Source organism: Cohnella fermenti (assembly GCF_004801405.1).
GTDB classification, from domain to species: domain Bacteria; phylum Bacillota; class Bacilli; order Paenibacillales; family Paenibacillaceae; genus Cohnella; species Cohnella fermenti.
This window is the reverse complement of sequence record NZ_SSOB01000017.1, coordinates 57,672-160,855: the sequence shown is the minus strand read 5'-3', so window position 1 is coordinate 160,855 and position 103,184 is coordinate 57,672. Positions and strand designations below refer to the sequence as shown.

Below are 103,184 nucleotides of genomic sequence, written 5' to 3'. Positions count from 1 at the left end.
CTGCGGTACGGGTTCGGCTACGCCCTCCACCCGGTCACCTACTGGAAATTCACTTCGTTCCTTTTCAGTCGTCCGGATCAACTGGAAAAAGAACAAAATGATCTTACAAGTACGATTATACGAGGAGAGTTACAATGAAAAGAAAAAAAACAATAATTGGTTTGGTAATGTCTGTTTGTTTGTTGCTCAATATTCCTTTTGTAAGTGCTAATGATGGATCGAATTATTCTTTAAAATCAGCAACTGAGTATGCAAGTTTAGATAGTATCCCCAAAGTGCAACTGGAAAAGGTTCTAAATCAGGCAGAAAAGTCCGAGCTTGTTAACAGTTTTGTAAATGAAGCCAAGTCTAATGGTGTAAGCGTTGAAGGAATTTATTTCGATGAAAATAAAGGTAAATATGTAGTGCAGGTATTGGATGAAAATCAAATTGAACAGTTATCGAAGTTCAATAAAAATCAAGGTGATTTTGAATTTGAAAAGGTGAAAAATTCAATGGCTATGCTTGAAAGCTATATCACCAGACTTGAATCTTTACAGAAAGAAAAGGAAATTCAGGGCCTTCGAGGTCATTGGATTGACGTCCAAACAAACAGTGTTGTGGCACTAGTAGAGGAAGATGACCCTTCCACGAAATCTAAATTGGTCAAATACATTAATGAGGATGCATTACAAGTAGCAAAGTTGATTTCTATCGATTTTAACGTTAAGTCCGGAGACAAAATTGCAGATTCTACCGGAGGTTGCACGGCCGCCTTCCATGGCAAAAAGGGATCACAAGATGTACTAATAACTGCTGGTCATTGCGGATATAACGGTATAGGTAATTCATGGAAATTCGGAACGACTACAATTGGAACCTTCGGTGCAAAGACAAGTGGCAATACCAATGCCGATGCTGGATACATTAATTTAAGTAGCTCAAGTTACGTAGAAGTTACTGAAAAAGCCACTGGTGGAGTTATTGGAGGGGCTAATGATGCTGGAAATGAATCTGTTGGAGATTACATTTATGTAAGTGCTCCATACACTGGTTATATATTACAGGGAATCGTACAAGCTACAAATGTGAGTATTGATGCTGGAGGTCAATATGGGTTTAACACTTTGTCTGGTTTAAGACTTACTACCGCTGTTAATAGCAGTGGTGACAGCGGTGCTCCAGTTATGAAGCTGAGATTTAATGCTGAAAAAGATCGTGCAGAATATATTCTACAAGGAGTAAATAACGGCAATATATCTTATTCGCTTAATGGTACGGTAAGTAATCTTGAATGGTATTCCGCATATAAAAATGTATATAACTCATTAGGACTTTCTTCAATATATGTTGCAGCTTAAATAAGAGTTGGCCTAACGTCATTAAGTAAGCTCAAAGACAAGATCGGGAATAAAAATGGATTCGAAACGGCATGGGAAAAAACCTGTGCCGTTTTTTTATACGGAATTTATGCTATTTCCAGGAAAGAGTCAAACTCAGTACTTTTTCAATATGACGTAATGTCATGAGAAAATGAAATCACTTCAGTTTGAAGCAAGAGGCAGCCGCGCCACCCCATCCCCCGAAGATTCTCCCCCCAATCCGAATTCTGTCTCCTTCTTCGCCAGGCTTGCAAGCGCTATCGTAGAGGCATAAGGTTTCGCTGTCTAGCAGCAACCAGTTCGACCAGTTGCCCAAGCAATCGCAGATAGGCAAGCAAGGTAAGGGGGAAGAGGGAATGTCCGAATTCATCCTTGAGCTCAAGGGAATTACGAAGACGTTTCCCGGCGTGAAGGCGCTGGACGACGTGTACTTCAAGCTGAAGCCGGGCGAGATTCATGCGCTTATGGGCGAGAACGGCGCCGGCAAGTCGACGTTTATCAAGGTGATCACCGGGGTCCACGCTCCGGATGAAGGCGATATGTACCTGGACGGGCAGAAGGTGAGCTTCCGCAATCCGAAGGACGCGCAGAAGGCCGGCATCGCGGCGATCTATCAGCATGTGACGTGTTACCCGGACCTGACCGTGACCGAGAACATCTTCATGGGCCATGAGAAAATCGCGAAGGGAACGAAGCGTCTGCTGTGGCGCGAGATGCATGAGGAAGCGGGCAAGCTGCTGAAGGAGCTCGGAGCGAGCTTCAGCCCGAAGACGCTGATGGGCGCGCTGAGCGTCGCCGAGCAGCAGATTGTCGAGATCGCCAAGGCGCTGTCGGTGAACGCGCGGATCATCATCATGGACGAACCGACGGCGGCGCTGACGAACAACGAGAGCGAGGAGCTGTACCGGATCGCCGAGAAGCTGCGGGACCAGGGCGCGTCGATCATCTTCATCTCCCATCGCTTCGAGGACATGTACCGGCTGGCGAGCAAGGTGACCGTGTTCCGCGATTCGAAGTACATCGGCACCTGGGGCGTGAACGAGATCAGCAACGCGGACCTGATCGTGGCGATGGTCGGACGCGAGATTACGCAATTGTTCCCGAAAAAAGAAGCACAGATCGGAGAAGAGTTGCTGCGAGTGGAGGGACTTGGCAAGACCGGCTACTTCGCGGACGTCAGCTTCACGCTTCGCAAGGGAGAGATTCTCGGCCTCACCGGGCTTGTCGGCGCGGGCCGAACGGAGGTCTGCCAGGCGATCTTCGGCGTCGAGCGGCCCGACAAGGGCAAGATCTTCTACAAGGGCCGCGAGCTGGCGGCGAAGTCTCCGCTGCACGCGATGAAGCAAGGAATCGGCTACCTGCCGGAGGACCGGCAGAAGCAAGGGCTTGTGCTGAGCTGGGAGATCGGCCGCAACATCACGCTCTCTTCGCTTGAGAAGATGTCGAGGCGCGGCCACCTGAACACCCGCAAGGAGCAGGACCTGGCGAAGCGCCTTGCCGAGAAGGTCAGCGTCAAGGCGAAGAGCGTCTTCGACCTGGCGAGCTCGCTGTCGGGCGGCAACCAGCAGAAGGTCGTGTTCGCGAAGCTGCTGACCGCCGACCTCGACATTCTGATCCTCGACGAGCCGACCAAGGGAGTCGACGTCGGCGCGAAGTCGGCGATCTACGAGATTATCAGCGACCTCGCCTGCTCGGGCTACGGCATCATCCTCGTCTCCTCGGAGATGCCGGAGATCATCGGCATGTGCGACCGCGTCGCCGTCATGAGGGAAGGGCGCATCACCGCGTTCATGGACCGCGAAGGCATTACCCAGGAAGCGATCCTGCGAGCTTCCATGGCCGACGCCGCGCCGCAGCAAGATCAGCAAAGGTGGGCTTGACATGAGCATGAACAACAAGGGAGGAAGCCCGGCGCCAACCGCGACGAACGCCGCTGCGACAGCCGGTGCTTCCGGCGCGCCGGGTCCGGCCGGCCGGCCAACCGCAACCCCAGCCCCGGCCGCGGCGCCGAAGGCATCCCTCAGCGCCAATATCGCGAAGTTCCGCGAGCTCGGCCTGCTCGCCTTCATCGTTATTCTGGCGATCGGCGTACAGCTTCGCAACCCGAGCTTCCTCACGTGGGAGAACCTGAACGACATCGCGACCAACACCGCGATTCTGAGCATACTGGCCGTCGGGATGATGCTCGTCATCATCACGCGGGGGATCGACCTGTCGATCGGCGCCACGCTTGCGCTCGCCGGGATGTCCGCTGCCCTGACGGTGAAGGAGTACCCGGGCCTGAGCCCGCTCGTCGCCGTCCTGCTCGGCGTCGGCATCGGCATCGTCTGCGGAGCCGTGCTCGGCTTCCTCGTCGCGAAGATCAACATCCTGCCGATCATCGCCACGCTCGGGATGATGAACGTATTCCGCGGCCTCACCTACGAGCTGAGCGGAGGCAAGTGGGTCAGCGCCCACCAGATGCCGGACAGCTTCAAGGCGATCGCCACCGGCAAGGTTCTCGGGCTTAACAATCTCATCGTCATCGCTGTCGTCATTTATATCGTCGCTTATTATTTTGTGAATCATACGCGCACGGGAAGACAGATTTACGCCGTAGGCAGCAACCCGGACTCCGCCGAAGTGAGCGGCATCAAGTCCGGCCGAATTCTCTGGCTCGTCTACACGATCATGGGCGGCCTGGCCGGCCTGGCCGGCGTGCTGTGGGTGGCGAAGTTCGCGTCCGCCCAGGGCGACACGGCTTCGGGCTACGAGCTGAGCGTCATCGCGGCCTGCGTGCTCGGCGGCGTCAGCATCGCAGGCGGCTCCGGCAAAATCTCCGGAATCATCCTCGGCTCCGTACTGCTGGGAATTCTCAACAATGCGCTGCCGATGATCAACGTGTCGCCGTTCTGGCAGAACTTCATTCAGGGCATGATCATCCTGATCGCCGTCCTCATTAACGCCGTGGTCAAGCGCGGAATCGACCGCAACAACCTGATGAGGAGGAGGATCTGACGCCATGGAACCGAGACTTCTGCAGAACAAGAGGGATTTCTCTGTGAAGGGGTTTCTCCTCCAATGGGAATGGATGCTCGTCGTCCTCTTCCTTGCGATGACCGTCATGAACATCAACCTGTCCGAATACTACTGGAACTTCGACAACCTGCGCGACGCCACGATGAGCTTCCTGGACAAGGCGTTTATCGTCCTGCCGATGGTGTTCATCATTATCGTCGGGGACATCGACATCTCCGTCGGCTCGATTGTCGCCCTGTCTTCGGTCATCATGGCCGATCTGTACAACCACGGCGTTCCGATGCCGATCGCGATGCTGATCTGTCTGGCGGTAGGCACGCTGTGCGGCTATATCAACGGGCTGCTCGTCGTGAAGTTCAAGGAGCTGTCCGCCGTTATCGTCACCCTGTCGACAATGATCATCTACCGGGGCATCGCCTACATCCTGCTGAAGGACCAAGCGGCCGGCAAGTTCCCCGACTGGTTCAACTTCCTCGGCTGGGAGTACGTCGGCGGCATTCCGTTTATCCTGATTGCGTTCGTCGTCTTCGCCATCCTGTTCTGGTACCTGCTTCACAAGACAACCTTCGGCAGAAAAGTATACGCGATGGGAAGCAATCTGACGGCGAGCCGGTTCTCGGGCATTCAGACGGATCGCATCAAAATCATCGTATTTACTCTGACGGGACTCATGTCCGCCGTATGCGCTCTTTTCCTAACGTCCCGTATGGGAAGCACTCGTCCGAACATCGCCAACGGCTACGAGCTCGACGTCATCGCGATGGTCGTCCTCGGAGGAATCAGCACGTCGGGCGGCAAGGGACGGATGATCGGCGCGATCCTCGCCATCTTCCTGATCGGGTATCTCCGCTACGGTCTCGGTCTCGTCAACGTGTCCGCCCAGACGCTGCTGATCATTATCGGCCTGCTGCTGATCGTCGCCGTGTCAATTCCGAAGCTGAAGCTCGGCAAGAAGCGCTAACCCCGATACACGACGGCCCAGGCCGTTCTGTATATAAATCATTCATATCCGAAGGCCATTAAAGGGAGGAAACAAAAAAGATGAAAAAGTTTATGGCATTGGGAATGACCGCGGTACTGTCCATGTCTCTGCTCGCCGGCTGCGGCGGGAACAACAACAACGAGGCAAGCGGAAGCGACGCCAAGCCGAGCAGCTCGGCGGCCAGCGGCAGCACCGGCGCCAAGCAGAAGTTCGCAATCATCTTCAAGAATACGGGCAATCCATACGGCGAGAAGGAGATGGAAGGCTTCAAGAAAGCGATCGAGGAGAGCGGCGACGAAGCGATTCTGAAGGCGCCGGACCAACCGACCGCCGAAGCGCAAATCCAGATGATCGAAGAGCTTATCTCCCAGAAGGTCGATTCCATCGCCGTCGTCGGCAACGACCCGGATGCGCTGCAGCCGGCTCTGAAGAAGGCGATGAACGCGGGCATCAAGGTGCTGTCGCTCGACTCCGCCGTTAACGCGGACAGCCGGATGGTGCATATCAACCAGGCGGACCCGGAACGCATCGGCCGCACGCTGATCCAAGGCGTATCCGAGATGATCGGCGGCGAAGGCGAGATCGCGATTCTGAGCGCGACAAGCCAAGCGACCAACCAGAACACTTGGATCGAGTGGATGAAGAAGGAGCTTGAAGACAGCAAGTACGCGAACGTTAAGCTCGTTAAGGTTGCCTACGGCGACGACCTGCGCGACAAGAGCGTATCCGAGACCGAGGCGCTGCTGAAGTCGTATCCGAACCTCAAGGGCATCATCGCTCCGACGACGGTCGGCATCGCCGCGGCCGGCAAGGTTCTGACCGACAAGGGACTCAAGGGCAAGGTCATGCTGACCGGCCTCGGCCTGCCGAGCGAGATGGCGGAGTACATCGAGAGCGGCGTCAGCCCGTGGATGTACCTGTGGAACCCGATCGACGTCGGCTACCTGGCCGGTTATGCGGCGGAAGCGCTCGTGGACGGCACGATCACCGGCGCGATCGGCGAGAAGTTCACGGCGGGCACGCTCGGCGAGAAGGAGATCATCGCGGACGGCGACGGCACGCAGGTGATGCTGGGCGATCCGTTCAAGTTCGACTCGAGCAACATCGCGGAGTGGAAGTCGGTTTACTAAGAGCGCAGGCGAATCTGCGAGAAGCATAACGTATCGGGGAAAATAAGCTGGGGCAGACGGCTCTCCATCAGGCGCAACGCTTGGGGAGGGCCGTGTGCTGTCGACAGCGGGGCGAGTGATCGCGGCGGAGGATGAGGACATGCGCAGATGGGCGGACGTAGACATGGCGGGCAAGCTGGCAGCGTCTTTCTTGGCGTTGTCCTTGGTGTGGGGAGGGCTGTGCGGGGCATCGCTCTTCTTCTTGGCGGAGACGAGGGCGGCCTACTCGGGGCTGCTGGACGAAGAGGCCGCCGCCGTCGCCAGCGCGAAGGAGATCCAGTATCATGTGGCGACGCAGAACGCGGCGATCGCCTCCTATCTGGTGGCGACCATGGCCGGCTCGCTCGGCGACAGCCAGTCGCAGCAGCGCATTCGCGAAGCCGGAGACGCCATCGATCGCTTGACGGCGGAGACGCTGGCGGGAATGAAGGACGAGCAGGACCGCGAGCTGCTCGGGCAGATCGGCGCGGCGAACTCGGCCTTCAAGGATGCGGCGGCGGAAGCGATCGCGGCGGTCGAGACCAGCGCGGTGAAGGCGCAGGTCATCATGCAGACGAAGATCGCCCCGTTGTCCAATCAATTGATCGGCCATGCGAACCGGCTGTCCGAGAGCCAGCAGGCGAAGCTCGAAGCGCGGCGGGAGGCGTCCGGGGAGCGGATTCGCAAGCTGGTTATGATTAACCTGGCGGCGGGCATCGGCATTCTGCTTGGGGCGCTGGCGGCCGGGGTTTGGTTCGCCCGCCGCATGGCGAAGCCGATCCTTCGCATGCTGGAGCACACGGAGCGGATCGCCTCCGGCGACCTGCGCCTGGAGCCGATCGGCCGAACGTCCCGCGACGAGGTCGGACGCTTGACCGGCCACTTCCACGCGATGGCCGGCCAGTTGCGGGAGCTGATCGGCCGGATCGCGGACAGCGCCGGCGAGCTGTCGCGCCTGGCGGAGCCGTGGCGGCGCAGCGCGGAGGAGACCGCGCTGGCGAGCCGCCAGATTGCCGCCGCGATGGAGGACGTGCAGGAGGAGGGGGCGCGCCAGCTTCGGGAAGCGGATCGGGCCGATGTCTCGGCCGTTGAGACGCTGGCAAGCGTGCGAACGATCGCCTCCTTGTCAGCCGGGGCGAAGCAGGAAGCGGAAGCGATGCTCGGCAAGGCGAATCGGGGAGCGAAGGAGATGAGCGGCTTGTCCGCCCGGATGCAGACGCTGGCAGCTTCGGTCGGGGAGCTGCAGGCGGCCGCGAGAGGAATCGGGGAGCGGACGGAGGGCATCTCCGGCATCTCCGCGACGATCCGGGCGGTGGCGAACCAGACAAGAATTCTGGCGTTTAACGCGTCGATTGAAGCTTCGCGGCTCGGCTCCGAAGGCCGGGGCTTCGCGGTCATCGCCGAGGAGATCCGAAGCCTCTCGCGCGAGACAACGAAGCTGGCGGAGGACATCCGCCTCTCTGTTGCGAAGATCCGGGAAGAGACGACCCTCGCGCTCTCGAAGACGGAGCGGGCGATGCAGGATGCCGGGGAAGGCAGCGCGGCCATCGGCCTCGCGAGGGACACGTTCGACGAGCTGCGCCAGTCGTTCGCGGAGGTGGCGGCCGGCGTCACGGACATCTCCGCCGCCGCGGCCGCTGTCGAGATTCGAACGGAGCTTATGAAGGCGACGACGGGCACGATGAAGGCCGCATCGGAAGCGACCGCCGCCCGAACAAGCGAAGCATCCGCCGCCGCCGAACAGCAGTACGCCTCGATGGAGGAACTGGCCGACTCCCTTCGGCAGTTAAACGAGCTGGCCGACCGGCTCCAGCAATCCTCGGGCCGATTCGCTTGGTAACGAGTCCGATTCTCAACCCGCTGCCACTCGACCCGCTATCAATCGGATCATTATGATCCGATCCATTATAGTCCGATGCATTATAGTCCGATCCATTATAATCCGAACCATTATGATCCGATCCATTATGATCCGCTGCCATCATCGCCGCATTTTATGTGAAAAATAGCATTTATTGTGCGGAAAACGGTCTGTTTTGCGGGTTTTATGTGATTTTTAGCATATATCGGGTCGTCGAAGGGGGCAATGTGCTCAATGAATGTGAAATTTCACATAGAATCGAGGAAATAGCCGCTTCGGGCGGATGACGAATGTGATTTATCACATAAAATTCGCCTGTCGCACCCAATCGAACCCTAATTTGCTCGGACCGGGCCGAACACTGACAACAAACTATCGTGCCAAATCCCTCACCGACCGCCAGCTATATGGGTACCCGACCATCCCGCCGCCGCGCCGCCACACACCAATCACTTAACTAACCGGTACTATGTTCCGCAGCCAGCTACCTGCCACCGAACGCTGACCAACGACTGCCGATCATCAACCGCTGATCATCAACCGCGAATCATCGACACCAACTATCCGGCAACACCCCTTCCTCCGTCGTCCGTCGAGATCAACCGACCGGTACCGAGCAACGGCAATCGAGCCAACCGCTATTGCCCCTTCAACGGTTCAATATTGGACGGAATTATCGCGGTAGCCTAGAATCGAAGACAGAAGAGTTGGTTACTGGGGAGGGGGCTTCGGCATGTATCTTGTCACTTCGGAGGAGATGAGGCGCATTGATCGGCATACGATTGAGGAGATCGGCATTCCGGCGCTGGTGCTGATGGAGAATGCGGGACGGGCGATTGCGGAGGAGGCGGTTCGGCTTGCGGGCGGTGCAATGGCGGAATGGAACGGAGGCAGGATGGAACGAGTCCGGGGGCCGGCGGAACGAAGAGACGGGCTGTTCGGCGGAGAGGGGCTGCACGGTTCGGAGCAGTCGCTTGGCGATAAGGAGAGGATGGGCGGCGGGGCGAAGCCGTTCTTCGGACGTCGCTGCGAATGGCTTGTGCTTGTCGGCAAGGGCAACAACGGAGGGGACGGACTTGTCTGCGCGAGGCATCTGATCGAGCTGGGACACGGGGCGACGGTGCTGTATGCGGTCCCGCCGGAGCAGTTGGTCGGAGAAGCCGCGATCCAGCGGGATATCGCGGCCCGGCTCGGCATTCCGGCGATGACGTATGCGCCGGGCGTGGTGGATTGGCGGCGAGTCGACGGCATTGTCGACTCGCTGCTCGGCACCGGCTCGAAAGGGGCGCCGCGCGAGCCGTACGCTTCGCTGATCCGCGAGGCGAACGCGAGCGGCAGACCGATTGTGGCGGCGGACATTCCGAGCGGGCTGGACGCCGACACGGGGGAGCTTGCGGAGCCGAGCATTCGGGCGGAGCTCACGGTTGCGCTCGCGATGTGCAAGCGCGGGCTGCTGCTCTATCCGGGCGCGGAGCACGCGGGGCGCGTCGTCGTGCGCGGCATCGGCATTCCGGAGGCGGCTGCGGAGCCGGCCGGCGTGCGGACGTTCGCGCTGAGCGAACGGACTCGGCGCGAGAAGCTTGGCGTGTCGTGGCCGCAGGCGCGGAAGGCGGACACGCACAAGGGCACGTACGGCCACGTCCTGGTGGCCGCCGGTTCGCGCCCGATGAGCGGCGCGGGGCTGCTCGCCGCGCGCGCCGCCCTGCGCTCGGGCAGCGGGCTCGTCAGCTTGGCGCTGCCGGACTCGCTGCTGCCCGCGCTGCTTGGCCGGCTGCCCGAGGCGATGCTCCTCGGCATGCCGGACGCAGGGCGCGGCGACTGGAGCGCCGCGCCGCCGGAGGCGCTTGCCGCAGCCGCCGCCGGCAAGCAAGCGCTCGTCCTCGGCCCCGGTCTGGGCCGGTGGACGAACGACCGCGCGTGGCTGCGGACGCTGTGGGAGAGGCTGCCGGGCAGCCTCCCCCTTGTCCTCGACGCCGACGCGCTGAACATGCTCGCCGCCGCCGAAGCGGACGGGGCGCCCGGCGGCGGCGAGCCCTTCGCGGCCTGGCCGAGGCGCGCGGCCCCGGCCGTCGTGACCCCACATCCGGGCGAGATGGCCCGGATGTGCGGGCTGTCCGTTCGCGAGGTGCAGCGCGACCGGATCGAGCTTGCGCGCAGATACGCCGAAGAGCACGGCGTTATCGTCGCGCTGAAGGGAGCCCGCACGGTCGTGGCGGAGCCGGGGGGCCGCGTCTTCGTGAACGCGACCGGCAACCCCGGCATGGCGACCGGGGGCTCGGGCGATGTGCTCGCCGGGCTGATCGGCGGCTTGCTGGCCCAGGGGCACGGCCCGATCCAAGCGGCGGCCTTGGGCGTCTGGCTGCACGGGGCGGCAGGCGATCGGGCCGCAAGTGTCCGAACCACCCAAGCCTCGCTCCTCGCCGGAGATATCATCGATCACCTGTAGCCGCTTTCTTGACCGGGTTTATTTTCCCAGATGCGGGTTGATTATTCGTCGGTATACGATTCGTATGCGCTGGCTTCGATCAAGGACGGAATCTCGTCCCTGTACGCTTGGAACTGGTCCGAGGTGATGCTGCCGCTCGCCAATCGCTGCTCAAGCTGCTCCGTCAGTTGGCGAATCTGCAGCTCGATGATCGGGCGGACGTCCGCACCGGCGCTGGCCGCGATGTCGGCGAGGGACGAGCCCTCCTGCAAGGCGTCGCGAACCTCGTCGTCGTCCTTCGCCCCCAAGGAGAGGAGGAACAGGTCGCCGTCCGATGAAGGGGAGACGGGGCTGCGGGTGATGCTGGTCTGTGTGCCGGTCTGGGCGCTGGCCGTCGCCATTCCGCTCGACATCGCGAGCATGAGGGCAATGGTGCAGGCGGCGACCCAACGCTGGGTAGCGAACTTCTTCATAGACTCAACCTTCCTCTCCTGCGGGGAATTATGGATATCGATCAGAGACGTTATGTCGGTTGTGCTGCTGTGAGTCATGGTTATAGCTTATCCTCCGTTGCTTAAATTGCGCTTAACCGTCTCTTAAAGCGATCTAAAGAAATTGAAACAGCCCGACGGAACGGCGCTTGCCGGAGCGCTTCCTTCGGGCCGTTCTTGCGATACGATGCACTGTTGCTCAAATCTCACGCCTGGGCCGTCTTCGTCCGTCCCGTCCGCTTCCAGAGCAGCATGGCGATTATGCCGGCCAGCACGGCAAGCTGCGGGATCGTCGTCTCCCACGTCGGATACAGGCCGAGGGCCGAGAAGGTCGGCAGGCCGGTCTCGTAGTGGGAAGGCACCGCTGCGGCCACCTGCAAGGAGTGGATGCTCTCCCCGACGAACCGGATGACCAGGTAGTAGATCAGGAGCGACGCCGTCAGGAAGAACGGCCGGATCGGCAGTCGGGTGCCGTAACGGATGATGAGCACGGCGAGCGCGATCAGGGCGGCCAGAGCGCCTGCAATGCCGAGAATGAGCTGGGAAGCCGAGATGGAGGAAGCCATACCCGCGTAGAAAATCGTTGTCTCAGCACCCTCCCGAAGAACAGCGAGACCCGATACGGCGAACAGGGACCAGAGGCTTCCGCGTGCGAGGGCATTGCCCATCTTGGCGTCGATGTAACGATTCCAGTTGCTCAGATTGGACTTGCTGTGCAGCCAGTTGCCAACCGTCAGCATCAGCACGACCGTGACCAGGCCGGTGATGCCTTCGATCAGCTCGCGTGTGCTGCCCGACGAGGCTTGCTTAAGTGCGTAGGTGAGCAGGACGGCCATCGCGCCGCTGAGGGCGAGACCGCTCCAGACGCCGGACCATACCCATACCCGCTTCGCTTCGTTGCCGGTCTTCTTGAGGTAGGCGAGCAGCGCAGCCAGCACCAGAATGGCTTCGAGGCCTTCGCGAAGAAGGATAAGCGCGGCATCCCAGGCGGTGTAGCTGGCATCTCCGACCAGCGGCCGAAGCTGCTCTCTCATGCTGTCGATCGTCTGCTTGGCCTGCTCCGGCCGGGCCGGCTCGGAGAGCAGGTAGCCCGAGACGGACGCCATCTGAATCTCGATTTTGTCGTAGGTTGCCGCGGAGCGGACCTGCACCTCTCCTTCGGCGGACGGCCACTTGGCGATGAAGGAAGTCATCTGCCCGTCCGCTTCCTCATACAGCCCGGCGTCGACATCGTCGTAGGCCCGGTCGAGAATGGCGATTAGGTCGGCGATGGTCACGCCCGTCTCGACGGGTTCCAAGGAGCCGAGCTTGCCGTCCTTGTAATCCTGAATGAGCTGCCGGAACGCCTGCGTCTCGGTCTGGGCTTGTTCGGCTCTGGGCGGTTCGGCCTGCAGTGCGATCCGGATCATGCTCATGCCCGTCTCAAGCTTGGCGTAGACCGCGGAATTCTCGGAGCGGATCGGCTGCTCGATCGACTTCCAACTGTCGTTGATGGCGGCGAACGCTTGCTTGGCCTCGTCCCAGGAGGCGGCTTCGACGGCCGCGAGCAGTTGTTCCACCTTCGGGAGCATCCCGGCGGCCGCCTCGGCGCCGCTTGTTCCCGTAGTCTCGGTGCTTGTGCTCTTCACGTAGTTGTTGAACGCCTTGGCGAGAGCGGACAGCGAGGCTTTGGCCTTATCCGGGTCGCTCTCCGCTTGTTGCAGCGCTTTGTTCGCTTGGGCGATGGCGGAATTGACATCCGCGGCTTCGGCGGAGCCCTTCGCGCCGAGTGCATCCCAGATCTGCTCCGCTTGTTGAACCTCGGCCAGGGCGTCGTCCCATTGACCTTGCCCGGCCGCGACAAGCGCGGAACCGACGAACGGAAGCAGCCTGTCGACATTCGCATTCCCGGCATCGCCCGCGGCGGCGCCGGCCGAAGCGGGAAGGAGCGTTACGACAAGCAGCAGGGCGAGGAAGACGCCGCGAAGGAGTTTGCTTCGTGGAAGACTACGGAACATAAGATCATTTTCTCCTCTCTAGAAAAGCGTCTCCCCAACATAGCCGCCTTGCCGTACACCCGGGAAGCAGGCGAAGTGGGCGCTGCCGTTGTGTACGATGTACTCGTTCAGAAGATCGCTCTGCCCCAGCTTCTGCTGCATCGGAATGAACTGCTTGCGGCTGTCCCGGTTAAAGCAGATGAACAACAGCCCGGCGTCGAGCTGGCCGGTCTTGTTGTCCATGCCGCTGGAATAGGAGTAGGAGCGCCGCAGAATGCGCGCCGAGCCGTCCCCGCGCGCCAGGCGGACGTGGGAATTGAGCGGAATGAGCGGCTTGCCGTTCGCGTCCTTGGCGTCCAGGTCGACGGCGTCGAATTCGTTCCTGCTCCCGAGCGGAGCGCCGCTTGCCCGGTGCCGCCCGAACGTCTGCTCTTGGTCGGCCAATGTCGAGCGATCCCATACCTCGATTCTCATGCGGACCCGTCGGACCGCCATATAGGTGCCGCCGTTCATCCAATTCGCGCCGTCTCCCGCCTGCGCCCAGACGACTTCGCTCATCTCGGTCTCGCTTGCCGTGTCCGGATTGGCGGTGCCGTCCTTGAAGCCGAGCAGGTTGCGCGGCGTCGCTCCCTCGGGGTCGGCCGCACTCGTGCGCTGGAAGCCCTCTTGCGTCCAGCGGAGCACGACTTTGCCGCGGCCGATGCGCGACAGATTGCGAATCGCGTGGAAGGCGACCTGCATATCGTCCGAGCACACCTGCACGGCGATGTCGCCGCCGCACCATTCCGGGCGCAGCTCGTCTCCGCCGAAGGCGGGGAAGTCGACGAGAGCGGCGGGGCGCTTGCCCGCGAGGCCGAAGCGATTGTCGAAGAAGGAGGGGCCGACCCCGAACGTGATCGTTGTTCGGGAAGGGGACAGGCCGACCGCTTCTCCCGTGTCGGTCGGAGGGAGATGGTCGTTCCCGCTCTCCTCGCCGACCGGTTCGCCTCTCGTCATGGCGGCGGCCGCGGCGGTCCAGGCCTGGAACAAGGAACGGACGCTGTCCAGGCTGCCGCTCGTCACATCGAAGGCCGCGAACAGAATGAAGTTCGGCGACGGCGTGGCAATCCCCGCCTGGTGCGTTCCGTAAAAATCGACGATCCCGGACGAGTTCGGGCGGGAGGAGGCGCGCGTCGCGGGCGCAGCTTCGCCGAAGACGTTTCCCTTGAACACCGCACCCAAACCAGCGGCGCCGAGCAGCAGCCCAGCGCCTCCGATGCCGGCCATCTTGAGCAGTTCCCGGCGACTGACCGATTTATGAAGCAGGCCGGAGGCCTGCCGCTCTTCGAACGACTGTTCGAGGAGCGGAGTCTCTCCGGCTTGCGGTTGGTCTTGCTTGGTTGAATTGCCCGTGTCGTTGCGATTGCCGTTCTCCATGTCGCTTACGCCCCCAGGATAACGCCCATCTGCGAGAGAGGCTCCGCCAGCGCGTCAATCAACTGGCTCAGCTTCTTCGTGTCCTCTTCCTTCAGGTCGGTGTAGCTGACGTAGCCGTCTCCGCTCTTATAGTCGGCCAGCGCGTCCTCAAGATTCGTGAAGCTCGTTCCGATGCTCGTGTCCAGCGCTGCGTCCTTCTTGGCCAGCTCCGGCTGCAGCAAGTCGTAGATCTTGCGGGCTCCTTCGACATTGGCTGCGAAGTCGTACAGGTCGGTATGGGAATAACGCTCCTCTTCGCCGGTTACCTTGGAGGAAGACACCTCGTTCAACAATTCGACGGCTCCGGTAACGAGCAGAGCAGGCTCGATCTCCACAGTCTCCATCAGGGCGCGCAGCGACTTCGCATCCTCGAGCAGGCGATCCGCGTAGTCTTCGGCTCCCGCGGTCGTATTGTCGACCCACAGGAACTTCTCGATGCGGTGGAAGCCGCGCCAGTCTTTATCCTCGACATCGTTCTCGCGAGCGTCGATGTCCGGGTCGAGATCGCCAAGAGCTTCCGCAATCGGCTCGATCCGTTCGTAGTACATGCGAGTCGGCGCATAAAGCTGCTTCGCGGTATCGATGTCTCCCGACTTGACCGCAGCGACGAACTTATCCGTCTCGGCAATGAACGTATCGGCTTGCTCGACCGAGAACTGACGGTACGAGTCAATAATCGGCGCCCAGTCCACCGTCGAGGCCGATGCGGATGCCTGCGAAGAAGCGGATGCTCCCCCATTGCCGGCATTGCCGCCATCGTCGTTATTCGAGCTGCATCCGGCAGCCGTCAAGCTGGCGGCGAGTAGAAGTACGGCCCATCCTTTTTTCACAATGATTCCCCCGGTTAACTTGTAAGATAATGACCTATTCGCATTCTAGTGCGGTTGAGAATCATTGTCAATTGCTATTTATCGGAATCGGCCGATTTCACCATTTCGACTTTTATGTATCCGGTTGCAGATGAGGGGAGGAGAAGAGAGTAATAAAGGAATTCCGCAAGGTCTCGCCGTATCATGCAACCCTTCACGCAACTTCACCAAGCAACCGAACCATGCAAACAAACCGGGCAACCGAACCAAGTAACCGAACCATGCAAACAAACCGAGTAACTGAACCATGTAAACAAACCGAGTAACCGAACCAAGTAACTGAACCATGCAAACAAACCGAGTAATTGAACCGAGTAACTGAACCAAGTAAACAAACCAAGCAACCCGCTATGCACACAACAACCGTGCAATAGTACCACGTAACCGCACTCTGCAATCCAACCATGCATCCCAGCCATGCCCCCACCATGCTGCTCCGGGAAAATAGATAAGCGAAAAACCCGCACAACGTAGCCCAGAACGGGGCAGCGAAGAGGGAGATACCCGGAAAACCGGCACAACAAGCCTCGAAACGAGACATTAGTTTAGTGAGATAAGCGAGAAACCCGCACAACGGAGCCCGAAACGGGGCAGCGAAGAGGGAGATACCCGGAAAACCCGCACAACAAGCCCCGAAACGAGACATTAGTTAGTGAGATAAGCGAGAAATCGGTTCAACGTAGCTCGGAATGGGGCAGCGAAGAGGGAGATACGAAAAAAAGCTCAAGCTGCCTGCCCGCTTGAGCTTCTTCATCTGTTTAGTTGAACGAATGGGGCACTATGAATGTTAAAAATCACATTCATTCCCCGGGAAAACTGCCTGCGACGACTGTTTTATGCGAAAAATCGCATAAAATCGCTGCACATCCGGACGAGGTGGCCGTTTTTATGCTAAAAACCGCATACATTGCGCCAAAAACGGCCATTTGCAGCGAATGAATGCTAAAAATCACATAAAATGCGGCGCGAGTCCGTGATTGAGCGAGAAATGAGCGAGTCGGCAAGTCAGCGCGAGCCGGCGAAGCTTACGATAGCCTGCCAATGTCTAGTCCGGCCGATCAAGCCTTCCCGATCAGCTCCGGCACTTGCGGGTCCAGCCACCATTCGTGGCCTTGCTCCTGCAGCAGCTTGTCCGATGCGTCGGGGCCGTTCGAGCCGGCGGCGTACGGGTGAAGCGGCAGCAGGTCGGCTTCGAAGGCCTCCAGCACCGGCTGCACCCACTGCCAGGCGAGCTCGACTTCGTGCCAATGGGCGAAGAACGTTGCGTCTCCGTTCAGGGCGTCGAAGATCAGCCGCTCGTAGGCTTCCGGCAGCACGCTCTGGTCGACCCAGAAGTTCATCTCCACCGGCTCGATGCGGCTCTCGCCTTCGGTCCGCGAGCTCTTTCCGTTGAACAGGAAGCTGATCTTCTCGTTCGGGTTGATCTCGATGATGAGCAGGTTCGGCGCCGTCTTCTCGTTCTTCGCCGCATACAGGTCTTCGGTCGGGTTCTTGAATTCCACGACGATGCGGGTCGACTTTGCGGCCATCCGCTTGCCCGTCCGCAGGTAGAAGGGAACGCCTGCCCAATCGGGATGGTCGATCCACAGCCGCGCGGCGACGAACGTGTCGTTGTTCGAGCCGGGGAAGATGCCCGGTTCGTTCGCGTAGCCGACGACCGGCTTGCCGCCGAGCTCGCCAGCCGCGTATTGTCCGCGCACGATGTTCTCCTGCACCGTATTCTTGGATACCGGACGCAGCGCCTCGATGATCTTGCGCTTCTCCTCGCGAATGTTCCCGGCCGTAATCTGGCTTGGCCGGCGCATGGCCGTCATCATCAGCACCTGGAGCAGATGGTTCTGGAACATGTCGCGAATCGCGCCGGCTTGGTCGTAGTACGCGGCGCGCTCCTCGACGCCTACGGTCTCGCTCGCCGTAATCTGCACGTTGGAGATGTGCTCCTTGTTCCAGACGGCTTGAATGACCGGGTTCGCGAGCACAAGCGTCTCCAGGTTCTGCACCATCGTCTTGCCGAGGTAATGGTCGATCCGGTAGATCTCGTCTTCCTCGAATGCGCGGTTTAGGTTGTCGTTAAGCTCGCGGGCGGTCTGAAGGTCGTGGCCGAACGGCTTCTCAATGATAAGCCGCTTCCAGCCGCGGGTGCTGCCAAGCCCGCTCTCTTGAATCTGCACGGCGATGGCATCGAAGAACTCCGGAGCGACCGACAGATAGAACAGCCGGTTGTCCGGCAAGCCGAGCTCCCGCTCGCGCGTCTCGATCGCCCCGAGCAGCTTGCGGTAGTCATCCGGATGCGAGACGTCCAGCGGATGATAGCGGAAGGAGGAGAGGAACGGCGTCAAGTCCTCTCCTTCCGCAGGGGAGCGGCGAGAGAACTGGCGAAGCGACTGCTCCACGTTGCCGCGGAACTTCTCGTCCGCGATCTCCCTTCTGCCCAGGCCGATAACGGAGAACGCCTCGGGCAGCTTGCCGTCCAGGTACAAGTTATATAGCGCGGGGTAAATTTTTCTCTTGGCCAAGTCGCCGGTAGCCCCGAACAGTACGAAAGTCATGGCTTCCACAGTGCTTTTTCCTCCCAGAGGGTCCGATCCCGTCATGCGGAATGAAAATGGCTTTCATCCCATAATAGAGCAATGGTACACTGCAGGGGGGGCTTCGTCAACCGGAAAATGTCGAATCCTAGCGTACGCCGTCCCGCCTCTTTATTTGCGGATAAGGACCGGGGTCCCGGTGGTCACTTGGTCGTACAGCCAATGAACGGATTTGTTGTGCATCCGAATGCAGCCGGCGGATACATACTTGCCGATGGAGCTCTCGTTGTTCGTCCCATGAATTCCGTAAGCGTATGAAGTTTTGCCGTCAACGGTCACTTTTAGCCCGAGCCAGCGGTCGCCGAGCGGGTTCTTCGGATCGCCTCCTTTGATCTTCTCCTTATAATACGGCCTGTTCTTGATCTTCTCGCGAATGGAGAACAAGCCCTCCGGCGTGTAGGACGGCTTCTTGCCGGTGGCGACGGCGAACGACTTGACGAGCGCGCCTTCCTCATAGTAGTACAGTCGATTGTCCGATTTGTCGATGACGATGAAGTGCTCGTACTTGGCGTATTTGGCATCGAGCTTCGTCTCGGCAGCCTGCGCGCCGGTGGCGAACGAAGGGAAGGCGAGACAGAGAAGCACGGCCAGCAGCAGGGCGATTCCATAGACGCGTCTCCGCATTGGGCGACACCTCCAACCAAGGGATGCCCAATTATATGCGGAGACGAAGGCGGTTCATGTAAAAAAAAGGGTGGACAACGTCCCTGGGCGCGAAGAGAGGCCGCCGCGGTCTGCGAATTCCCGCGAACGGCCTCTCTTGGGCGGAGTTGCGAATGGTGTCTCAGCTTCTTAGCATGGGCATCAGCGAGTCGATGACGGCGGTCATCTCCCCGGAAGTTCGCTCATACATAAGCTTGGCTTCCTCGTTGCGGGTTGCGGCCGCGAACAGCTCCAGATCGGCTTGCGTCTTCTTGAGCGTTGCCAGCAGCAGCGCCTTGCCTTGGGGCGCCGCAACCTTGATCTTGTCGTCATACAGATCGACATAGAGCTGCTGGTAGGCATCCACCTGGGCGAGGAACACGTTCTCCACGGACACTCCGATCTTCTCCAGCTCCTCGGTCAGCCAGCCCCGGCTTAACCCGGCCGTTGCCAGCGGTTCGTCCAGAATGTCGCCATCCATGACGACGGTCTGGGTCTCCACTTCGTTCGCAACCTTGATGCCGAACGTCTTGGGGGTAAGCGGCAGGTTCTCCTTCTTGAGGAGGACGCTGAGCTCTCCGCTCGTCTCCATGACCGCGAACTCGACGTCGGCGACATTGAAGACGTTCTTGCCGCGCATCTGTTCGAGCAGCTCGTCGATCGAGAGGCGCTCCTTCTTCAGGTTGTCCTCGAGCACCTTGCCTTCCTTGATCATAACCCGCCCGGACCCTTCGACGATCTGCCTGAGCTTCTTGCTCTTCAGGGTGAAGAACTCGATCCCGAGCGGGATCAGGAACCAGACGAGCATCGCGACGATGCCGTGGAAGTAATTCGCCTCGATGTCGGTCGATATGAAGCCCGCCAGATCGCCGAGTGTGATGCCGAGTATATATTCGAAGAAGGTGAGCTGCGAGATCTGCTTCTTGCCCAGAATGCGGGTCATGAGGAACAGCATGATAAGCGCCCCGAGAGCGCGAAGGGCGATGACTTGCCAATCGAACATGGTCTAGTCCTCCTTCTCCGGCTCAGGGCTGGCTTCGATGGCGACGGCGTGGGCGATGCACGGGATGGATTCGCTCTGCTGCAGCGATACCGGCGAATGAAGAGAGCCGGTCGCCACGACAAGGACCCGTCTGAGTTCCCCGCTCCGCACCTTGCGGATGAGATGCCCGTACGTAACCGCAGCCGAACAGCCGCAGCCGCTTCCCCCCGCCTGCACCATCTGATTCTCGTAATCGTAGATCATCATTCCGCAATCCTTGAACCGTGTCTTGTGCATCGGAATGTTGTGCTTATCCAGCAAGTCGCTTGCGATCGCATGGCCGACCTTGGCGAGATCGCCGGTGACGATCAGGTCGTAGTGGTCCGGCCCGACCTGCAGATCCCGGAAGTGGGCGGTTATTGTATCTACGGCGGCGGGAGCCATGGCCGCCCCCATGTTGAACGGGTCTTTAATGCCCATGTCGACGACGCGGCCGATGGTAGCGGCAGCGACCCGCGGACCGGAGCCCGACAGCGACACAACGGCCGCTCCCGCCCCGGTTACGGTATATTGGGCGGTCGGCGGCTTCTGCGAGCCGTATTCGGTCGGGTAGCGGAATTGTCGCTCCGCCGTCGAGTTATGGCTGCACGTTCCCGCGAGGGCGAACTTAGCCCCGCCTGTGCTGACGAGATAAGACGCGAGCGCAAGACTCTCCATGGAGGTCGAGCATGCCCCGAACACGCCCAGATACGGAATCGTCAGCGTCCGCGCCGCATAGCTGCTGCTTGTGATCTGATTCATCAGATCGCCGCCGATATAGAATTGCACTTGCTCCTGGGTAAGGCCGGCCCGCTCGATCGCGATCGAGGCAGCTTCCTCCAGAAGCGTTCGCTCCGCCTTCTCCCAACTGTCCTGACCGATGCGGGAGTCCCCGTGCACGATATCGAAGTCGTTGCCGAGAGGGCCTCGTCCTTCGAAGGGGCCGACCACGGCGGCCGTCGAGACGATGACGGGCTTCTCGCGGAATACCCAGCTCTGATAACCCTTGAGCATGAGCGTCTACCCCTTCCACGTGAGAATAAATCGGATGATGCCGACGAAGAACGCCGCTGTCGTGCCGAATACGATAACCGAGCCGGCCAGCTTGAACATGTTCGCTCCGACGCCGAGCACAAGCCCTTCGCTTCGATGCTCGATGGCGGCCGACGCCATCGAATTGGCGAAGCCGGTTACCGGAACGGCCGAACCGGCGCCGGCCCATTGCCCGAGCTTGTCGTAGAGGCCGAGCGCGGTCAGAAGCACGGACAGAATAATAAGGATGGCCACCGTAGGGTCCCCCGCATTCTCCTTCGCGAAGCCGCCCCATCGTATCATCGCCTGCTGGATTCCTTGTCCGATCACGCAGATCAGACCGCCCGTCAGGAAGGCGCGCAGGCAGTTGCGCGCAATCTTCCGCTTCGGCATCCGCTTCAGCGCAACAAGCTGATACTCCTGCTGAACGGGAGTCAGCTTCTTCAACTTACTGTTAGGCATGGACCGCCCCTCCTTCTTCGACCTTCCCTTATAAGGTTGCCAATTCGCCCGGAATTTACGACAAGTGCGTCGTTTATGATTCTGCGCGAATCGGGGCAATTTATGTAGGTCCTTCCGGAGGACATCTATTCGTCACTATATCTATAGAAGAGGTGAGAAGCATGACAGTAGCATCCCAAGTCAAGACATGCGTCGCTTCGTTGAAGAGCGCCCAAGCCAGCCTGGAGCAATTCGCGCTCTCGACCCAGAATCAAGAGGCGAAGAACCTGTTCACGAGCGCAGCCCAGCAGACACAGCAAATTCTGGATCAAGTGTCGACCCGGGTGCAGCAGCTCGAGAACGAGGAGCCCCAATACAAAGGGTTCTGATCCGCGGCGGACACGGGGAAGGCAGGCGGCGAACGCAGTTCGCCGCTATGCCATTGCTGCATTCTCTCCGGCAAGCGGCTACGCGCTCGGGAACTGAAGCTTGGCCTTGGTCAGAATCGAGGTTATCTTCTGCTCGCAGGTATAGTTCTTCTGCTTATAATCCATAAGCTTCGAATAAAGCGTCAGCATGGAGGCCAGCGTGCTGGAGGACGCCTGGGCGTCCGGCTTCTTGACGGAAGCGTTGAACGTCTTGAGCAAGGAATTGAGGGCGGTCTTCGAGCTCTGCGCCCCGCTCTTCGCCGCGCGGATCTGCACCTTCACCGTGTCGATCTCCTTCAGGGTGGCCCGGATGGAAGCGGCGGTCTTGGAGGCGGCCGTCTTCTCCGCCTGAAGCTCTTCCTTCCGCGCTTTAATATCCGCCTTGGCGAGCGCAACGACCGGCTTCAGCAGGTCGGCTTGCATCTGCAGCAGCTTCTTCAGCGTCTTGCTCCCGACGGCGTTCGCCGCACTTATCTGCTTCGTCAGCAGCGAATACTGGTCGAGCAGCGGCTTGTAGGTCGCCTCCGTCTTCTTCAGCTTCGCTTCGAGAGCGGCGATCTGCGTCGCGCGGATCGTCTTGATCCGATTCTTCGTGACGGTCAGCGTCTCCTCGTTGCTGTAGTGGAGCGCCTCAAGCTTGGCGTCCAGCGCGTCCTCCTGCGATTGCCAGGATCGCAGGCTGTTCATCTGGGCGGTCAGCTTCGCCGCCTGCGAGGCATCCGCGAACGAGACGAGCTTGCCCCACGCGGTTTGGGCGGCGGCCGTCAGCGCGACGGATGACGCTCCCGCGTGAACCGGCATGCCAAGCAGCAGGACGATCAATGACAGAACGATCCGATACCCGATTGTCTTGCCCTTCCGACGATTAACCATTGCAACATTCCCCTTCCCCTGCATAGAATTCGCCGACAAAAAAAAGCACCTGAAAGGCGAGCCGCTAACGGCTGCCCTCACAGGTGCTTCCTTGTAAGGCGATACGAACTATTGTTCCCCAATCATACACGCTGACTCGAGCGAGGTCAACCCTATTTTATACAAAATAGGAAAGGCAAAAAATATTTTTACAATGGAACAGCATTTATACTTAAATCGCCCTGACGCGTCTTGGCGTTGATGCTTTTATACGTTAAAATAAAGAAGCTCAGCAGGGGAAGTTACTGTTCAAAAGGGAAGTGCTGCAACCATGCCAGATGAACGTTCGGACGACAAGCTGATCCGGATGATCGATATTGCGAAGATGTATTATCAATTGGACTACAGCCAGCAGGAGATTGCGAACAAGTTCGGCATCTCTCGCCCGACAGTGTCCCGCTTCCTGCAGCAGGCGAAGGAAGAAGGGTATGTCCAGATCAAGATCATGGACCCCTTCGAGAGCAACGGGGCGCTGGCGGCGCAACTGGAACGCAAATTCAAGCTTAAGCGCGCGGTGATCTGCTCGGTGCCGCAATACGAGGACGCCATCGTCAAGAAGTACCTGGGCATCGCCGCCGCCGAATATTTGAACGAGACGGTCAAGGACAACGACGTGATCGCCACGACATGGGGAACGACTCTGTACGAGGTGGCGGTCAATCTTCAAGGCAAGTTCGCGAACAATGTCAAGGTCGTGCAGTTGAACGGCGGGGTCAGCCACTCCGAGGCGAACACGTACGCGCACGAGATCGTCCAGTTGTTCGGCAGAGCCTTCCATACGAATCCGCATTTTATCCCCCTGCCGGCCATCGTCGATCATTATGTGGTGCGGCAGACGGTCGAGTCGGATCGGCATATTCGCAAGACGCTGGAGCTCGGGAAGCGGGCGAACATCGCCGTGTTCACGGTCGGCGTTCCGACCGAGGATTCGCTTCTGATCAAGGCGAACTACTTCTCGGACTCGGAGCTTGCGCTGATCCGCGAGCGAAGCGCCGGCGACATCTGTTCCCGCTACTTCGATCTCGACGGCCAGCTTCTCTGCGAGGAGCTTAACGAGAGAACGATCGGCATCAGCCTGGAGGAGCTCGGGCAGAAGGAGCAGGCCATTCTCGTGGCCGGGGGCGCGAAGAAGGTCGCGGGGATCTACGGAGCTCTGAAGGGAAGATATACGAACGTCCTGGTTACGGACCAATGCACGGCGAAGTACTTGCTGGAGCGATAGAAGACGGGAGGGGTAACGTTGGAAAATACCACAAATGGAGAGTTGGCCTCTTATATCGATCATACGCTGCTGAAGCCGGAGAGCACCCGCGAGGGGATTGTCCGGTTGTGCGAGGAAGCGAAGCGATACGGCTTCGCCACAGTGTGCGTCAATCCGTTCTGGGTGAAGACGGCGGCCGAGCTGCTGGCAGGCTCGGGAGTAGGAGTGACGACGGTCGTCGGCTTCCCGCTCGGCGCGTCGACGACGAAGTCGAAGGCGGCGGAGGCGGCCGATGCGATCGCGAACGGGGCTTCCGACGTCGATATGGTGCTGAACGTGGGAGCGCTGAAGTCCGGTCTGCTCGACCTTGTTCGGGAAGACATCGCGGCTGTCGTCGCGGCAAGCCGGGGCAAGGCGATCGTGAAGGTCATTCTGGAGACGGGCCTGCTCACGGACGAGGAGAAGATCAAGGCGTGCGAGCTCAGCAAGGAGGCCGGGGCGGACTTCGTGAAGACGTCGACGGGCTTCGGGCCGGGCGGAGCGACCGTAGAGGATATCGCGCTGATGCGCAGAACGGTCGGGCCGAAGCTGGGCGTCAAAGCGTCCGGAGGCGTGCGGGATGCGGAGGCGGCGCGGGCGGTCATCGCGGCGGGCGCGACTCGGCTCGGCACGAGCTCCGGCGCGGTGATCGTCTCCGGCGGCCAGGGCTCCGGGTACTGATCCGAACGCGAATATGAAGAAGCCTCCGGCGGCAGCCCAAGCTGCGCCGGAGGCTTCTTCGCGTGCGCAATCTTATCTTCGCCTAAGCTCGAAGAACTCGCATTGGCTTCGCGGATGGTAGGATAAATCTCCGACTCCTGCCTGCAGGATGATCGTGTTCTCGTCGAATCGAATAATGATGCCGCCGGAGTCGACGATCTGGTCGTCCCGGAAAACCCGGATGCCATGCTGCTTCGCCATCGCTTCCTCGAAGTCCGAATCCGTCGTCAATCGACGCTGTATCGCCATGCAGCTCCTCCTTTTATTTTCCGCCAGGCGTTCATTGTATTCATTCTGGCGGCATTGATCAAGCGGCGGGACACGACGATGATCTGCGTGGTTGGATCTCGATTATTTGTAATAAGAGGTTGTCAGCGGAACGAACATCGATCCTCCGTCTTCCACGTCCGCGTAAACATAGAGCGAATCGACGCCGCCGATATCCACCTCGACAGTAGCCAGACCGTCGGCAACGTCAAGCGTCGTTGCCTTGAGTTCGATATCGGAATCGCTGTCCTTGACGAACAGACCCTCGACATCCTTGCCGATGGCGGCCACCTGCAGATACAGCTTCTGGTAGCGGCCCTTCGGGTAGAGCATAAACGAGCTTGAACGATTGCCGTCCGCGTTGTCGAAGTAGACTTCCTTGTAATCCTTGCCGTTATAGATCGTCTTGTCGGGGTCCTTCGTATGGTACATCGAATCGAACCCGGAGGAGATCGAGACGCCCTCCGACTTCTCGCCAAGCTGGATCGTGCCGGTTGCCGCGTCATAGTCGACAGCAATGTCAAGGGCGTCCGAGACGGCCCGAACCGGCAGGTAGACGGTGTTGTTATAGGTGATCGGAACGACGGCTGCGCCGCTCGCATTCTGCAATTGAACCGGGGTGCCATCCACTTTGAACTTCAAGCCGGAGTTCAGATACGCCTTGATCTCCTGCAAGTTGGAGCCGGCATAGACTCCGGCCCCCATACCGGCGAACAGGGCAACGCCAAGGAGCGTCGCCGTCATGGCCTTCTTCATGTCGATCAAACATCCCTTCCAGTAAGTATATGTAATCTTGAGAGATTATAAATGGTGCCGGCCGGCAATTCAATGGCGCCGGGACTATAAGAGTGGGTAAAATAAGAATATGTAACCAAAAAGGGCGGCGTCCGTCAGGGAAGCGGAGGTCTTCGGATATATTCGGGGGAGAGGCGAGGGGAGCAGGAGTTTGTTCCATGCCGCTCTTAGAGGTAAAATAAGGGGAATAGCGTCATAAAGAATCGAAAATTGGAAGGAAACGAACCTATGCCACGCAATAAAGCCAGACATTCGGCCGCGATCTCCCTCGGCGTTATGGGAGCCGGCTTCCTCGCCACGTTCCCGCTGCTCGGGTACGGGGCGGGCGCGCTGCTTCACGGAGGCTTCGAGGCGGGGCTGGTCGGCGGCCTCGCCGACTGGTTCGCGGTGACGGCGCTGTTCCGTCATCCGCTCGGCCTGAAGATCCCGCACACGGCGCTCTTGCCGCGCAATCGGGACAAGGTTATCCGTTCTCTCGTGAATGTGATCGAGAACGAGTTCCTGACCAAAGACAGCATCAAGTCGAAGGTAGGCGCCTTCCTCGCTGGCGATCGGCTGCTGACGCTCGCCGAGCGCTACCGCGGCGACGCGGTGCGGGCGATCGTCGCCGCGAGCGGGTATGCCGCGCGCAGCCTGCCGGTCGAGCGGCTGGCGCCCTTCCTGGCGCGAGAGCTGAAGCGCAAGGGGGCGGAGCTGAGCGCCGCGCCCGCGCTGGCGCTGCTTCGCGACGAGGCGCTGGCTCGCGGGCTGGACGAGAAGGCGCTGCATTTCCTTCTGCAGAAGGCGGAGGGCATCCTCGTGCGGGACGCCGCCCGCGATCAGCTCGGGGCGATGGCTGCCGGCGCTCTCTCCGGCGTGAAGGCCGGAGGGCTGATGGGCTTCGCGGTCAACGCGTTCGCGGGCTTCATGAGCGAGGACAAGCTCGGCGCCCTGCTGCAGAATGCGATTCTGTCCAGCCTGCGCGAGATGCGGCAGTACGGCGATCATCCGCTGCGGGTGCTGCTGCAAGGCGAGATTCGCAAGCTGATCGAGGAGCTGCCGAACAACGAGGAGGTCATCGGCGGGCTGGAATCCGCGAAGACGAACCTGTTGGAAGAGCTCGATCTCGAAGGCTATCTGACGAAGTGGCTGCAGGAGCTGAAGACGAGAGCGATCGCATTCGTTCAGGAGGAGCGATATGCGCTTGAGGTCGTCGCTCCGGCCGTGGACAGCTTCCTGACGCGGTTCCGCGAGGAGCCGGAGAAGCTGGACGCCGTGAGGAGCTGGACGGAGGAGCGGGTGTCCGGCATCGTCGACGAGAATCACTCCCGCATCGGCGCGCTTGTGCGGGAGAATCTGGACAAGCTCGACAACAAGATGCTGATCGAGATGATCGAGGACAAGGTAGGCTCGGACCTGCAGTGGATTCGGGTGAACGGGGCGGTGTGCGGCTTCCTGATCGGCCTGGTTCTGGAAGGACTCAATCTGATTTTCTGAAGCATGATGCAGGGGGCTGGGAACGATGATCACGAATGAACAAATCAAAGCGTCCGAAGTCCGGCTCACGGGAGTGGACGGAGAGGACCTGGGGATCGTCTCGCGGGACGAAGCGTTGGCGCTGGCGCGCAGGCTGAAGGTGGACCTGGTGTGCGAGTCTTTGTTCAGCAGCCCTCCGCCCTGCCGGTTAATTGGCCGAGGCGAGGCGAAGATGAGGAAGAACGAAGCGGCCAGGGCCGAGAGACAAGCCGGAGGAGCGGCGAAGGTCAAGGAGCTGCGCCTGACGCCGCACATCGAGGAGCACGACTACGACACGAAGCTGAGGCAGGCGGAGAAGCTGCTGCTCTCCGGCCACCCCGTGCAGTTCGTCGCGAGGCTGGCGGGAGCCAAGGAGGGCGCGGCGGCCAAGGAGCTGCTGGAGCGATTGGCCAAGGATCTCGCCTCGGCGGGTCGGCGGAAGACGGGCATCCAGGTGAGCGGGAAGCAGGCGGCCGTGCAGCTCGATCCTCTCTAGAGGAGGCCCCGGCGCGTCTCTTATGCGCGAGTTGTGTTAGATATTCTGACAAAATGGGCGCTCAAACCTTTGACGTATCGCCTAACATAGGGTATGCTTGATCTACGCTTAATTTCCAACGGTCGCGTTGGGAAGCGGGGGAACCAGTGTTTTTACGGGGCGAATCGCCTAGCTATCCATCGGGTAGCCGGTCGTAGGGTACCATCTACCCGAGTCCGTCAGCTAACCTCGTCAGCAGGAGATGGGTCAGGCGCATTCCTAACTTAGACTTGTTTTGCCAGGGCCCTTTCATAGGGCTCTTTTTGTCATTTTTTATGCCTGCATGCATCTCCGGCGCTGCGTCGTATCACCGGTTCGTCCCTATTCCCGGCCGCAAGGCGAGGTTGTAAAATCCAACGGAGAAGGAGAGCTAGAGAAATGATCAGAGCCCTTGTATTTGACTTTGACGGCACCATTATTGACACGGAGACAGCATGGTATGTTGCCTTCCGCGAGGCTTACGCGGAGCATGGCGTGACCCTTACCCTCGAGCAGTATTCCCAATGCATCGGAACGAGCCTCGGTTTGTTCAACCCCTACGAGCACTTGAAGACCCACCACGGCATTGAATTGGATCTGGCCGAATTCCGCGATTCGGTGCGGGCGCGCCACGCCGAGCTGATGAAGCGGGAAGCCGTCCGGCCCGGCGTCGAGGCGTTCCTGAAGGCCGCGAAGGAAGCCGGGCTGAAGCTGGCCGTCGCTTCCAGCTCGGCGCGCGAATGGGTGGTTGCCCATCTGGAGCAGCTTGGCTTGACCGAATACTTCACATGCATCCGCACGGCGGACGATGTGAGGCATGTGAAGCCGAATCCGGAGCTGTACCTGAAGGCGCTGGACGGCCTCGGCGTCGAGGCGTGCGAGGCGATCGCGATCGAGGATTCCCCCAACGGGGCGAAGGCCGCGCTGGCGGCGGGCATGGCGTGCGTGCTGGCCCCGAACGAGATTACGCGCTTGCTGGACTTCCCGGACGTTCCTCATCGAGTGAACACGCTGGAAGAGCTGGATTTCCACCACCTGATCGCTGTTGCGGGATAACCGGATATTTTCCACACATAGACGACTGAAGGAGCTTGATATCGAGAGAACAAATGGAGAGGGGCAGGACCATGCCGGGTAGAAAAGCGGTGCACTTCGGAGCGGGGAACATCGGGAGAGGGTTCATCGGCCTTATGCTGTCGCGGTCGGGGTACGAGGTGTGCTTCGTCGCGCGGAACGAGAAGCAGGTGGCGCTGCTGAAGCAGGATCGGCGCTATAAGGTCACTCTCGTGGGAGAATCCGAGAAGGTGGAGATGGTGGAGAACGTGACGGCGGTTCACCTGAAGAACGGCGAGGCGGTCCGGCAGCGGATCGCGGACGCGGATCTTGTGACGACGGCCGTCGGGGAGTCGGCGCTTCCGCATATTGCGAGATCGATCGCGGAAGGGATCGCGATGCGGCTCCGCGTATCCGACCGGCAACTGCAGGTGGTCGCCTGCGAGAATGCGGTCAAGGGCAGCTCGAAGCTGAAGAAGTGGGTGTATTCGCATCTCAAGGAGGAGGAACGGGAGCAGGCTGACCGGCAGGTGAGCTTCCCGAATGCGATCGTCGATCGCATCGTTCCTCCACAGAGCGGAGCGGACTCGCTCGGGGTCCGGGTGGAGCCGTTCTGCGAATGGGTGCTGGAGAAGGATCCGCTGCGCGGAGGAACCGAGGATATTGCGGGCGTACGCTATGTGGAGTCGCTAGAGCCTTACGCGGAGAGGAAGCTGTACACCGTGAACGTCGGCCATTGCGGGGCCGCCTACTTCGGATACTTGGCCGGCTATGGCACGATCGGGGAGGCGCTCGAGGATTCGGCTCTGCGGCGGAAGGTCGAGAGCGTGCTCGAAGAGACCGGAAGGCTGCTCGTCCACAAGCATAACTGGAACGCGGAGGAGCACCGGCAATACATCCGCCGGTCGATGCAGCGCTTCTCGAATCCGAGCCTTGTCGACAAGGTGACGCGGGTCGGCCGCTCCCCGCTGCGCAAGACGTCCGCCGGAGACCGGCTTGTTCGCCCGGCGGTGCTGGCGGAAGGGCTCGGGATGGACGTTCCTCACCTGACGCAGCTCCTCTCCGCCGCACTCTTGTTCGACTACGACAAGGACCCGGAGGCAATGCAGCTTCAGCAGCGCATCAGCGAGAACGGAGTCCGCGACGTTATCCGCAATCACATGGGCATTCGCGAGAGCCAGCCGCTCCACTTCCGCATCGCGGAGCAATACGAGCTGCTCAAGGAAGCGGCGTCGAGATAATTCGGCTGCAGAAGCGGAACAGGGGCGGCGGCCGGGTCGGATGACTCGGCCGCCGCTTCGTGGTATAGTGGTGCGGACAATGGGAAGCGGAGGGAATGCATCATGCGGTTATACGATGGAGAAGAAGCGGCGCGCATCCGCGAGCGGTCCGCCGCGATGGAAGCGGCCGGAGAGATCGATGGAGCGCTGCTCGACCTGGCCTACGAGGAGAGGCTGTTCAAGCTGTTCGTGCCGAGCGAGCTGAATGGGCGAATGACCCCGCTTCCGGAGGCGGCGCGGCTGTTCGAGCGGGCCTCCTGGATCGACGGGGCGTTCGGCTGGCTCGTCACGATCGGCTCGGGAGGCGGCTTCTTCGCCGGCACGCTGCCGGAGGAGGAGGCGCGCCGCCTGTTCTCCGGGCGCGAGGCCGTGCTCGCGGGCAGCGGAATGCCGACCGGGCGGGCCGTGTCCGTACCGGGAGGTTATGCGGTGAACGGACGCTGGTCGTTCTGCAGCGGTTCGACGTTCGCGAGCTTCTTCACCGCGAACGTCATGATCGAGCGGGAAGGCGAGGCGGCGGAGATGCGTTCGTTCGCTTTCTTGCCCGAGCAGGTCGAGATCGTTCGGGATTGGAATCCGCTTGGTCTGCGGGCGACCGCCAGCCATACGATCGAGGTGAAGGACGCCTTCGTTCCGGCGGAGATGACGTTCGACATCGTCTCGGAGCCGCGCTTGGACGACGCAATCTACCGCTATCCGTTCCTTCCCTTCGCCCAGGTGAGTTTTGCCGCATCTTCCTTGGGGGTCTATCGGCATTACCTGGACGAGTGCCGTCTGTTCGCGGAGCAGAAGAGCGAGGCGTGGCGCGAGAAGAGCCCGCAGCGCCTTCAGGCGCTGATAGGCGAACTGGAAGAGCAGGAGGGACGGCTGGCGCGGGCTTCGGACGACTTCTATCGGACGATCGACCGCACGTGGCAGACGTTCGAACGCGAGCGCACGCTGCCGGACGAGGACTGGGAAGCCGTCTCCCGAGCGAGCCGGGAAGCGGCTTCGGTCGCCCGCAGCGGCTCGGAGGCGATCTTCCCGCTGCTCGGGATGACCGCGCTCCGGTACGATCATCCGCTCAGCCGCACGTGGCGCGATCTCCATACGGTGACGCAGCATTCCGCGCTGCTGCCGCTGGCGGAATAGAAGAAGGGAAGCGGGGCGGCTTGAGGGCCGTTCGCTTCCCTTCTTCACTTGCACAGAGCCGAATCACTTCTTCTTGGCGATGGAGAAAATAACTGTCTTGTTCGCGTTGTCGATCTGAATGTCCACGTTATCGTCTCCGATGACGGTTTTCCTCGATTCGATCGTTTGCCCCGCCGCCACCTTCGTGCAGATGTCCGAGAACAACTGGCTAAACGTCGAGGCGTTGTAGCCGAACAGATAGTTGCCGAACGTCTGCACCGCTTCCTGGTTGCGGGCGAACGCCCCTTCCCGCAGACGGATGGTGATGCCGTACGTATTGTATTGCGGATCGAGCCAGAGAGTCGTCTCTTCGGTCGGTTCCTTCGCATTCGCCGCCCGGCCCGCGACGCTCGCCTTCTCGTCGGCGTCCTTGTACAAGCGAAGCGTCGTGTCGTACAGATCCTGGTTCGTCCCGCGCAGGGCGCCAGCCTGGGCGAGAACGTCGTACGCGTCGTACATCCGCTGGTCGGGGAACACGACGACCTTCCTTCCGCCGCTCGCCGTCGGTAACGCCCGCTCGAGATCGGCGGCCGATACCGGCACCGCGATCCGGCTCGCAGGCTCGGTCAGACGGTTCAGAATGACGAGCGCCTGCGCCCGCGTGACGATGTCTCCCACGCCGAAGTAGCCGTTCGGGTAGCCTTGGATGATCCCCTTGGCAAGCGTCTCTCCGATGAACTTCTGCTCGCGTTCGCTTGCGCTGCGGATGTCCCCGTAGGAGGAGGCCAGCTTCTGGCCGAACGATTCGTCCTCCAGGTATTCGGTTTCCTTGAGCGTATAATAGATGACTTCGGCGACGTTCTCGCGCGTCATGTCCGTCTGGAAGTCGGCGTAACGGCTCTTGTTCAGGAAGTTAAGGTCGCTGGCCACGTCGATGAACGTCTTCGCCCAGTAGCCCGTCGTGCTGCTCTTGAAGTCGAAGTAGCGATAATCCTGCTTCAGGATCGTCTGGTTCTCGGCGCTCAGCGAATTCAGGAATGGCTGGCTCCAGTTGCGCTCCCCGTTGTTGTACAAGTCGGTCTCGGAGACGATCAGCATCTTGATGAACTGGTCCACCTGGACCGGGGCATCCGGCCGGAAGGTCCCGTCGGGGTAGCCGTCCAGTATGCCTCTGGCCAGCATGTCCTTGATCGTTGCCTCGGCCCAGTGGCCCTTGATGTCCGAGAAGGAAGTCGCGCTTGCGATCATCGCCGCCTTGGCTGTGGTCGTTGTCGCTGCTGCCGCTGCGTCTGCCGTTCCCGCCAACCCCGTCATTCCCATCGTTCCCAACCCAGGAACTAATCCGTTCGCCGTTAATCCGGCCCCCAATAGTGCGCATATCGTGATTGCCGCCGTCAATCTCCGCATGTCTTTCCTCCTGTGTCCAAGTAAGCGTTTCTAGTCGACATTTAATAGCTAATCATACTTGGAACGGGCTGAACACAGGCGGGACGCCTAAAGTGGCGGATTCCGATGGTCGTGATTCGGATGGGCCTTATGGCCTGCAATCCGCGCGAGTCAAGGGATTGGACGTGTCGGGCGGGCGACGGGAACGGCAGGTGAGGAGGCGGGAAATGCCGGACGATAAGGGACGTTATGGTCGCCTTCTGCGAGCGGGGGCGGAATTTCGATGTGGGGAAGCCCTTGCGAGACTTGTGCAAAACCTTCGTGAAACCGCCTCTTCGGAGCGTTGTTGTACGGATTCCTCCACTAACTCTGCTCATCCAGCCTCTCTATAGTTGGCTGTCATCACTACGGATGGACACATACGGAAAATTTTCATGGTATGGGGTGGCAACCTGTCGTGTTGTCATAGTTGTATTTCACATAAAAAGGTTCGCCGGAGGCGGTTGGTGGGTGATTGTATGTGTGGTTTGATACGAACCCTTATGCCTCTTCTCCCCTTGGATCAGGAACCTCCGCTTGCCGATCATGCCCTTTGGTCTTAGGACAACCCATTCCCTTGCACCTCCTTATCCTGAACGAAAGGGAGAAGAGACCTAATGCCGCCAGAGGGAATAGACGCATGGGGGGAGTAGGAAGCGATACCGGGCGGGATGGCGAGTGGAACGAACTCCACTGCCTCCGCCCACCAGCCTCTTCACACTCCTTGCCGGACCTCGGCTATCCACCGTTCCAACCAACCTGATCTGCACAATCATTCTCTCGCCGCGATGCCGACACCCCCTTGACTGCAAAACCGCCAGGAGAAAATCCCCCTGACGGTTTCTGTGTTCGCCCCCTCGATTCGATGCACATTTGCGATTTTATGCGATTTTTCACATTCGTCGACTGGGATAGGCGGGAAATGAGGCGTTTTATGCGGTTTTTAGCATTCGTTCAGCACTTTGAGCCGGAAATGTCTCCACGTATGCTATTTTTCGCATAAAATCGCTCAAACCGCCCGTTATCGAGCCGCATGAATGTGATTTATCGCATAAACTCCCGGCACCGGGCGGCATCGGCAGCTTCCCCCTCTCCAGGGGCCCCCTGTCGTTAGATCATCAGCAGCTCGCGAATCTCCTCTTCGGTAATGGACGACAGCGCCTCTTCGCCAGGTTGGATGACCTCGGCGATCAGGTCCATTTTCCGCTTCTGCAGCTCGACCATCTTCTCCTCGATCGTTCCCTGCGTGACGAGCCGGATGACCTGGACGACGTTCTTCTGCCCGATCCGGTGCGCCCGGTCCGCCGCTTGCTGCTCGACGGCGGGGTTCCACCAGAGGTCGTACAGGATCACCGTGTCCGCCCCGGTCAGGTTAAGCCCCGTTCCGCCCGCGCGCAGCGAGATCAGGAAGATGTCCTGCTCGCCGCCGTTGTAGCGCTCGCACAGCTCGACCCGCTCCTGCGAAGGGGTGGAACCGTCCAAGTAGAAGCAGCTTAAGCCTCGCAGAGCCAGCTCCTCGCGGATGATGGCGAGCATCGAGGTGAATTGCGAGAAGATCAGCATCCGCTTCCCGGAGGCCAGCGCTTCCTCGACGATCTCAAGCAGTTGCTCCAGCTTGCCGGAGTCCCCCTCGTAGTTCTCGACGAACAGGGCCGGATGGCAGCAGAGCTGGCGAAGCCGGGTGAGCCCTGCGAGAATGCGCATGCGGCTCTTCTGGAAGCCGTCCGTCTGCAGATGAACAAGCGTCTCCGCCTGGAGCCGGGCCAAGTAAGCGACGTACAGCTTCTTCTGCTCATCGGTCAGCTCCGACAACTGCAGCGTCTCGATCTTGTCCGGCAATTCCTTCAGGACGTCGCTCTTCATTCTCCGCAGAATAAACGGACGGACCCGCTTGGCGATCGCTTCCCGCGACAGCTCGGCGAACGTCCGCTTGCTGCCGAACAGCTCGGGGAACACAGCGTCGAACAACGACCACAGCTCATCGAGAGAGTTCTCGATCGGAGTGCCGGTGAGCGCGAAGCGGTACTTCGCCTTCAGGAGCTTCACCGCCTGGGCCGTCTGCGTGGCATGGTTCTTGATCGCCTGGGCTTCGTCCATGAAGAGGCAATGGAAGTTCTGCTTCGCATACAGCTCCATATCCCGGCGAAGCAGCGGGTAGGAGGTGATAAGCACGTCGACCTGGCCGAGATCGTCGAGAATGCCGCTTCGCTCCTGCTTGCCCCCTGCGGCGATAACCGCGTTCAGACCGGGGGAGAACTTGGCGAACTCGTTGCGCCAATTGTAGATGAGGGAAGCCGGAGAGACGATGAGAACGGGCAGTCCCGTCTCGCGGATCTTCTCTTGCTCGGACTCGATGAAGGAGATCGCCTGGATCGTCTTGCCGAGGCCCATGTCGTCCGCGAGAATTCCCCCGAAGTGATAGTGGGCGAGCGTCTTCATCCATTGATAGCCGAGCTTCTGGTATTCTCGCAGAACGCGCTCGAGCTCCTGCGGAACCGCGAAGTCGAGATTGTCCGGGTTGCGCATGTTCTCCAGCAATTGCCGGAGCGAACGCCCGAACTTCACGTTCGACCCTCTGGGCTTGGCATCCAGCAGGGAGAGTCCGCGGACGACGGAGAGATCGAGCCGGGAGCCCTTGATCTCCGAAGCGCGAAGCTCCATCTCGTCCATGAGGCTTGCGATCTCCCGGAAGCTCTCGTCCTCGAGGGAGAGGAAGCCTCCCCCGGACAGCCGGTAATAGGACTTCTTCTCGACGAGGTTCCTTAAGATCGCCTGGATCTCCTGCTCGTCGATACCCTCCATGTCGAAGCGAACCTCCAGCCACCTCGTCATCGGGTCGATGTCGAGCATCAGCTTCGGCGGGGCGAGCGGCCGCTCGAGCGTCTCTCTCATCACGTTCGTGGCGGTGACCGCGACCAGCTTCTCAAGCTGGGGAAGGAGCCGGAACTGGAAGCGGTAAATCTCCTCTTCGTCGTCGAGATACAGCTCGCTGCCGTTGTACTTGAAGTCCGCCAGCTCGACGAGGCCCATGATGCGGCTCTCCGTCTCGACGTCCCGCAGCAGGATGCGATCCTCGCGGGTCTGACGGCCTCTGTCCGGGCGCATCGGGTCGATCGTAATGTCGCCGTAGGCATAGGTCAGACGAGCGAGCAGGCGGTCGTTCATCCAATCCAGATCGAGGCTGGCCGCAAGGTGCGGGCTGATGATCCGGTCGGAGACGGCCTGGGCGATGCTCACTTCTCCCATCCTGCGCAGGCCCGGGATGACCCGATCCATGAACGGCTCGATCTGGGCCGGGGGGATGAGCACCTGTCTTGCGGTTTTGTAGGCGAACATTCGCTTGAGCTCGTCGAGCCGCCGCATCGTCTGTTCGTCGACCCGATAGAGCACGGCGTCCGCCGCCACGCAGCCGTAGCTGTCCATGACCTGAATGCGATCGAGGCCGTGGATGTCGAGCTGGTAGCCGTCGCCTGCGGACGGGAGGATCTGGAACTCCAGCGGCAGCGGGGAATCGGTCACTTCGATCGTCTCCGCGAGGCGCATGCCCTGCTCGAACCGGGCGTTCGCTTGCCCGAACAGAGGCAGCAGTTCCTCCCAGGCAAGCGGCGGCAGAATAAGGCTGCGATCCTGCTGCATCAGGAAGCCGGCCCCGACATTGCGATAGGTGTCCCGATACGCTTCTTCGCTGCGGGCGATAAGAATCAGCCGCCGCAGGATGGCCTCGTCCTCCGGGCGGAACAGGTGGATGGAGGGATCGTAGGTGAACAGCTTCGCGAACGGGTAGGAGAGGCGCTGCTCGACGCGGCCGAGGAATTCCTTGATCTTCTGGACGATATACAGCCGCTTCGGCCCGACCTTCATCTCGACGGCGAACAGAGGCGTCCGGCTATGCTCCGAGACGATCCGGCAAGTGAATTCCGCATCGAGGTAGATCGGATCGGCATCCGGCTCCTCCAGCTCGGAGAAGGAAGAGGACGGGGAATCGAACAGCGAGATCATGTTCTTCGTGAACTGAACGTCCCGGCTGCTGAACGCAGGCGGCTCGAGCGGCCGGACCGCAGGAGCCTCGGCTGGCTGCGGCAAGCGGGCCTGCTGCTGATTATAGAGATGAATCAGCACGGCGGCGATATGCTTGCAGTAATATTGGGAATGCCGAGCCTCGCAATCGCAGCGCGCGTCCACGGCTCCGGAATTGTCCAGGACGATGCGCACCCCGTGGCGGACGCTGCCCCAGACGAAGGCGTCGTATCGGCGTTCGGCCTCGTTGAAGCTCACTTCCACGACCCGGTGGGCTTCTTCGTATTTGAGTCCTCGTTCATAAGCGATCTGGCCGCACAGCAGCTTGATCTGCTGAAGCGATAACGAATGGCTCATGCGGAGGTTCCTTCCTCGCTTGCTTCCAGCGAATTGTTATTAATATTTTATTATACCACAGACCACTTGCGGTAAACGAAGGAGGCCTTAAGGGCTATCGAACAGGAGGAACGGCGTGTTGTATGATAGAGATAAAATGCGCATCGACGGAGAAGCGGGAGGGGGGAATCCATGGATCGAGACAGGCTTCGGCTTCTGCAGAACTTGCAGGATACCTATAGCGCCGCCTACAAGCTCAGCATCATAAGCGCCGATTCGCAGGGCATGCCGCTGACGCAGCCGTCGCTGACCGAGAGCGGGGAGGCGCTGGTCCGCTTGTTGAAGCAACTGGAGGGCCACACCATCTACGACGCGATGATCAGGCAGGCTCCCTTCGTTCGCGAGATTCAGGCGGTGACCAAGTACGATTACGAGACGTTTCTCGACATGAAGTATATCGTGGCGCCTCTGAAGCTGCCCGGCGAGCCGAACGGCACGATCTGGGCGGGGCCTTGGCTGGGCGACGGGAGCCGCGAATCCGGCCGGATCGGGGCGGATGCATGCCGAGCTCTTCCTGGCGGCTTGTCCTGCGAGCTTGACTCGATTCCTGCCGCGCACAGCTCTTCTTCCTCCGAGCTGATGGCTCGGGTCCGCGAATTTGCCGAGCTGGCGGCCGCAATTCTGAAGCGGGGCGAAGACGACGAGCGGCGTTGCGAACGCCAATTGGCCGAGCTGCAGTCGTTCACCCGCTGGACGTCGACTCCCGCCGCCGATATGGACGAGGAGGAAGCGCTGCGCTTCATGCAACACATGGGCGGCTTCGACGTTGTCGGCTATGCTGGAAGAATAGAGCTGGAGCGGTTCGAGATCGCGGCCGCGGCGGGCGAGAGGAGCGCGAGGCTGATCGGGCAGTCGTTCCACTCGGGCGAGGGCTGCCTCGGCCATGCCGCCCTAATCCGGAAGCGAACGACCTGGGAGCTGGCGTCCGGCAGGGCGGGGGCGTCCCTGTTCTCCGAGGCCGGCTGCGAGCTCGATTGGCTCGTCGGTTATCCGGTCTGCGACGGCGGAGTGGTGCGCGGGGTGCTGTTCGGAGGGATGGCCGCGTCAAGAAGGCCGTCGCCGCTCATGCTGGAGCTGCTCCATGTGCTGGCGAACCGTTGGGGCGACTACCTGCAAGGCTCCGGTCTGCGCGCGGTGCAGAAGCGGCAAGCGCTGCTGCTGTCGATGCTCGGCGAGATTCACGATTCGGTCGGTGCGATTCAGGACCTGGATCGGCTGCTCTCGGTCATGGTCGAGACGATGCACAGACTGACGGGCGGCGTCTTCAGCGGTCTGGCGCTGTTCGGGCTGCGGGGGAGAGCCGAGGAAGTACAGATGGTGTCCAAGGGATTGAACGCGGAGCAGGTCGCCCGTTATGCCGGAGAGCTGTCGGAACGATACCTTGCTCTGGAGTCGAAGGCAAGCAGGCCGAAGGACCGGAAGCCTGTCTTCCGGAAGACGGGCTGGGGAGCCCCCGCGCTGGAGATTCCCCTCTATGACGGCAGGCGCATCGCAGGCGTTCTGTCCGTCGGGCTGTCGGAGAAGAGAGCAGGGGAGGCGGAACGCTTCTTCCTCTCGTCCTTGGCGCTTATCGGAGAGCTGCGGCTGTTCGAGCTTCGGCAGCAGGAGCCGGCTTCCGGCCGCAATGCGCTGGAATTGCTCGGCCATTCGTTCTCCTTCTGGGACCCGGAGGCCCATTCGTCGCTTCTTAGGAAGCGGGATCTGCTGGCGGAATTTGCCGGTCGGCTGGGCTTCTCTTCGGAGGGGCGGAAGCGTCTCGATCAAGCGCTGACGGTGAGCGGCTATGGGATGTCCTTCCTATGGGAGACGATCCCCGGGCATGCCGATGCCCTCTTGCTTCTGGACGAGGCGCAATCCGTCATCGCCCATCGCGGCCAAGCGGACGCTTATCTGGAATTCGGATACAGCCAGGAGGCTCAGGTTCTTGCGCTCGTGATCGGTCATCCCGGAGCAGACGGGGGGATTCAATCCGTCGCGCTCGGCATCCGGGCCGCCTTCGAGGAGCTGCTGGAGGATCGGATGCCGAGCGTGAGCCTCGTGGCGGTCGGCAATGCCTGGACCCGGAGGGACGAAGAGGAGCCGGCCTACGCGACCCTTACCTTGCGGGAACGCGAGGTGCTCGAGCTGCTGATTCAAGGCTGCACCAACCAAGACATCGCGGAGAAAATGTTCATAAGCGCCCATACGGTCAAAAATCATTTGACCAAAATATACATGAAGCTGGGAGTCGTGGATCGGACGGCGGCGATGGTCAAGCTGCTGCGGAATTGATTCGCTTGCCTCCTTGTCGACAATAGCGCCCGTTAGTCCTTAGGGACCTGACGAGGCGTTTTTTTGTTAGAGTCGGCGGCTGTGAAAAAAGCCCTATTCCCGGAGGAATGCCTTCCTGCCTCCAACACATGGAAACGGGAAGTGTCGAGGATTGGAGCTTACATGCTTTGCCAGCATAATGAAATTGAGGAAAATTCCCAATTGGAATAACCGGACGACCGGAACAGGGCTAGAGAAAGGAGAGGGTGAGAGGCAGATGAACCTTGACAACATGTCCGACTATTTGGGGCTGTTCCTGGACGAATTGGACGAGCAGCTTCAGATCCTGGACGAACGGCTTCTGGAGCTGGAGAGGAACTCCTTCCATCCGCACACGATCGGGACGATCTTCCGGGCGGCGCATACGCTGAAGGGGTCCTCGGCGGCGATGGGGCTCAGCCGGATCAAGGAACTGACCCACCAGATGGAGAACATCTTCGACTTGATGCGCGGCGATCGGCTGGCGGTCAGCCCGTCGCTTATGAATGTGCTGTTCGAATGCATAGACGCGATCAAGGCGATGAAGGGCGACATTCAGCAGGGACGCGGAGAGAACGATCGCGATATCGGCGGCCTGCTCGGCAGATTGACTCCGTTCGCGCAGGGGCAAGGCGCAGCCGTCGAGGGATTGGCGCGAATGCGGTCCCCGGAAGCCGGGACCGACGACAACGGGCAAGGAATCGAGCTTGACGTCTTCCACAGCAAGGCGATTGCTCATGCCTGGGAGAAGGGAGTCCGCGCTCTGCGGGTGCGCGCCTGCTTCATGCCGGACGAGTCGTTCGCCTATGCCCGGGCGCTCGTCCTGAACAACCTGTTGGAGGAGCTCGGGGAAGTGATCGCGGCCTATCCGGCACCGGAGGATCTGGCGGACCCGCATTCTTCCTATGACTGCGTCGAGCTCCTGCTTCTGACGGAAGAAGCGGGCGAAGTCGTCGGCTTCAAGCTGTCCCAGGTGTCGCAGATGGGCGCCATCGAGGTGAAGCCGGTGGAGCCGGATGAGCTCGCCCGGGAGGAGCTGACGCCTCGCGCCGAGAATGCCGCAGACGCCCCGGCGACAGAGCGCTCCGAGACGGAAGCGAAGGCGGCAAGAGGCGGCAGAGCGGTCCGCGTCGACGTCGAGCGGCTCGAGAAGCTGATGAACCTGGTCGGGGAATTGCTCATCGACAACACAAGGCTGCACGAGGTCAGGAAGAGACTGACCGAGCAATATGGGGAACAGCCCGATATCAACGACCTGGGGGACATCGCCCATCAGATCGACAAGGTGATCGGCGATCTTCAGGACGGGATGATGAAGACGAGAATGCTGCCGATCGAGCAGTTGTTCAACCGGTTCCCCCGCATGATGAGGGACGTTGCCCAGCAGGTCGGGAAGGAGATCGACCTCGTCATGGAAGGGAAGGAGACGGAGCTCGACCGGACGCTGATCGAGGAGATCAGCGATCCGATCATCCATATCCTTCGCAATTCCGCCGATCACGCGATCGAGCCTCCGGACGAACGGGAACGTCTCGGCAAACCTAGGGCGGGCACCGTCCTGCTCAAGGCCGCGCACCAGGACAATCATATCGTGATTGCCGTCTCGGACGACGGCCGGGGGATCGATGCGGCGAAGATCAAGGCGGCTTCCGTCGCCAAGGGAGTCCTCACGCAGGCGGAGGCCGACCGGATGTCGGATCAGGAGGCGGTCCGCCTGATCTTCCGCTCCGGCATCTCGACCGCGAAGCAGGTCACGGACCTGTCGGGCCGGGGCGTGGGAATGGACATCGTGCGCGCGCATATCGAACGGCTGAACGGGCTCGTCGACATCGACACGAAGGCGGGAGTCGGCACGACGTTCACGATCAAGCTGCCGCTTACGCTCGCGATCATCCGCTCCTTGCTTGTCGGGGTGGGCGAGCATTCGCTTGCCCTGCCGCTGGTGAACGTCGTCGAGATTGTTCGCCTCGAGCCGGAGCAGCTTCAGCGTCTGCAGGGGCAGGACGTGTGCGTGATTCGCGGCTCCGTCTTCCCGCTCGTGCGCCTGGCGGACAAGCTCGGTCTTCGCGGGCGTGAAGCTGAAGCGCCTGCCGAATCGGGAGCGAGGCCGCTCGTCGTGATGATCGGCGTGGCGGAGAAGCGGGTATGCCTTGTCGTCGACCGCACGATCGGCAACCAGGAGATCGTGATCAAGTCGCTTGGCAGCTACGTCGGGCAAGTTCCGTATCTGGCCGGCGCGACCTTGCTCGGCGACGGCCGAATCGGGCTCATTCTCGATGCGGCCGCCTTCTGCCGCGAGGAGCACCTGGCGTTCCGCCAAGAGGAGCGGCATGCGGATCAAGGCGTCGGAGCGGAGACGGAGGAGCAGTATGTCTCCTTCCGCATGGAGCGGGAGCAGTATGCCATTCGGGCCGGCAAGGTCAGGGAGATTATTACGGTGCCGCAACTGTCCACCATCGCGGCGTCGCCGGGCGGGGTTATGGGGATGATCCATCTGCGCGGCCGCACCGTGCCGGTTCTCGACTTGAGCCGCGGCCTCGGACTCGCTCCGCGTTCGCAGCGGGATACCTCCAGAATTATCGTGATGGAATTGGACGGGCGGGAGCTCGGCATATGGACGGACGAGATCGGAGCCATCCTCAAGATTCGCAAGAGCGGGATCGAAGCGGCGACGGATGTGCTGCCGTCCGTCCAATCCGATTGGATCGAAGGGGTCTATCACGAGGATGGGCGGATGATCATCCTGCTCGGAATCGATAAGCGGCCGCCGCGTCTGGACGAAGCGCTGTCGCTCAGGGAAGTTCTGTTATCCTACTAAACGCACAACAAATCAGAAGCAGAAGGGGCGCATCAAGAGATGAAGTTGACGATCCGGAAAAAATTGCTGGGCAGTTTTGTCGCCGTGTTGGCTCTTATGATCGTAATTACGGTTATCTCCTTGAACCAGATGAACCGAATGGGGAATAACGCAAGCGAGATCAGAGACCGTTGGATGCCGAGCATGTCGAACATGGCCCAATTGACTCCTTACGTGATCAGCGTGCAGCGAAGCCTGCTGCAGATCGCTCTCGAGACCAATCCGCAAGAAGAAGAGAAGCTCAAGCAGAAGCTGGACGAGAGCCTTGCCGCGATCGAGAAGCTTCGCGCAGAGCTGCTGTCGCTGATGGTCAGCCAGCAAGCCAAGGATATCTACGCCGGCTTCAGCAAGGATTACGATGCGTTCGTTGCGGCGATTCCCGACGTCCTGGCGGCCGGAATGGGCGAGGAGGACATGAAGCAAGTGACTGCCAAGCTGGCCGAAGTGCAGCCGAGCTTCTCGGCGGCGCAGGATCAATTGGTCCAGCTTCTGACCATGGCGATGGAGAAGTCGAACGCTTCGGCGAGCGATTCGGTGGACGTCGTCGATTCGAGCCGCGTGCTCGTCCTGGTGCTTAGCGCGATCGCGATTGTGCTCGCGCTGCTCCTCGGCCTCTGGATCTCGCAGCTCATCGCCTCCCCGCTGCGCAAGGTGGCCGATCTGCTGGCCAAGGTAGCGACGGGAGACTTGACGGAGAAGACGACGATCCGCCAGCATGACGAGATCGGCCAGGTCGCCGGCACGATGAACGGGATGATCGACAGCCTGAGGCAGCTTGCGGGCAATATCTCGACTTCGGCCCACAATGTGGCGGCGGCCTCCGAGCAGATCTCCGGCTCGTCCCAGGAGATCTCGGGCAGCGTCGTCGACCAGGCGCGCAACGTGCAGAGCATCAACGAGCTGATTCGCGAGCTGTCCCGAGCCATCGATTCGGTAGCCAGAAGCGCGGAGGAAGCGGCGGCGCTGTCCGATAACACGCGGCAGGGCGCGGCCGAGGGAGGCCGAGTCGTCGACGAGTCGCTGCGGGCGATGGATCAGGTCGGCGAATCGATGTCCCGGCTGCGAGACGATTCGGACAAGATCGGAGACATTCTCGAGGTGATCGCCGACATCGCCGAGCAGACGAACCTGCTCGCCCTGAACGCGGCGATCGAAGCCGCGAGGGCGGGAGAGCAGGGACGGGGCTTCGCGGTTGTCGCCGATGAGGTCCGCAAGCTGGCGGAGAGAAGCTCGGGAGCGACGAAGCAGATCGGGACGATCATCAAGGGGATGCAGGGCAATACGCTCCAGAGCGTCGATGCGGTAGAGAAGGCCATTCTGGCATCGCGCCGCACCGGCGAGGCGCTTCAGGGCATTATCGCCAGCGCGAACGAGACGGCCAGCCAAGTGGCGGAGATTGCGGCGGCGAGCGAGGAGCAGGCGGCTCAATCCGAGAATGTGCTGCAATCGATCGAGACGATCTCGGCGGCGAGCGACCAAGTGGCGGCGGCGTCGGAGCAGACCTCGGCATCGACGGTGTCGTTGGCGGGGCTGGCGGAAGAGCTTCAGAAGAACGCCATGGCGTTCAAGTTCTAGGCGATCGCGAGGGAATGGCGATGAGCGCATCGAAGGAGCAGCACGTGAAGCTGGAAGTGGCCGGACAGCGATACGCGATCCGGATCGACGAGATTGCGGAGATCATCAAGCCGCCGCATGTGACGAAGATTCCCGGCAGCAAGCCGCATATTCTGGGCGTGACGAACGTACGGGGGAACATGGTGCCGATCGTCAGCCTTCGGCATCAATTGGGCCTGGAGGAGAACGGCTTCTCCTCCAGGTCGCGAATTGTGGTCGCCCGCTACCGCGGGGAACAAGTCGGCATCAAGGTAGACGGAGTGTCCCAGGTGGTCCGGCTCGACTCGATTCAGCCGGCCGAGGAAGGAAGGACGAGCAGGGAAGGAATCGCTTGCGAGGCGATCGGACATTCGGACGAGGGATTGGTCGGGATTCTGAGTTTGTCTCGCATTCTGGAGGTGCAAGACGAATGGCGCGAATCTTGATTGCGGACGACGCTCCGATCATGCGCGAGCTGCTGGCGAATCTTCTGGTCGGCGGCGGCCACGAGATCGTAGCGGAAGCGCGCAACGGGCTGGAGGCGCTCGAACTCTACATCAAGCATCGGCCGGATCTCGTTACGATGGACATCTCGATGCCGGTCATGGACGGCATTGCGTCCATCCGCCACATTCGGGAGATCGAGCCGGAGGCCAAGATCATCATCTTCTCGGCGCTCAGCCAGCAGAACATGATCGCGGATGCGGTCCGGGCCGGGGCATGGGACTTCGTAACCAAGCCATTCTATGAGAATCGGGTGCTAGACGTCGTCTCCAAGGCGCTCGCCACCCGGAACATCGACGCGGAATAGAACGAACGCGACAGCATCTGCCCGCCTCCGGGCGCAGAGGCTGCCGCGTTTTTTTTGGCAATTCCGGAAGTTATAATATCTCTGCCCTGCGGGGATGAGAACGGGAAAGCGACAGACCGCTGGTCGGCGATAGGAATAATTCCCTTCCTCTGGCTCCATATTATCCCTATCGCTCAACTTCCTCTGTTCGTCGCAGTTTCTCTGTCCGTTTACGTCATTTAACGCAGAGGGAAGTTCGATTCTTGCACTTGCATCAATCCAAGACAAGGAAAGCGGAGGAATAAATGATGAGATGGTTCGGTCAACTGCTGCCGCCGTTCCGCCGCACCCGTTCCTCCCATTCCGGAGGAGGCTCGACTGCGGGGACCAGACGAGGGCTGCGACGCGGCGACGAATTGACAGGGTCCCTATCCAGGAGAGTGGCCGACAACCTGTCCCTTATACGGGAATTGTTCGGGGATAGCGTCGATCTGATATCGCGCGGGCTGGGCGGAAGCGCGGGGCAACCGTGGTTGGGCATCGTGTACCTGGAGCCTCTCGTGGACGCCGATCTGGTCAACCGATGTGTGTTGATGCCATTGGTCGACAAGGTGAAGGAGAATGGTCCTGTCGAAGGGATCGGGCAGCTTCACGATCTTCTCCCGATCGGACGGCTGGCCGAGCTCGATCAGATAGGGGATTTGATGACGCATCTGCTGAGCGGATATACGATCATCCTCCTCGAAGGGGCCGCCGCCTTCGCCGTGTCCACGATTGGCGGAGAGAAGCGCAGTGTCGACGAGCCGACCTCGCAGACTGTCACGAGAGGGCCGAAGGAGAGCTTCACGGAGAGTCTGCTCACGAATATGACGCTGCTTCGCCGCAGACTCAAGTCGCCGGATCTTCGCGTGGAGGGATTCACAATTGGCCGGAGAACACGAACCTTTGTCAATATGGTCTACATGGAAGGAATCGCCGCTCCCGGACCCGTCAAGGAAATTCGCAGGCGGCTTGGCCGGATCGATGTCGACAGTATCCTTGACAGCGGCTATATTGAAGAGTTTATCCAGGAGGAGAGGTGGACGCCGTTCCCGACTATTCAGAACACGGAACGGCCCGATGCGGCTTCGGCCGGCTTGTTGGAGGGCCAGATCGCAGTAGTCGTCGACGGCAGTCCGTTCGTTCTGTTGGCGCCGTCTACCTTCGTAAAGTTCTTCCAGTCGAGCGAGGATTATTACCAACGCTACGATATCTCATCGTTCCTTCGCATGATCCGGTACATCTGCTTCTTCGTCTCCATTCTGTTGCCTTCCTTATACATTGCGGTAACGACGTTCCACCAGGAGATGCTGCCGACGCCGCTGCTCATCAGCCTGGCTTCCCAGAGGGAAGGGGTGCCGTTCCCTGCGCTTGTTGAAGCCTTGTTAATGGAGTTAACCTTCGAGGTGCTGCGCGAGGCGGGCGTGCGGATGCCTCGGGTCGTCGGGCCGGCGATCTCGATCGTCGGCGCTCTCGTACTTGGACAAGCGGCCGTGCAGGCCGGGCTCGTATCCGCGGCAATGATCATTGTCGTATCCTTCACGGCGATAGCGAACTTCGTTATTCCTTCGGTAAACATGGCGGCCGGCGCAAGGCTGATCCGCTTCGTATTGATGTTGGTCGGCGGAACGCTCGGCTTGTTCGGCATTATGTGCGGTCTTATGGTGATGGTCGTCCATCTCGTGAGCCTCAAGTCGTTCGGAATTCCGTATATGACGCCGCTCGCTCCGCTTGTCTGGAACAACCTGAAGGATGTCTGGATTCGCGTTCCATGGCCTCTGATGAAGACGCGTCCTACTCTTCCAAGGACAGAGGCCGCCGGCGGGCAAGGCGATGTCAGAAGGCAAGCCGAAGGAAGCGAAGCGGACAGTCATGCGAACAGCGCAAGCCGCGAACCGGAAACGAATTCCAATTCCGAGCGATAAGAGGTGGCCGATGAGTCAGAGCATAACAAAGCTTCAAGGAACGGCGATCGTTCTGATGGCGATCTCTCCGACGGCTATGCTTGTCGTGCCGAAGAATGTCATGAACGTTGTCGAGCAGGATGCCTGGATGTCGCTCGTCTTATCCATTGCCGTTGCCGCTGTTGCCGCCTGGGGCTTGGGAAGCTTCGCCTCACAGGCCATCGGAGGAGTTCCTTACCAACGCTGGCTCCGGGGGAAGGCAGGCAGATGGGTGGCGACGCTGGGGGGAGGGCTGCTGGCCGCGTATTACTATTCAATCGCATCGGTCGCCTTGCACGAGTTTATCAGCTTCGTCTCCGCGGAAGTTCTCGAATACACGCCCAAGACCGTGCTCAAAGGGGTTGTTGTGCTCGTGTTGATGTTCATGGCTGCGCAGGGCATTGAAGCGACCGCCAGAATTTGCGTTCTTGCCATGCTGGCGATGGCGCCGCTGATGCTGCTTGCCTTCGTTCTGCTTCTGGGCGAGATGGATTGGCATCAACTGCTGCCGATTGCCGACCATTCCTGGCACTCCGTTGCTCTGGGGGGCATCGTTCCGTTCGGCTGGTTCTCGGAGTCGGCCATTATCCTTCTGATCGCTCCATATATGATCAGACAGAAGGATGCTGTCGGCAGCGCGGTAAACGGAGTGCTTATATCAGGCAGCATGCTGCTCTTCACCGTCCTGCAATCGCTGCTCGTCTTCGGCCCTCGCCTGGTTCGGTCAATGGATTATGCCCCCTTCGAGCTATTTGCTCTGATCGAAGTGGGCAACTTCTTCGAGAGAGTGGAGGTGTTGTTCATTGTCTTCTGGATGGCTACCGTCTTCCTGAAGCTCGGTTTATTCTTCCAGGGGGCGGTTCATCTGCTCGAGACAACCCTGAGAATGCCGTTCCGCCGAATGCCGTTGCTCGCGGGAATCGGTCTCCTGCTGTGGCTTGATTCGTCGACCAGTTGGCCGCGCGATATGAACGAAACATTGACTACCTCGGTGACGACTGCATTGTTATTCGGCTGCAATCTGCTGCTCCCTCTTCTGCTGGCCGCGCTCTGCCGGCTGCATGGGCGAGTTGAGCGTTCCGGAGGAGACGGTGCCAATGAATAGAAGGATGAGTCGAACGCTTCTGCCGTTGGCGTTAATGGTCATTGTTCTGACCGGATGTTGGGATCGAACGGAACTGAACGAGCTGTCGATCACCTCGGCGACGGCGGTGGATCGGAAGGGGGACCGCTGGGTGGTCTCCTATCAGGTGCTGATTCCGTCCGTCGTCTCCGGCGCGTCGGGGCCGATGAAGGGCGGCGCGCAATTGCCGATTACCGTATACACGACGGAAGGGCCGACCATTCGGGAGGCGATCTACCAGAGCACGCTGGAGAGCCCGCGCACGCTGTTCTTCTCCCACAATCGCGTGTTGATTGTCGGGGAAGAGCTGGCCAAGGGGGGGTTAAGCGAGCTCATCGACGTTTATCTGCGCAATTCCGATTCCCGCGAGACGGTGACGGTATTGATCGCGAAGGGGGAAGGGCGCAAAATTCTGGAGCAGCTGCTTCAAATCCAGATTATCCCCGGAGACGGCATTCGGGAGACGATGAAGACGGAGTCCGAGAACTACTCAGCGTTGCCGTACGTCAATATGTACTCGCTCGCGAAGGCGTTGACAAGCGAATCGAACAGCGCCGTCATTCCGGAGATCTTCATCTCCGGGGGAGCTCCCGTAACCTCCGAAGAGCAATTCAACAGCACAACGATGTCGTCCAAGCTGAAGCTGGGCAAGCTTGCGATACTTCGCGACGGAAGGCTGGTCGGCTGGCTCAAGGTCCGTGATGCGCTCGGAGTGAATTTTATCCGGAACCAGGTGAAGAAGACGGTCATCTCTCTGGGATGCGGCCAACAGAACGAAGCGACGGAAGGGCCGGGCCATTCCTCGTCGATGTTCGCGGTCAAGCTGCTTCATTCCGCGACGACGATTAAACCCGTTCTGCAAGGAGGCGACGAGCCGCTGCGGATGCTGGTGAAGGTCAAGGCGGAGGGGACGCTGCTGGAGACGGACTGCAAGGCGGATCTCGACAGGCAGGACACCATAAAGGAGATGGAGCGGCAGCTGGAGGAAGAGATTCGGAGCGTTATCCGGAACGGCTTCGGGGAGACACAGAAGCTGCAGACGGACATCGTCGGCTTCGCGGACATGATTCATCGCCGTTATCCGAAGCGTTGGCGGGAGATGAAGAAGGCATGGTCGCAGGCCTATGCGGAGATCAAGCTGGAGACGCAGGTCGACTTCACGTTGAGAAGACTGGGGCTGACAAGCAAATCATTCACGAAGCTCGACGAAGAGTCGCGAGGGGGAGAGGAATGAGACTGGTTATGGTTCTGGCGGGATTCGTTCTCGCGACGGTGTGGGGATGGTCCAAGCTCAATAGGGACGGAGGCAAGGGAACGGAGAAGGCGCTGTACACGGTGATCGTCGCGATCAGCGCCTATATCGCCGCAGCCGGCCTTCTGTCCTGGCCGATCTGGTCGCCGGTTCGTTTGTTCCGGGCGCCCTTCGTTCCCTTCGGCCGCTGGCTTGAATGGGCGCTCATTGGCGCCTAAGAGGATGTGCCTGCACGCTTGATTACTTGAGTGGAACGACGTGCACGAGCTGGGAGGAGGCGGTCACCTTGATGATGCCCCTGCCCTTGTCGTACTCGAGCTTGCCGGACCCCGCATCCGCATGGGGCGAGGAGCCGAGCACGTAGAACATGTCGTCGGCGAGCGTGCGGATGCACACGTCCCGCTCCGGCTTCTCCAGCTCGTTCCATTCCTCGGACGTCATCTCGAACGTCTCGTAGCAATCGGGAATATCCTCGAGCGCACGGGACAGTTCATCCAGAATCTCGTCATAGGGGCGCGAATATCGAATCGCCATAGCGTTCACTTCCTTTCGATTGTACCTGTTTGGAGTCATTATACCTTATTAGCCGGATTTTAAGACGTGCGGGCGGACAAGTCAAATCTCGGGGAGGCCGGCTGTCGCGGGGAGCGCTGGCGGCCGGCGGTTGCGAGCGTCTTTTGCTTGCGTCGCGGCAAATCCGCTATAATAGGTGAGTTGCGAGAAGATCGGATTCGGACATATCCCCGGGAGATGATGTTATGACGACAGGACAGCGCTGGCGAACGTTCTTGTTTAAACCGTTCGTCTTCTTCACGATTCTAATGGTTCTCAAAATCTACTTGGCCCACTTCGTTATCTTCGAGAACGAGAGCGCCCTGGTGCCTCTTGCGACCGGATTGCCTTCGGTGTGGCTTGTGTTCTGCCTGGTCGAGCTTCTCTTCCCCAGGTGGAAGCTGGGCGCCTACACGATTGCGAATCTGCTCATGACGAGCATCTACTTCGCCGTCATCATGTACTACAAATACTTCGGAGTGATCGTCACCTACCATGCTCTCCAGCAGGTAAACCAGGTGACCGAGGTCAAGGGCAGCGTCTTCTCGCTGATGCACCCTTACTTCCTGCTGATCTACGTCGATATCGTGCTGATCTTCATCGCGCTGCTGGCGAGCAAGAAGCTGCGGCGGTGGAGACGGGAGGCGGCGGTTCGCGAAGGCACCCGCACCTTCGCCGCGATCGGCGTTCTTGCTCTGGTCGCCTGCTTCTGCATCGTATGGCCGCAGCGGCATAGCATGAACGAGCTCGTGCAAGCCCAAGGCATGGGCATTCTGAATTACGAGGTCTATGTCGGCTTCGCCGCCTCCAAGGACGAACCGGTCGACGTCGGCTCGATCACGCCGGAAGCCGTCTCTCAGCTCAAAGGCGCAGAGCGGCCGGACAGCCCCGCTTATTGGGGAGCCGCCGAAGGCAAGAACGTGATCGTCATCCAGCTCGAGGCGTTCCAGAACTTCTTGATCGGCCTGCAGGTGGACGGCAAGGAGATCACTCCCAACCTGAACAAGCTGGCCGGCGAGAGCCTCTACTTCAATCATTTCTTCCAGCAGGCGGGGCAAGGCAATACATCGGATGCCGAATTCGTCGTGAACACGTCGTTCCTGATTCCGCAGCACGGCGCGGCTTCCCAGGTGTACGCCGACAGAGAGCTGCCGAGCATGCCGCGCACGTTCGGGGAACACGGCTACGACACGGCCACCTTCCACACGAACAACGTGGAGTTCTGGAACCGCAAGGAGCTGTACAAGGCGCTGGACTGGAACCGTTATTACGATAACGAGTTCTTCGGCGACGAGGATACGGTCATGTTCGCGGCATCCGACGAGGTGCTGTACTCGAAGACGGCGGACGAGCTGGCGAATATGCAGGCGGCAGGCAAGCCGTTCTATGTCCAGGTCATCTCCATGTCGGCGCACCATCCGTTTAACTTGCCGAAGCGCAAGTCGAAGATGGAGCTTCCCGAGAGGTACAAGGACACGCTTGTCGGCGATTATATCGAAGCGCAGAATTACGCGGATTGGGCGCTGGGGCAGTTCATCGAGCAGCTTAAGTCGAACGGGGTGTGGGACAACAGCCTGGTCGTCATCTACGGCGATCATCAGGGGCTGCCGATCTATTCGCTCACGGCGGACGAGAAGGATCTGATGAAGGAGATCTACGGGCGCGAGTACAAGGTTCAGGACATGATGAACATCCCGCTCATTCTGAAGCTTCCCGCTCCGGCTCCGGGCGAGCCTGCGGTCGAGCCGAAGACGTTCGAACAGCTTGGCGGGCAATCCGATCTGTTCCCGACAATCGCGAACCTGACGGGTATCTCGCTGGACGATCACGTGCTGTTCGGCCAGGATATTCTGAATACGGAGAACAACGTGCTGCCGGAGCGTTATTATCTCCCTTCGGGTTCGTTCCTGAACGAGGACGGCGTGTTCATTCCTGGAAAAGGTTACGAGGACGGGCAGTTCGAGACGTTCGCCGGAGAGCGGGACGAGGAAGAGCAGGACGAGGGAGAGTCGGGCGCGACGGAGGAGCAATATGACCAAGCGCTCGAGCTGCTCAGCATGTCGGACACGTACGTTCGCTCGCTGCCGAAGCATGAATAACAACAAGGGCCGTCCCCATCGGGACGGCCCTTGTTGTTATTCGGAGCGGTGCGTTCTCTCGTCGGAGGCCGCGGATATCCTCTTCGGATGGATATTCGGCTCGCCGCCGTCATACGCTACGAAGGAACAGCTTGCGGTAGTGCTGCTTGATCTCATCGACGGAGAAGCCCAGGTCGCCTCTGAGCTGAAGGTAGGCGATCGGGTTCAAGGTGGAGAGGAGGGTGTGCGACAGGAACGAGGGGCAATCGTTCCCTGCGGCCGGCATTGCATCCTCGACCAGCGACGAGATCGTATCCTTCAGATAGAGATAGAAGGGCGAGCGGAAGAATGCGCTGCTCTCCTTCTCGCTCATATACACATTGTGCAGAGGGATCAAGAGGCGCGACTTCGCTTCGATGAAGTCGACCAAGAGATCGAGCACGGCCCCGAGCCGAGCTTCGGCGGAGTCGGCCCGAAGGCGGGCGATCGTCGCCTCGATCTCCGCCTGCAGCGCATGGCTCGTATCCTCCATCAGATCGGAACACAATTCGCCCTTGTGGGCATAGCGACGGTATAACGTGCCCTGCCCGATTCCGGCGGTCTTGGCGATCTGGTGCATGCTTACCTCATTGACCCCGTAGGCGTCGAACAGGCTCCGGGCCGTCTGCAGAATCAGTTTGCGATTGTCGGCGGCATCGGCTCGCTCGCGGCATCTCATGCGGGTTCCCTCCTGCGCGAATTCGTTCGCAAGAAATACAGTAGAATATATTGACATCCGGACAATTGTCCGCTAGTCTAATATCGAAGTTAAGCGGACAATTGTCCGCATATAGAAGGCGTGTCTGTTCCATCATGCTAATGTCCTTATTTTAACGTGATCGCGCTGCAGCGGTCAACGAGATTGGGGAGAAAAGCGTCCGTGGGGCCGGCAAGCCGATTGGGAGAGTGGAGAGGCAAACATGTCAGCTCAAGCAAATCAAGCAAGTTCGGGATCGTCCGGCTCGATTCGTTCCTTGCTCGGACCGCTCGTCGCGATTATCGTCGGCTTGTTCATGGTCATTCTGGACGGGACGGCGGTCAATGTCGCCATCCCCAAGCTGCAGCAGGAATTCAGCAGCTCCTTGTCGCTCGTGCAATGGACCGTCACCGGGTACGCGCTCGCGCAAGCGGCCATCATCCCGCTGGCGGGTTGGCTGTCGGACCGATTCGGAGCCAAGCGAATCTTCCTTATCTCGGTTGGGATGTTCACCGTCGGCTCGCTGCTCTGCGCCTTGGCGAACTCCGCCGAGCTGCTGATCCTGTTCCGCGTGCTGCAGGGCCTCGGGGGCGGCGTCGTCATGCCGATCTCGATGGCGTTCATCTATCGTCTGGCGCCGCCGGAGAAGGTAGGAGCCGTCATGGGCATGATGGGCATTCCGATTCTGCTGGCGCCGGCGCTCGGGCCCGTGCTCGCGGGTTGGATGGTCGATTACGCCGCCTGGAACTGGATCTTCCTGATCAATCTGCCGATCGGCGTCATCGCCGTTCTGATCGGCATTCGCACGCTGCCGAATATCAGCCGCCAGTCGGTCGCTTCGCTTGATATTCTCGGCATGCTGCTTGCGCCTCTGGCATTCGCGGCTCTGTCTTACGGGGTTACCGAAGGCGCAACGAGCTGGACGTCGACGAAGACGCTCGTCGGCATCGCGATAGGAATCGTGGCGCTGCTCGCCTTCATCGTAGCCGAGCTTCGGCGGCAGAATCCGCTGCTCGAGCTGAGAGTGTTCGCCTCCGGCAACTTCTCGCGGGGAATTATCGTGCAGTGGGTATCCCAGTTCGCGCTGTTCGGAACGTTCTTCCTCGTTCCTATCTTCCTCCAGACGGCGAAGGGCTATTCGGCCTTCGACACCGGGCTGATCATGCTGCCGCAAGCGATCGCCTCCGGCCTCTTCATGCCGATCGGCGGCAAGCTGTCCGACCGCTTCGGAGCGCGTCCGCTCGTTCTGTCCGGCATGGCTCTCGTTGTGATCGCGGCGTTCTTCCTGTCGCGGATCGAAGCCGGCGACGGCAACCTGGCGGTTATGTTCCCGCTGGCCTTGCTCGGTGCGGGAATGGGTCTGTTCATGATGCCGCTGAATACGCATCTGATCCAGTCGGCGCCGCAGAACCTGGTCGGCCGCGTCACCTCGCTGACGAACGCCTTCCAGCAGGTCGTCTCCTCTCTGGCGGTTGCCACCTTGACGACGATCTCCGGCAACCGGATGAAGGATCTGCTCGTCGAGTCGCAGAAGCAGGCTCCCGGCGTCGAAGAATGGACGTCCGCCTTCAGCTATACGTTCTTCCTGCTGATCTTCATCGGAATCGCGGGCGGCGTTCTCGGCATCCTGCTCCGCCGGCCGAAGGTCGATCCGAACGCGGCGAAGTCGAGCGAAGTCCATATAATGGTCTGATAAGCCGCATGAAATTGGTCGACCCCTGCCGGGTATCCCGGCAGGGGTCATTCTCTTTAAGAAGTATAAGCGCAACCGCGCGATTTTTCCCGAATCACTTCACGAAAACAACGATAGCCCTTCCTCTCAATCGTCCTTGCGGTTCCGAAGACCGCTCCAGTTGAGATTCCGTGTTCCTTCCAGCAGCCAATGTAATAAGGATGTTGTGGGGGCAAAGAGAGGACAATCATTCACCCCAATTTAGAGGAAACATCAGAGGGTCACACTTAACTAATATTTCATTTTACTCGCAAACGATCACGTTGTCAACAATCTCTTCGGAAGATCGGCGGTGACAACCGTTCCTTGACCGGGAGCGGAATCGACTTGAGCGGTGCCTCCTACGCCGCGAGCCCTCTCCTCCATGCTGAACAGGCCGACGCCTTGCCGCTCCGGAAGCGGCGCGAAGCCGACCCCCTCGTCCTCGATGCACACATGGATGAACCCGTCGGATTCCCACACCTCCACTCGGGCCTCGAGCACCTTGGCGTATTTTCCAATATTCGTAAGCGCCTCCTGGACGATCCGATACAGCGCGGTCTCGATGCGACGGTCGAAGCGGGCGGACAGCTTGCAGGAGAAGCGCACCTGAATGCCGTAATGCTGCGTGAACAGCTCCGTATAGCTGCGCAGGGCCGGGGCGACGCCGAGATCGTCGAGCACCGAAGGTCGCAGCTCCCAGGCGAGTCCGCGGACGTCCTGCATAAGCGAAGACAGGTCCTGACGGATATTTGCCAGCTCGGGCGCGTGCCCGGGCTCCGCAAGCAGTCGGTCGAGCTGGATCGCCAGGCCGAAGAGGCTCTGCCCGATCCCGTCGTGAAGCTCCCGGGAGATTCGCTTGCGCTCCTCCTCCTGAATGTGCATGACGCGCGTCATCATCCGCTTCAGCTCGGCCTCCGCGTTCTTGAGCGGCGTCACTTCATTGCGGATCGCGAGGAATTGGTAAGGCTCCCCGTCCTTGTTCAGGAAGGGAACGATCGTCGTATAGACCCAGTAAAGGGAACCGTCCTTCGCCCGATTGCGCAGCTCGCCTCGCCAGACCCGCCCGGACAGAATCGTCTCCCACAGCTCATGGAAAAACTCCTTGCCGTGATAGCCGGAGTTGACGATCCGATGGTCGCGGCCGATCAGCTCGGCGCGGCTGTACTTGGAGATCTCGCAGAACTTGTCGTTCACGTATTGAATTCGGCCCTTCTGATCGGTGACCGCCACGATGGACGATTCGTCCAAGGCAATCTTAAGCTGGGTAAGCTGCTTCAACATCTCCTTCAGGTCTTCTCTCGCGAGTTCCTCGGAAGGATCGCTGAGTTGAGCGAGAAGCTCGCTGGCCTTGCGTCCGATCGGATTAGGAGTCAAAATTCAACAGTCCCTTCTTGAGCGCGTATTTGACGAGATCCGGGCGGGTGCGAAGGCCAAGCTTCTCCATGACGTGCGCCTTGTGCGTCTCGACGGTCTTCACGCTGATGATCAGGTTCTCGGCAATGTCCTTGTTGGAATAGCCCCGCGCGATCCAGGCGAGCACTTCCTTCTCCCGTTCGGACAACGATTCGTAAGCGTCCGAGTTGTCGCCGCGTTTGATCCGTTCCATGTATTCGTTCATGAGGCGCTTCGTCGCGGTGGGGTACAAGTAGGCGCTGCCGGTGGACACCGATTCGATCGCAGACAGCAGCTCCTCGTGCGGAGCGCTCTTGAGCACGTAGCCGGAGGCGCCGGCATGGATCGCCCGGAATAAATATTCGTCGTCATCGTGCATCGACAGCACGAGCACGTTCGTATCCGGAAGCAGCTTCTTCAGCTCCGCCGTCGCGCTCAGTCCGTCCTTCCCGTGAGGCATGCTGAGGTCCATCAGCACGACGTCCGGCTTCAGCTCGGCAGCCAGTCGGATCGCTTCGTCTCCGTCCGCGGCGTCTCCGACGACCGTCAAGCCGCTCTTGGCGTTCAGAAGCATCCGCAGTCCGGACCGGACGACGGCGTGATCATCCACAAGCAGGATTCGAATCAAACCATTCCCTCCCTAACGATTGCCGCTATGCTTCTATCATATCAATTATCGGTCGGTCTGACGACCTCATCCGCAAGCGCAGTTTGCGCATCCTCCGCCCATTGTCCGATCATCGCGGCGGCCAGCTGCGTTCGTTGAAGCTGCTCTCTGGAGAATACCCTGTCCTCCCGGGTTCCTGCCAGAAGGACGCCTTGCGGAACGTCCTGCACGAGGATCGGGCAGGCGATCGCCGACATCAACTGCTCGACATGCATAAGCGCCGATTCCTCCCGCTGTCTGGAGCCGTTCGGATGCTCCACGTCGATCACGAGAGAGCGGCCGATGCGCGGCACCGTGCCTTCGATTCCTCTTCCCATTCTAATGGATAGAGTACGGAACCTCTCGTCCCGGCAGCCCGAGGCCGCCCACCACTCCCACTGCCGGTCGCGGGCCCGCTTCCAGGAGACGGCGGCGACGTCGACCTCGAGAAGTTCGCGAAGGGCCGACAGCTCTCTCTCGACGGATTCCCTTGCCAGTACCATTGATCTCACCCCGCAGACGGTATGCCATAGTTTAATTGTAAGCTTTCCGAATCGGACTGTAAGTCGGGGAATTCCCTTATTTTCGCCTCAGGCCGGACCTGGGGAACCCCCTCGGTGAAATTAGGGATTATCGACATGATAATTCAGCGTTCCTCCCGATGGGGGAATTGTTGCGCCGGGAGTATGATGGAATCAAACAGAAGGGAGAGGTTAAACCATGATGAACTGGCTAAGAACGAACAAGATTGCGGCTGGGCTGATGGTTCTGATTCGATTCTATCTCGGTTGGAAGTGGCTCGATGCGGGCTGGCACAAGCTCACTTCGGCAGACGGCTTCCACGCCGCCGGCTTCCTGGGCAATGCGGTGAAGAACCCCGTCCTCGAGACCGGCACGCAAGACGCGCTTTATCCGAACTACTTATACTTCCTTAAGCACTTTGCGGTTCCGAACAGCGGAATCTTCGATCACGTCATTCCTTGGGGCGAATTCCTCGTCGGTCTGGGCCTCATCCTCGGCGCACTGACGACGGCGGCGGCGTTCTTCGGAATGGTAATGAACTTCATGTTCCTGCTGGCGGGCACGGTATCGAGCAACCCTTGGCTGATCCTCTTCGGAATTGTCGTTATGGCGGTCGGGGCTAACGCGGGCCGATTCGGCGTCGACTACTACTTGCTTCCGTACCTGAAGAAGGCAATCGCGGCCGTGTTCCATCATAAGAAGGGGCAGACGCCGCAAACGCCGCAGACTCCGGTCGGGCCTCAAGGCGTAGCCGGTTGACGGACAGTTGGCAGACACTCCAAATAGATTGCGGGAAGAGACGGACGGCGAATGGGCCGCTCCGTTTCTTTATTTTGCCCGCGTGTCAGCAATCGACATCCTCGGCAGTTGAATTCTTCTATAATAGGGACAAAATCGCGATGGAGGAGGCTATTGTCCTATGGCTCAGTTCGCTGCCGTCTTGCGTGAATTAAAGGGCTGGTTGTCGTCGTTCTCGATTGTTCGGCTGCTCGTTCCTTACTCGGTTCATCTCATGCTCGGAGGACTTGCGGTGTTATTCCTTGAGGATATTATGTGGGAAGCCGCCACCTACAAGAACTACGACACGATCGACCTGCTCTTCAACACGATTCCGCTTCACGCTCTCGCTTATTACGGATTCTACTGCGGCATCTGGCTGGCGCTTGTCTCTGCGGGCATCAAGTATTTGCCTTATGCCCTCTGGGGATACGCCTTCCTGGCGCTGTTCCCGTTCCACGGGCTTGTTCTCATGAATTTTATCCAGACTGTGCTGTATGCCGCTGCGGGGGCGCTGCTGTTCCAGTTCGTCGCTTCTTCGTCGTCCGGCGCGAGCTCCAAGGGGGCTTCGGCTTAAGAGAGGCGGGCGGCTTGGAGGCGACCGGGGGCGGCGGAAGGAATCGTAACGCGGTGAAAATAAGGCGTCGATCGGTTGTATGCGGTTGCATGACGGTTGACGCCCGGCGGCAGCGCTGATAAGATAGGTAGCATAAACGCGCGTTCACGCCGCAGAGAAGGAGTCGCCGCCGCAGTGAGAAAGTCGGAGATTAGCTCGGCAGAGATCGCGAGGCTGGCCGGCGTATCGAGAAGCACGGTCAGCCGCGTGGTCAACAACTATTCCAACGTCCCGCCGGACACCCGGGAGAAAGTGATGAACGTCATCCGGGAGCACCGCTACGTGCCCAACCTGTCCGCACAAGTGCTGGCGGGCAAGGGGACGCGGACGATCGGCCTGTTCATGATCGAGCCCGAGCAGGTGTCCCGTGACATCCTGTCCAATATGATGCTGGTCAGCGTGATTGAGCACGCGTCGCTGCGCGAGTATTGCGTCCTGACTTCGATTATCCGCGATACGTCGGACGAGGAGGCGGTCCGGGCGTTGAAGGATATTTTCTACCAGCGCCGCATCGACGGCGGGATCTTCATCGGAGCGGCGAACGAAGAGCCGCTTATCGAGGAGTTGATCGCCGAGGGGTACATCGTCGGCGTTGTCGACCAGCGGCTTCCGGGACGCGAGGAGCCGAACCGGGTTGTCGTGAACTTCGACAACGATTACGGGATGATGCTCGCGGTGGACTTCCTGCATTCGCTGAACCATCGGGAGATCGGCATCGTCACGGGAGACATGAAGCGTTCCTCCGGCCCGACCAAGTATGCGGGCTTCGAGGAAGCGATGAAGCTTCGGGACCTTCCGGTGAACGGCGATTGGGTCATTCCGGGAGGCTTCCACGAATCCGACGGCTACGAGGCGATGAAGAGCTTCCTCGCTTCGGACAAGCGGTTGCCGACGGCCATTATTATGGCGAACGACAGCGTCGCGTTCGGGGCGATCCGGGCGATGCGGGAGCGGGGAATCGACGTCCCCTGGGATATCTCGGTCATCGGCTTCGACGATCATGAGCTCAGTTCCCGGTTCCAGCCGCCGCTGACGACGATCAAGGTCGACTTCGGCGTCATGATGAGGGAATTGGCCGAGGCGGTCATCGTTCACATCGAGGACGAGGAAGCCGGCCGCTTCGAGTATACGGTCCGTTCCGAACTTGTTGTCAGGGAGTCCTGCAGGAAGCTTCAGCCGTGGAACGCACAGAGGAAAGGGTAGGCGAGACGAACATGAGAATCTTCATTACCGGAGCCGGCAGAGGGCTTGGCTTCGAATTGACGGAGGCCGCGGTCCGGGAAGGCCATTCGGTCATTGCTTGCGTGCGGGACGCTTCCCGTCCCGGCGAGAGGTTGACGGAGCTGTTGCAGCGATATCCGGACAGCGTGAGACTGAAGTCGCTCGATGTCGCCAGCGAGGGCGATGCCGCGAGAATTGCGGCCGAGCTCTCGGAGAGCGGGCTGGCCCTCGATGCGATCGTCAACAACGCAGGCATCCTGCTCGGACGCGAGGACGGAATCGAGACGTTATCGATCGAAGAGCTTCGGAAGACGCTGGAGATCAATCTGGTCGGGCCGATTGCGGTCGCGAAGCATCTCGTTCCGCTGATGCGCGGCAGCGATGCCGGCATGGTGCTCAACATCTCTTCCGAGGCGGGCAGCTTCTCCGGCGCCTACGGGGGGGATTACCCGTACGCGATCTCGAAGCTGGCGCTCAACATGTTCACGAAGCAGTTGAACGAGGAGTTGAAGCCGAGGGGGATACGGGCGCTCGCCGTTCATCCGGGGTGGATTCGCACCGATATGGGCGGATCGGCGGCCCCGCTGGCGGCAAGCGACAGCGCCGGAGGCATTCTGGACATTCTGACCGGACGCACGCAAGTGCCGAAGGAGAACGTATTCATTGATTATGCAGGCCGTCCCATGCCGCTCTGACCGCGGCCTTGAACCGCACTTTCCGCCTCTGTCGACCCTTGCGGTCGCGGGGCGGATTTTTTGTGTGCGGGATCGGCCTGCCGAAAGTTGGGGGGAGAATGATTCGACCAATCGTTCGAATGAGTTGAAACGCGAAAAGCATTGATGCGTATAAATAAATGGTAGATTCGCATGGCGCGGCTGAAGGCGGTGCGTTTGACTTTCGACCGATCGTTCGATACGATGTGGCATGATGGCGCATGTGCGGGAATGGTCGAGCCTGCGATGGACAACCTGTTTCTTAAGAAGAGAGAAAAGGAAGCATAAGCTAAAAGGAGTGGAGTTATGCGCAGCATTATCAAGTTCTCGCTCAACAACAAATTCGCTTTATGGATGATTACGGTTATCGTGCTCTTCGCCGGTCTCTATTCGGGAATGAACATGAAGCAAGAGAGCATGCCGAATCTGAGCCTGCCTTACCTCAGCGTAACGGCCATATATCCCGGCGCTTCGCCGGAAGCGGTCGTCGAGCAGGTGACGGCGCCGCTCGAGCAGAAGCTCAAGAACGTGGAAGGCGTCAAGAACGTCACCTCGACTTCGCTCGAGAACGCCTCCTCGATCATGATCGAATTCAACTTCGGTCAAGACATGACTAACGCTACCAATAATGTGAAGGAAGCAATCGAGGGGGTTGATCTTCCGGACAGCGTGAACGCCCCGTCGGTCGCGAAGTTCTCCATCAATTCCTTCCCGGTCATCTCGCTTAGCGTCGCGGGCGGCGAGAGCCTGGAGGCGCTGACGAAGCTCGTGGAGGATCAGATCGCTCCGGAGCTTGAAGGAACGGAAGGCGTCGCTTCGGTCGCGATCTCCGGCCAATACGTCAAGGAAGTGCAATTGAAGTACAAGAAGGACACGCTCGCCCAGCTCGGGTTGACGGAAGAGAACGTGTCGCAGCTTATCCAGGCGGCAGCGGTCAAGGTGCCGCTCGGTATCTTCGAGCTCGGCAAGACGGAGAAGTCGATCGTCGTGGACGGACGGGTGACGACGATCGAGGATCTGCGCAGCCTCCCGCTGCCGGCCGGCGGCGCCTCTCTGAAGCTCGGCGACGTGGCCGATATCGAGATGGTCGGCTCCGCGGAATCGATCTCCCGGACGAACGGTCAGGAATCGATCGGCATCCAGGTCGTCAAGGCGAACGATGCGAATACGGTCGATGTCGTTAATGCCGTGAAGGATGTCAGCAAGGAACTGCAGGAGAAGTATTCCGACATCGACGTCGAGATCATGCTCGACCAAGGCCAGCCGATCGAGGACTCGGTCAAGACGATGCTGGACAAGGCTATCTTCGGAGCGCTGTTCGCGGTCATTATCATTCTGCTGTTCCTGCGCAATCTGCGGTCGACGATTATCTCGATCCTGTCGATCCCGTTGTCGCTCGTTATCGGCATTCTCGTGCTGAAGCAATTCGACGTTACGCTGAACGTCATGACGCTCGGTGCGATGACGGTCGCGATCGGACGGGTCGTCGACGACTCGATTGTCGTCATCGAGAATATTTACCGGCGAATGTCGCTGTCAGGCGAGAAGCTGAGGGGCAAGGAACTGGTGCTTGAGGCGACACGCGAGATGTTCCTTCCGATCATGTCCTCAACGATCGTGACGATCGCGGTCTTCCTGCCGCTTGCGACGGTCAGCGGCCTCGTCGGCCAGTTGTTCCTGCCGTTCGCGCTGACGATTGTCTTCTCGCTGCTCGCCTCGCTGCTCGTGGCGATCACGATTGTGCCGATGATGGCGCATTCGTTGTTCAAGAAGGGGGTCAAGGCGGGCAAGGCCGCGCATCACGAGGACAAGCCGGGCAAGCTGGCTTCCGGCTATCGCCGCTTCCTGGCAGCCTGCTTGCGCCATAAGATCATCACTTCCGTTACGGCGGTCGTCGTCCTGTTGGCGAGCTTCCTGCTCGTGCCGGTCATCGGCGTCAGCTTCCTGCCGGAGACTGAAGATAAATACATGGCGATTACGTACAGCCCGGCGCCTGGAGATCGGATCGAAGACGTCGAGGAGCGCGCGCTTGTCGCCGAGAAGTACTTGCTCGGCCAAGAGGACGTCACGACGCTGCAATACTCCATCGGGGGAAGCGGCAACCCGCTGCAGCAAGGCTCGAGCAAGGGCGGCTTGTTCTACGTCCTGTTCAAGGACGACACGAAGAACTTCGCGGACAAGAAGGAAGCGATTCTCGCCGATCTTCAGTCCCAGATCAATGTCGGCGAGTGGAAGGAGCTCGACATGTCCGGCGGGATCGGCGGCAACACGTTCAGCTTGAGCGTGTACGGCGAAGACTTGCAGGACATCCAGCCGGTCGTGAATCAGATCGCCGAGCTGATGGAGAAGAGCGATTCCTTCGAGAAGGTGGAGACGAGCCTCGCGAAGACGTACGAGCAGTACACGCTCGTCGCCGACCAGCAGAAGCTGAGCAGCTACGGCTTGACGGCCGGACAGCTCGCCATGGCGCTGGCGCCGAGCTATACCCGCCCCGTGCTGACGACGGTGGAAGAGGACGGCAACAGCTACAATGTCTATGTGCAGGCGGATGACGCGGTGTATGGCTCGATCGAGGATATCGAGAACAAGACGCTGCAATCTCCGCTCGGCATGGCGGTTCCGATCAAGGACGTCGCTGCGGTAGAAGAAGGAACGGCGCAGAGCTCGATCGCCCGCGAGAACGGACGGATGGTCGTAACGGTCGAAGCGGAAGCGACGGGAGCCGACGTCTCGAAGGCTTCCTCGGAGCTGCAGGACCAGATCGACAAGCTTGATCTTCCGAGCACGGTCGAAGTCAGCTTCGGCGGCGTCACGGAGCAGATCAACGAGACGTTCACGCAGCTCGGAATCGCAATTCTGGCGGCTATCGCCATCGTCTATCTCGTGTTGGTGCTCACCTTCGGCGGAGCGCTCGCCCCGTTCGCGATCATGTTCTCGCTGCCGTTCGCAATCATCGGCGGCCTGGTTGCCCTCTGGATCGCCGGAGAGACGCTGAGCGTGTCCGCCCTGATGGGGGCGCTGATGTTGATCGGGATTGTCGTCACGAATGCGATCGTGCTCGTCGACCGCGTCATTCACAAGGAGCGCGAGGGGCTGACCACACGCGAGGCGATTCTGGAAGCGGCCGGAACCCGCCTGCGTCCGATCTTGATGACGGCGCTTGCGACGATCGGTGCGCTGCTGCCGCTCGTGCTCGGCTTCGAGAGCGGAGCCGGCATCATCTCGAAGGGGCTCGGCGTGACGGTTATCGGCGGTCTCGTCAGCTCGACCTTGCTCACCCTCATCATCGTTCCGATTGCTTATGAGGTGCTGACGAAGCTCCGCCGGAAGAAGGCGGCGGAATAAGCGAGAATGTGCGAGGCCGATTCGGAGGAATAGAACGATGAATGACAAGAGGCAGCAAATCATCGAAGCGGCGATGCGCTGCTTCTCCCGCAAGGGGGTTCAGGCCACTTCCATCCAGGACATCGTCGACGAGCTCGGCATGGCGAAGGGTTCGCTCTACTTCTACTTCAAGTCCAAGGACGAGCTCATCGTGTCGGTCTTCTCCCACTTCGCCGGGATTGCGCTGTCGGGCATGGCGGAGCGCCCCGGCGAGGAGCGGCTGCCGCGAAGGGAACGCCTCCGGCTCCAATTGCAGAGAAGCATCGAGGTTATTGTGCGCAATCGGAACATTCCGCTTATGCTGGCACGGGAACCGCTCGAGTTCAAGTCGGGGATGAGGAGCATCATGGAGGATGTGCGCTCCCGGCTGTATCGCTGGTACCGCGATCATATCGAGGCCATCTATGGCCCGGAGTCCGTCCCTTACGTCTGGGACGGCGCGGCGATGCTGAGCGGGCTGATGATGGAGTACTACCGTGTGCTTCTGCTCGGGGAGCCGTCCTTCAACGCTTCGAGGCTGGCCGGGTTCGTCGTGAACAGGCTGGACGATCTGATGGCCGGACTGATGAGGGAGAAGGGCACCCCGCTTCTGGGGTTCCGGGATGTGATGGACGGCTTCTCCTTGGAAGAGGAAGAGGGAGAAGCGGCGAAGAGTTTGCCGGCGCTTCTGCGGGAGCTTCGCCGCAAGGCCGAGACGGAGAAGGGCGAGCATTCCCCGGAGCGGTGCGAGGACTTCCTCGCCTCCCTCTCCAGGCTTGAAGAGGAGCTTGCGAAGCCGGTGCCGGATCGAATCATCGTGAGGGGAATGCTGGCATTCCTGAAGGAGGAGGCCAGCCCCTCCTGGCATGAGCTTCTCTCCCAAGTGGAGAATCGGATCGTGCCGGTCTGACGCAACGCTTATGTCAGGCGGGGTGGAAGGACAAAGAGACTGTCCGCGAGCGCGGCGCGCTTGCAGGCAGTCTCTTCGCGTCTTGCGGCCATTCCGTCATTGCGGCGGCTGTTCGGAGCTTAGGAGTACGAGATGGTGAGGTCGAGCTTCCATTCCTCTCCCGGCTTGAGCAGGGCGAGCCCTTCCTTGCGGTTCAGCGCTTCGTTGAGCGCGGTCCACGGCTCGACGCAGACGAACGGCTTGCCTTGCACGCTCCAGAGAACAACCTTGTCGAATTCCGGGCTGTAATCGAGCCGGACGGTGCCTTCGCCAAGCGGGAAGGAGATGGTCGGAGCCTGCGCGTCCAGCAGAGCGACCGATTCGACCAGCGTCGATAGATCGGCCTCGCCGGAATAAGGCTTCGTCTCGCCGTCATTATAGTCATACAGCTTCGTCGCATCCGAAGAATAACGGATTTTCTTGTTGTCCCCGGTCGCGAAGTAAGGATGGAAGCCTGTGTGCACAGGCATGTCCTTCTCCGAGAGGTTGCGATAGCTCTGCTCGATGCGCAGAGCTCCGTCCTCAAGCCGATACGTAAAGCGCAGCTCGAAGTCGAACGGGTACTCCGCCTTCGTCGCTTCGTTGCCGCGCAGGACAAGCGTCAGGGCGGCGGAGCCGGTTGCGTCTTCGGCGGCGACTTCCCATGCGGAGGTGCGTGCGACGCCATGGTTCTTCATCCGATAGACGACGCCCTCCCATTCGTATTCGCCGCCGACCAGTTGGCCGCAGATGGGGAAGAGCACCGGGATGCCGCCGCGAATGTTCGCCGTCGGGTCCAGGAAGGTTGCCCGGTCCAGATAGAGGAGCTCCTTGCCGCGAAGCTTGCACCCGATGACGATGCCGCCTCTCTCGGGGCAGATGAGAACGTGCGAATCGGTGGCTTCGTCCGTCAGCTCGTAGATGCGATACGTGTCTTCATAACTCGATATGCGGTAGCGGGATGCCGTGCTGCTCAATGCGAACGCCTCCGATGTCAAATAGGATTAAGTGATCTTATTATAGCAGGACAACGGTCACCGCGTCGAAGCGCCGCAATTCCGCTTGGCTTCGCGTCGAAGAATCGCGTTTTTCCCACAGGGAATAGTCGTTAAGGCCTGATTTATGTAAAGTTTAGAAACAACTTGAGCTCGGCTGTCGTTATAGAATGTGGAATGAAGCGCATCGAACTTGAGAACGAGAAGGAGAGTGCAGGATGCCGCCAGGAACAACGCCGCCGCCCTCCTCGAATGTTCGTCCGACTCCCGGCCGGACGACCGGCCGCAAGCCGGAATCGCCAAGCCGAATTCAAAGCGCCCGATCGCGCCGCCCGGGCAAGCAATCGAGAGGATTGCTGGCGCTGAAGCTTCTCTTGATGCTGGCCACGGTGTCGTTGCTGCTCGCGGCGCTGTTCCTCGCCTGGTTCTTCCTTACGCCGTCCGGCACCTCGTTCCGGTATCGGATGGCCGATACGCTGATCACGACGCAGCACAGGCATTGGGCCGCTTACTTGGTCGGAGAGGAAGGACTGAAGGAGCGGGTGGCGGAGTATGCCAAGCAGTTCGAGGAGATGGGCGAGGAGCGCGACACCCATGAGATCGTCGCTCCCTCGGATAAGGAGCCGGACGAGGACGCGGCCAAACCGGTGCCTCTGACGGACATCGAGCCGATATCCGGCGACGGTTATAAAGGATACTTGCTGACGGTAAGCGATCCGACCAAGGTGCGGCTTGTCGTCACGAGCACGAAGGGCAAGGGCGAGAAGGTCACGAGCATGGTCAAGAGAACCGGGGCGATCGCCGGGGTGAACGCCGGAGGCTTCGCCGATCCGAATTGGCAGGGCAACGGCTTCCAGCCGATCGGCATGGTCATCTCGCAGGGCAAGGTGTTCTACCGGGATATCGGCATGGACCAGAACGCGCAGATCGTCGGCATCGACAAGGAAGGGAAGATGATCGCGGGCCGCTACACGATCAACGAGTTGCTCGAGCTGGGCATCTCCGAAGCGGTCAGCTTCTCGCCGCGAATCATCGTCAACGGCAAAGGGCTGATTAAGAACCATAGCCAAGGCTGGGGCATCGCTCCTCGAACGGTCATGGGCCAGAAGGAAGACGGCTCGATCCTGTTCCTGACGATCGACGGCCGCCAACCCGGCTACAGCATCGGGGCCGATCTGTACGACGCGCAGGAGATTATGCTCGAGCATGGTGCGGTCATCGCCGCCAATCTGGACGGTGGCTCTTCCACGGTGCTCGTGACGGAAGGCGGAGAGATCGCGAACAAGCCGTCTTCGACGCACGGAGAACGTTACCTGCCGACCGCATGGCTCGTGTTCGACAATCCTTCCTCGGTGACCGTGAACAATATTTGGGCGGGATTGACGGCCAAGGATATCGATCCTTCCAAGTGGTGACGGACAGACTCGCAATAACGAACCAAAGCCCCTTCGATCGTTGAAGGGGCTTTGGCGTTCTCGGTGATTTTTTCCCCCCCGTGGTCAGTACATCATAACGCCGAGAGGGCCGTTCTCGTCGATAATGTCCTCAATCTCGTAGACGGAGATGGGAAAGTAAGGGAACCCCCAGGCGTAAGGGACGATGGCGTACAGCGGGAAGTAGACGACCAGCGCCTTGTCGGCGATGTAGAAGTCCTGGTCGTCGGCAATGCCGGGATAGTCGCCGAGCAACGGCAGCTTGCGCGCCTTGATCTGCGCCTGGATAATGTCGTTGAGCCGCTTCTTGTAGTTGCTGCCCGGCTTGAACAGCTCGCCCAGCGTGTAGCTCTTGCCGTTCTCCACGTCGAACGTGAGGGACTTCTGCAGCGTGTTGCCGTGTGCGCCGCCCGTGAATGTGTAATTCAGCAGCGAGAGGCTGAGTACCCCGCGCTGGTTGTTCTTCACTTCGAATGTACCGTCCATCTCCTGGATATCGGGGCTGGGGTAGCTCTGATCCTTCATCAGCTCGTGCGTGAGCTTCAGAATATCGTCGTTCATCTTCTTCTTGGCCGCATCGTTCGTTCCGCCGGATACGACGGGAACGTTCACCTTGATGTGAGGCTCCGTGATTCGGTGGATGGCGATCGGCAACATAAGCGTCTGACCGTTCATTCTCGTTCCCCTTTGCCGTTGGGCTATTGTCTCTACAGCCTATGCCGAGGGGGGACCAGGGGTGAGAAACGAGTCGATTCGCCAGGGCAAAAAATGTTAAAAAAATACATGCAGTTAAAGTGTTGACTTTGTCCATGAAACTAAGTAATATATAGAAGTCGTCGCGCTGATGTAGCTCAGCTGGTAGAGCAACGCATTCGTAATGCGTAGGTCGGGGGTTCGAATCCCTTCATCAGCACCATTTACGAACATGACTGCGGTTCCTGATTAAGGGAGCTGCTTTTTTTACATTTGCGCCCGCACTTGATCCTGTCTGCTCACGCCTGCACCTCGAACGAATCGGCCCGCCGCACCATCCTCGCAGCTCGCATAGATCGCAATTCCGCAATCCTGCATTCTTGTATTCCCGATAACGCACTTATGGAAAGGGTGCCGACCAATGGAGAAGCTCATTCTCGAAATGATGGAAAAGATGACGACAGGGTTCGCGGAGATCAAAGGCGAGATTGCCGGGATCAAGAGCGAGATCGTTGAGATCAAGGGCGAGATCATCGTGATGAAAGGTGAGATCGCCGAGATCAAGGAAGATATCGTCGTGATGAAGAGCGAGATCGCCGAGATCAAGGTCGTGCAGGCGGAGCACGGGGTGAAGCTCGATCGGATCGAGCTGTCGCTCGAAGGCATCCGCGAGCAGGCGGCGGCCAGCGCGGAGGATATTACGGGGCTTAGGCTGGTCCATAAGAAGGAGTAGGCGCAGTGGCGAGCATAGAAGATTTTGTTCAATTGGATATTCGCATCGGAACCGTCGTTCACGCCGAGCCGTTCCCGGAGGCGCGCAAGCCTGCGATCAAGCTGCGGATCGACTTCGGCGAGCTCGGCGTGAAGCGGTCTTCCGCTCAGATCACGAAGCGCTACGTTCCTGAGCAATTGCTCGGCAGCCAGGTTGTCGCGATCGTGAACTTCCCTCCCCGGCGAATCGCCGGCTACGAGTCCGAGGTTCTTGTGCTCGGGGGCGTTCCGGGAGAGGGAGACGTCGTGCTTCTCAGGCCGGACGAGCCGGTGGACAACGGAACCAAGATCGAATAAGCGGAGCCGATTCCTGCCTGTGGCGGGATCGGCTCTTCTTGTTCACTGGACTAGCGAATAAACGCCTCGAGGAACGATGTCGCCGCAGCGGTCGTCTCGGCGCGGCTTCGCGGCAGAGGGGCGACCCGTTCGCGCTCCAGCTTCCCGAGCTCCTCCCACAGAATCGCCTCGAACGTGCGGCGCTGAATCTGCTCCAGCCGCTTGTAGGCGAGCTTGTGGGTCACCCCGAAGTGCGAGGAGATCCAATCCGCGGCTTCGCTCTGCCGTTCGGGCAGGTTCGCGTCCCGCAGCATGAAGGAAGGGACGGAGGCGTAGAGTACGAAGCGGTTCGCATCCGCCTCCTGGTGCTCCAGGAACGATTGCGGCATCAGCGCTTGGCTGCCCGCATGCCTCAGAACGTGGCACAGCTCGTGCAGGAAGTCCTCCCACTGTTCGGCCCGGCTGAGCCTGCGATCGAGCAGGATCGAACGCATTCCCATCCACTCCAACGCTTTGCTGGATTGATTCAGATAGTGAACCCACACATTCAGGCGTGCGGCAACCTCATCAACGTTAAGCTGGGCAGGCGACGAGATTCCGGCTCTCCTCCACAGGTTCTCGATCCACTGTTCCATCGGAGTCGTTTTGTAGTACCGAAGCATGGCAGCACCTCATTTTCCAACAAGGGAATATATGTTCGTATTTGTGGCGGAAAGAAACGCCCTCTCGGGCGCACTTTACTTATCATAATACAAATTGGACAAAATGTTTACTCTCCCTGACGGTCGCCAGGCTTGCGGTTTCGTTCCTTATCTCGAATAAACTCCCAGAATCTCCGCATCTCTTCTTTTCTCTCTTCCGGGGCATCGAGATAGTCTTTGAAAAAAACGCCGTGCTCCGGATTGCGGATAAAAAGCTCGAACTCGGCGTAGAGGGCGGAGTCCCCGCTCGCAAGTGTCGAGTCTTCCGTTCGGCCGAGCAAATAGTCGGTCGTCGTGCGATAATATTCGGCGAACCGGCTCAGCATCTCCGGCTCCGGCTTGCGATCGTCCGATTCGTATCGGGACAACTGCACGTTGCTGATCTCCAGCTCTCGCGCGGCATCCATCTGCGTCTTGCCGAACCGCTCTCGCCTCTCCCTTAGTCGCTTGCCCAGCGTCATCGCGAATCTTCCTTTTCTCCGTGGATGGTAGGTTTAGTATAACAGATTTTCCGTTCTGGTAAAACATCAAGGAGAAATTGCCAATATTATGGTTGACAATTGCCAATTCGGTAATATATGATCGTCTCAGCTTCAGAATTTGGATATTGCAGCAACATTGGGGAACGGAGCAGACGTTGTTGATATGGTGGTTTTGCCAAATTGGCAAAGTTGCCAAATGGCAACGACAAAGCGGCAAAGTGAAAAAAACAAAACGGAATAACCGCAAAGGAGCGTGGAGGAACATGACATTCCAACCGAAGCTGATTCGAACCATCGATCTGGGAGGCGCGACGGCCGACAATTACAGACGAACCCGCCAGGAGCTGCTGCTGGCGGCCGACCGGCTGACGCGCCGCATGAAGGAAGCGGAACCGGTGCGGACGATGGAACAGATTGAAGCGGTGCTGGCGCTCGAGAGCGACCGCAAAACGATCGTCGAGATGATCTCAAGCTGCTCCTATATCATCGAATGGCTGGAGACCGGCAGAAGGCCGGGCAACCGGCGAGGCGTCGAGAGGCTGGCCTCTTACCAGCGGGAGATTCCGACCGACCCGGCCCGGCTGCCGGCGGGGGAGAGCCGGGACGAATACGACCTGGGAGAAGCGGAGCCGGAGGCGGCCGATATTCGTTCCCGCCGCCTGGAATCGGCGATGAGAGGGCTGTCGGAGCGCGAGCGCGATTGCTTCTCGCTTGCCCGAGGGAACGGGCGCTCCTTGTCCGAGATTGCGGAGCTGCTGCAGATCAGCAAGTCGAGCGCCGGCACCTACACGCTTCGAGCGCAGCGGAAGATCGCCGCCAATGTCGGCAAGCCCGCCGATCTCGTTGGCTAGGAAGCTTGTCGTACGATTGCCACCTAAGGATGAGAGGGCCGCGAAGGCCCGATCGCAGAACCGGAACGGGAGGGCGAGCGAACATGAAGCAGAAGGATGTGGCGGCGAATGCGCGATGGAATTAGGCAGCGGCTGATCGCCGAGATTCCCTCGATTGGAGGGAGGGTGCTCGAATCCCACGAGGACGGCCTGACGGCGGACAAGCCTTACCTGGTCTTGATTCAAGGCGAAGAGGGCATCTCGAGCGATTGGACGGGTGTGAATCGCTTCTACGAAGTCTGGCCGTATGAAGCGGAGACGGCAGGGTTCGCGGCGATCGACGAGCTCGCGCAAGCGATCGTTCAATCGCTGGAAGGGAATGCGCTGACGGACGCTTCGACGGGCGAGGTGTTCACCTGCAACTATGCGGGAACGATCGGCTCCGACTTGGCGGACGAGGAACGTCAGGCATTGACGAGAGGGCTGCGCTTCACCGTCTCGGCCATCGAAGCGGCGGAGCGGGCAGAGACCGTTCCGCGGGATGCATGGACGGAAGCGTTGATCCTCTGGACGAAGTCGCTGCTCGGTGCAGCCTGGTCGGTCTACGGGGAACGATGGCCTCCGGGTTATCTGGCTCCCGCCGTTCTGTGGCGAATCGTCGGCCTGGAGACGTCGGATGGGAATGCGGCTTCCGTGAATGTTCGCAAGCAACTGACCGGGCATGTGCTCGGGAGGACCCCGAACGAGCAGACGGAGGCGATCGTTCGCCTGGCGGAGGAATTGAAGCGAAGCGGCAAGATCGAGCTGGACTCCGAGCAGAAGCGATTCATCACTGTTCGGGAATGCGCCGCGATGGTGGATGCCGACGCGCTCCGATTCGGCCAACTGGCGGTGACGCTGTCCCGGCGTTCGGTCCGGAGCGAGGAAGGCTCGGAGGAAGAGGCTCCACTGATGAGAGAGATTCATTATCGTTCTGCCGCATACGGGGGCGGATGATCTCGACTGAATTATTCATTTCCAAAAAAGAAAGGTGAGCGAATACGATGGCTGGAGGAAATTGGAGCACGACGGATATGCCGGTATTGCCCGGCTTCTATATGGCTTTTAAAGCGGCGGCAACGGCTGCCGTTCAAGCGGGAACAAGGGGCGTTGTCGCCCTTCCGGTCCGGGCGCATTGGGGCCCGGTCAAGCAGGTCACCGAGATTGCAAGCGAGAGCGGTGCGATCGAAGCGTTCTCGGAGCTTGGCGAAGGAGGAGCTACCGCTTACACGGCGCTGCGTCTGGCGCTGCTGGGCGGCGCGAGCAAGGTGCTCGCCTATCGGCTGTCGGACGGAACCGATGCGGCTGCCACGGCAATCCTTAAGGACACGACGGCAACGCCGGTGAACGTCCTGAAGCTGACAGCGCGTTATACGGGCGAACGCGGCAATGCGTTCAAGGCGACCGTGCAGGAGAACGCCTCCGATTCGAGCAAGAAGGATCTCAAGCTCTATGAAGGAGCGACGCTGCTGCGCACCTTCACATTCGCGGGCGATGCGATTCAGGCGGCCGTCGACGCCGTCAACGGCGATGCCGCGAACAAGTGGGTGACCGCGGAGAAGCTGGGCGAGGGCAACGGCGTGCTGGCATCCGTCATCGGGGCTGCGCTGGACGGAGGCTCCTCCGGGATCGGCGGCATCGACAACGCGGATTATCAAGAAGCGTTCGCCGCATTCGAGACGCAGGCGTTCGATGCTTTCGCATTGGATGGAGAATCGGAGGCTTCCCTGCAGGCAAGCGTGCTGAGCTGGGTGTCCCGCATTCGTTCGGAAGGACTCGGCGTCATCGCCGTGCTCGGCGGCTCCTCCGGCGACGATCAGGCGGCGGACGCGGTCGCGAAGGCGACGGCTCGCAGCGCGCTGTTCAACAGCGAGGGCATCGTGAGCGTCGGTGTCGGCGCGAAGGAAGGCGATGCCGTCTACAGCTCGGCGCAGCTGTCCGCCTATGTGGCAGGCCTGATCGCGGGGCAGAGCCTCAGCGAATCGACGACGTACGCTTCGGCTCCGTTCCAGGACGTATCGCGCCGCTGGACTCGCAGCGAACAGGAGCAGGCGGTTGCGGGCGGGGTCTTCCTCCATGTGCATGACGGTCGTCAGGTAAAGGCGCTTCGCGGCGTCAACAGCCTCGTCTCTCCCGGCCAAGGCCAGAGTGCGGCTTGGAAAAAGATTCGCACGATCCGCGTGCTGGATGCGATCAACTCGGATCTGCGACGCACGGCGGAGGACAGCTATGTCGGCAAGGTCAACAACACGGAGGAAGGCCGCCTGGCCTTGATCGGCGCTTGCAAGCAATATTTGCAGTCGCTGGCGCAGTCCGGCGTCATCGAAGCGACCGGCTTCGACGTGTACGAGGACAAGAGCATCGCCGCCGAAGCGGATCAGGTCTTCCTGAAGTGGGAAGCGAAGCTGACCGATGTGGTGGAACAAATTTTCGGCACGTTTACCGTGCAATAAGGGGGATAACGGAACATGATGGATCCGACGAGAGCGATTCTGGGTACGTACGGGCAAGTGTTTATCGACGGTGTCTGGCAGACGAACATCAACCACCTGGAGGCTTCCGTGGAGGTGGAGAAGCGCGAGCTGAAGCTGGCCGGCGCGGAATGGACCGTTCATAAGCTCGGGGCGAAGAAGGGGACCGGCACGATGAGCGGCTACAAGGTAACGAGCGACATGATCCAGAAGGGCTTCGCGAAGTTCGAGGTCATCAACAAGCTGGCCGATCCGGAGTCCTACGGCTTCGAGCGTATTCGCCTTATCAACTGCGTGGCGGACAAGATCCAGCTTGCCAACTGGACGGCGGGCGAGGAAGTGGCCGAGGAGACGGCCTTCACGTTCGAGGGCTACGAGCTGCTCGATCCGATTACGGCCAACTAAGGAAAGGAGGGAACGGGCAATGGCATCGGAATTCGAAGCATTGACGGAAGACCAGGTGCTCGAGCGGCTGCTTGCCGCCGACACCGTGCCGGAGAAGGCGGTGCTGCTGGAGCGGATGGGCATCCCGGTGCGTCTGCGCGGCCTGACCGGCAAGCAGGTGTTCGCGATTCGCGAGCGCTGCACGGAGCGCAAGGAGAAGCGCGGCCAGACGATCGAGCGGCTCGACGAGGAGCTGTTCAACGTCTCGCTGATCGCGGCTGCGACGGTCACCCCGAATTGGGGCGACGCGAAGCTGGTAACGAAATTCTCGGCCAGCGGAGCGGAAGAAGTGATCAAGCGCATTCTGCTTGCCGGAGAGCTGTCGGCCCTGGGTGACGTGGTGCTCGATCTGTCCGGCTTCAACACGGAGCTCGAAGACGTAAAAAACTGATCCGAACCGGGGCGAAAGCCGGCATGCTTCATGCCATCTGGGTCCGCCATCACCTGCGCCCCGGTCAATTCTGGCAGTTGCCGCGCGGCGAGCAACTGTTCCTGATGGCAAGCATGGAGCTCGAGCTGGAGGCCGCCTCCAAGGCGGCCGGCTCCGGGTAGGAAGGAGGTGCGAGGATGGCGGCGGAATCTGTCGCGAGCATCGATATCGTCATCGACGCCGACGGCCTGCGGAAGACGGGCCAGGCTCTGAAGACGATGGAGAAGTATATGGAGAAGATCAAACGGCGGGCGGAGGCCTTGAACCGAATTCGGATTATTCCGGTCATTCGGCTGAGCGATTGCCTCTGCAAGCCGATTCGGAATATTCGCATGAAGCTGACCGAACTGACGCGCACGGATTGGGTGATCAACGTCCGGGCGAAGTTCTCGCTGAGCAGCAAGCTGCTGGAGAAGTTCAAAGCTTCGCTCAAAGCGAGTCTCGAATTGGACGTCAAACTCGAGATTACCGCCAAGATCATGGCCGAGATCACAATGAAGTTTACGGGCAAGGGCGGCAGAGAAGACGACTGCAAGTGTAAATGCAAGTGTTCGGATGGCGGTCAGGGCGGCGATAGCTGGTGGAAGGAGCTATTGAAGAAAATACTCGAGACCGCAATCGAGACCTTGGTAGAGAAATTCGTCGGAGATCTCTACGATCTGTTCAAAAAGAAACTCGGCAAATTGGGAAATATCGGCGGCGCGCTGAGATGGGGCAAGGCGATCTTCTCCGGGTCGAAGGACTGGGTTAAGGACAAGCTGTCGGGGGCCAAGGACTGGGCCAAGGACAAGGTGTCGTCCGGCGGGGCGAAGCTGTCGCGAGCAAAGGACTGGGTCAAGGACAAGGTGTCGTCCGGCGGGGCGAAGCTGTCGAGGGCAAAGGACTGGATCAAAGACAAGCTGCCGTCGGGCGGGGCGATGCTATCGAGGGCGAAGGACTGGGCCAAAGGCAAGCTGCCATCGGGCGGGGCGATGCTATCGGGTGCGAAGGACTGGCTCAAAGGCAAAGCCGGCTCCCTTGCGACTCCGCTCAAAAAGGTCGGCACCGCAACCAAATCGGTCGGCAAGCTGCTGGGCAAGTCTGTCGGTAAAGCGGCCAGGCCGCTTGCCCTCGCCTTGGATGTGTTCGACATCGCCACGGCGAAGCCGGGCAAGGAACGCAACAAGGCGATCGGCGAGGCGATCGGCGGAAGCGTCGGTGCGATTGCGGGAGGCGCCCTGGGCACCTTCCTGGGCCCGGGAATCGGAACGACGATCGGGACGATGGTAGGCGGGGCTGCAGGGAGCTGGATCGGCGGCAAGATCGGCGAGGCGGCGGGCAGCATCAAGTGGCCTTGGAAAAAGAAGAAGAAGGCGCCGGAAGTGATGCCCGAATCGACGGACGGAGGCGCGGTCGTGTCCGGCACGAGCTCTATCTATGCGCAGACAAACCTCGGGATCAAAGCCTCCGCCCAAGCGGCAACGGCATCCGCCTCGACCAATGTCAGCATCATGAACGGAGCCGTCCAGCTCAGCATCCGGCAGGACCAGCAGATCGACTACGACGCCATCTCCGCGCAGATCGGAGCGCAGCTTGCGGTCTCGATCCGCCAGAGCATCGAGAACCGCGCCTGAGCAGGCGCAAGACGATTCGAGAGCGGGTGAACGCGAATGGACATTTATTTGATAGACGATACGGACAAGTTCCACTTCCCGGTGAACCCGGAAGAGATTGCGATCAACCGGGAGAAGCAGTATGAGACGTTCCAGATCATCTCTCTCGGCGAAGTCGATATGGCGCAGCAATCGAAGATCAAGGAGATCTCGTTCTCCTCGTTCTTCCCCCAGACGGAGGATTCGAGCTACTGCCGCTATACGGGCATTCCCGATCCGCAACTGGCGCTTCAGAAGCTGATCACGCTCCTGGTTGCCAAGAAGCCGGTTCGGCTGCTTATCACGGAGACGAAGGTCAACGTTCTCGTCTTCGTCGCTTCGGTCAACACCGTGTTCCGGGGAGGCGAGCCGGGCGACATCAGCTTCGACATCACCTTCCGCACGTGGCGGGAGATGAAGGTGAAGAAGGCGGGCGCGGAGGCGGCGGGAGCTTCCGCCGTCCGATCGGATACGAAGGCCGTCCCGAAGATTTATGTCGTGAAGGCGGGCGATACGCTGTCCGCGATCGCCAAGCGGGAGCTCGGCAGCAGCTCGAAGTGGAGCGTCATCTATGAGAGAAACAAGGCGGTTATCGGCAAGGACCCGAACCTTATCCGCGTTGGACAGAAGCTGGTGATGCCATGAGTTACGAGGTGGTTCTGGCTGAGAAGTACGATCTCACCGACCTGGTCGAGGAGCTCACGCTTGAGGAATCGCTGGAGGAGATCGCTTGCCGCGTCAGCATCCTGCTTGCGGTCACGCCGGACTTCCCGGCGATCGCTCCCGGCCAGTCGATCCGGATCTCCGGCACGCCATACGGAGGCTCGGGCAAGAAGGATCTGCTGAATCCCGGCCTTATCTGGGAGTGCTCCAGCACGAACAACGGCAGCAAGCGGCTTACCCTTACGGTTTACGACAAGACGATCTACCTGGCCAAGTCGGAGGACGAGCGGCTTCTGCTTGCGGGACAGACGGCCTCGCAAAGGCTGAGAGCCTACGCGAAGGACTGGAACATCCCCATCGGATCGCTTCCGGACACCCGGATTCTCCTCGCTCGCAGCGTAAGGCGCATTCAGTCGATTTTCTCCATGGTGCAGGAAGACTTGAAGGAGACGACCGACAAGGGCGGCGACATGTACCGTCCCCGGATGGACGAGGGGGGCCTTACGCTCTACCGGATCGGGAGCAACTCCGACGTGTGGGAGCTCGAGGCGCTGGAAGAGGTCGTGCAGGTTCGCACGCTGGAAGGCGCAGTGACGCAGGTGAAGGTGCTCGGCAGCTCGGGGAGCGATAAGAGGCTGTCTCCGGTGCTGGCGATTGTCCAAGGGGAGATCGAGAAGTACGGGACGCTGCAGAAGGTTATTCAGGACTGCGCGATCGAGACGGTGGCCCAGGCCAAGGAAGCGGCCAAGAACTTGCTGATGGGCATGCAGGAGACGTTCACGGTGACGGCTCCGGACATCAATACGATTCGCGCCGGGGACAAGGTTCGGTTAAACGGGCTGGAGCTCTACGTCCTGTCGGTCAAGCACAGGCTTGGCCTTCCGGGGCATATGGAGCTGGAACTTGCGAGAGAGGCGAAAGTAAGGAGGGATTGGTGTGTCTGATCCTTATCGGAATCTCGTGTCTTCGCTCGAGCGGCGGTTCAGCGGGATCGTGTCGCAGGCGGTGTCGGGAGTCGGCGCGGAGCTTGGGACGATCACAGGCGGCGGGCTGAAGCTCGATTCGTTTAAGCACGAGATTCCGGATTACGGGGTGGCGGAGTGGACGGCGAAGCTGCATCTTCCGAACTTCTCCATGGTGGGGACGATGACCTCGCCGGTTCGGGAGGACGGGACTGCGCTGGCGGGAGCTTCGACTTCCGTGCCGACTCGATTCGATTTCGCGCAAGCGGAGGTCGAAGGAGTGAAGGTGGAGTTCAGAAGCGGATTTGTCCCGGGGGACCGGGTGCTGGCGATCTCCGTGAATGACGGCAATCATGCGGTAGTCGTGTGCAAGGTGGTGAGCGCGGATGGCTAGCTTGTTTCCGGAGGCGGAGACGGCGGAGGACGCGGCAGCGGCGGCAACCGGCGAGGAAGAGATCGTCTTCGGCCGCAGCCCGAGATTCGATTATTTGGCGGGAGACTTCGTGAGAACGCCGACCGGCCGAATCGCGGAAGCGGACGGGACGGAGGCCTGGCTGGAATGGTGCGCCAAGGCGCTTCTGACGGAGCGATATAAATATCTGGTGTATTCGAGAGGGTACGGGCAGGAGTTCGACGGGCTGATCGGCTTGAACCTGTCCCGAGAGGCCGTGCAGAGCGAGATTGCGCGGATTGCGACGGAGACGCTGATGGCCGATCCCCGGACAGCGGCGGTCGGGAACTTTGTTTTTGAATGGGAGAAGGAGCGGGTGGCGTTCTCGTGTGAGGCAAGGAATGCGCGCGAGGAGACGGGAACCGTTCAAGGAAGCGTGGTGACGACGATATGACGGCATTGCCGGATTATTTGCAAGACCAGACGGAGGAAGCCATTATGGACCGGATGCTGGCTCGCCTGCCTGCGGACGTAGACAAGTCGGAGGGCTCCTTCTTCTGGGATGCGCTGGCCCCGATTGCCTACGAGCTGTTTAATTCGGCGGTCTGGGCGCAGGAGGTGCTGAGGCGGGGGTTCGCGTCCACGACATTCGGGGCTTACCTGGACTTGAGGGGCGAGGAGCACGGCATCGCCCGCAGGGAAGCCCAGAAGGCAACCGGTTCGGTGAAAATAACGGGAGCGGAGGGGACGGTCATTCCTGCGGGGACGCTGCTGGCGACGGAGGCGGATTCGGCGACGAATTCGGCATCGGTCGAGTTCGCGACCGATGCGGACATGGCGATTGGCCCGAGCGGGACGGCGCTCGTCGCGGTGACGGCAGCGGAAGCGGGAGCGCGGGGCAATGTGGCCGCATTGGCGGTTAAGCTGACGATGATCGCGATCGCCGGGGTGACGGCGGTGTCGAACGAAGCGGCGATGAGCGGCGGCTCGGACATCGAGAGCGACGAGGAACTGCTCGTTCGGCTGCTCGCGAAGATTCGCCAGCCGGCCACCTCGGGCAATGCGGCGCAGTACCGCCAGTGGGCGCTCGAGGTGCCCGGTGTCGGGGATGCGCGGGTGTTCCCGCTCTGGGACGGCCCGGGCACGGTCAAGCTTGTGCTGGCCGATGCGCAGCGGCTGCCCGCGAACTCGGCGCTTGTCGAGGAAACCCGGGATTATGTGGAGAGCGTGAGGCCGATCGGCGCGACGGTGACGGTCGCTCCCGCGGCGGCGAAGACCGTGAACGTGGCGGCGACGGTGTCGCTCGCTGCCGGTTACTCGCTGCAGGAGGTCAAGGACTCGTATGAGGCTTTGGTGGCGGATTATTTTCGCGAGACGGTGTTCAAGAATTCGTATGTAAGCAACGCGAAGCTCGGAACTCTGCTGCTCGGCGTTCCGGGGGTGCTCGATTATTCGGAGCTCACGGTGAACGGGGCTGCGACGAACGCGCCTCTTGCGGACGAGGAGATTCCGGTGCTGGGAAGCGTCGAATTGGGGGTGTAGGGCATGGGATATGAGTTCGCCGCCAAGCTGAACAAGAAGCCAAGCGGAGAGACGTATTCGATCGAGGAGGCGTTCCCTACTTCGAACGGAGTCTATGAGGGGCCTCTCTCCCATGACAACGTTCCGGTGTCCTCCATTCGGGTGTATACCGGATCGCGGCTGTCGGGGGAGCAGGTGACGAACTTCGCCGTCTCGATTCCTTCGGATTCGCCATGGCGAAGATCGATTCGCATCTATTCGGAGGCGAACCCGGTCTATGTCGTTTACGAGACTCCGGGCGACACGGTCGAAGCGGAGGATATCAACTTGCTGCAGGATCGGCTGAACGAGACCCGGGAGGAGCTGGAGCAATACGTGGGCTTCGGGGTCATCGACGGAGGAACATTTTAAGAGGAGGTTTAACATGGCGCAAACAGTAAGAATCCGGCGCGGCACCAAGGCGGAATTGACGGCCCGAGGCGCTCTGTTGTCCGGGGAGATGGGGTTCTGCACCGATACGAAGGAAGTCTATATCGGCGACGGAACGAGCAATCTGTTCGTCGGCCGGGCCATGTCGGGCACGTACGCGAACCGGCCGAGCGCCGCCTATTCCGGTCGCACGTATTACGTCACTTCGGGATCAAACGCCGGTTATCTGTATCTGGACGACGGCACGCAATGGGTGAGGATGAACGCGATCGGCTTGTCCGATCTGACCGGGACGCTTGACGACATCGCGGAGGGAGCGAGCTATGGCAAGGTGCTGAAGACGGAGCTGACGTCCGGCCGCGTGAGCAGGCTCAGCGACGGCACGGCGGCTGTGACCGCTGCGGAAGCGCGCTCCCACTTGGACGATGCGGCCAAGCACCGACAGATCAATGACTCCGGAACGTCGGCCACGGAGCTGTGGTCCGCCCAGAAGATTCGGAACGAGATCGAGCTGGCCAAGCACAACATCGAGCCCCAGGCGTCGGTCAAGAATCAAACGACGACGACGCCTCCGGCCTCCGGCAACGCGGAAGGGGATCGCTACATCGTTCCGACCGGTGCGACAGGGGCATGGGCCGGCAAGCAGACGCAGATCGCCGAATGGCAGTCGAGCGCTTGGGTTTACTATACGCCTGACGTCGGCTGGACGTGTTATGTGGATGCCGAGCAGAAAATTTATAGCTGGAACGGGACCGCCTGGGTGCGAACGGGCGGCGCTCTGCAGACGGTTACGGCAGGGGCCGGCTTGACCGGAGGCGGGCAGGCGGACACGGTCGTTCTGGACGTCGGTGCCGGCAACGGGATCACGGTTGCGGCGGATGCGGTCGCGGTCAAGGCTTACCGGGGGATCACGGTCAGCTCCAGCGGGGTTGCCGCTTATATCGACGAGAGCAGCCTTGTGTACGATTCGGCGAACGGCAACCGCCTGACGGTCGGCACGATCGACGGCGGAACGTTCTAAGGCGGTGATGAGGTTATGGCTCGCAAGGTTCTGATCCAAATCCGGCGCGGACTAGAGGCCGCCATCGGCACGTTGGCGGACGGAGAGCTTGGGTATTGCACGGATTCCAAGAAGCTTTATGTCGGCACGGCATCCTCGGGCAACGTGCTTCTCGTGGCGGCTCAGTCCGTGGGAGACATGCTGAAGGGCATCTACGATACGAACGGCAACGGCAAGGTCGATTCCTCCGAAACGGCGGACAGTGTGGCCTGGACAGGGGTGTCAGGCAAGCCGACGACGCTGTCCGGCTACGGCATTACGGATGCGGCAACCAAGCTTGAGGTGGCCGCCAAGCTGAGTCCCGGCGTGACCTGGAATCAGTTGAAGGGGGTGTAGGCCGTGGAATACGGAGCAGCGTCGTACGGCGTGCTGATCTATTCGGACGAGACCGAGGAGACGGGCTCGACATCGGGCAACCCGCCGGATCTGTTAAGCTATCTGCCCTATTATTATGCGAACAGCCGCTTGATGAAGGCTCTTCAAGCGACGATCGCGGAAGAGGCGGGCATGCAGCGTTTCGCGGCGGACGAGACTCTTCGCCAACTGTTCGTCAGCACGGCGACGTGGGGACTGGATCGCTGGGAGGACGAATTGGGGCTCGGTATCGATTCGTCCAAGACGGTGGAACGGCGCCGGGAGCAAGTGACGGCCGCGCTTCGCGGAGTCGGCACGACGACTTCGGCGGCGATTGTCTCCGCGGCCGCGGCGTTCAGCGGCGGCGAGGTTCGGGTGACGGAGTACTCTTCGGAGTATCGGTTCGAGATTCAATTCATCGGGGTGAAGGGAATTCCGGCGAACATGCAGGGCTTCCTGGCCATGCTGGAGGCGATCAAGCCGGCGCACCTGGTTTACAGCATTAAATATACGTACACGACATGGGATCAACTGTCCGGGCTGCTGTGGTCCGACGCAGGATTGAAGACGTGGAACGAACTTAAAGTTTACGAAGGAGCGTGAGGGCTTCATGCAACTGACACCGAATTTGGGATTGAAGAAGCCGGAAGGAACGGACGTTGTCGACATCGCGAATCTGAACGACAATGCGGACGTGCTCGACTCGGCGATCGCAGGGAAGGCCCCGTTGGCCTCTCCGACATTTACGGGGACGGTAACCGCCGCGAACCTTACGGCGAGCGGGGCGATCACGTCGACTCGGGCGACGGGGAACGCTCCTCTGGTGGTGGCCTCCACCACCAAGGTTACGAATCTGAACGCGGACAAGCTCGACGGCTACGACGCGAGCACGACGGCGGCGGCGGGCACGGTTCCCGTCTACAACGCATCCGCGCAATTGGTCGGCGATGTCACCGGCAACGCCGCCACCGCAACGAAGCTGGCGACGGCGCGGACGCTCTCGCTGACCGGCGACGGCACGGCCTCCATCAGCTTCGACGGCTCGGCTGCGGCTTCCGGTGCGTTGACGCTGAGCGCCTCCGGCGTCTCGGCCGGCACCTACAAGAGCGTGACGGTCGACGCCAAGGGCCGCGTCACGGGCGGAACGAACCCGACGACTCTGAGCGGGTACGGGATTACGGATGCGGCTCCTTCGTCGCACGTCTCGGACTTGACCTCGCATGTGCCGTACGCCGCGGCAACGGGCTCCGCCAATACGTACGCGGTCACGCTGTCGCCTGCGCCATCTTCGTTGACGGCCGGCCTGGCGCTCGCGGCACAGATCAGCACTGCGAACACGGGCGCCTCCACGATCAACGTGAACGGCTTGGGCGCCAAGTCGATCCTGACGAGCAAGGGCGCGGCTCTGACGTCCGGCAAGTTGGTTGCGGGGGGCGTGTACACCCTTCGCTACAACGGCACGGCTTTTATCTTACAGGGTGAAGGGGGGGAGTATGGCACAGCCGCCGCGGCCCAGGTTCTGAGCGGGTACACGGTGGGGACGGAAGCCGGGGTTGTGGCGGGGAGTATGGTGAATCGATCAGGAGAGACCAGCGCGCTTTCCTCTTCGATAAGCGGGACGACCTTACGACTATTGGCATCTCAAGGATATCGTAATGGGGCGAGCGATTATGTCACGATATCGGATAATAATTTTTTGTCGGCCAATATCCGAAAAAATATATCTGTGCTTGGACTAATGGGGACCTACTCCCCAACTGTAGAAAATCTTGGATTCGACACTCCGTTATGGAGGGTTCGACGTACAAGCTTCAATTGGATTGCGAATTCTATCGCTGTCGATGATAATGGGAATTCGTATCTAGCACAAAATGGAGCATCCACAATCCAGAAATTTGATCGATACGGCAATTTTGTTCAAGCGATCAACGTAGGGGGGGTTATCGAAAAACTCCTTACTTACGTCAATTACCTGTTCGTGATGGCTGACACAAAGCTTTACCGATATGACATAAACAATCTATCCACTGCTCCTATCTACTATGACTTTGGTGTTAGCACTTTTGCTTCAAAATTGTCGGTCAGAGGCGGAACGGTATATACGTATCAGGGAATCTACCCATTGACGGTAGTGCGATTAAGCCTTGATCTGTTGCTGATGGGGACGTGGACTCCCCTAAATGGATCAAACGTGTATACCGTTCTCTTCGATGACTATAATGTCGCTTACATCGGGGTCAATACTGGGACAACAACGAATATATGGTATAAAGGAACATTCGGAGGAACTGTCGTCTCGATTGGTTCTATGGATGGCCCTCTGTATGCTCCTACAAAGGCGGACGTCAACAGCAATGGTACACGTTTAATTTATGGCAAACAGTGTTACGATGCCTCGGGAAGTAGTCTGTCTCAGATTTGGCCGAGCAACTTGGCTAGTATGTTGCCAAGCCCCACTGGAACGGGATTGATTAAGTATGTAGGCAATAATGAATTTATAATTAGTGGAGACGATGCGACAGTAGGGACTACACCATATCCGTCTGGATTTGCCAAGATAAATGCTGGCGGCTCCTCTCCCGCATACACATACAAAGCCCATATAAATGAAACAGCGGCGATTACTGTGTGTGACTATAACCCTACTGCTGGAATCTGGACATATTCGAAAGAATATAAGATTCTGTCAGGCTACGAAAAATTTTAAGAGGAAATGGGCTTGTTACTTGAATGGATAACGGAATTCGGCGACGTGAAATCAAGAAATCAGTATTAAAGGTGATTGGATAGGAGGCGGATGAGGGCAATGTTGTCAGGTTAAGGGCCCTATAACCCCCGCCGCTTGGTCTTTGTGAATTTGTTGGTTTTCGTTTGCTTGTCACGTTTGAAACGACGACCCTTGACGACGGGGACAATGTTGCGTTGAAGTTCTTCCAAAAACTGATCGTGCAACACGTCCCGTCGGGTATCGTCCTCTTCCAGTGCCATTTTGATGAGCCGATTGCGTAATTTGCCGACCAGAATGTTTTTGTTGATTCGGTACTCTGCATATTTCAGTTGCTCGGTTCGCTTCGTTTCTTTCATCTGCTCTTCTGCTTCTTGTTCCATGACCGAAGCCATGTTGATGAGCGGCACCGTGGCATAGAAGTCCTGTTCGATGATCTGAGGTTTTTGTCCCGAAAATTCTCAATCTCAAACTTGTGCTTCAATTCGTCGAATCCGGTTTCCGCGCCCCATCTCTTGAAATACAGAGGCTTACACGCTTCATAACTTAGCTCTTCAGCACCAACGTTGGTCAGCAGGATTTCCGTTTCCCCGGTGGACAATTCCACTTTGATGACACGGACTTGCAGGGCGGTTCCGGGGGCAAGGTCCTTCCCTTGCTTCTTCCGTTCTTTCGCCAGGGCCTTCGTAATTTCGATGGTAACGACCTCATCCGGTCGTGTCGTGTTCACGATTTCTTTGTAAAACGATCCTTGGGCACGCATTAGGTAAGAGATGCCCTTTTCTTGTAATACAGCAAAAAGCCAGCGGACGGGTAGCCGCGATTGAACAGGATCAAATCACGCACCGATGCGCTTCCCAATTGGAGCATGTGCTCGATATTCCGTTTGGCCAAATCGCGTTCATTATCATCATAGCGGCTCAGGCAAGTGCTGATTGCCAGTTTGTTTTCTAGGCCGTACCGATGGGAGGAAAGGGCTCTTGCAATTCGAAACCCGACTTTATAAGTCGTCGTATACCGTATTCCTTCTGTGTTTCTTGGGTGTTTGGCAACTCAATGATGCTTCCGTTCATCGCCAGCAGCCGAAATCCGAGGTAGGTTTTAAAATCGCCGTCCTCGTAATACGCCCGGGTCAGTTCGTCATTTAGCAACGTAAACGCATCCGGCAGCAGCTTCTGCCGGGCTTCGGAAAAGTTTGCGTTCTTCTTCGCTTTTTCTTTCAACTTGTCGCTTCTCATTTGGCTGAATACGAGACGCAAGATCGCTTTTTCGTTTTTTTCATAACTCTATCGTCCGTTTCTATCGTTTATCTCTACTATAACCAATTTCTACTAATCCGACACCATTGGAGGGCCTTGACTCTACTCTACGATCGCCACCCGAAAGAGATCAATGAATCGAACACTGTATCAAACGGGGCGGATTATCGGTTGTACCCGGTGCTGTTATCGGTCGGAGGTAAAGTATGGGTCATCACGCGTTTTGAAATGGGAGTGCTAAGCATCATGACTCAACACCTGATTTTCGGTTTTTAACGGTAACGGGTTGGGGCTGTATATGGACAACAGAAGGTCAGAAGCGTCGAATCTGGCAGACATGTGTGGAAGGGTAATCTTGTTGCTGCAGACGGTTGATCTTATTGTTAGGTCCACTAATTCGAGCGGGAGCATCCGGAACATAAGATATGCGATTTCTATGCATAGGAAACGGTGTTTGAAAATCGCAAATATTTGGAAATTTGAGGTCGGGCCAAGGGCACGGCCTCTTTAAATGGGGAGGGGATGAATAGGTGAGCGGGCAAACGATTATCAACTGGATCACGGGACTTATCGGAGCATTCATTACATTCGCATTCGGACATTGGACAGAGCCACTTACCTTCCTGCTGACGATCATCGCCATCGATATCATCAGCGGAATGTACGCGTCGATGCGGGAGGGAAGCGGTCTGAATTCGGCGGTCGGGACGGTGGGCCTAGCGAAGAAGGGCTTGATGCTGTTGGTCATTCTACTCGGTTACCGAGTAGATGTGTTGCTTGGAAGCGAGATGATCATGGGCGGGGCCATCTACTTCTATATTGCGAACGAGTTGGTGTCGGTGACGGAGAACTGCGGGCGAATCGGGCTTCCGATACCGAATAAGCTCCGTCAGGTCATTGCTGTGCTGAAGCAAAAGGGTGAAGAGGAAGAGGAGGTGTGATTGGGTAGGAGCGGGACAATGAAGTTGTTGTGGTAGCGACAACGGGGCACGGAGCGGGATTTCTGAACGCACGGCTGCATACCCCCATTCGATTAGTGTGAAGGGACAAGGGACGCGATTCAGGCGGTGTCAGGACAGACTGTTGCTCAATTTTATGCGAAATTTCACATTCAATCTCCCTCTGCAAGCCCCTAACCGCATGTTTTATGTGAAAAACCACATATATCGTGCTGTTGAAGAGGCTGATAAGGTAAATATATGTGGTTTTTAGTATAAAAAGCTCCTATTTGGTTCCGCATGAGAAATTGTATGTTAAATTTCATATAAATTACACCTGCGGAGACGGGCGAACAAGAGGGGACCCTGCGCGTGCCGCACCGGCCCTGCTGTCCTTGTGTTATTTGTTCTTGTACTACCGTCTTGGCACCATTGCCCGTACGCTATTGTTCTCGCGTACTGCTGTCCTTGCACTGTTGCTCTTGCACTGCAGTCTTCGCACTATCGTATCGTCTGTATACTATCGTCCATGCCCTCTCATCCTCGACCTGTTGGCGCTCTGCTGTCGAGCTTATACTATCGTTCTCGCTCTGTCGTCCCACGTTCTGCCGTCCCTGCCCTGTCGCATCCGGTCTGCGCTCAATCGATCCGCTCCTCTACGCCGAACTCTATCTTCTGCACACTGACTATATCCTTCGGTGCCGTCTCATGTCTCCCAACGCCTCCCTGCCCAGCTCCGCCCCGCTCCCCAACGTTCGCCGTTCCGCTTCCCGCCGAGCAGACATAAACTAACTCGTCCCTGATGTGGATCGTCCTAACGTTCTTAATGTTCAATGGCGCTAATTTTCAGCATCCTTAACTTTTATTCCTTTATCTTTTCATCCCTTTATCTTTTCATCCCTTTATCTTTTCATCCCTTTATCTTTTCATCTCTTTGTCTTTTCGCCCCTTTATCGCGAGCGGAGGAGGAATTCATTCGATGTCCGAGTCCACCGGCATAACCATCTACGACAGCTTCCTCGCCCGAATCATCCCCGACGTGCTAACCGATCAACGCAGCACCGGCGTCCCGGCATCCCTTACCTTGGCGCAGGCGGCGCTGGAGTCGAACTGGGGACGGAGCGGGCTGACGCTCAAGGCGAACAATCTGTTCGGAATCAAAGGGACTGGCCCGGCGGGGAGCGTGACGATGGCGACGACGGAGTACGTGGACGGACGCGCGACGCAAGTGCAAGCGGCGTTCCGCGCGTACAACAGTTGGCTGGAGTCGATCGCCGACCATTCCAAACTGCTGAGCGGCAGCCGGTACAAGAAAGTGCTTAACACGGACGGGCGAACCGCCGCCCGGGAGGTTGCGGCTGCAGGTTACGCAACGGACCCAACGTATGCGGCCAAGCTGATCTCGCTTATGGATACCTATAACCTTAACCAGTACGATGCCGTTCGAACTTCACCCACAACGGAAGGAGAGAGCACTCCCATGGCTACGACAACCTCGACAACGACATCCGCGACGACGACAACCCCGACGCCCGGCATCGATTGCGCCACGCCGCTGACTGCGACGACAGCGAAGCAGATCGCCGCGGCCGGCTACAAGTTCGCGGCCCGCTACCTCGTCCCCGCCCAATACGCGTGGAAGCGGCTGACCAAGACCGAAGCGGACGCGATCACCGCCGCCGGCATGCAGATCGTCTCCGTCTACGAGACGACCGCCAGCCGCCCGAAGGGCGGAGCCGCCTACGGCAAGGCGGACGGAGCCGCCGCCCTCGCCGAAGCCCAGACGATCGCCCAGCCCAAGGGCAGCGCGATCTACTTCGCGGTCGACTATGACGCCCAACCGGCGGATTACGACGCGATCGAAGCATATCTGAGGGCGGCCGCCGCCCAGATTCCCGGCTACGAAGCTGGCGTTTACGGCTCCTACGCCGTCATTGAAGAGATGCACAAGCGCGGCGCTTGCCCGCACTTCTGGCAGACGTACGCCTGGAGCAAGGGCAAGGTGAGCAGCTACGCCAACATTTATCAATATCAGAATGGCACCTCGGTGGCCGGCGTCTCGCTGGACCTGAACCGGTCGTATGGCGGCGAAGGCTGGTGGAACACGAACACGAATAATCAGGAGGAATATGAGATGACGAAGGAAGACGCGGAGAAAATCATCCGGTTCCTGTCGGCGGGATGGTATGCGGCGGTCGATCAGGCGTCGAAGAACGAGTTCAATCGTCTTGCGAATGAGGTTCGCAAAGCGGCCGGAATTCCGGTATAATGCCCAATGAATACTCCCGCCACACTTATGTAAGTGGGGGTTTCTGATACGACACCCTTGTGCATCACAAGACTGTCTTCATCAGTGGAGTTGACACGTTGACGGACTGGTTGCCGCCCAACCCCGCTATTCCATCGGCGGTTGCCTTTGGAAATACTTTACGCATGATGTTCGCGGCCGCGTTGACATCGGCATGGATCAAGCTGTTGTTCCGGCTTCGATACAAGCCCCGATGAATCCGCCTGCCCGAGAAGATTCTGATGACGCCTTCTTCATACTTGGGCACTGGGTCGCCATCCAGGAAACTGGCTTTGGACGTGTATGCTTCTTCCGTGAGGATCACCTCGATGCCCAGTGCTGCAGCTTTATAGCGGATCATCGACACGAGCATCTGATGTGGGATATGGCAGAACGACTGATTGTTCCGTCGCCCCATGCCGGGTGCCATTTTCCAGGTTTGGTTATAGCCGATGACGATTGTTCCGATCTCCTGCTCTGCAGCGAATCGGACGATGTAGCGACTCGCCTTGTGGAACGTATCCTTGATTCTCCGATGACGCTTCAGGTGCAGTCGCTCCAGTCGCTTGGACGTGTGGGCGCCTTCATGCGGCTGCTTCCCTTCTCGGAGAATCCTGGTATAATGCGCCTTTAGCTTATTGTAATATTGATTGAACGCTTTGATCTGCTTGCCCTTCACGCATATCGGTTTGTGTCCTGTATTTGTGACGAGGGTTGCAAGCTGATCGACGCCCAAATCGATCGCCAGTACATGCTCTTTCTTGCTATCCGCTACTTCTGTCGGACAGACGGAGAGAACCAGTTCCATCACATACTGCCCGTATCTCGGGAGGATACGAACCTGCTTCAACTTGCCGTCCATGCATCCAAGCTTGCCGATGTTCAACCTCTGTTTCGTCATGGGGAGTTTGAGGTATTTGCGGTCTTTGATCTCGCAGTCCTGATTGGTGAGTACGACCTCTTTGGCTTTGGCACGGGTGTAGCCAGGAATGCGCGGCCATCCGGAGTACTTGTCAGGATGTACGAGATAATCCTTGATGCTGGCGAAGAAGGACTGCCAATTAGCGAATACCCCTTTCATCACCCATTGACTGCATTGGGAGGGCAGCGCCCGGTAATCCGCTTGCTCCATTACCTTGAACAGGCAATCCAGAAAGGCATAATTCAAATAAGGCGATGCCCGCGTCGGCAGCTCAAACAGGCGGCAATGCGAATCCTTGCGCTGGTCGATCGGTTTCAGAAGCTGCTTCTGAAGTCTTTTCTGATGGGCCCCTAGTTGACGTTCGTTCATCAGGCCGATGTTCGCCTGCAATGTGTCCATAACGTGTTGTTGCAAGGGCTGGAGAGGCTCGTTTTGCCGAAGCGCTGTAAACACTTGGCGGATATAAAAGTTAGTTGTATTATGTAAGTTCTTGGCTTCTCGGCACAACAGATCCGCGTAGGCATACAGCCGATGACCGGGTTTAATCCATACTTGATACGTTCGATATATTGGTTCCGGCATACTTTCATCCTCCCCTAAATAAAACGAACACATGTTCCATTCCATTTTATCACATATAATTGGATAATGGGAGGGGCAGGCGCTCTTCTACAGGTGTTTCAAGGATGTCGCCGATTCTCCACTCTTTATCATCTTCGATGCTTGAAGAGGGTGATCTCTCGGCGGTATATACATAACCAAGAATTGGGTGATATTTATTCCACAGGGCAAGTATTTTCGAATTGGGTATGGCATCATTATCGTTCTTCTGATCTTCCTCCTGGCTTCGAAGGTAGACTTCCTCTTCCAGCCGTTCTGGACGATGATCAAGGGGCTGCTGACGCCGCTGCTGCTCTCTCTGGTGTTCTATTATCTGCTGCGCCCGCCGGTCAACCTGCTCGAGAAGTACGTGCGGAGCCGCACCCTTGCGATCTCCGTCGTCTTCCTGCTGCTGGCGGGTGTCCTTGTGCTGATCGGCTTCCTCGTCGGGCCGGTCATCGGCGATCAGGTGAACAGCCTGGTGAACAACATGCCGGAGCTCGTGCGGCTCGGCCAGGATCAGGTGACGGAGCTGCAGAAGAACGACTGGATCGCCTCCTACCTTCAGGAGCACCAGGTCGATCTGTCGGTCAAGCTTCAGGAGCTCATCAACCGGGTCGTCTCGAACCTGGGGGATGCCTTCAACGGCATCATGGGCTTCGTCTCGAACTTTGTGCTGCTGCTGTCTACCGTGCCGTTTATCGTCTACTACATGCTCAAGGGAGACCGCCAATTCCCGAATTTGTTCCTCAAGCTTGTGCCGGACAAGCATGACGACCGCGCGCTGGCGATCGTCAAGGAGATGGACGGAGCGTTAAGCGCCTACATCCAGGGGAAAATCCTCGTCAGCTTCGGGCTCTGCATCCTGACATGGGTCGGGTACTCGGTGATCGGTCTTCCGTATTCGCTGCTGCTGGCGGTCGTGCTGACTCTCATGAACTTCATCCCGTACGTCGGCGCGATCATCGGGATGATTCCGGCGGTCATCGTCGGATTCATCGATTCTCCCATGCAGGTCGTCTGGGTGATCGTCGTTGTCCTGATCGTGCAGCAGATTGAGGACAAGGTGCTCTCGCCGCAGATCATGGGCAAGAAGCTGTCGATTCATCCGCTGACGCTTATCCTTGTGCTGCTCGCCGTCGGCAGCATCGGCGGGCTGGCCGGCATGTTCGTGGCCGTCCCTTGCTATGCGCTGCTGAAGATCGTCGTCACGCATGCGTTCCGGTTCTACAAGCTGCGCAACATCGATATCATCGATCCGTGACGCCGCTCCTCTCTCCCGCATATAGTGAACCGACAAGACGTTCGCCCATGCGGATCGATCCGGGGCGGGCGAAGGGAGAGGGCGCAAGCTTATGACGTTGATCCCGAATTTCCCGCAGGAGCTGCTCGACGAGCACAAGCGTTGGCATCACGACCGACATTCCGTGAATATGACCCAGCCGCCGTCCGGCTACGGGCAAGACTTCCTTACGTTCCATCGCCGCTTCATCGGCAAGGCGCTGGACTGGTACAGGAAGCAGGGGCTGGACCCCCGTCTGGTCGAGCCGTGGCCGTCCGTCCCGGAGCCGATCCGGCAAGCCTCCTGCTACGACCAGCGAGCGGAGTGGCGCATTCTTCACCAGCCGGAGACGTTCCGTTCCTCCGACGAGTTGGGGCGCTTCATCGAGTCGTCCGGCATTCACGGCTGTATCCATCAGGAAGCGGCCGCCTTGTACGGGGACGACGAGATCAACGACTTCGACTGGGCGCCGCGCAATACCGTGTTCTATAACATTCACGGCATGATCGATAACTGGTGGCGCAACTGGGAGGGACTGGGCCGCTTCGGGGAAGGGATGCCTTACTGGAGCGGAAAATTCCTGAAGGAGGATGGCGAGCTTCTTCGTTACGAGAGCGCCGGAAGAAGCTGGTGGCTCGGACGGGCGGAGAGCGGCGGCGGAGCGGAGCGAGTGGAATGGGGAGCCGTCGGCGACAGCGCGAGCTTCGGCGAGATGGCGGACGGCCGCCCCTTCCGCATCTGGGATACGGATGGAGACGGCCGTCTGGAGATCGTATTCCGGGAGCCGGCAACCGGCGACTGGTGGGAAGGCGCGCTGCGAAGCGGCAGGCTGATCTGGTCCCGAATCGCCCTGGAGCGAATCGGCGAGCCGCTTCAGCGGACGGATTCCTTCCAGGCCAATCCCGCAAGAAAGCGGAAAACATCCACATAATAGCTCCGTTCCCGAGGAACGAAGAGATCGGCCCTAACTTCTGCAACGGCAGGGGTTAGGGCTTCTTCCTGTTCGGAAGCGTACGCGACTCCGGCTGCGAGCACGGACTCGCGCTCGCCGAGCATCAGGGAGATCAGCTCGTCCGCGTCCGCTTCATAGAGACCCGATACCTCTTCCCGCTGAAGGCGGAACGAATCCATCGCGAGGTCCGTCAAGCAGCCGTACACATAGCTGGTCTCCCGATCGACGAAGGGCACGGAACGCACCGTTCCTTCGCCTTCCTCCTGAACGGCTCCGAAGAACCGGAGCGATTCGAACGGGACGCTCCACCCGATCTCCTCGTCCATCTCCCGGGCCGCATCGCGAACCGTCTCTCCGGCGCTTAGATGGCCGGCGACGGTAATGTCGAAGCAATCGGGATTCGTATCCTTCCCCGCGCTCCGCCGCTGGAACAGAATGCGGGTCGTCCTCTCCTCCGCCCGCCTTGCCAGCCAACAATGGAACGACCGATGCCATAAGCCCAAGGCATGCACGTCACGCCTCTCCGCCGTGCCGATGCCGTATCCTCGTTCGTCGTAGATGTCGAATTTCTCCGCCACGGGTTATTTTCCCCCTATGATCGTTAGGCAGGTTCGGCTTGTCCGTCGCTCAGGACGGATGTGCAATGACCGCAACGAGTCGCCTTGATCGGGATGGTCGACAGGCAATACGGGCAATCCTTCGTGGTCGGGGAGGCCGCTGCGGCTGCCGCCGCATCCTCGGCTTCCTTCTTGCTCTTGCGGGTCAGCGTGTTGATGACCTTGATGAGGAAGAAGATACAGATCGCGACGATCAGGAAGTTGAGCAATACGTTGATGAACTGGCCGTAGGCGATGACGGGGACGCCGTGCTCCTTCGCCTTGGCCAGCGTGTTGATGACGGTGCCCTCCTGAACCGTATCCGGAATCGGCCCGATCCGCACGTACAAGTCGGCGAAGTCCGCCCCGCCCAGAAGTCGTCCGATCGGAGGCATCACGATATCATTGACCAGCGATGTCACGATCTGGCCGAACGCACCCCCGATGATAACGCCGACCGCGAGGTCGATGACGTTGCCGCGCATGGCGAACGTCTTGAATTCTTTTACCCAATTTCCTAGCATTTTTCGCATCCTCCAATTTTGGTTAATAGTGGAGAGGAATTCTGGATTCATCGTCGAAATTTTATCTTCGGGCATGAATCTTGACGAATAAAGAGAGGACGTGGAGAATGAGCAGCCATGAAGGGACATGGTCGATTGTTTTCCTGCTGTTGGCTTTATTGATCAGCATATTTGCATCATATACCATGTTTAATTTCATTGGCAATCTAAAGCGACAGAACAATGAGTTTCGGTTCTTCTGGCTGGCCGGAGGCTCCTTCGTATTCGGAGTCGGATTGTGGGCGAAGCACTTCGTCGCGTCGATGGCCTTCGAGAACGTTCTCTACTTTACCTGGAGCATGCCGGTCGCTTTCCTGCTCAGTATTTTTTTCACCCTGATGGCGTTTGTCGTCCTGACCTCGCACTCGAGCGCGAAGTTCCGCATGGCGTTCGGCACGTCCGTGCTGACGTTCAGCGTAGGCTTCGTGAATTACTTCACGATTCTCGGCCAGCCGATCGCGGACATTACGGTTCGTCCGGAGCTGATCGCGGCGTCGATTCTGATTCTGCTTATGGGAACGTACACCTCGCTTAAGCTTCACTTCATGGGCAAGGAGAAGAACCGCTTGCTCGCCAGCCTGACGCTGGGCCTGTCCGCCCTGTTCGTGCAGGCGATCAGCTCGGATGCGCTGCGGCTGGAGTATTCGGTCCGTTACAACTGGGACAAGCTCAATGCGGACGTCAACATGCTGGTGCTTATTGTCGGCCTGGGAGGACTTATTATTCTCACCTCGACCTGGGCGACTTGGTATATCGACAAGAGAATGACGCAGATGGACGAGCGCTATCGGCTGCTGATCGAGAATTCGCTCGATACGATCGCCATCTTCAAGAAGGAGAAGTGGGCGTTCGTCAACCGGGCGGGCCTGCAGATGTTCGGCGCCGAGCAGCCGAGCGACCTGCTGGGCAAGCCGATCTCGAACTTCCTTTGCACCGAAGACATCGGGAAGGTGCGCGAGCGGCATCGCAATCTGCCGTTTACCGGCTCGAACAAGCCGCTGGAGCAGATCTGGTACTCGCTGAACGGGCGAATGCTCGATACGGAGATCGTGGAGACGGTGACGACGCTGAACAACGAGCCGGCGATTCAGGTGATCATCCGAGACATCTCGGAGAGGAAGAAGAACGAGGAGCTGCTCATCAATTCGGAGAAGCTGTATGTCGCGGGACAGCTGGCGGCCGGCATCGCCCACGAGATCCGCAACCCGCTCACGTCGCTGAAGGGGTTCCTGCATCTCATCGGCTCCGGACGGAAGGAAGCGAGCTACTACCATATCATGAATTCCGAGCTGGACCGGATCGAAGGCATCGTGCGCGAGCTCTTGATGGTGGCGAAGCCGCAGGTTTATGAACTCAGCTACTACGATGTTCGCAACATGATTCGGGACACGGTCACGCTGCTCGAATCGCAGGCGATCCTGCACAGCGTCTCCATCGAAGCGGATTACGGCAAGGAGCCGCTGTGGGTGTACGGGGTGGAGAATCAGATCAAGCAGGTGTTCATCAACGTCATCAAGAACGCGATCGAAGCGATGATCGACGGGGGCGCAATCCGCGTCGGGCTCAGCCGGGAGGACGATTCGGTGCGAATCCGCATCACGGACGAAGGGCCGGGCATCGACCAGGAGCAATTGGCGAAGATGGGCCAGCCGTTCTATACGACGAAGGAGAAGGGGACGGGGCTGGGCCTTATGGTCAGCTACAAGATCGTCGACAACCATGACGGCCGAATACACGTGAGCAGCCGTCTCGGAATCGGGACATCGTTCGAGATCCGCTTCCCGTTCCGCTATCCGGAGACGGTCGCAGCGATGAACGGCAGTTGACCGGGCAGGACGCTGGCGGCAAGCGGCGTGTGCCCCAGCGGTTCTCCGTCCCCGAAGGCGAGCAGCGTGCGACCGGCCGCAATCCGGATGTCCCTGCCGCTCAGAACGGTTACATAGCGGGTGCGCACGTGGGAGCCGTTGAGAATGGTGGGAAAAAGCCGCAGGAGCCGCCCCTTCGAGCAATCGTGCACAACGCATGCGTGGAGCTTGCCGTCGGTCGGATGCGCCTCCGGGCAGATTCGCAGCCCGCCTCCATAGCTGGACGAGTTCGTAACGGCGGACAGCCAGGTGTGCGGGAAGCGATGATCCCGGCCGTCCACGGTAACGACGACCTCCTCCGGCCGATAGCGCAGGAGAGCGCGAACGAGGCCGATGATATAGGCGAGCGAGCCGACTCTCAGCTTATTGCACCAATCTTTGTAAGCGGAGCCGTTGACGTCCTCGGCGACGGCGGCATCCAGGCCGATCGCCAGCGCGGTCAGGGTGAGATGCTCCTCGCCGGTGGCGAGCTTCGCCCGCAAGAGATCGGCTTGCCGCGTCTTAAGGGCGAGAACCAGCTCCAGGGCTGCCAAGGGCCGCTTCGGGATGCCGAACGCTCTTGCCGTGTCGTTGCCTGATCCGGCCGGAATAAGGCCGAGCGGGATCGAGCCGCCCGCGAGCAAGGGGAGCACGCTGTGCAGCGTCCCGTCGCCGCCGATAACGACGACGGCGTGCGTCTGCCCGCGCGCAAGCTCTCGGGAGGTCTGCTCGACCGAGCGGCTCTCGGTATCCTCCGCGACAACGGAATACGCGATTCCCTTCTGCCGCAGCTTGCTCTCGACGGTCTCCCAGGCGATTCGACCTTGACCGTTGCCGGCCAGTCGATTGACGACGAATAGGATCATGAGCGATAGGCCCTCCCTGTCTTCCGAACGATGCCGGTAGACCTATTATACGGGGGCGGGGACAAGCGGGGAAGTCCAATTGTTGCAGCTTCGGCGGCGGGCGGAGAGCCGCCGTCTCGTGCTATAATAGGCTATCGACAAGGAAAGCCGATCCCAAAGCACAAACAAGGCAATATCAAAGCATAACGATGCGGAGAACAAGCAGGAGGCAACAATGGCAGAACCGCTTAAAGCGATGTATAACGAGCTCTTCATTCGGCAATTCGGAGAGCGGGTACGCAAGGAATGGGAGCCGTTCGACAGCGAACGGTTCGCCGCGCTGACGCTCGCGGAGGGCTGGGACGAGCTTGAGCTCAAGGGGCGCATGCGCCGAATCACGGTGAGCCTTGGGGCGGCCTTGCCGGCCGACTATCCGGAGGCGCTGACGATTCTGGAGGCGATCTCCCCGGAATGCCGGGGGTTCCCTTATTTGCTCTTCCCTGACTTCGTCCAGGTGTACGGGCTCGGGCATTGGGAGCGATCGATCGCGGCGCTTGAGCGGTTCACGGCTCTGTCGAGCGCCGAGTTCTCGGTGCGCCCGTTTATCCTTCGGGACCCGGAGCGGATGATGGAGCAGATGTTCGCGTGGGCCGGGCATTCGGACGAGCATGTGCGCCGCTTGGCCAGCGAAGGCTGTCGGCCGCGTCTGCCGTGGGCGGACGCGCTGCCCGCGTTCAAGAAGGACCCGTCTCCGATTATGCCGATTCTGGAGCGGCTGAAGGCGGACCCGTCGGAGTACGTGCGGCGCAGCGTCGCCAACAACCTGAACGATATCTCCAAGGATCATCCGGAGCTTGTGCTGGAGCTGGCGAAGCGGTGGAGCGGGGACAATGCGGCGACCGATGCGCTGCTGAAGCACGCCTGCCGCACGCTGATCCGCGCGTCGGCCAATCCGGAAGCCCTGTCGCTCTTCGGGCTGAACGAGCCGGCCGGGGTTGAGGTCATCCGATGGGAGCCTTCCGCTTCGGCGGTTCCTTCCGGCGGGGAGATCGAGATCGCGTACGAGGTAGGCCTTCCCGGCGAGTCGGGCGCGAAGCTGCGGCTGGAGCTGGCCGTGACATACCCGCGGAAGGGCGGGCGCTCCTATCGCAAAATGTTTAAGCTAAGCGAGAAGAGCATCGCGGGCGGAGCCACGCTCGCGGGCAAACGCCGCCTCGACTTCCGCGATCTGTCGACCCGCAAACACGAGCCGGGCGCTCACCGGCTCGCTCTGATCGTGAACGGACGGGAGCTCGCTTCCGCGGAAGCCGTGCTCTTGGAAGGAGGGGCGGAGAGAGGATGACGATCGGAGCTCGCGTCTTCAAGACGGGCGTGGCGGTCGCTCTCGCCCTGTGGATCGGGGAGCTGATCGGCCTCGGTTCGCCGCTGCTTGCGGCGATTACGGCGATCTTCACGATACAGCCATCGATCTACCGGAGCTGGATGCAGATCGTCGATCAGCTCCAGAGCAATGTGATTGGCGCCGCCATCGCAATCGGCGCCTACTGGATGTTCGGCAGCTCGCCGATCACGGTCGGGCTCGTCTGCATCGTCGTGATCCTGCTCTGCTTGAAGCTGAAGATCGGGGATACGATCGGCCTGACGCTCGTCACCGTCGTTGTCATCATGGAGGCTCGCAGCCAGGGCTGGCCGACGGCGCTGGACCGGCTCGGGGGCCTCTCGCTCGGCATCGCCTCCGCGTTCGTCGTTAACGTGGCGATTGCGCCGCCCCGGCACCGGGGCCGCTTCATGGCGCAGGCGCGGGAGGCGCAGGAGCTGCTGTCCCGCTTGCTGCGGACATCCGTCTCGAACGAGCTGAAGGAGAATGTGTTCCGCGAGGAGCAGGAGAAGCTGCAGGATCGGATCAAGAAGCTTCAGGACTATTACCATTTGTTCGCAGAAGAGCGGGTGTGGCTGAGGAAGTCGCGGGCGAAGCGGAAGCGGGTGCTCGTTGTGTACAAGGAGATGCTCGTCGCGCTGCAGCGGGGAGAGAGCCTCGTCGAGGCGGTCGAGGAGCAGTACTGGGCGGTGAAAAGCGAAGCGTCGTGGAACCGGGATGCCGACGATCATCTGGAGGCGCTGAGCGGGTACCATGAGCAGCTCTTCTGGAAGTGGGAGGGGAAGCTGAAGCCCGGCGCCCACGCGGCCGCCCCGGCACCGGACGAGGTGGTGCGCTTGACGGAGACGATCATGACGTCGGCCGATACGGACGCGGTGACGCGCTCCCGCCTGCTCGTCATTACCTCCTCCATGTTTGCGTACGAGGACCGTCTTCGCCGGCTCGACCGCCTGATGGTTCGCTGCCTGGAGCGAGAGGGAGCCGAGGGAGCGGAAGAGGAGGAGGAGACAGAGGGGACGGAGGAGACGAAGGCCGACTCCGCAACGCGGTAACGCTGCCTAGACATGCCATAAATCGCCTCCGGACGCTTCGCGTACGCCTGCTGCCTCTCCGAAGACGGGATATGTTAGGTGGAGGCCGAGATGTGCGGGAAATCCGCACAACGACGCCTCGAAGGCGGCTGGAGGGGGGCTACGCGGGAACATGAGGGAGCGTGAGGGAGCGGGGTTTTTGTCTAAGGCAAACGCAGCCCCTCTTTGATTCCTGTGCTCGAAGTTCTTCCGCATGAAAAAAAACGCCCGATAAGGGCGTGAATATTGCTCAACCACGATTGCGTCTCAATGATTCGATGCGCTGCAAGTCGATCCGCCTCGTCACCTCGTCGCCGGCGAGTTGGTTCAGGCGGTCTTCCGCTTCTCTGATCATCTCATCCACCTTCATCAATTCCTGCAATTGTTCGGGTGTCACGTCCTGCTCCAGAAATCTCAGCCGGCGGTGCAGCGGATCATCAATGTTGAAATCAACCTCCTGGAACTTCGGGCATTCGATGTAATGCAGCTCAAGCGAATCCGTCAACAAGTAGCTCTTCTCTTCATCTTCATACAAGAAACAGATAGTCGTTCTTCGGATTCAATCTCTCCGTCGCAAGCGCAGGCTTGCCTTCATCAATGGCTGGTTCGTTCGTCATCCATTTGTCCTCCCCACTATAGCATAAAAAAACACGCGCCTCCTCACCTCTCGCCGTATGGCGGGATATCGAGGGATGCGCGTGCTTCGCGACATGAATTAAAGTTGCTGTGAGTATATCAGCAACTTCTGTTTATTATTACTTCTTCCCGCGGTCCATCTGGCGGCGGGGGTGGTCGATCTTGCCCTGCTTGTCGATGTCGTTCTTCTTGGGGACGAGCCGGGGATCGGTTCTGCCTTCGTGATGGTTGTCGAAGCTCATCTCGGCAAGCTCCCACTCGGTCTCCCCGAGCATCGGGTCGGCCGGAAAAGTCGTTCCGCGTTCCAATTCTTCCTCGCGGCCCCATTCGTTCTTGTAGACTCCGTCCGTCTCGACGCGTTCGCCGGAGACAGGAGGCATGGAATGTTCGCTCATTCTGGGTGTCACCTCGTCTGCGGATGTCATGCGCTGCAGGCTGGAGCAGCGGTTGTGCGACGGCGCGGCATTCGATTCTCTAATCGCCGTGCTTGCGGTAACCGGCGGAATCGGCCTCGGATTGGAGCCGACGGGCCTTCTCCTTGCCTTGGCCCGAACGGTCCGCCTTGGATTGGGCGCGGCTGGCCGCGAGCTGCTTCTCGGATGGATATTCGCCTGACAGGATGCTCATCTCCCTTCCCTTGCTCGGTCCATTCAGGGTTAGAATGCCACGGCGCCGGGAGGTTTATTCCCGCTCGGGCGCCGTGACCGATCTCGTACCTCCGCCTCCAGCCAGCCTCTCTCCCAACCGACATGCAACCCATCGAACAAGCACTCGCGGGAGCAGGCTACTTCAGGTAGCGGTTCTCGAGCCTTTTGCCGACCAGCCAGAGCAGGAACAGCACCACACCGGCGAGAATCAGCCGCGAAGGATGCTCGATCAGCGCCCGATAATCATGCCCGAGGAAGCTCAGGATGAAGATCATGACGCCCTTGCCCAGGATGGTGGCCGTGACGAAGGTGTGGAAGGGGATTTTGGAGAGGCCGGCGGACAAGTTGACAAGGACGGATGGCGTGAACGGGAAGCAGGACAGGATGAAGATCGGGCTGAAGCCTCTGCGTTCGATCCACGAGAAGAAGCTCTCCATCTTGGGCAGGCGGCGGCGGATGCGGTCCCCGTACTTCAGCCCGATCCTGCGCGCGATGGTGAAGACGAGAATCGAGCCGACGGATACGCCGATCCACGAGAACAGGAAGCCGAACCAGATCCCGTAAGCGTTCGAGTTGGCCACCACGAATACGATAAGCGGCAGGAACGGCAGGAACGCCTCGGCAAGCGGCAGAAGAATGCCCGGAAGCGGGCCAAGCGCCGAATATTGGTCGAGCAGCGACTGGATGTCGTCCAGGCTGAAGCTTTTGAAGTAGCTGGTCAGCTTCTCCCATGTTTGCGCCCCGAACAGGGCGATAAAGTCATGCATGATTTACCTCGCAGCGTCTCCCGCGGACCATTCTCCACGGAACAGACGGAATGGGAATAGCACATAGAACACACCAATAACTAGGAAAATCGCCCCAGCCGAGCCGACAGCCGCCGGTTCTCCCAGAGATGCCGCCAGGACACCGCCGATGCTTGGCCCCAGCAGGCTGCCTATGCTCTCTACGGTGGAGAAGACGCCCCAGCCGAGGCCTTTCTGGCCGGGCGGGACATAGGCGGCGAGCAGAGCGTTCCAAGCGGGCAGGACGGCCCCATAAGAGGCTCCGAGCACGCAGGCCCACATGAGCGAGATGCCGAGCCCAGGCCCCCGTGTGAGCGCGAACAGGGCGATGGCGAACAGCAGGAAGCCTAGCACGAGAAACCACTTGCGGCCGACGCTGTCCGCCAAGCGGCCCATCGGGATCAGCGCCGCGGCCGTGCAGCCGCCTCCGATGAAGAGGAGCAGGCTGTATTGCGAGGGCGCCAGCCCCAGATGATCGCTCGCGAAGCTCGGCAGAATCGGCATCAGCATGCCGGCTCCGAGCGTCTGCAGCACCATGCCGGGCAGCAGCAGCTTCATCTCCTTGAGCCGATCTCCGAGCAGCGCCAGTTGACGCTTAAACGGCACGAAGTCGATCTCCGCGTGCGAGCGCTTCGGAATGAAGAGCGACAGCAGCAAGGCGATTGCCGATGCAAGGACCAGAATCCAATACGTAATCGCAGAGCTGTATTCCAGCGTAAAGTTCGTGACGACGGGTCCGACGCCGAGGCCGACCAGCCAGAACGTGTACAGCGTGCCCATCTGCGTCGCTCGCCGTTCTTCGGTCACGCGGGTCAGGCAGACGATCCAGATCGGGGAGATTCCGATGCCGTAGATCGCGCAGCCGACGATGAACACCCAGGGCAGTTCCGCTTGACCGAGCATCAGCATGCCGGCCAGGGACAGAAGCAGCCCTCCGCTCACCAAGGTTCGAACGTTGAACCTGTGCATCAGGTAGCCGATGAACAGCTTGACGACGGCGTCCGTGACGAAGTGGGCGGTCGTTGCGATGCCGATAACGTCGAGCTCGAGCCCAAGCTCATTCTTGCCGTAGATCGGCAGGAAGCTGATAAGGGCGGCCCCGCGAACGAATTCGACGAGGAACAGCGCGGCGATCAGGAGCGTCATCTCCGGGGCGAACAGCGACTTGGATGCGGATGTCCTCACTAAGCGTCTCCTTCTGTATCCTGGTGGGAGTCGGTTGACGTTATAGTTTGATTATAGGGCATTCGCGGATGAAGTCCAATTTTCGCCAGGGCTGGGGGCAACGGCCGCTCTCTCTATTACGTCGCACTTCGTCCGAAGTTCCCGTCGGTCCAGGCGCTCCCTTCTCTGTGCAGAGTACCTCGCAGCGACGGGGGAGATTCATGTCGGCAGATGTGGCTAGGGGGGAGGGCGACGGTTGGCGAGAGCGATTGTTGGTGAATGAGGCTGTTGGCGGGAGTGATGGTTGGTGATTGCGACTGTTACTGGGGAGGAAGGTGCAAAGGGGCGGTTCGGCGGCGGGTTTTCTTGTTTTATGTGAAAAATCACATTCGTTCCTGTCCGGAAGGGGGTGATTGGCGGAATATATGTGAAATTTCGTATTCATTGGGGGGCTTGGCCCTCGCGGAGGCCTGATTTATGTGAAAAATAGCATAAAACCCCGTTGGCGAGGCGAATTTGACCAATTTAATGTGAAATTTCACATTCGTAGTCTCGCAAAGGGCTCTCAACATCACAAATTTACTCGTTGCCTCGCAACTTACGCTCAGCTTCGCATAAAGCTCAACCTAACAACAAACTCGCCCTTGCAAAAGCCTCGCATCCTCGCAGCCTGCTCGCAGCTCCGCATTACGCGCAGCCTCACAACAGCAGCCTCACAACAAACTCGCCCTTGCAATGGCCTCACAGCCCCGCATTCGCACTAACTCTCTCCCGCACGCCCCCCGCGCAACAGCGCACGCCCCTCCCGGGGACAGAGCCGGCCGAAGCGGCGGCTTTGTCCCGCAGGGATTCGAGGAGGAGCATACCGATTGTGCGTTAATCGTCAGATCAGCAGGTTGAACAGCAGCGGGTCCTTGTTGAGCTCGGCGTAGACGAACCCTTTGCGGTTCATGCGCTCGACGAGCGGCTCGTAGTCCTCGCGGCTTTTGAGCTCGACGCCGACCAGCGCGGGGCCGTTATCCTTGTTGTGCTTCTTCGTGTATTCGAACTGCACGATGTCGTCGTTCGGGCCGAGCACGTCATCGAGGAACTCGCGAAGGGCGCCCGCCCGCTGCGGGAAGTTGATCATGAAGTAATGCTTCAGCCCCTCGTAGATCATGGAGCGCTCCTTGATCTCCTGCATGCGGTCGATGTCGTTGTTGCCGCCGCTGACGATGCAGACGACGTTCTTGCCGTCTAACCTCTCGCCAAGCAGGGAGAGCGCTGCAACCGGCAAGGCGCCGGCCGGTTCGGCGACGATGGCGTGCTCGTTGTACAGCTCCAGAATCGTGGTGCACACCTTGCCTTCGGGAACGGCGATGACATCGTCGAGCAGCTCCCGGCACATCGCGTACGTCAGGTCGCCGACCCGCTTGACCGCCGCCCCGTCGACGAATTTATCGATCTCGGCCAAGGTGACGACCTGCTGCTCGTCGAGCGCCTTCCGCATGGAGGCCGCGCCCTCCGGCTCGACCCCGATCACCGCCGTGGACGGGCTGACCGCCTTCACGTAGGCGGCGACGCCGGCGGCAAGTCCGCCCCCGCCGATCGTCACGAGCACAACGTCGATCGGCTGCTTGCTCGCTTCGACGATCTCCTTGCCGACCGTCGCGTTGCCGGCGATGATTCGCGGATCGTCGAACGGGTGAACGAAGGCCAGGGACTGCTCGCGGCTCACCTGGATAGCCGCCTTATATGCATCGTCGAACGTATCCCCGACGAGCCGGATGTCGACGTTGTCGCCGCCGAACAGCTTCACTTGGTTGATCTTCTGGCGCGGAGTCGTCGTCGGCATGAAGATGATGCCGGGAATGCCGAGCGCCTGGCAGGAGTAAGCGACGCCTTGGGCGTGATTGCCTGCGCTCGCGCAGACAACGCCGGCTTGCCTCGTCTCCTCCGGCAAAGCGGAGATCAGGTTGAAGGCTCCGCGGATTTTGAACGAGCGTACGGTCTGTTGATCTTCCCGCTTCA

At 59.6% G+C, this 103,184-nt stretch carries 94 protein-coding genes, 1 tRNA gene, 1 pseudogene and 1 riboswitch (1 of these 97 only partly in view); of the genes and pseudogenes, 61 read left to right on the top strand and 35 right to left on the bottom strand.

The annotated features are described in order from the left end of the window. The first annotated feature begins 134 nt into the window (after positions 1-134). The 7 genes from E6C55_RS15430 (at position 135) to E6C55_RS15400 (ending at position 10,816) form a co-directional block, all read left to right on the top strand. Positions 135-1,340: a chymotrypsin family serine protease gene (locus tag E6C55_RS15430; RefSeq protein ID WP_136370693.1), complete on the top strand. Its 1,206-nt coding sequence runs from the start codon at positions 135-137 to the stop codon at positions 1,338-1,340. Between the two features lie 377 nt (positions 1,341-1,717). Beyond that, positions 1,718-3,241 (top strand): sugar ABC transporter ATP-binding protein, encoded by a 1,524-nt coding sequence (locus E6C55_RS15425; RefSeq protein WP_136370692.1) that lies wholly within the window; start codon positions 1,718-1,720, stop codon positions 3,239-3,241. A 1-nt stretch (position 3,242) separates the two neighbouring features. Beyond that, positions 3,243-4,358 (top strand): ABC transporter permease, encoded by a 1,116-nt coding sequence (locus E6C55_RS15420; protein ID WP_230986699.1) that lies wholly within the window; start codon positions 3,243-3,245, stop codon positions 4,356-4,358. A 4-nt stretch (positions 4,359-4,362) separates the two neighbouring features. Further along, the gene (locus E6C55_RS15415) at positions 4,363-5,340 is read left to right on the top strand and encodes an ABC transporter permease (protein ID WP_136370691.1); all 978 of its coding nucleotides are present in this window, start codon (positions 4,363-4,365) and stop codon (positions 5,338-5,340) included. Between the two features lie 80 nt (positions 5,341-5,420). Further along, on the top strand, positions 5,421-6,491 hold the full coding sequence (gene rhaS, locus E6C55_RS15410; protein WP_136370690.1) for a rhamnose ABC transporter substrate-binding protein: 1,071 nt from the start codon (positions 5,421-5,423) through the stop codon (positions 6,489-6,491). Positions 6,492-6,585: 94 nt separating this feature from the next. Beyond that, positions 6,586-8,349: a methyl-accepting chemotaxis protein gene (locus tag E6C55_RS15405; RefSeq protein WP_136370689.1), complete on the top strand. Its 1,764-nt coding sequence runs from the start codon at positions 6,586-6,588 to the stop codon at positions 8,347-8,349. A gap of 754 nt (positions 8,350-9,103) precedes the next feature. Next, positions 9,104-10,816, top strand: coding sequence for an NAD(P)H-hydrate dehydratase (locus E6C55_RS15400; RefSeq protein ID WP_136370688.1), 1,713 nt, complete (start codon positions 9,104-9,106; stop codon positions 10,814-10,816). A gap of 41 nt (positions 10,817-10,857) precedes the next feature. Here the strand turns inward: E6C55_RS15400 and E6C55_RS15395 are convergent, their stop codons facing one another. The 9 genes from E6C55_RS15395 to spoVAC all read right to left on the bottom strand — a co-directional run bounded on the left by E6C55_RS15395 (position 10,858) and on the right by spoVAC (position 21,331). Next, complete coding sequence (locus E6C55_RS15395) at positions 10,858-11,268, bottom strand: hypothetical protein (RefSeq protein ID WP_136370687.1); 411 nt, start codon at positions 11,266-11,268, stop codon at positions 10,858-10,860. Between the two features lie 224 nt (positions 11,269-11,492). Beyond that, the gene (locus E6C55_RS15390) at positions 11,493-13,283 is read right to left on the bottom strand and encodes an FTR1 family iron permease (RefSeq protein ID WP_136370686.1); all 1,791 of its coding nucleotides are present in this window, start codon (positions 13,281-13,283) and stop codon (positions 11,493-11,495) included. Between the two features lie 18 nt (positions 13,284-13,301). After that, positions 13,302-14,678: an iron uptake transporter deferrochelatase/peroxidase subunit gene (gene efeB / locus E6C55_RS15385; protein ID WP_136370685.1), complete on the bottom strand. Its 1,377-nt coding sequence runs from the start codon at positions 14,676-14,678 to the stop codon at positions 13,302-13,304. A 5-nt stretch (positions 14,679-14,683) separates the two neighbouring features. Continuing rightward, the gene (gene efeO / locus E6C55_RS15380) at positions 14,684-15,547 is read right to left on the bottom strand and encodes an iron uptake system protein EfeO (RefSeq protein WP_136370684.1); all 864 of its coding nucleotides are present in this window, start codon (positions 15,545-15,547) and stop codon (positions 14,684-14,686) included. A 1,097-nt stretch (positions 15,548-16,644) separates the two neighbouring features. Next, entirely contained in the window at positions 16,645-18,144 is a 1,500-nt protein-coding gene (gene zwf, locus E6C55_RS15375) for a glucose-6-phosphate dehydrogenase (protein ID WP_136370683.1), read from the bottom strand. Between the two features lie 141 nt (positions 18,145-18,285). After that, positions 18,286-18,798, bottom strand: coding sequence for a L,D-transpeptidase (locus tag E6C55_RS15370; protein ID WP_136370682.1), 513 nt, complete (start codon positions 18,796-18,798; stop codon positions 18,286-18,288). A gap of 160 nt (positions 18,799-18,958) precedes the next feature. Further along, complete coding sequence (locus E6C55_RS15365) at positions 18,959-19,819, bottom strand: DUF421 domain-containing protein (protein WP_136370681.1); 861 nt, start codon at positions 19,817-19,819, stop codon at positions 18,959-18,961. A gap of 3 nt (positions 19,820-19,822) precedes the next feature. Next, a complete protein-coding gene (spoVAD, locus tag E6C55_RS15360) occupies positions 19,823-20,851 on the bottom strand; it encodes a stage V sporulation protein AD (protein WP_136370680.1) in 1,029 nt (342 codons plus the stop codon). Positions 20,852-20,857: 6 nt separating this feature from the next. Next, a complete protein-coding gene (gene spoVAC / locus E6C55_RS15355) occupies positions 20,858-21,331 on the bottom strand; it encodes a stage V sporulation protein AC (protein WP_136370679.1) in 474 nt (157 codons plus the stop codon). A gap of 161 nt (positions 21,332-21,492) precedes the next feature. Here spoVAC and E6C55_RS15350 point away from each other — a divergent pair, with 161 nt between their 5' ends. Continuing rightward, positions 21,493-21,699, top strand: coding sequence for a DUF1657 domain-containing protein (locus tag E6C55_RS15350; protein WP_136370678.1), 207 nt, complete (start codon positions 21,493-21,495; stop codon positions 21,697-21,699). A gap of 78 nt (positions 21,700-21,777) precedes the next feature. Here the strand turns inward: E6C55_RS15350 and E6C55_RS15345 are convergent, their stop codons facing one another. Continuing rightward, positions 21,778-22,611 (bottom strand): hypothetical protein, encoded by an 834-nt coding sequence (locus E6C55_RS15345; RefSeq protein WP_136370677.1) that lies wholly within the window; start codon positions 22,609-22,611, stop codon positions 21,778-21,780. A 310-nt stretch (positions 22,612-22,921) separates the two neighbouring features. Here E6C55_RS15345 and E6C55_RS15340 point away from each other — a divergent pair, with 310 nt between their 5' ends. Beyond that, positions 22,922-23,872 carry a sugar-binding transcriptional regulator gene (locus E6C55_RS15340; RefSeq protein ID WP_136370676.1) on the top strand — a complete coding sequence of 317 codons (951 nt, stop codon included), beginning with the start codon at positions 22,922-22,924 and terminating at the stop codon, positions 23,870-23,872. Between the two features lie 18 nt (positions 23,873-23,890). Next, complete coding sequence (gene deoC, locus E6C55_RS15335; protein ID WP_136370675.1) at positions 23,891-24,571, top strand: deoxyribose-phosphate aldolase; 681 nt, start codon at positions 23,891-23,893, stop codon at positions 24,569-24,571. A gap of 72 nt (positions 24,572-24,643) precedes the next feature. Here deoC and E6C55_RS15330 read toward each other — a convergent pair whose 3' ends face one another. Both E6C55_RS15330 and E6C55_RS15325 read right to left on the bottom strand, forming a co-directional pair. Continuing rightward, positions 24,644-24,859, bottom strand: coding sequence for a hypothetical protein (locus E6C55_RS15330; RefSeq protein ID WP_136370674.1), 216 nt, complete (start codon positions 24,857-24,859; stop codon positions 24,644-24,646). A 102-nt stretch (positions 24,860-24,961) separates the two neighbouring features. After that, the gene (locus tag E6C55_RS15325) at positions 24,962-25,633 is read right to left on the bottom strand and encodes a stalk domain-containing protein (protein WP_136370673.1); all 672 of its coding nucleotides are present in this window, start codon (positions 25,631-25,633) and stop codon (positions 24,962-24,964) included. A 267-nt stretch (positions 25,634-25,900) separates the two neighbouring features. Here E6C55_RS15325 and E6C55_RS15320 point away from each other — a divergent pair, with 267 nt between their 5' ends. The 5 genes from E6C55_RS15320 (at position 25,901) to E6C55_RS15300 (ending at position 31,144) form a co-directional block, all read left to right on the top strand. After that, entirely contained in the window at positions 25,901-27,148 is a 1,248-nt protein-coding gene (locus tag E6C55_RS15320; RefSeq protein WP_136370672.1) for a DUF445 domain-containing protein, read from the top strand. A 25-nt stretch (positions 27,149-27,173) separates the two neighbouring features. Next, positions 27,174-27,662 carry a translation initiation factor IF-3 gene (gene infC / locus E6C55_RS15315; RefSeq protein ID WP_136370671.1) on the top strand — a complete coding sequence of 163 codons (489 nt, stop codon included), beginning with the start codon at positions 27,174-27,176 and terminating at the stop codon, positions 27,660-27,662. Between the two features lie 95 nt (positions 27,663-27,757). Further along, positions 27,758-27,912: riboswitch (cyclic di-AMP (ydaO/yuaA leader) on the top strand. A gap of 167 nt (positions 27,913-28,079) precedes the next feature. Further along, complete coding sequence (locus tag E6C55_RS15310; RefSeq protein ID WP_136370670.1) at positions 28,080-28,736, top strand: HAD family hydrolase; 657 nt, start codon at positions 28,080-28,082, stop codon at positions 28,734-28,736. A 71-nt stretch (positions 28,737-28,807) separates the two neighbouring features. Continuing rightward, positions 28,808-29,974, top strand: a complete 1,167-nt coding sequence (locus E6C55_RS15305; RefSeq protein WP_136370669.1) for a mannitol-1-phosphate 5-dehydrogenase — start codon at positions 28,808-28,810, stop codon at positions 29,972-29,974. Positions 29,975-30,076: 102 nt separating this feature from the next. Further along, positions 30,077-31,144 carry an acyl-CoA dehydrogenase family protein gene (locus tag E6C55_RS15300; protein ID WP_136370668.1) on the top strand — a complete coding sequence of 356 codons (1,068 nt, stop codon included), beginning with the start codon at positions 30,077-30,079 and terminating at the stop codon, positions 31,142-31,144. Between the two features lie 63 nt (positions 31,145-31,207). Here E6C55_RS15300 and E6C55_RS15295 read toward each other — a convergent pair whose 3' ends face one another. Then, the gene (locus E6C55_RS15295) at positions 31,208-32,530 is read right to left on the bottom strand and encodes an S-layer homology domain-containing protein (protein ID WP_136370667.1); all 1,323 of its coding nucleotides are present in this window, start codon (positions 32,528-32,530) and stop codon (positions 31,208-31,210) included. Positions 32,531-33,658: 1,128 nt separating this feature from the next. Further along, positions 33,659-36,922 (bottom strand): DEAD/DEAH box helicase, encoded by a 3,264-nt coding sequence (locus E6C55_RS15290; protein WP_136370666.1) that lies wholly within the window; start codon positions 36,920-36,922, stop codon positions 33,659-33,661. A gap of 171 nt (positions 36,923-37,093) precedes the next feature. Here E6C55_RS15290 and E6C55_RS34690 point away from each other — a divergent pair, with 171 nt between their 5' ends. The 9 genes from E6C55_RS34690 (at position 37,094) to E6C55_RS15245 (ending at position 49,065) form a co-directional block, all read left to right on the top strand. After that, entirely contained in the window at positions 37,094-39,232 is a 2,139-nt protein-coding gene (locus E6C55_RS34690; RefSeq protein ID WP_230986698.1) for a helix-turn-helix transcriptional regulator, read from the top strand. A gap of 256 nt (positions 39,233-39,488) precedes the next feature. Next, positions 39,489-42,068: a chemotaxis protein CheW gene (locus tag E6C55_RS15280; RefSeq protein WP_168735662.1), complete on the top strand. Its 2,580-nt coding sequence runs from the start codon at positions 39,489-39,491 to the stop codon at positions 42,066-42,068. A 39-nt stretch (positions 42,069-42,107) separates the two neighbouring features. Next, entirely contained in the window at positions 42,108-43,682 is a 1,575-nt protein-coding gene (locus tag E6C55_RS15275) for a methyl-accepting chemotaxis protein (RefSeq protein ID WP_136370664.1), read from the top strand. Positions 43,683-43,702: 20 nt separating this feature from the next. Beyond that, the gene (locus tag E6C55_RS15270; RefSeq protein WP_168735661.1) at positions 43,703-44,146 is read left to right on the top strand and encodes a chemotaxis protein CheW; all 444 of its coding nucleotides are present in this window, start codon (positions 43,703-43,705) and stop codon (positions 44,144-44,146) included. Continuing rightward, positions 44,131-44,511, top strand: coding sequence for a response regulator (locus tag E6C55_RS15265; protein ID WP_136370662.1), 381 nt, complete (start codon positions 44,131-44,133; stop codon positions 44,509-44,511). The genes E6C55_RS15270 and E6C55_RS15265 overlap by 16 nt, the downstream gene beginning before the upstream one ends. A gap of 284 nt (positions 44,512-44,795) precedes the next feature. Then, on the top strand, positions 44,796-46,454 hold the full coding sequence (locus tag E6C55_RS15260) for a spore germination protein (protein ID WP_230986697.1): 1,659 nt from the start codon (positions 44,796-44,798) through the stop codon (positions 46,452-46,454). Positions 46,455-46,464: 10 nt separating this feature from the next. After that, a complete protein-coding gene (locus E6C55_RS15255; RefSeq protein ID WP_168735660.1) occupies positions 46,465-47,577 on the top strand; it encodes a GerAB/ArcD/ProY family transporter in 1,113 nt (370 codons plus the stop codon). Continuing rightward, positions 47,570-48,829, top strand: a complete 1,260-nt coding sequence (locus E6C55_RS15250; protein ID WP_168735659.1) for a Ger(x)C family spore germination protein — start codon at positions 47,570-47,572, stop codon at positions 48,827-48,829. The genes E6C55_RS15255 and E6C55_RS15250 overlap by 8 nt, the downstream gene beginning before the upstream one ends. Then, positions 48,826-49,065, top strand: coding sequence for a hypothetical protein (locus tag E6C55_RS15245; protein ID WP_136370659.1), 240 nt, complete (start codon positions 48,826-48,828; stop codon positions 49,063-49,065). The genes E6C55_RS15250 and E6C55_RS15245 overlap by 4 nt, the downstream gene beginning before the upstream one ends. 22 nt (positions 49,066-49,087) lie before the next feature. On the opposite strand, the gene E6C55_RS15240 is transcribed toward E6C55_RS15245, so the two are convergent. Then, positions 49,088-49,381, bottom strand: coding sequence for a hypothetical protein (locus E6C55_RS15240; protein ID WP_136370658.1), 294 nt, complete (start codon positions 49,379-49,381; stop codon positions 49,088-49,090). A gap of 224 nt (positions 49,382-49,605) precedes the next feature. On the opposite strand from E6C55_RS15240, the gene E6C55_RS15235 reads away from it, so the two are divergent. Next, positions 49,606-51,498, top strand: a complete 1,893-nt coding sequence (locus E6C55_RS15235; protein WP_136370657.1) for an LTA synthase family protein — start codon at positions 49,606-49,608, stop codon at positions 51,496-51,498. Between the two features lie 109 nt (positions 51,499-51,607). Here E6C55_RS15235 and E6C55_RS15230 read toward each other — a convergent pair whose 3' ends face one another. Then, positions 51,608-52,195 carry a TetR/AcrR family transcriptional regulator gene (locus E6C55_RS15230; protein WP_168735658.1) on the bottom strand — a complete coding sequence of 196 codons (588 nt, stop codon included), beginning with the start codon at positions 52,193-52,195 and terminating at the stop codon, positions 51,608-51,610. A 241-nt stretch (positions 52,196-52,436) separates the two neighbouring features. Here E6C55_RS15230 and E6C55_RS15225 point away from each other — a divergent pair, with 241 nt between their 5' ends. Then, positions 52,437-53,906, top strand: a complete 1,470-nt coding sequence (locus E6C55_RS15225; RefSeq protein ID WP_136370655.1) for a DHA2 family efflux MFS transporter permease subunit — start codon at positions 52,437-52,439, stop codon at positions 53,904-53,906. 297 nt (positions 53,907-54,203) lie between these two features. On the opposite strand, the gene E6C55_RS15220 is transcribed toward E6C55_RS15225, so the two are convergent. The 3 genes from E6C55_RS15220 to E6C55_RS15210 all read right to left on the bottom strand — a co-directional run bounded on the left by E6C55_RS15220 (position 54,204) and on the right by E6C55_RS15210 (position 56,468). Then, the gene (locus tag E6C55_RS15220) at positions 54,204-55,217 is read right to left on the bottom strand and encodes a PAS domain-containing sensor histidine kinase (protein WP_230986701.1); all 1,014 of its coding nucleotides are present in this window, start codon (positions 55,215-55,217) and stop codon (positions 54,204-54,206) included. 73 nt (positions 55,218-55,290) lie between these two features. After that, positions 55,291-55,947, bottom strand: a complete 657-nt coding sequence (locus E6C55_RS15215; protein WP_136370654.1) for a response regulator transcription factor — start codon at positions 55,945-55,947, stop codon at positions 55,291-55,293. A gap of 41 nt (positions 55,948-55,988) precedes the next feature. Next, on the bottom strand, positions 55,989-56,468 hold the full coding sequence (locus E6C55_RS15210) for a GAF domain-containing protein (protein ID WP_136370653.1): 480 nt from the start codon (positions 56,466-56,468) through the stop codon (positions 55,989-55,991). A gap of 217 nt (positions 56,469-56,685) precedes the next feature. Between E6C55_RS15210 and E6C55_RS15205 the strand changes: the two genes are divergently transcribed. The 6 genes from E6C55_RS15205 (at position 56,686) to E6C55_RS15180 (ending at position 64,087) form a co-directional block, all read left to right on the top strand. Continuing rightward, entirely contained in the window at positions 56,686-57,246 is a 561-nt protein-coding gene (locus E6C55_RS15205; RefSeq protein ID WP_211093589.1) for a TQO small subunit DoxD, read from the top strand. A 160-nt stretch (positions 57,247-57,406) separates the two neighbouring features. Further along, positions 57,407-57,841: a hypothetical protein gene (locus tag E6C55_RS15200; RefSeq protein ID WP_136370652.1), complete on the top strand. Its 435-nt coding sequence runs from the start codon at positions 57,407-57,409 to the stop codon at positions 57,839-57,841. Positions 57,842-58,015: 174 nt separating this feature from the next. Continuing rightward, a complete protein-coding gene (locus E6C55_RS15195) occupies positions 58,016-59,083 on the top strand; it encodes a LacI family DNA-binding transcriptional regulator (RefSeq protein WP_136370651.1) in 1,068 nt (355 codons plus the stop codon). Between the two features lie 11 nt (positions 59,084-59,094). Further along, positions 59,095-59,796, top strand: coding sequence for an SDR family oxidoreductase (locus E6C55_RS15190; RefSeq protein ID WP_136370650.1), 702 nt, complete (start codon positions 59,095-59,097; stop codon positions 59,794-59,796). Between the two features lie 324 nt (positions 59,797-60,120). Next, positions 60,121-63,159 (top strand): efflux RND transporter permease subunit, encoded by a 3,039-nt coding sequence (locus E6C55_RS15185; protein WP_136370649.1) that lies wholly within the window; start codon positions 60,121-60,123, stop codon positions 63,157-63,159. A 37-nt stretch (positions 63,160-63,196) separates the two neighbouring features. Continuing rightward, the gene (locus E6C55_RS15180) at positions 63,197-64,087 is read left to right on the top strand and encodes a TetR/AcrR family transcriptional regulator (protein ID WP_136370648.1); all 891 of its coding nucleotides are present in this window, start codon (positions 63,197-63,199) and stop codon (positions 64,085-64,087) included. Between the two features lie 119 nt (positions 64,088-64,206). Here the strand turns inward: E6C55_RS15180 and E6C55_RS15175 are convergent, their stop codons facing one another. Further along, positions 64,207-65,082, bottom strand: coding sequence for an aldose epimerase family protein (locus E6C55_RS15175; protein WP_136370647.1), 876 nt, complete (start codon positions 65,080-65,082; stop codon positions 64,207-64,209). 236 nt (positions 65,083-65,318) lie between these two features. On the opposite strand from E6C55_RS15175, the gene E6C55_RS15170 reads away from it, so the two are divergent. Continuing rightward, positions 65,319-66,515, top strand: coding sequence for a phosphodiester glycosidase family protein (locus E6C55_RS15170; RefSeq protein ID WP_407923736.1), 1,197 nt, complete (start codon positions 65,319-65,321; stop codon positions 66,513-66,515). 84 nt (positions 66,516-66,599) lie between these two features. On the opposite strand, the gene E6C55_RS15165 is transcribed toward E6C55_RS15170, so the two are convergent. Beyond that, positions 66,600-67,208, bottom strand: a complete 609-nt coding sequence (locus E6C55_RS15165; protein WP_136370646.1) for a DUF3298 and DUF4163 domain-containing protein — start codon at positions 67,206-67,208, stop codon at positions 66,600-66,602. Between the two features lie 165 nt (positions 67,209-67,373). Here E6C55_RS15165 and E6C55_RS15160 point away from each other — a divergent pair. The 3 genes from E6C55_RS15160 to csaA all read left to right on the top strand — a co-directional run bounded on the left by E6C55_RS15160 (position 67,374) and on the right by csaA (position 68,294). Further along, positions 67,374-67,449: transfer RNA gene (locus E6C55_RS15160), tRNA-Thr, on the top strand. A 198-nt stretch (positions 67,450-67,647) separates the two neighbouring features. Beyond that, complete coding sequence (locus E6C55_RS15155) at positions 67,648-67,959, top strand: hypothetical protein (protein ID WP_136370645.1); 312 nt, start codon at positions 67,648-67,650, stop codon at positions 67,957-67,959. Between the two features lie 5 nt (positions 67,960-67,964). After that, positions 67,965-68,294 (top strand): chaperone CsaA, encoded by a 330-nt coding sequence (gene csaA / locus E6C55_RS15150; protein WP_136370644.1) that lies wholly within the window; start codon positions 67,965-67,967, stop codon positions 68,292-68,294. A 50-nt stretch (positions 68,295-68,344) separates the two neighbouring features. Here the strand turns inward: csaA and E6C55_RS15145 are convergent, their stop codons facing one another. Together E6C55_RS15145 and E6C55_RS15140 are read right to left on the bottom strand one after the other, a co-directional pair. Continuing rightward, the gene (locus E6C55_RS15145) at positions 68,345-68,935 is read right to left on the bottom strand and encodes an ImmA/IrrE family metallo-endopeptidase (protein ID WP_136370643.1); all 591 of its coding nucleotides are present in this window, start codon (positions 68,933-68,935) and stop codon (positions 68,345-68,347) included. Positions 68,936-69,042: 107 nt separating this feature from the next. Then, positions 69,043-69,435 (bottom strand): helix-turn-helix domain-containing protein, encoded by a 393-nt coding sequence (locus tag E6C55_RS15140; protein WP_136370642.1) that lies wholly within the window; start codon positions 69,433-69,435, stop codon positions 69,043-69,045. Positions 69,436-69,719: 284 nt separating this feature from the next. On the opposite strand from E6C55_RS15140, the gene E6C55_RS15135 reads away from it, so the two are divergent. The 17 genes from E6C55_RS15135 (at position 69,720) to E6C55_RS34195 (ending at position 83,388) form a co-directional block, all read left to right on the top strand. Beyond that, the gene (locus E6C55_RS15135; RefSeq protein ID WP_136370641.1) at positions 69,720-70,307 is read left to right on the top strand and encodes a sigma factor-like helix-turn-helix DNA-binding protein; all 588 of its coding nucleotides are present in this window, start codon (positions 69,720-69,722) and stop codon (positions 70,305-70,307) included. A gap of 108 nt (positions 70,308-70,415) precedes the next feature. Next, positions 70,416-71,282, top strand: a complete 867-nt coding sequence (locus E6C55_RS15130) for a hypothetical protein (protein WP_136370640.1) — start codon at positions 70,416-70,418, stop codon at positions 71,280-71,282. A 47-nt stretch (positions 71,283-71,329) separates the two neighbouring features. Next, entirely contained in the window at positions 71,330-72,778 is a 1,449-nt protein-coding gene (locus tag E6C55_RS15125; RefSeq protein WP_136370639.1) for a phage tail sheath subtilisin-like domain-containing protein, read from the top strand. A gap of 15 nt (positions 72,779-72,793) precedes the next feature. Further along, positions 72,794-73,201 carry a phage tail tube protein gene (locus E6C55_RS15120; RefSeq protein WP_136370638.1) on the top strand — a complete coding sequence of 136 codons (408 nt, stop codon included), beginning with the start codon at positions 72,794-72,796 and terminating at the stop codon, positions 73,199-73,201. Between the two features lie 19 nt (positions 73,202-73,220). Next, positions 73,221-73,631: a phage tail assembly chaperone gene (locus E6C55_RS15115; protein WP_136370637.1), complete on the top strand. Its 411-nt coding sequence runs from the start codon at positions 73,221-73,223 to the stop codon at positions 73,629-73,631. Between the two features lie 23 nt (positions 73,632-73,654). Continuing rightward, positions 73,655-73,792, top strand: a complete 138-nt coding sequence (locus E6C55_RS33845; RefSeq protein WP_168735657.1) for a hypothetical protein — start codon at positions 73,655-73,657, stop codon at positions 73,790-73,792. A gap of 15 nt (positions 73,793-73,807) precedes the next feature. Continuing rightward, positions 73,808-75,283 carry a hypothetical protein gene (locus E6C55_RS15110; RefSeq protein WP_136370636.1) on the top strand — a complete coding sequence of 492 codons (1,476 nt, stop codon included), beginning with the start codon at positions 73,808-73,810 and terminating at the stop codon, positions 75,281-75,283. Positions 75,284-75,319: 36 nt separating this feature from the next. Next, positions 75,320-75,946, top strand: a complete 627-nt coding sequence (locus E6C55_RS15105) for a LysM peptidoglycan-binding domain-containing protein (RefSeq protein ID WP_136370635.1) — start codon at positions 75,320-75,322, stop codon at positions 75,944-75,946. Next, entirely contained in the window at positions 75,943-76,908 is a 966-nt protein-coding gene (locus E6C55_RS15100) for an XkdQ/YqbQ family protein (protein WP_136370634.1), read from the top strand. Before E6C55_RS15105 ends, E6C55_RS15100 begins: the two co-directional genes overlap by 4 nt. Next, on the top strand, positions 76,901-77,320 hold the full coding sequence (locus E6C55_RS15095; RefSeq protein WP_136370633.1) for a hypothetical protein: 420 nt from the start codon (positions 76,901-76,903) through the stop codon (positions 77,318-77,320). The genes E6C55_RS15100 and E6C55_RS15095 overlap by 8 nt, the downstream gene beginning before the upstream one ends. Then, positions 77,313-77,771: a DUF2634 domain-containing protein gene (locus E6C55_RS15090; protein ID WP_136370632.1), complete on the top strand. Its 459-nt coding sequence runs from the start codon at positions 77,313-77,315 to the stop codon at positions 77,769-77,771. The genes E6C55_RS15095 and E6C55_RS15090 overlap by 8 nt, the downstream gene beginning before the upstream one ends. Continuing rightward, entirely contained in the window at positions 77,768-78,859 is a 1,092-nt protein-coding gene (locus tag E6C55_RS15085) for a baseplate J/gp47 family protein (protein WP_136370631.1), read from the top strand. Before E6C55_RS15090 ends, E6C55_RS15085 begins: the two co-directional genes overlap by 4 nt. A 3-nt stretch (positions 78,860-78,862) precedes the next feature. Further along, on the top strand, positions 78,863-79,249 hold the full coding sequence (locus E6C55_RS15080; RefSeq protein WP_136370630.1) for a phosphoglucomutase: 387 nt from the start codon (positions 78,863-78,865) through the stop codon (positions 79,247-79,249). Positions 79,250-79,262: 13 nt separating this feature from the next. Next, positions 79,263-80,288 (top strand): DUF2793 domain-containing protein, encoded by a 1,026-nt coding sequence (locus tag E6C55_RS15075; RefSeq protein WP_136370629.1) that lies wholly within the window; start codon positions 79,263-79,265, stop codon positions 80,286-80,288. A 15-nt stretch (positions 80,289-80,303) separates the two neighbouring features. Next, positions 80,304-80,663, top strand: coding sequence for a hyaluronate lyase N-terminal domain-containing protein (locus tag E6C55_RS15070; protein ID WP_136370628.1), 360 nt, complete (start codon positions 80,304-80,306; stop codon positions 80,661-80,663). A gap of 3 nt (positions 80,664-80,666) precedes the next feature. Further along, a complete protein-coding gene (locus E6C55_RS15065; protein ID WP_230986696.1) occupies positions 80,667-81,284 on the top strand; it encodes a putative phage tail protein in 618 nt (205 codons plus the stop codon). Positions 81,285-81,291: 7 nt separating this feature from the next. After that, positions 81,292-83,388, top strand: a complete 2,097-nt coding sequence (locus E6C55_RS34195) for a hypothetical protein (RefSeq protein ID WP_211093588.1) — start codon at positions 81,292-81,294, stop codon at positions 83,386-83,388. A 119-nt stretch (positions 83,389-83,507) separates the two neighbouring features. Here the strand turns inward: E6C55_RS34195 and E6C55_RS15055 are convergent, their stop codons facing one another. The 3 genes and pseudogenes from E6C55_RS15055 to E6C55_RS15045 all read right to left on the bottom strand — a co-directional run bounded on the left by E6C55_RS15055 (position 83,508) and on the right by E6C55_RS15045 (position 84,629). Beyond that, positions 83,508-83,801: a hypothetical protein gene (locus E6C55_RS15055; protein ID WP_168735650.1), complete on the bottom strand. Its 294-nt coding sequence runs from the start codon at positions 83,799-83,801 to the stop codon at positions 83,508-83,510. Then, a pseudogene (locus tag E6C55_RS35405) lies at positions 83,762-84,184 on the bottom strand (transposase); the annotation flags it as partial. The gene E6C55_RS15055 and the pseudogene E6C55_RS35405, both read right to left, overlap by 40 nt. A 172-nt stretch (positions 84,185-84,356) precedes the next feature. Next, complete coding sequence (locus E6C55_RS15045; protein ID WP_136370625.1) at positions 84,357-84,629, bottom strand: hypothetical protein; 273 nt, start codon at positions 84,627-84,629, stop codon at positions 84,357-84,359. Between the two features lie 566 nt (positions 84,630-85,195). Here E6C55_RS15045 and E6C55_RS15040 point away from each other — a divergent pair. Together E6C55_RS15040 and E6C55_RS35215 are read left to right on the top strand one after the other, a co-directional pair. Then, a complete protein-coding gene (locus E6C55_RS15040) occupies positions 85,196-85,606 on the top strand; it encodes a phage holin family protein (RefSeq protein ID WP_230986695.1) in 411 nt (136 codons plus the stop codon). A 976-nt stretch (positions 85,607-86,582) separates the two neighbouring features. Further along, positions 86,583-87,872, top strand: coding sequence for a glucosaminidase domain-containing protein (locus E6C55_RS35215; RefSeq protein WP_330999627.1), 1,290 nt, complete (start codon positions 86,583-86,585; stop codon positions 87,870-87,872). Positions 87,873-87,936: 64 nt separating this feature from the next. Here the strand turns inward: E6C55_RS35215 and E6C55_RS15025 are convergent, their stop codons facing one another. Next, positions 87,937-89,394, bottom strand: coding sequence for an RNA-guided endonuclease InsQ/TnpB family protein (locus E6C55_RS15025; RefSeq protein WP_136370624.1), 1,458 nt, complete (start codon positions 89,392-89,394; stop codon positions 87,937-87,939). Positions 89,395-89,581: 187 nt separating this feature from the next. Here E6C55_RS15025 and E6C55_RS15020 point away from each other — a divergent pair, with 187 nt between their 5' ends. Both E6C55_RS15020 and E6C55_RS34190 read left to right on the top strand, forming a co-directional pair. Continuing rightward, the gene (locus tag E6C55_RS15020) at positions 89,582-90,676 is read left to right on the top strand and encodes an AI-2E family transporter (RefSeq protein ID WP_168735656.1); all 1,095 of its coding nucleotides are present in this window, start codon (positions 89,582-89,584) and stop codon (positions 90,674-90,676) included. A 91-nt stretch (positions 90,677-90,767) separates the two neighbouring features. Beyond that, entirely contained in the window at positions 90,768-91,625 is an 858-nt protein-coding gene (locus E6C55_RS34190) for a hypothetical protein (protein ID WP_211093587.1), read from the top strand. On the opposite strand, the gene E6C55_RS15010 is transcribed toward E6C55_RS34190, so the two are convergent. After that, positions 91,568-92,224, bottom strand: a complete 657-nt coding sequence (locus tag E6C55_RS15010) for an NUDIX hydrolase (RefSeq protein ID WP_136370622.1) — start codon at positions 92,222-92,224, stop codon at positions 91,568-91,570. The genes E6C55_RS34190 and E6C55_RS15010 overlap by 58 nt on opposite strands. A 23-nt stretch (positions 92,225-92,247) precedes the next feature. After that, positions 92,248-92,766 (bottom strand): large conductance mechanosensitive channel protein MscL, encoded by a 519-nt coding sequence (mscL, locus tag E6C55_RS15005; RefSeq protein WP_230986694.1) that lies wholly within the window; start codon positions 92,764-92,766, stop codon positions 92,248-92,250. A 107-nt stretch (positions 92,767-92,873) separates the two neighbouring features. On the opposite strand from mscL, the gene E6C55_RS15000 reads away from it, so the two are divergent. Continuing rightward, entirely contained in the window at positions 92,874-94,631 is a 1,758-nt protein-coding gene (locus tag E6C55_RS15000) for an ATP-binding protein (protein ID WP_136370620.1), read from the top strand. Here the strand turns inward: E6C55_RS15000 and E6C55_RS14995 are convergent. Then, entirely contained in the window at positions 94,595-95,515 is a 921-nt protein-coding gene (locus E6C55_RS14995) for a diacylglycerol/lipid kinase family protein (protein ID WP_136370619.1), read from the bottom strand. The genes E6C55_RS15000 and E6C55_RS14995 overlap by 37 nt on opposite strands. Before the next feature lie 214 nt (positions 95,516-95,729). On the opposite strand from E6C55_RS14995, the gene E6C55_RS14990 reads away from it, so the two are divergent. Beyond that, positions 95,730-96,836, top strand: a complete 1,107-nt coding sequence (locus tag E6C55_RS14990; protein WP_136370618.1) for a DNA alkylation repair protein — start codon at positions 95,730-95,732, stop codon at positions 96,834-96,836. After that, on the top strand, positions 96,833-97,924 hold the full coding sequence (locus tag E6C55_RS14985; RefSeq protein ID WP_136370617.1) for an FUSC family protein: 1,092 nt from the start codon (positions 96,833-96,835) through the stop codon (positions 97,922-97,924). The genes E6C55_RS14990 and E6C55_RS14985 overlap by 4 nt, the downstream gene beginning before the upstream one ends. A 268-nt stretch (positions 97,925-98,192) precedes the next feature. On the opposite strand, the gene E6C55_RS14980 is transcribed toward E6C55_RS14985, so the two are convergent. Beyond that, positions 98,193-98,447, bottom strand: a complete 255-nt coding sequence (locus tag E6C55_RS14980) for a hypothetical protein (RefSeq protein WP_168735655.1) — start codon at positions 98,445-98,447, stop codon at positions 98,193-98,195. Positions 98,448-98,697: 250 nt separating this feature from the next. Next, the gene (locus E6C55_RS14975; protein WP_136370615.1) at positions 98,698-98,973 is read right to left on the bottom strand and encodes a transposase; all 276 of its coding nucleotides are present in this window, start codon (positions 98,971-98,973) and stop codon (positions 98,698-98,700) included. On the opposite strand from E6C55_RS14975, the gene E6C55_RS33840 reads away from it, so the two are divergent. Then, a complete protein-coding gene (locus E6C55_RS33840; RefSeq protein WP_168735649.1) occupies positions 98,957-99,193 on the top strand; it encodes a hypothetical protein in 237 nt (78 codons plus the stop codon). The genes E6C55_RS14975 and E6C55_RS33840 overlap by 17 nt on opposite strands. Before the next feature lie 169 nt (positions 99,194-99,362). Here the strand turns inward: E6C55_RS33840 and E6C55_RS14970 are convergent, their stop codons facing one another. The 3 genes from E6C55_RS14970 to ilvA all read right to left on the bottom strand — a co-directional run. After that, entirely contained in the window at positions 99,363-99,992 is a 630-nt protein-coding gene (locus tag E6C55_RS14970; RefSeq protein WP_136370614.1) for a TVP38/TMEM64 family protein, read from the bottom strand. A 3-nt stretch (positions 99,993-99,995) separates the two neighbouring features. Beyond that, positions 99,996-101,195 (bottom strand): MFS transporter, encoded by a 1,200-nt coding sequence (locus tag E6C55_RS14965; RefSeq protein WP_230986693.1) that lies wholly within the window; start codon positions 101,193-101,195, stop codon positions 99,996-99,998. Between the two features lie 862 nt (positions 101,196-102,057). Beyond that, positions 102,058-103,184, bottom strand: partial view of a threonine ammonia-lyase IlvA gene (ilvA, locus tag E6C55_RS14960; protein ID WP_136370613.1) — the 3' portion only. Its footprint extends 136 nt past the window's final position; 1,127 of the gene's 1,263 nt are visible here — the last part of the coding sequence; its start codon lies beyond the right edge, outside the window — the gene reads right to left on this strand; it ends in the stop codon at positions 102,058-102,060.

Bases quoted from the DNA above. Each gene is read 5' to 3' on its own strand.
- E6C55_RS15430 (WP_136370693.1), top strand. From the start codon at position 135: ATGAAAAGAAAAAAAACAATAATTGGTTTGGTAATGTCTGTTTGTTTG.
- E6C55_RS15425 (WP_136370692.1), top strand. From the start codon at position 1,718: ATGTCCGAATTCATCCTTGAGCTCAAGGGAATTACGAAGACGTTTCCC.
- E6C55_RS15420 (WP_230986699.1), top strand. From the start codon at position 3,243: ATGAGCATGAACAACAAGGGAGGAAGCCCGGCGCCAACCGCGACGAAC.
- E6C55_RS15415 (WP_136370691.1), top strand. From the start codon at position 4,363: ATGGAACCGAGACTTCTGCAGAACAAGAGGGATTTCTCTGTGAAGGGG.
- rhaS (WP_136370690.1), top strand. From the start codon at position 5,421: ATGAAAAAGTTTATGGCATTGGGAATGACCGCGGTACTGTCCATGTCT.
- E6C55_RS15400 (WP_136370688.1), top strand. From the start codon at position 9,104: ATGTATCTTGTCACTTCGGAGGAGATGAGGCGCATTGATCGGCATACG.
- E6C55_RS15395 (WP_136370687.1), bottom strand. From the start codon at position 11,268: ATGAAGAAGTTCGCTACCCAGCGTTGGGTCGCCGCCTGCACCATTGCC.
- E6C55_RS15390 (WP_136370686.1), bottom strand. From the start codon at position 13,283: ATGTTCCGTAGTCTTCCACGAAGCAAACTCCTTCGCGGCGTCTTCCTC.
- efeB (WP_136370685.1), bottom strand. From the start codon at position 14,678: ATGGAGAACGGCAATCGCAACGACACGGGCAATTCAACCAAGCAAGAC.
- E6C55_RS15370 (WP_136370682.1), bottom strand. From the start codon at position 18,798: ATGCGGAGACGCGTCTATGGAATCGCCCTGCTGCTGGCCGTGCTTCTC.
- E6C55_RS15365 (WP_136370681.1), bottom strand. From the start codon at position 19,819: ATGTTCGATTGGCAAGTCATCGCCCTTCGCGCTCTCGGGGCGCTTATC.
- spoVAD (WP_136370680.1), bottom strand. From the start codon at position 20,851: ATGCTCAAGGGTTATCAGAGCTGGGTATTCCGCGAGAAGCCCGTCATC.
- spoVAC (WP_136370679.1), bottom strand. From the start codon at position 21,331: ATGCCTAACAGTAAGTTGAAGAAGCTGACTCCCGTTCAGCAGGAGTAT.
- E6C55_RS15350 (WP_136370678.1), top strand. From the start codon at position 21,493: ATGACAGTAGCATCCCAAGTCAAGACATGCGTCGCTTCGTTGAAGAGC.
- E6C55_RS15345 (WP_136370677.1), bottom strand. From the start codon at position 22,611: ATGGTTAATCGTCGGAAGGGCAAGACAATCGGGTATCGGATCGTTCTG.
- E6C55_RS15340 (WP_136370676.1), top strand. From the start codon at position 22,922: ATGCCAGATGAACGTTCGGACGACAAGCTGATCCGGATGATCGATATT.
- E6C55_RS15330 (WP_136370674.1), bottom strand. From the start codon at position 24,859: ATGGCGATACAGCGTCGATTGACGACGGATTCGGACTTCGAGGAAGCG.
- E6C55_RS15325 (WP_136370673.1), bottom strand. From the start codon at position 25,633: ATGAAGAAGGCCATGACGGCGACGCTCCTTGGCGTTGCCCTGTTCGCC.
- E6C55_RS15320 (WP_136370672.1), top strand. From the start codon at position 25,901: ATGCCACGCAATAAAGCCAGACATTCGGCCGCGATCTCCCTCGGCGTT.
- infC (WP_136370671.1), top strand. From the start codon at position 27,174: ATGATCACGAATGAACAAATCAAAGCGTCCGAAGTCCGGCTCACGGGA.
- E6C55_RS15310 (WP_136370670.1), top strand. From the start codon at position 28,080: ATGATCAGAGCCCTTGTATTTGACTTTGACGGCACCATTATTGACACG.
- E6C55_RS15305 (WP_136370669.1), top strand. From the start codon at position 28,808: ATGCCGGGTAGAAAAGCGGTGCACTTCGGAGCGGGGAACATCGGGAGA.
- E6C55_RS15300 (WP_136370668.1), top strand. From the start codon at position 30,077: ATGCGGTTATACGATGGAGAAGAAGCGGCGCGCATCCGCGAGCGGTCC.
- E6C55_RS15295 (WP_136370667.1), bottom strand. From the start codon at position 32,530: ATGCGGAGATTGACGGCGGCAATCACGATATGCGCACTATTGGGGGCC.
- E6C55_RS15290 (WP_136370666.1), bottom strand. From the start codon at position 36,922: ATGAGCCATTCGTTATCGCTTCAGCAGATCAAGCTGCTGTGCGGCCAG.
- E6C55_RS34690 (WP_230986698.1), top strand. From the start codon at position 37,094: ATGGATCGAGACAGGCTTCGGCTTCTGCAGAACTTGCAGGATACCTAT.
- E6C55_RS15280 (WP_168735662.1), top strand. From the start codon at position 39,489: ATGAACCTTGACAACATGTCCGACTATTTGGGGCTGTTCCTGGACGAA.
- E6C55_RS15275 (WP_136370664.1), top strand. From the start codon at position 42,108: ATGAAGTTGACGATCCGGAAAAAATTGCTGGGCAGTTTTGTCGCCGTG.
- E6C55_RS15270 (WP_168735661.1), top strand. From the start codon at position 43,703: ATGAGCGCATCGAAGGAGCAGCACGTGAAGCTGGAAGTGGCCGGACAG.
- E6C55_RS15265 (WP_136370662.1), top strand. From the start codon at position 44,131: ATGGCGCGAATCTTGATTGCGGACGACGCTCCGATCATGCGCGAGCTG.
- E6C55_RS15260 (WP_230986697.1), top strand. From the start codon at position 44,796: ATGATGAGATGGTTCGGTCAACTGCTGCCGCCGTTCCGCCGCACCCGT.
- E6C55_RS15255 (WP_168735660.1), top strand. From the start codon at position 46,465: ATGAGTCAGAGCATAACAAAGCTTCAAGGAACGGCGATCGTTCTGATG.
- E6C55_RS15250 (WP_168735659.1), top strand. From the start codon at position 47,570: ATGAATAGAAGGATGAGTCGAACGCTTCTGCCGTTGGCGTTAATGGTC.
- E6C55_RS15245 (WP_136370659.1), top strand. From the start codon at position 48,826: ATGAGACTGGTTATGGTTCTGGCGGGATTCGTTCTCGCGACGGTGTGG.
- E6C55_RS15240 (WP_136370658.1), bottom strand. From the start codon at position 49,381: ATGGCGATTCGATATTCGCGCCCCTATGACGAGATTCTGGATGAACTG.
- E6C55_RS15235 (WP_136370657.1), top strand. From the start codon at position 49,606: ATGACGACAGGACAGCGCTGGCGAACGTTCTTGTTTAAACCGTTCGTC.
- E6C55_RS15230 (WP_168735658.1), bottom strand. From the start codon at position 52,195: ATGAGATGCCGCGAGCGAGCCGATGCCGCCGACAATCGCAAACTGATT.
- E6C55_RS15225 (WP_136370655.1), top strand. From the start codon at position 52,437: ATGTCAGCTCAAGCAAATCAAGCAAGTTCGGGATCGTCCGGCTCGATT.
- E6C55_RS15210 (WP_136370653.1), bottom strand. From the start codon at position 56,468: ATGGTACTGGCAAGGGAATCCGTCGAGAGAGAGCTGTCGGCCCTTCGC.
- E6C55_RS15205 (WP_211093589.1), top strand. From the start codon at position 56,686: ATGATGAACTGGCTAAGAACGAACAAGATTGCGGCTGGGCTGATGGTT.
- E6C55_RS15200 (WP_136370652.1), top strand. From the start codon at position 57,407: ATGGCTCAGTTCGCTGCCGTCTTGCGTGAATTAAAGGGCTGGTTGTCG.
- E6C55_RS15190 (WP_136370650.1), top strand. From the start codon at position 59,095: ATGAGAATCTTCATTACCGGAGCCGGCAGAGGGCTTGGCTTCGAATTG.
- E6C55_RS15185 (WP_136370649.1), top strand. From the start codon at position 60,121: ATGCGCAGCATTATCAAGTTCTCGCTCAACAACAAATTCGCTTTATGG.
- E6C55_RS15180 (WP_136370648.1), top strand. From the start codon at position 63,197: ATGAATGACAAGAGGCAGCAAATCATCGAAGCGGCGATGCGCTGCTTC.
- E6C55_RS15170 (WP_407923736.1), top strand. From the start codon at position 65,319: ATGCCGCCAGGAACAACGCCGCCGCCCTCCTCGAATGTTCGTCCGACT.
- E6C55_RS15165 (WP_136370646.1), bottom strand. From the start codon at position 67,208: ATGAACGGTCAGACGCTTATGTTGCCGATCGCCATCCACCGAATCACG.
- E6C55_RS15155 (WP_136370645.1), top strand. From the start codon at position 67,648: ATGGAGAAGCTCATTCTCGAAATGATGGAAAAGATGACGACAGGGTTC.
- E6C55_RS15145 (WP_136370643.1), bottom strand. From the start codon at position 68,935: ATGCTTCGGTACTACAAAACGACTCCGATGGAACAGTGGATCGAGAAC.
- E6C55_RS15140 (WP_136370642.1), bottom strand. From the start codon at position 69,435: ATGACGCTGGGCAAGCGACTAAGGGAGAGGCGAGAGCGGTTCGGCAAG.
- E6C55_RS15135 (WP_136370641.1), top strand. From the start codon at position 69,720: ATGACATTCCAACCGAAGCTGATTCGAACCATCGATCTGGGAGGCGCG.
- E6C55_RS15130 (WP_136370640.1), top strand. From the start codon at position 70,416: ATGCGCGATGGAATTAGGCAGCGGCTGATCGCCGAGATTCCCTCGATT.
- E6C55_RS15125 (WP_136370639.1), top strand. From the start codon at position 71,330: ATGGCTGGAGGAAATTGGAGCACGACGGATATGCCGGTATTGCCCGGC.
- E6C55_RS15120 (WP_136370638.1), top strand. From the start codon at position 72,794: ATGATGGATCCGACGAGAGCGATTCTGGGTACGTACGGGCAAGTGTTT.
- E6C55_RS15115 (WP_136370637.1), top strand. From the start codon at position 73,221: ATGGCATCGGAATTCGAAGCATTGACGGAAGACCAGGTGCTCGAGCGG.
- E6C55_RS33845 (WP_168735657.1), top strand. From the start codon at position 73,655: ATGCTTCATGCCATCTGGGTCCGCCATCACCTGCGCCCCGGTCAATTC.
- E6C55_RS15110 (WP_136370636.1), top strand. From the start codon at position 73,808: ATGGCGGCGGAATCTGTCGCGAGCATCGATATCGTCATCGACGCCGAC.
- E6C55_RS15105 (WP_136370635.1), top strand. From the start codon at position 75,320: ATGGACATTTATTTGATAGACGATACGGACAAGTTCCACTTCCCGGTG.
- E6C55_RS15100 (WP_136370634.1), top strand. From the start codon at position 75,943: ATGAGTTACGAGGTGGTTCTGGCTGAGAAGTACGATCTCACCGACCTG.
- E6C55_RS15090 (WP_136370632.1), top strand. From the start codon at position 77,313: ATGGCTAGCTTGTTTCCGGAGGCGGAGACGGCGGAGGACGCGGCAGCG.
- E6C55_RS15085 (WP_136370631.1), top strand. From the start codon at position 77,768: ATGACGGCATTGCCGGATTATTTGCAAGACCAGACGGAGGAAGCCATT.
- E6C55_RS15080 (WP_136370630.1), top strand. From the start codon at position 78,863: ATGGGATATGAGTTCGCCGCCAAGCTGAACAAGAAGCCAAGCGGAGAG.
- E6C55_RS15075 (WP_136370629.1), top strand. From the start codon at position 79,263: ATGGCGCAAACAGTAAGAATCCGGCGCGGCACCAAGGCGGAATTGACG.
- E6C55_RS15070 (WP_136370628.1), top strand. From the start codon at position 80,304: ATGGCTCGCAAGGTTCTGATCCAAATCCGGCGCGGACTAGAGGCCGCC.
- E6C55_RS34195 (WP_211093588.1), top strand. From the start codon at position 81,292: ATGCAACTGACACCGAATTTGGGATTGAAGAAGCCGGAAGGAACGGAC.
- E6C55_RS15055 (WP_168735650.1), bottom strand. From the start codon at position 83,801: ATGGCTTCGGTCATGGAACAAGAAGCAGAAGAGCAGATGAAAGAAACG.
- E6C55_RS35215 (WP_330999627.1), top strand. From the start codon at position 86,583: ATGTCCGAGTCCACCGGCATAACCATCTACGACAGCTTCCTCGCCCGA.
- E6C55_RS15025 (WP_136370624.1), bottom strand. From the start codon at position 89,394: ATGCCGGAACCAATATATCGAACGTATCAAGTATGGATTAAACCCGGT.
- E6C55_RS34190 (WP_211093587.1), top strand. From the start codon at position 90,768: ATGACGTTGATCCCGAATTTCCCGCAGGAGCTGCTCGACGAGCACAAG.
- mscL (WP_230986694.1), bottom strand. From the start codon at position 92,766: ATGCTAGGAAATTGGGTAAAAGAATTCAAGACGTTCGCCATGCGCGGC.
- E6C55_RS15000 (WP_136370620.1), top strand. From the start codon at position 92,874: ATGAGCAGCCATGAAGGGACATGGTCGATTGTTTTCCTGCTGTTGGCT.
- E6C55_RS14995 (WP_136370619.1), bottom strand. From the start codon at position 95,515: ATGATCCTATTCGTCGTCAATCGACTGGCCGGCAACGGTCAAGGTCGA.
- E6C55_RS14990 (WP_136370618.1), top strand. From the start codon at position 95,730: ATGGCAGAACCGCTTAAAGCGATGTATAACGAGCTCTTCATTCGGCAA.
- E6C55_RS14985 (WP_136370617.1), top strand. From the start codon at position 96,833: ATGACGATCGGAGCTCGCGTCTTCAAGACGGGCGTGGCGGTCGCTCTC.
- E6C55_RS33840 (WP_168735649.1), top strand. From the start codon at position 98,957: ATGGAATGTTCGCTCATTCTGGGTGTCACCTCGTCTGCGGATGTCATG.
- E6C55_RS14975 (WP_136370615.1), bottom strand. From the start codon at position 98,973: ATGAGCGAACATTCCATGCCTCCTGTCTCCGGCGAACGCGTCGAGACG.
- E6C55_RS14970 (WP_136370614.1), bottom strand. From the start codon at position 99,992: ATGCATGACTTTATCGCCCTGTTCGGGGCGCAAACATGGGAGAAGCTG.